Raw genomic sequence first — 111,725 nt, forward strand, 5'->3', positions numbered from 1 at the left:
AGCGACCAGTGCCGTGCCTGGTGCTGTGGCAGCAGTTGCTGGCTCAATCACTCAGATCAACACGCCTACACGTGGCTGGACAGCAGTTAGTAACTCAACTGCGGCCGCAGTGGGTTCAGATGCAGAAAAGGACTCGGCGTTACGCATCAGGCAGGGCCAGAGCGTTGCTATTCCTTCCCTCACGCCATTTGAGGCAGTCGATGGCGCGCTAGCTAACGTTTCAGGAGTAACCCGCCACAAGCTCTATGAGAATGACACCAGCGTAACGGACGCCAACGGGATTACCCGAAATTCTATCGCTGCCATTGTGGACGGCGGGGATGCCACGCTTATAGCACAAACCATCCGCGGCAAAAAAGGTCAGGGCGTAGGAACATTTGGTAGTACAACAATTCAAGTTCCCGATAAGTACGGCAACCCGCATGACATCAGATTTTCTCGGCCAACAAATGTGCCGATTTATGCGGCAATTGTGCTTAAAGTTTTCACCGGCTACACCACGCAAATTGGTGAACAGATTAAGCAGGCGATAGCTGATTACATTAACTCGTTGACGATCGGGGATGACGTGTTGCTCAGTCGCCTGTATTCGCCTGCAAACCTCGGCGTAGTCAGTGGCGGCAACGCCCGCTATTACGACATCAACAGCCTGCAGATAGGTAAGTCAGCCGGTGCGGTTTCAGCCTCAAACATCGTCATCGCCTACAACGAATCGGCCACCTGCAGCACTGCAAACATCTCTATCACGGCATCGTCATGAGTAAATACACCGACCGTATAACCAATTATCACAGGGGTAAGCCCCTGTTCGTTGATCACGTCGACCTCTCAACACGACCACTTACAGATACATCTGTTGCCATTAAGGGACTTGTTTCAGCCTTTGATATTGATGAGGCGGTGGGCGTTCAGCTGGATGCGCTGGGTGAATGGATAGGCAGGAGCCGGATTGTCAGCCAGCCGATATCAGGCGTGTATTTCTCATTCGATACTGCCGGACTGGGATGGGATCAGGGTGTATGGCAGGGACCATATGACCCTGACGCCGGCTATACCAGTCTCAGTGACGACACTTACCGCATCATCCTGAAAGCAAAGATCGCAATCAATAACTGGGATGGCACCAACGATAGCCTGCCTCAGATTCTGGATACGGCGCTGGAAGGTTCCGGCCTGAGCATGCAGATCGTCGACAACCAGGACATGACTATAGGTGTGTGGGTATTCCCGGACACAGATATCAGCAATGTGTCCCTGGAGTTGATTGCTGCCATACGTCAGGGATACCTGACTGTTAAGGCTGCAGGTGTCTACGCCGGAAGCATCTCAACTCCATCAGTTATCACACCCTCGACGGGAAACAAGTTCTTTGGCTTCGATCTCGACAACAAATACATCGCCGGATTTGATGATGGCGCTTGGGAGAAAAAATTATAATGGCTACTAACGACTTCAAACCCTTCGCTGTTGGCTCTGGCGCGAACGTTACAACTCAGGCTGATTGGGTGGCACTGGCTGCTCTGGCTCAAGGATTCCAGTCTGGAAAGGCTTCATCCGCTCAGATCAATAAGGCGCTTCGTCAGAGTTCAACAATTGCCGCCATGATGGGTCAGTTCATCGCAAATTCCGGAACTGATGCGCTGGATAATGGTGACGTGGCAACTATGGTGACCAATCTGATTGCAGCATTGAAGGGGAACCTTAGCCTTAAGTCTGCCGCATATAAAGATGCTGGTAATGGGGTCGGGCAAATACCTGACATGAGTTACTTTGCAAACAGCACGGGGTCACCTGGTTATCAAAAGATTCCTGGTGGATTAGTGATGCAGTGGGGAACTGCAGCGGTTCCCTCAGCAGGCTCGGCAGTAGTTACATACCCTCTAGCCTTTACTCAGGGTATCGTTCAGATAATAACGCCAATCGATAGTAGCTCAACAAACAACTATCGAGTGGGCGTTGATACATCAACGCTTGCAACACTTACCCTGCGTTCAACTAATACACAAAACACAACTGGTGTTATGTGGCTAGCTATTGGCAAAATCTAAGGAATAACATGGAAAACAAATACTTCTATTCACCAAGCACGGGTGGGTTTTACCTTGAGAATGTGCATGATTTTATTCCTGAAGACGCTGTTCAGATTGATGTCGATACCTACAGTTCTCTGCTGTCTGGTCAGGAAAAGGGACTTGTAATCACAGCCGACAAGAATGGAAAACCGCAGCTATCCAGCCCGCCCGCACTCAGCAAGGACGAAGAGTTATCCCTAGCTGAATCAAGGAAAGCATCTTTAATGGCAGAGGCGACGGTAGCCATCAATCCGCTACAGGACGCAGTAGATCTTGGGGAAGCAACTTCAAAAGAAGAAGCGCTGTTGAAAAGTTGGAAGCAATACCGTGTGACATTAAATCGAATGGATCTATCTTCCGCTCCTGATATAAAGTGGCCGGAGAGGCCACAATAAATCATGCAGGTGATATTTGATCAGTTGGCTAACATCCTGTTAGCCAATTTCCGACCGTAATTCCTGAGAGGAACTTCAATTAACCTGAAGTTTAACTCTGCCAATACTGCTGTTAGCGCAATAGCTGAGAGTGTCATTATAACGCATAAGGCTATTGATTTAGATGGCCCCTCGCCAATGGAAACATAATGACGCACTGTAGCCTCCTGTACGAAGTATATTACTGGCATATGGATTATATAAATTGCATATGATCTCGCACCTATCCAAAGAAATATTTTTTTTAAGGATTTTGGGCAGAAAATATACCCTTTGTTAAACGATGAAATATAAACAAAAATGAATGACACGAGTGAAAGGTACCCTACAAGGAACCTGCTGTTGTTCAGGTAGTCACCTCTTATCATCAACATCAGAAGCAGAGCCAGCGTGACAGAGACGGATAGTATTCGGCCACTCATGAATGCAGGTTCATACCTGGATGATTTACCACTCAAAGTCCACGTCGCAATCAAAACGCCCCAAAGCATGGCGTCAATCCTGAAATTGAAAGTCAGGTTTCCTTGCCTATGGATGAAAAAAAGCACGAACAGCATGATGGCAATCACTGCCGTCCTTTTTTCTCTTGGTGTAAACAGGAGAAACAGGGGAAAAACTATGTAAAACTGTTCTTCAAGCGAGAGAGACCAGTAGGGACCGAAAGTGACCTGAAGGTGGGCATCACTCATAATGGCGGAAACAACATTATAATTGTAGGTTATTACTGAAAGCGCCTGGTAGATATTGAGATCCATCTTTCCAAATGCACCAGATATATTATATGTTGCCGTCATCAGCAGCATAATGACAACCCAAAATGTAGATGTTGGCATCAATCGAAACAATCTCTTTATATAGAATGCCTTTATCTCTCCCCTGTTGCTTATGCCCGCCTCTTTATTTGAGTCAATTGACCTCATTATCGACATGCTTACGACATAACCTGATATACAGAAAAATAGGTCAACCCCACCCCAGAAGCTGAACAATCTGTTAATTGAAGCGAAGAAGGTGTGATCGCTCCAGAAGTACAGAGAAGGGAAGTGCTGCACAAGAACCATGATGATTGCGAAAGCGCGCAGAATTTCAATGTCGCTGTTTGGTCTCAGCTTTTCCATTTGGCCTCAGATGTGAATGTTAAGCGGCAAGATAGTATCAACCAATCATTCTGGCTGGTAGTCATAAAAAAGCCCGGCGACCGGGCAATGACTCAACCGCGCCTCTCTGAGAAGGCTACGGGGTGGGTAATTTGAGGTTAGACACACCCCGCCTTAACCGCCAGATTGAAATCTCCTTTCCCATCAGACCCTTTACAAATCTGTGGCTCACTTCACCTTGATCAAATCTACCGATCGATATTACTGTTTATCCATACAGTATTTATCAGAGGAGGATTTATCATGGCGAGAGAGAGTGACATAAACGGTGCCTTTATGGCCGCGATAAAAAAAGACAGTATGGGTCGGCAGATAGTCACTACAGCGGCATTCCAGAAGAACCTGGACGACGTGAACCACGTCTGGACGCTGCAGGAGTGCAACCGGTGGATACGGTACTATCAGAACTTCTTCTTCGAGCTGGTCACGGAGCAGAGCGAGAACAAGACCTGGGCGCTCCGCAACATGGGATATGTGAGGTAACTATGGGATTTCCATCACCTGCAAGTGACTACATTGAAAAGCGCATCGACCTGAACGACATCCTGATGCCTCACCGCAATAACATGATCCTGATTGAGACGCCTGACGGGTTCGTGCTGGCTGACAAATCTGTTAAGCCAAAGCCCGGCGATAAGGTCGCATTCCAGCTCGGTGAATTCCCGCAACTGGGAAGACTGTTCCGGACGGGCATTATTACTCTGGATGGTGAGACGATCGACGGTGAAGGGCTGGAAGGGATTATCGTGCTGGGGAAGGTAACGGCTGAGGTGCTATCTGTTCACGAGGCTAGTCGCCCCATTATTTAAAGGTGTGCCAAAACTGTGCCAGAAAAATGACACAATCCCGCATAAATCTGCAAAGAACGGCGGTCGCTAACTTGCTGGCTGGCTTGTGTAGCGGGTTGCGCGGTTGATATGATGCGCCACTTTTAATTAATCATCGGACTGTTTCTCCGATGGAGGCTTTGTGAAATTTGAACTTGATACCACAGACGGGCGCGCACGCCGTGGCCGTCTGATTTTTGATCGCGGCGTGGTGGAAACCCCGGCGTTTATGCCCGTTGGCACCTACGGCACCGTGAAAGGCATGACGCCGGAAGAAGTGCAGGAAACCGGCGCGCAGATCATTCTGGGCAATACCTTCCACCTCTGGCTGCGTCCGGGCCAGGAGATCATGAAACTGCATGGCGATCTGCATGACTTTATGCAGTGGAAAGGCCCGATCCTGACCGACTCCGGCGGCTTCCAGGTCTTCAGCCTGGGCGACATCCGTAAAATCACCGAAGCGGGCGTGCATTTCCGTAACCCGATCAATGGCGACCCGATCTTCCTCGATCCGGAAAAATCGATGGAGATTCAGTACGACCTGGGTTCCGACATCGTGATGATTTTCGATGAATGTACGCCGTATCCGGCGGACTGGGACTATGCCAAAAGCTCCATGGAGATGTCGCTGCGCTGGGCGCAACGCAGCCGTGATCGTTTCGACAGCCTCGGGAATAAAAATGCCTTATTTGGCATTATTCAGGGCTCGGTTTACGAAGATTTACGAGATGTCTCGGTGAAAGGTCTGGTAGAGATTGGCTTTGATGGGTACGCTGTGGGCGGCCTGGCGGTGGGTGAGCCTAAGCAGGATATGCACCGTATTCTTGAGCACGTCTGTCCGCAGCTTCCGCAGGATAAACCGCGTTATCTGATGGGTGTCGGCAAGCCAGAAGATCTGGTTGAAGGCGTCCGTCGCGGCGTTGATATGTTTGACTGCGTGATGCCAACCCGTAATGCGCGAAATGGTCACCTGTTTGTCACCGAAGGTGTGGTGAAGATTCGCAACGCCCGCTACAAAGATGACACTGCGCCGCTGGATGCGGAGTGTGATTGTTACACCTGTCGCAATTATAGCCGTGCCTACTTGTATCATCTCGACCGTTGTAACGAAATACTGGGCGCGCGTCTGAATACTATCCACAATTTGCGCTACTACCAGCGTCTGATGGCAGGTTTACGCCAGGCCATCGAAGAGGGTAAATTAGAGCGCTTTGTAACTGAGTTTTACCAACGGACGGGCAAAGAAGTTCCGCCATTAACGTCTGATAATTCATCAATGAGGGAAATTTAATGAGCTTATTCATTTCTGACGCCGTGGCCGCAGCAGGCGCTCCGTCTCAGGGAAGTCCGTATTCTCTGGTGATCATGCTGGTGGTGTTTGGTCTGATTTTCTATTTCATGATCCTGCGTCCGCAGCAGAAACGTGCGAAAGAGCACAAGAAGCTGATGGATTCCATCTCTAAGGGTGATGAAGTGCTGACCAGCGGTGGCCTGGTAGGCCGCGTAACGAAAGTCTCTGACACGGGCTACGTAGCTATCGCGCTGAATGACACCAATGAAGTCGTCATTAAACGTGATTTCGTCGCCGCCGTGCTGCCGAAAGGCACTATCAAGGCGCTGTAATTCTTTCTTCCCTAAGGGAACTGCCGTGTTAAATCGTTATCCTTTGTGGAAGTACGTAATGCTGGTCGTCGTGATTCTCGTCGGCCTGCTCTATGCGCTTCCCAACCTGTATGGTGAGGATCCGGCCGTTCAAATCACTGGTGCGCGCGGAAGCGCCGCCAGTGAGCAGACGTTGGATCAAATTCAGTCCGCATTAAAACAAGACAATATCCAGAGCAAATCTGTTGCGCTGGAAAATGGTGCGATTACCGCGCGTTTCGCTAATACGGATGTGCAGTTACGCGCCCGTGAAGCGATCATGAAAGCGCTGGGTGAAAACTACGTTGTCGCGCTGAACCTTGCGCCTGCCACGCCGCGCTGGCTGACGATGCTGTCAGCAGAGCCGATGAAACTCGGTCTCGATCTGCGTGGTGGTGTGCACTTCCTGATGGAAGTGGACATGGACACCGCGCTCAGCAAGCTGCAGGAGCAGAATGCTGACACGCTGCGTAGCGACCTGCGCACCAAAAATATCCCCTACACCAACGTCAATAAAATCGCGAACTACGGCGTGGAAATTCGTTTCCGTGACGCTGCCAGCCGCGACGCGGCGATCTCCTGGCTGAGCTCGCGTCATCAGGATCTGGTGATCAACAGCAGCGGCAGCGATGCACTGCGTGCCACCATGAGCGATGCCCGTCTCAGCGAAGCGCGTGAATATGCGGTTCAGCAGAACATTACGATTCTGCGTAACCGTGTAAACCAGCTGGGCGTAGCTGAACCGCTGGTTCAGCGTCAGGGTTCCGATCGTATCGTGGTTGAGCTGCCGGGTATTCAGGATACGGCGCGCGCCAAAGAGATTCTGGGTGCCACCGCGACGCTGGAATTCCGTCTGGTGAACACCAGCGTGGATCCGACTGCGGCGGCCAGTGGCCGTGTACCGGGTGACTCTGAAGTTAAAGACATGCGTGATGGCCAGCCGGTCGTGCTTTACAAGCGGGTGATCCTGACCGGTGACCATATCACCGACTCAACCTCCAGCATGGATGAGTACAACCAGCCACAGGTGAACATTTCACTGGATGGCGCAGGCGGTAACATCATGTCCAACTTCACCAAGGACAATATCGGCAAGCCGATGGCGACCCTGTTTGTGGAGTACAAGGACAGCGGTAAGAAAGATGCCAATGGCCGTTCCATTCTGGTGAAGCAGGAAGAGGTGATTAACGTCGCCAATATCCAGTCTCGCCTGGGGAACAGCTTCCGCATCACCGGTATCAACAACCCGAACGAAGCGCGTCAGCTGTCGCTGCTGCTGCGTGCCGGTGCGTTGATTGCGCCGATCCAGATTGTGGAAGAGCGTACTATCGGGCCGACCATGGGTCAGCAGAACATTACTCAGGGTCTGGAAGCCTGCCTGTGGGGTCTGCTTGCCTCGATCCTGTTTATGGTGGTGTTCTATAAGAAGTTTGGTCTGATTGCGACGAGTGCACTGCTGGTGAACCTGGTGCTGATTGTCGGCATCATGTCCCTGCTGCCGGGCGCGACCCTGACCATGCCGGGTATTGCCGGTATCGTGTTAACGCTGGCGGTGGCAGTCGATGCCAACGTACTGATTAACGAACGTATTAAAGAAGAGCTGCGAAACGGGCGCTCGGTTCAGCAGGCAATTCATGAAGGCTATAAAGGCGCCTTCTCCAGTATTGTCGATGCGAACGTGACCACCCTGATCAAAGTTATCATTCTTTACGCGGTCGGCACCGGTTCGATCAAAGGCTTTGCGATTACCACTGCAATTGGTATCGCGACCTCAATGTTCACCGCGATTATCGGTACCCGTGCCATTGTTAACCTGGTTTACGGTGGCAAACGCATCAACAAGCTGTCTATCTGAGGAGTGCGTTGTGGCACAGGAATATAACATTGAGCAGTTGAACCACGGGCGTAAAGTCGTCGACTTTATGCGCTGGGATAAGCTGGCCTTCATCATTTCAGGACTGCTGATTGTGGCCGCGATTGCGATCGTGGGCGTGCGTGGTTTTAACTGGGGCCTCGATTTCACCGGTGGTACGGTGATTGAGATCGCGCTGGAGAAACCTGCCGACCTCGACACGCTGCGTAGCGAACTGGTGAAAGCGGGCTTTGACGAGCCGCTGGTGCAGAACTTTGGCAGCAGCCGTGACGTGATGGTGCGTATGGCACCGGTTACCGGCCCGGCAGGTACCGAGTTAGGCAATAAAGTGGTGTCGGTGATCAACCAGACTACGCAGCAAAACGCGACCGTTAAGCGCATTGAGTTCGTGGGGCCGAGTGTGGGCAGCGACCTGGCGCAGGCGGGTGCGATGGCGCTGCTGTCGGCACTGATTGCGATTCTGATCTATATCGGCTTCCGCTTTGAGTGGCGTCTGGCGCTAGGCACTGTGCTGGCGCTGGCGCATGACGTGATCATCACCTGCGGCCTGCTGGCGCTGTTCCGCATTGAAATCGACCTGACGATTGTTGCCTCGCTGATGTCGGTGATTGGCTACTCGCTTAACGATAAAATTGTGGTCTCTGACCGTATTCGTGAAAACTTCCGCAAGATCCGTCGCGGCAGCTCTTACGATATTACCAACGTGTCACTGACCCAGACGTTAAGCCGTACCCTGATTACCTCGCTGACGACGCTGGCGATGATTCTCATCCTGTTCATATTTGGTGGTGCGCTGCTGAAAGGCTTCTCACTGACCATGCTGATTGGTGTGACGATTGGTACGATTTCATCGATTTATGTCTCTTCAGCGCTGGCGCTGAAGCTGGGTATGAAGCGTGAACATATGATGGTGCAGAAAGTCGAGAAAGAGGGCGCCGATCAGCCTTCTATCCTGCCTTAATCGCGCGTCAGAAATAAAAACGGGCAGCCTTTTGGCTGCCCGTTTTTTTTGCACCACGGCTAAGGATTAGCGGGTGCCGCAGGGGAGGTCGGGGGCGGTGCGTCAGCGGTCACGTTATGCACGCGGACATAACCCAGTTGCTCCGGCGTCAGGCCGCTGAGTCGAAGTGGAATGCTCGCCGAATGCTGCGGCAGCAGCGAGGCAGGCACCGCGACCGTCTGCGTCAGACTGTCACTGCTCAGCGGTTTACCGGTCGCCGGGTCGAGTTCACCCCAGATCACCGTTGCGTGCAGGGCGGGCAAAGGCCGATCGTCCATTGATCGTACGGTCAGGGTTGCCCGCGAACCGCTGGCTTCCGCAGTGACAGGGGACAGCGTCAGTCGCAACGTGCCGAGCTGAGTCTGCAGCGCCACTGGCGTATTCGCCTGTGGCACCAGCCAGGCACCCTGCTGCAACTGGCTGTTAAGCTGTCCCTGAATCTCCAGCGTGCTGGCCTGCGTGGTCAGATGCTGCATCTGCTGATTGAGCTGACTCACTTCCTGATGCAGCTCTCTGACCTGCGGGTTACCTGCACTGCTACTGCAACCGCTCAGCGCCACCAGTGAGAACGCCACCGGAACCCAAACCATCCTGCTCATAAGTTATCCTTGTCCGTTATTTTGGAATACGTAAAACCTGGCCAGGATAGATCTTATCAGGATGGGTGAGCATTGGCTTATTCGCTTCGAAAATCTTGTTATATTCGTTAGCGTTACCGTAAACCTGTTTAGAAATAGCGCTCAGCGTGTCGCCTTTCTTCACGGTGTAAAGCTCTGACTCGGCCGCGCTGTCTGTCACGGTGACCTTGTCTTCCACTTTTGTGATGCCTGCCACGTTACCTGCCGCGATCAGAATCTTCTCTTTCAGCTCCTGAGAAAGGCCATCGCCGGTCACGGTGACGGTATCACCATTGACCTTTACGTCTACCTTGTCGCTGTCTGGCAAGCCGAGCTTGTTGATGTGATCCTGCAGCTTTTTATTCTGATCGTCACCGCCGTTTACGGCGTCCCAGAGTTTTTCACCGGCTTCTTTCACAAAGTTAAACAGACCCATACAACCTCCAATGTGTTAGTGGAAAATTTTAATTGCAGCTCTTAAAGCGTAGTCCCTTTTGCCGCAGACGAAATTTAGCATCGTTTATCCTGCGATGAGAAGCCCGCGAAAGACACGGAAGAGATTTTGTTGATTCGCAGTTCGCGCTACACTGTATGGCCCATCACTCTCGCGTCAGGAAACGTCATGCATTGCCCATTCTGCTCCGCTGTGGACACCAAAGTGATTGATTCTCGTCTGGTTAGTGAAGGCTCCTCGGTGCGACGCCGCCGCCAGTGTCTGATGTGTCATGAACGCTTCACCACCTTTGAGGTGGCGGAACTGGTGATGCCCCGCGTGGTGAAAAGCAATGATGTGCGCGAGCCTTTCAATGAAGACAAAATGGCCAGCGGGATGATGAAAGCGCTTGAGAAGCGTCCGGTCAGTGCCGACGCGGTAGAAAGCGCCGTAAACCATATTAAAACGCAGCTGCGCGCCACCGGCGAACGTGAGATCCCCAGTAAGCTGATTGGCAATCTGGTGATGGATGAGCTGAAAAAGCTCGATAAAGTCGCCTATATTCGCTTCGCCTCGGTTTACCGCAGCTTTGAAGATATTCGCGATTTTGGCGAAGAGATCGCCCGGTTACAGGATTAGAGTATGGACGAACGCTATATGGCGCGTGCGCTGGAACTGGCGCGACGCGGCCGTTTTACGACCATGCCGAACCCGAATGTCGGCTGTGTGATTGTGCGCGATGGTGAAGTCGTGGGTGAGGGCTGGCATCAGCGTGCCGGTGAACCCCATGCTGAAGTCCACGCTCTGCGCATGGCTGGCGAGAAAGCGCGTGGCGCAACGGCCTATGTCACGCTGGAGCCGTGCAGCCATCATGGCCGCACGCCGCCCTGCTGTGATGCGCTGATCGCCGCAGGTGTGATCCGTGTCGTCGCCGCCATGCAGGACCCGAATCCGCAGGTCGCGGGGCGCGGACTGCACCGTCTGCATCAGGCGGGCATCGACGTCAGCCATGGTCTGATGATGCCGGAAGCCGAAGCACTCAATCGCGGCTTCCTCAAGCGCATGCGCACCGGCTTTCCCTGGATTCAGCTCAAGCTGGGCGCGTCACTGGATGGCCGCACGGCCATGGCCAGTGGCGAGAGCCAGTGGATCACCTCTGAGGCTGCCCGCCGTGATGTGCAGCGTCTGCGGGCGCAAAGCGCCGCCATTCTCAGCAGTAGCGCTACGGTGCTGGCGGACGATCCCTCTCTGACCGTGCGCTGGTCTGAACTCAATACCGACAGCCAGGCTCTGGTTGATGAGCAGCAACTGCGTCAGCCGGTACGTGTGATTATCGACAGCCAGAATCGCGTGACGCCGCAGCATCGGCTTATCTCACAGCCGGGCGAAACCTGGCTGATGCGCCATCAGCCGGATCAGCAGCTCTGGCCCGCTGACGTCACGCAAATCGCCGTGCCGCTGCGCGAACAGCAGCTGGATCTGGTGGCGATGATGATGCTGCTGGGACAGCGACAGATTAACAGCGTCTGGGTTGAAGCGGGTGCGACGCTCGCCGGTGCCCTGTTACAGGCCGGGCTGATGGATGAACTGATCGTTTATCTGGCACCTAAGCTGTTAGGTCATGAAGGACGCGGCCTGTGTCAGCTGCCGGGGCTCAGCCAGCTGGCTGACGCGCCTGCGTTCCGTTTCAGCGATGTCCGGCAGGTCGGTGACGATTTACGTCTGACCCTGACACCGCAATAGCATGCCCGGAAAAGCGAGAGCACGCCGCCTAAGAGTATGATAGAATCCGCCCCCCTGCGCGGGGCCAACCAAACCCCTGAAAGGATAAGTATGAAAGTTATCGAAGCTGCTGTTGCAACGCCTGAGGCCAATGTTGCCATCGTCATCGCGCGTTTTAACAACTTCATTAATGACAGCCTGCTGGATGGCGCAGTTGATGCCCTGAAACGTATCGGCCAGGTCAAAGATGAAAATATCACCGTTGTCTGGGTGCCGGGTGCTTACGAACTGCCGCTGGCAGCACGTGCGCTGGCGAACTCCGGCAAACATGATGCGATTATCGCACTCGGCACCGTTATTCGTGGTGGCACTGCGCACTTCGAATATGTGGCGGGTGAAGCCAGCTCTGGTATCGCCAGCGTTGCCATGAACAGCGACATTCCTGTCGCGTTCGGCGTGCTGACCACTGAAAGCATCGAGCAGGCCATTGAGCGTGCCGGCACCAAAGCGGGTAACAAAGGTGCTGAAGCGGCGCTGACTGCGCTCGAAATGATCAACGTATTGAAAGCCATTAAAGCCTGATTTTTGTAAGGGGAATTTTGTGAAACCTGCTGCTCGTCGTCGCGCCCGTGAGTGCGCTGTTCAGGCGCTTTACTCCTGGCAGTTGTCGAATAACGACATTGCCGATGTGGAATACCAGTTTCTGGCGGAACAGGACGTCAAAGACGTCGACATTACTTACTTCCGCGAACTGCTGTCCGGTGTGGCGACCAACAGTGCGTATCTGGATGGACTGATGAAGCCCTATCTGTCGCGTCAGCTCGAAGAGCTGGGCCAGGTAGAAAAAGCTATCCTGCGCATCTCGCTGTATGAGTTGAGCAAACGTGATGATGTGCCCTATAAAGTGGCCATCAACGAAGGGATTGAGCTGGCGAAAGTCTTCGGTGCCGAAGACAGTCATAAATTTGTTAACGGCGTGCTGGATAAAGCCGGTCCACAAATTCGACCCAATCGCAAATAAACAAAAAGGCCGGCTTGCCGGCCTTTTTTCATGAAGAGTTAAGCGGAACGTAATTATGTCTTGTGGTGAATTTGAACTCATCGCACGCTACTTCAACCGCAGAACACGCAGCCGCCGTGATGTCGAACTCGGCATCGGTGACGATTGTGCGTTACTTAGCGTGCCGGAAAAACAGACGCTGGCGATCAGCACCGATACCCTGGTCGCGGGTGTGCACTTCTTACGGGATATTCATCCTGCCGATCTGGGTTACAAAGCCCTGGCTGTTAATCTTAGCGACCTCGCTGCCATGGGCGCCGATCCCGCGTGGCTGACGCTGGCCTTAACGCTGCCGCAGGTCGATGAGAGCTGGCTCTCTGCCTTTAGCGAAAGCCTGTTTGAACTGCTGGAATATTACGACATGCAGCTGGTGGGCGGTGACACGACCCGTGGCCCGCTGAGCCTGACGCTGGCGATTCACGGTCTGATGCCGCAGGGCCGCGCCCTGAAACGCTCCGGAGCGAAGCCGGGCGACTGGATCTACGTGACCGGCACGCTGGGTGACAGCGCAGCGGGTCTGGCGCTGTTGCAGCATCACTGCCGCATCAGCGATCCGGCGGTGCATGAGGCACTGATTAAACGGCATCTGCGTCCGATGCCGCGCATTCTGCAGGGCCAGGCACTGCGTTCGCTGGCCTCTTCAGCGGTGGACCTTTCTGATGGCCTGATTTCCGACCTCGGCCACGTGCTGAAAGCCAGCGGCTGTGGTGCACGGCTAAACCTGGATGCGTTGCCGCTGTCGCCGGCGCTGCGCGACCATTTCGACCCTGAGCAGGTATTGCGCTGGGCGCTGAGTGGCGGAGAAGATTACGAACTCTGCTTCACCGTGCCGGAAGTGAATCGCGGCGCGCTTGATGTGGCGCTGGGGCATCTGGGCGTGCCTTATACCTGTATCGGGCAGATAGCACCGGAATCAGAAGGCTTAACGCTGCTGGATAATGGCAAACCTGCCACATTCCATCATAAAGGGTTTGATCACTTTGATACTAAATAACGACGTGGCGAAGAGCCGCCTGCGGATGAGCAATCCCTGGCATCTGCTGGCCACCGGTTTCGGCAGCGGATTAAGCCCGGTCGTGCCTGGTACCATGGGATCGCTGGCGGCCATCCCATTCTGGTGGCTGATGACCTTTCTGCCGCAGGATCTCTATTCGCTGGTTGTGCTGGTGGGTATCTGCGTCGGTGTCTATCTCTGCCATCGCACCGCCAAAGATATGGGCGTACACGATCACGGCAGTATTGTCTGGGATGAATTTATCGGCATGTGGATTACGCTGATGGCGATCCCGGTCAACAGCTGGCAATGGGTGCTGGGCGGCTTTGTGCTGTTCCGTATTCTTGATATGTGGAAACCATGGCCGATTCGCTGGTTTGACCGCAATGTGCATGGCGGCATGGGCATTATGGTGGATGACATCATTGCTGGCGTGATTTCTGCGGCCATGCTCTATGGCTTTGGGGTCTGGCTAGAGGGTTAATCGCCGAGGCTGAACGCCTGAATAAGAGGTGACGCCCGGCCAGGGCGTCACATTCTGATTTATTCGAATCCCACCGCCTGATGCGGCTGATAGACCTCTTCCAGCAGGGTAATCTCGTCGTCACTCAGGGTGACATCCACCGCCTTCACCAGATCCTCAAACTGCTCAGCGCGCGATGCACCAATAATCGGTGCCGTAACGGCAGGCTTGCTCAGCAGCCAGGCCAGCGCCACCTGCGCCCGCGTCACACCTTTACTTTCCGCCACCTGTGCCAGCCGCTCTGCAATCACGGCATCGTTCTCTTCGGTGTTGTCATAGAGCTTTGCCATCACCTGATCGGAGGCGGAACGTGCAGTGTTTTCCCCCCACGGGCGGGTCAGCTTACCGCGCGCCAGGGGACTCCATGGCAGCACGGCGATCTGCTCTTTCAGGCAGAGCGGATGCATTTCCCGCTCCTCTTCACGCTGAATCAGGTTGTACTGATCCTGCATGCTGACAAAGCGATGCCAGCCCTGATCTGACTGCAGCTGCAACGCCTGCGCAAACTGACTGGCGTGCATGGATGAGGCGCCGATATAGCGGGCTTTGCCGGACTGCACTACGTCATGCAGCGCTTCCAGCGTCTCTTCCAGCGGTGTCTCGTAGTCCCAGCGGTGAATCTGCAGCAGGTCGACATACTCCATGCCGAGACGCTGAAGGCTGTCATCAATGGATTGCAGGATATTTTTGCGCGACAGTCCCTGTGAGAGATTGGTCAGTGGAAAATAGACTTTAGTGGCGACCACGATCTCTTCGCGGCGGGCAAAATCCTTCAGCGCCCGGCCCAGGATCTCTTCACTGCTGCCATCGGAATAGCTGTTGGCAGTATCAAAGAAGTTGATGCCCGCGTTCAGCGCCTGCTGGATCAGCGGACGGCTGCTTGCTTCCGGCAGCGTCCAGGCATGATTACCGCGCGTTGGCTCGCCATAGGTCATACAGCCAAGACAGAGACGCGACACCTGCAGATCGGTAGTACCCAGTTGAATCGTTTTCATGGTGGAGGCTCCTGCGAAAGTGCAAAGGTTACAGCATAGCAGGATGTTGCGCTCCCCAGGGGGGAGCGCAGAGAGGAGAGGTTACTGCGCCAGCCAGCGGGCGATCTGTTGCTGAATGCCCTCCGCGTCCAGCAGATAGTCATGACGCACTTCATCCTGCGTGCCCTGCGGGATGAACTCATCGGGCAGGCCGATGTTCAGTACCGGAATGCCCAGGCGTTTCGCCATCACAAACTCATTTACGCCACTGCCCGCACCGCCTTTGATGGCACCTTCTTCCAGCGTTATCAGCGAGTCGTGGGTGTTAGCGAGTTCGGCGATCAGCGCTTCATCCAGCGGCTTCACAAAGCGCATATCGACCAGTGTCGCGTTCAGCGCTTCCGCCGTGGCGGCGGCTTCCGGCAGCAGGGTACCGAAGTTCAGAATCGCCAGCTTTTCACCCTGACGTTTCACGACTGCTTTACCCAGCGGCAGACTCTGTAGTGGAGCCAGCGGGGTACCGACACCGGTGCCGCGCGGATAGCGCACCGCACTCGGGCCAGCCTGATGGTGATAGCCGGTATAGAGCATCTGCCGACACTCATTTTCATCGCTCGGCGTCATGATCACCATATCCGGCACGCAGCGCAGATAGGCGAGATCAAACGCGCCCTGGTGGGTCTGACCATCCGCGCCAACAATACCACCGCGATCGATAGCAAACAGGACCGGCAGTTTCTGGATGGCGACGTCGTGGATCAGCTGATCGTAGGCGCGTTGCAGGAAGGTGGAATAGATTGCAACAATGGGTTTATAGCCACCAATCGCCATACCGGCCGCGAAGGTCACCGCGTGCTGCTCAGCGATCGCCACGTCAAAATATTGCTTCGGGAATTCACGTGAGAAGGCCACCATGCCGGAGCCTTCACGCATCGCCGGGGTAATCGCCATCAGCTTCGGATCGTCGGCGGCCATTTCGCACAGCCAGTTGCCGAAGATTTTAGAGTAGCTCGGCAGACCCTCTGCGCTTTTCGGCAGTTCGCCAATCGCCGGGTCAAATTTAGGAACGGCGTGCCAGGCAATCGGATCTTCCTCTGCCGGGGCGTAGCCTTTACCTTTCTTCGTCATGATATGCAGGAACTGCGGGCCTTTCAGGCTGCGCATGTTGCTCAGCGTATTGACCAGCGTCAGCACATCGTGACCGTCAACCGGGCCAATATAGTTAAAGCCCAGCTCTTCAAACAGCGTGCCCGGCACGACCATGCCTTTGAGATGCTCTTCGGTGCGTTTGACCAGCTCTTTGATTGGCGGCAGATTTGTCAGCACGCGCTTACTGCCTTCGCGCAGTCGTGCGTAGGTTTTCCCCGACAGGATCTGCGCCAGGCGATTATTCAGCGCGCCGACGTTTTCGGAAATCGACATCTCGTTATCATTGAGGATGACCAGCATGTCCGGCTTGATATCACCGGCATGGTTCATCGCTTCAAACGCCATACCTGCGGTAATCGCACCATCGCCAATAATACAGGCGGTGCGACGGCCTTGACCTTCACGTTCTGCCGCCGCTGCCATGCCGAGACCGGCACTGATAGAGGTCGATGAGTGACCGACGCTCAGGACGTCATATTCACTTTCACCGCGCCACGGAAACGGGTGTACGCCGTTTTTCTGACGGATAGTGCCGATGCGATCGCGGCGACCCGTCAGAATTTTATGCGGATAAGCCTGATGACCCACATCCCAGACCAGATGGTCAAACGGGGTGTTATAGACATAATGCAGCGCGACCGTCAGTTCAACCACGCCCAGACCCGATGCAAAATGGCCGCTGGAGCGACTCACACTGTCTAACAGATACTGACGCAGTTCATCACACAGCGCAGGCAACTTCTCTTTTGGCAGGGCGCGCAGCGCCTGAACCGTGTCTGCCAGCGCCAGTGTCGGGTATTTAGCAATATCAAAACTCATCAGAGACTCATTATGGAAGTTATTTGTCGCGTTCAATTATGAAGCTCGCCAGCGCCTGCAGTGCTGTAGTGTTATAAGAGTGCGCAGCGAGCAATTCTAAAGCATCAAGAGCTTCCTGATACAAATCCCGCGCTTTGGCACGGGCACTTTCAAGGCCTAACAGTGAAGGATAGGTGCTTTTCCCCAGATCCTGATCGGCACCCTGACGTTTTCCGATCACTGCTGTGTCGCCGATCACATCCAGAATGTCGTCCTGCACCTGAAACGCGAGACCAATCGCCTCTGCATAGCGGTCGAGCAGCGGCAGCGCTTCGCGACCCGCATCGCCTGCCGTTAATGCGCCTAGCCGTACCGCTGAGCGGATCAGGGCGCCGGTTTTGTGGCGATGGATCTGTTCCAGCTGATCGAGATCGACGGATTTGCCTTCCGCCGCTAAATCCAGTGCCTGCCCGCCACACATCCCGGCTACGCCACTGGCTTTTGCCAGTTCGGAGAGCATCATCAGTCGATATTCGGCGCTGACACCGGGCATTGCTTCATCGGCCAGAATGGAAAAGGCCAGCGTCTGCAGAGCGTCGCCCGCCAGAATCGCGGTATCTTCGCCATATTTAATGTGACAGGTTGGCTGCCCGCGACGCAGTGCATCATTGTCCATCGCAGGGAGATCGTCATGAATCAAAGAGTACGCATGAATGCATTCAACTGCGGCGGCAGGGGCATCCAGGCTCGCCGGATTGGCGTGGAGCATTTCGCCGGTCGCGTAGACCAGAAAAGGACGCAGACGTTTACCGCCTAATAATGCCCCATAATGCATGGCATTCACCAGAGGAGAACTCTGAAAAGGAAGTGGCTCTATAAAACGCGTCAGCGCGGCGTTCACCTGCTGCTGATAAACGTCGAGTAAGCGGGCAAAATCCATTAGTCGTTTTCCGGCGTGAAAGCAGTGAGGTCGGCATCTTTATCATCGTTCAGCAGAATGCGGACCCGCTGTTCAGCCTGCTGCAGCGTCTGCTGCCCATTCCGCGCCAGCTGCACGCCGCGCTCAAATTCGTTCAGGGCTTCTTCCAGCGGCAGTTCACCACTTTCCAGACGGCTGACAATCTGCTCCAGCTGCTGCAATGACGTTTCAAAGCTGGCTGGCTGTTCGGCTTTTTTCGGCATATTTCGTGTCGACTCACGGTTGGGACATTATCTCGTAATCGGTCATGGTAGCTGAGACCCTATGATTAGCAAAATAATCAATGCGGCGGCTGATGAAGAAGCAGTCACCTGACAAAGGTGATATACTCCCGCGCCTCGGATGCGGTTGCGCCTTGCAGCCCGCAATTTTGTGATTTTACCAGCTAAGTGCCGCCTGTTTTAGCACTTATTTGCCCAACGAAGCTGTGTCGCCATGAAGTTTATCATCAAGTTATTTCCTGAAATCACCATCAAGAGTCCGTCGGTGCGTTTGCGCTTTATCAAGATTCTTGCCAGCAATATCCGCAACGTCCTGAAAACCGTCAGCGACGACATCGCCGTTGTGCGCTACTGGGATCACATTGAAGTGCGGTCAAAAAATGCGGCGCTGGCGGACATTATTCCCGATGAGCTTTCCCGCATTCCCGGTATCCATCACGTTTTAGCGGTTGAAGATCGCGAGTACACCGATATTCATCACATCTTTGAACAGACGTTAGCGCAGTATCGCGACAGCCTGGAAGGGAAGAGTTTCTGCGTGCGTGTGAAACGTCGCGGTAAGCACAGCTTCAGTTCGCAGGATGTAGAGCGCTATGTGGGTGGTGGTCTGAATCAGCATATTGAAAGCGCCCGCGTGCAGCTTAAAAATCCTGACGTGACGGTGAACCTTGAAGTTGAAGAGAATCGCCTGACGCTGGTGACGGCGCGCTACGAAGGTCTGGGCGGTTTCCCGATCGGCACGCAGGAAGATGTGCTGTCGCTGATTTCCGGCGGTTTCGACTCCGGTGTCTCCAGCTATATGCTGCTGCGCCGCGGCAGCCGCGTGCATTACTGCTTCTTTAACCTTGGCGGTGCCGCGCATGAGATTGGCGTGCGTCAGGTTGCGCACTATCTGTGGAATCGTTTTGGTCGTTCACACCGGGTGCGCTTCGTGGCGATCAATTTTGAGCCGGTCGTCGGTGAGATCCTCGAAAAAGTGGATGACGGCCAGATGGGCGTGGTGCTGAAGCGCATGATGGTACGTGCTGCCTCGACGGTTGCTGAGCGCTACGGCGTGCAGGCGCTGGTCACGGGTGAAGCGGTAGGGCAGGTGTCGAGCCAGACGCTGACCAACCTGCGCCTGATTGATAACGCGTCGGATACGCTGATTCTGCGTCCGCTGATCTCTCATGACAAAGAGCACATCATCAGAGTTGCCCGGGAGATTGGCACAGAAGATTTCGCCAGCACCATGCCGGAATATTGTGGTGTGATCTCAAAAAGCCCGACGGTGAAGGCGGTGAAGGCGAAGATTGAGGCGGAAGAGCAGAATTTCGACTTCTCGATTCTGGATCGGGTCATCGAAGAAGCGACCAATGTCGATATTCGTACTATTGCTGAGCAAACGGAAGAGGAGGTGGTGGAAGTTGAGACCGTCGCGCTTCTGAGTGACAACGATGTGGTGCTGGATATCCGCTCTATTGATGAGCAGGAAGAGAAGCCCCTGACGCTGAACGCCACGGAAGTGAAGTCGCTGCCATTCTACAAACTCAGTACGCAGTTTGGCGATCTCGATCAGAACCGCACCTGGTTGCTCTACTGCGATCGTGGTGTGATGAGCCGTCTGCAGGCGCTCTATCTGCATGAGCAGGGCTTTAAGAACGTTAAAGTCTACCGCCCGTAGTCATCGCTCTGAGCCAGTCAGTGCCTGTTCAGGTCTGACTGGCTTTCTCGTTTTAAGCCTGAGTCTTTACGCCTGATAGTCATAAATGCCGGGAGCCAGCACCAGCTGTGCAGCGACCTCACGCGCCATCTCTTTTCCCACCAGCAGATCGATCAGCTTCAGCGCAAAATCCATTGCCGTGCCAGGTCCCTGGCTGGTCAGCAGATTAACGCGGGGATCCCAGACGACACGTCGCTCCATCCACTTTTCCTCCGGAATCGTCTCTTTCAGGCCAGGAAAGCCGGTCATGTTACCGACCGGGAAGAGATCGTGAGGGATCAGTACCGTGCCTGCGGCTGCGCATATCGCGGCGACAATCTTCTCATTAAGGTGAAACTGACGCACCGTTTCGACCAGCAGCGGACTGTCACGGAAGGTCTCCGCGCCTTTCAGGCCGCCGGGCAGGACGATGGCGGCGAAATCGTTGTCGGCGACTTCGACCAACGTGACGTCAGCCAGCAGACGAACACCGCGTGAGCAGACAATCTCCCGGCTGCCATCGCTTTCGACGCTGGCGGTAACAACCTTCAGCCCGGCCCGAACCAGCAGGTCGATGGTGGTGACAGCTTCGGTTTCTTCACTGCCATGTGCCAGGCAAACCAGCACTGATGCGTTCGCGGTCATAATGGGACTCCTTGCGTTTTACAATGTCATACAGACGGGTGTTCTCCGTCAGCACCAGGCCGTGCGTCCGGGCGCGGCGCAGCAGAAAGCCGCTGATATAGTCGATTTCGGTGAGCCGCTGGGCGCGAACGTCCTGCAGCATCGATGAGGTATTGGCCGCGGTACTTTCGATCACGTCGAAGATGATGTCCTGCAGGCTGTCACTGGCGACGTTCTGGCCTTCACGATCCATAACCCAGCTGATCTCTTCGCACAATTGCGCAATTTGCTCCGGATACGCGCGCAATGCGCCGTTCTGGCACTCATACTCTACGCTGAGCGGGTTGATGACGCAGTTGACGGCCAGTTTGCGCCAGCAGGCCGCCCGGATGTTGTCATGCCAGGCAACGTCGGGCAGGGCAGGGTGCAGGATGTCGGCGAGGTCACTGTAAGCGGCGCTTTTGCGGTTACCGGGACCAATGTGGGTGATGCCACTGGCGATGTGCTTGATAACGGTGCCATCACGCATCGCCGCATGCGTGGTGACGCCACGCAGGAGTGGCTGAGTAAGCCCTTTGAGTTCCTCCAGCGTACCCATACCGTTGTGCAGCAGCAGCACCGGGCAGTTTTCTGGCAGCACACTTTCCAGATTCTTCACGGCGGGTGAAACCTGTGGCGCTTTGAGTGTGACCAGCAGCAGCTGGCTTTCCGCCAGGAATAGCGGATCGTTGGCGATAAACGTGCGATTCGAGATGTTGCCCTGAGGATCGATTACATTGGCTGAGCAGTAAGGCTGCGGCACGCGCAGCCATCCCTGTACTTCATGTCCCTGGCGGGCAAGCGCTGTCAGCCAGACCTGACCCAATGCACCGCAACCTAACACGGTAATTTTCATGCTGCCTCCCGCTGGCGGGCTATCCATCTGTTATTTACTGTCACACCTACATTATAGCGTTGTGTGCAGCCTGATTTTATTTAGCACCTTAAGACGCGTATTATGCATGTCACTTTAGCGTCAGGAGAAGAAGAGATGCCATCTTTCGATATCGTTTCAGAAGTCGATCTGCAGGAAATTCGCAATGCGGTGGAGAATGCTAACCGTGAAGTGTCTACCCGCTTCGATTTCCGCAACGTGAGCGCCGAGTTCGAGCTCAACGAAAAGAATGAAACCATCAAGATCACCAGCGAGTCTGATTTCCAGGTTAAGCAGCTGGTCGATATTTTGCGTGAGAAGTTGCTGAAGCGCGGGATTGAAGGCGGAGCCTTAGAGGTGCCGGAAGAGATCGAGCACAGCGGCAAAAGCTGGGCGGTCGATGCCAAGCTGAAGAAAGGCATTGAGAGCGACGTGGCGAAGAAGCTGGTGAAGCTGATTAAAGACAGCAAGCTTAAAGTGCAGACCCAGATTCAGGGTGAAGCATTGCGTGTGACCGGCAAGGCGCGTGATGATTTGCAGGGTGCGATGGCGATCGTGCGCGGCAGCAATCTGGGCCAGCCGTTCCAGTTTAAAAACTTCCGCGATTAAGTGGGGGAGGCTGAATTTTCAGCATGAATGCAGTGATAAAAAACCCGGCTCAGGCCGGGTTTTTTGTTATTAATAGGGGATATTACTTTGAAAATGTCTAGCGTATAGAGCAGGTTAGGAGTTGCGGCGTCTGCAAGATCGTGTACCGGGTCAGGGAGCCAGTGCCTTATGCAAAGACACAACAGCGCCATCCATGGCGGGCTCAGCGCGGGCGATTACGCACCTCATCCCTGAGGTGCGCCCGTTGCCGGGCCAACGCGCTGCGTTGTTCAAAAACGCCTGGCGTTTTTAGTACGTACCTCATCCCTGAGGTGCGCCCGTAGCCGGGCCAACGCGTTGCGTTGTTCAAAAAAAACGCTCCCGGCGTTTTTGTCCCTGCCCGCGATGCTTTGCTACAGGCACAGGCTCCCATCGCTTTAAGCTGGTTAGTGGTCTGTAAGAAGGATTGCGCGGGTTGATATTTATTCAGAAACTTAAATGCGGGTGAACCTGGCAGCAGCGCAAAAGCTCAGGGGCGCAGGGAACAGGGTCAGAGGAGGAAAGCGTCCCGCGCCAGGACGGCGCGGGCCGAGCATGCCATGGATGGCGGCTTTTGCGACTTTCCGATCTGACACTGTTCCCTGAGCCAGCTCGATCCTGAAGCGAAACGAGCGGAAGTTGTCGCGAAAATTTTCTTAAACTAGCAACTCCCCAGCAGCGCTTCCAGCTCAGGGCGGCTGGTGACCTTACTATCAATTTTGATATACGCGCTTTTCTCTTCCGGCACGATAAACACGGAGTTAACGCCCTTCTGCGCCTTCAGACGCTGCTCAAGATTCGGCACAGCCAGTGCGGCATCACTCAGAACGATGCGCAGGCTACTGACATAAGGCGGCTCTTGCATCGTCATGCTGACAAACAGCCAGGCTGCTGCTACCATCGCGCCCACCAAAAACACGGTCTGCGCATCGAAATGACCAAACACCCAGCCACCCATGCTGCCGCCAACGGCCACGCCCAGGAACTGGCTGGTGGAATAAATCCCCATCGCCGTACCTTTGTAACCTGCGGGTGACTCTTTACTGATCAGCGAAGGCAGAATGGCTTCCATCAGATTAAAGGCGAAAAAGAAGAGCTGAACACCCACTACCAGCGTCCAGAAGTGGCCTTCTGCACCCCAGAGCACGATCTCCGCAATGACAATCATCCCGACGCAGCCGACAAAGACGCGCTTCATACGGCGCTTCACTTCGGCATAGATGATGAACGGGACCACGCCCGCAAAGGCGATCAGCATGGTAGAGAGATAGACTTTCCAGTGCTCGGGGGCCGGGAATCCAGCCTGTTCAAACTGCCCAGGCAACGCGACAAAGCTCGACATCAGCAGAACGTGCAGGCAGAAAATCCCGATGTTGAGCTTTACCAGACGCGGGTTAGCCATCACTTTGCGGAAGCTGCCTTTCACCATGCCTGATTCACGGTTCAGGACATGATGGGAGGCGGATGGCACTACCAGCAGGGTGATCACGATTCCCAGTGACGCCAGAATCGCAATCATCCAGAACAGCGCATGCAGACCCAATGCATGAGTCACAACCGGGCCGACCACCATCGCAATCGCGAAGGTCACGCCAAAACTGATGCCGATAAAGGCCATCGCTTTGGTGCGGTTCTGCTCACGGGTTAAGTCTGATAACAGCGCCATCACCGCAGCCGCAATCGCGCCCGAGCCCTGTAATGCGCGGCCCAGAATAATGCCCCAGATGGAGTCGGTGCAGGCTGCGATAACGCTGCCCAGAACAAACAGCAGCAGTCCGCCAACGATCAACGGCTTGCGGCCGATGCGATCAGAGAGCAGACCAAAAGGAATCTGAAATATCGCCTGAGCAAGGCCATAGATGCCAATCGCCAGACCAATTAAGGTTTCACTCGCGCCCTGTAATGCCATGCCATAAGTGGTCAGTACCGGCAGGACCATAAACATCCCAAGCATACGCAGGGAAAAGACCGTACCGAGGCCCCATGTGGCGCGCAGCTCCACCGGAGTCATTTTATTATCGTTCATTCCAACCTCTGTTAATGTGCTGCATTTATTCTAGGGGGCGGGGCAGGGCGGGTAAAACAATAGTTTTTAAGCAGTGGTAACAAAAAGAAAGGGCGCGAAAATCGCGCCCTTTTCATGCTGTATCGGTGCCGGTTACCAGACGTAGGTCAGCAGGTCCTTCGAAGCCGGAGCCATCGAATCTACCGACATCATCACGCTCAGCGCGGTGATGGTTACGATAGAGAAGACAAACAGCTTACGCGCCCAGACACGGTCATCTGCGGTTTTGTAACCCGATAACGCCATGCCCAGCCACCAGACGCTGACCGCAGCGGCCACCACCAGATATTTGTAGCCCGCGTAACCGCCCAGCGTCAGCATCAGCGTGGCAATCATAAACGCCAGGATATAGAGCGTAATATGATTCTTCGCGACGGAAATGCCTTTCACCACCGGCAGAACCGGGATGTTCGCTGCCTGGTAATCTTTAAAGCGGAAGATAGCAATCGCGTACGAATGCGGCATCTGCCACAGGCTAAAGATAGCCAGCAGGATCAACGCGCCAGCATCAAACTGGTTAGAGACGGCGCAGTAGCCGATAACCGGCGGCGCAGCACCCGACAGACTGCCAATCAGCGTTCCGTAAACGGAATTACGCTTCATGTACAGGCTGTAGATGCCTACGTACACTACGAAGCCCATCACCGCCAGCCACATGGCCAGCGGATTAGCACCGAAGTAGAGCAACGCAAAGCCAGCAATACCCAGCACAGTGGCATAAACCAGGCTTACTTTCGCGGAGATAAGGCCTTTTACCAGCACCCGATTCCTGGTTCTCTCCATCTTGATGTCGATGTCGCGGTCAATCACGTTGTTGAAAACACAACCCGATGCAACCACCAGTGACACGCCCACCAGGGTGATGAGAAACAGGGCGTAATCCGTGTTGCCTTTGGAGGCCAACAGGAATCCGCCGATCACAGAAATTAAATTCCCGAAAATAATTCCTGGTTTTGTAACTTGCAGGTATTGCTTAAACATTACGCGTGACTCTTTAGTGAGGCATCATGTTGTAGTTGAGGTTCCACATGATCCACAGTGAGCCTACTACGACAATCAGGATGATGATGGCCGAGAAAACAATGGCTACCATGTTCCAGCCACCCTCAGATTTGCTGTCTAAGTGCAGGAAGTACACCAGGTGAACCAGCACCTGAATGACCGCACACACCAGAACAACACCGAGGATAGTACCGTGAGATGCACTGCCATCCATCACCATCCAGAACGGGATTGCCGTCAGGATGATAGAGAGGATGAAGCCGATCATGTAGGACTTCACGCTACCGTGTGAAGCGCCATGTTCGTTAACAGAATGACTCATTACATGGCTCCCATCAGGTAAACAACGGTGAAGACGCAAATCCAGACCACGTCCAGGAAGTGCCAGAACAGGCTCAGACACATGATACGGGTGCGGTTAGTCGCGTTCAGGCCACGTTTAGACACCTGGAACATCAGAACCAGCATCCAGATCAGACCGGAGGTCACGTGCAGACCGTGGGTACCGACCAGCGTAAAGAAGCCAGACAGGAAGCCACTGCGATCCGGACCAAAGCCTTCAGCAATCAGGTGATGGAATTCATAGATTTCCATACCGATGAAGCCCAGACCAAACAGGAAGGTCAGCGCCAGCCAGCCGATAACGGCACCTTTTTGCTCCTTGTTCATGGAGATAACAGCCATGCCGTAAGTGATCGAACTCAACAGCAGCAGGGCGGTTTCTACCAGAACAAACGGCAGCTCAAAGATATCTTTACCTGCCGGGCCACCGGCAGTGTTGTTGACCATGACGGCATAGGTCGCAAACAGGGTTGCGAAGATAATGCAGTCACTCATCAGGTAGATCCAGAAGCCAAAGACTTTATTGGCTCCTGCATCGTGATGCCCATGCTCCGCATGGGCGTCGTGGTGATGTTTAATCAGAGTTTCAGTTGACATTATTTCAGACCTGCTTTGCTGATTTCGTCAAAGTGCTGGTTCTCAATCTTCTGAACTTCGGCAACCGGAACGTAGTAATCCACGTCTTCGTCGAAGCTCTTCACGATCCAGGTAACGATCATGCCGAGGAATGAAAGACCCGCCATCCACCAAATATGCCAGATCAGCGCGAAGCCCATCACAGTAGCGAATGCGCAGATGACGATTGCCGCACCACTGTTTTTCGGCATATGAATTTCTTCATACGATGCCGGCTGTTTGTACGCTTCGCCTTTCTCTTTCATTTCCCAGAACGCATCACGCTCATGGACATGTGGGATCACAGCAAAGTTATAGAACGGAGGTGGTGAAGAGGTTGCCCACTCCAGCGTACGACCGCCCCACGGGTCACCTGTCACATCACGGTTCTGGTCGCGATCACGTACGGAGACGTAGAACATGGTCAGCTGACACAGGATACCCAGTGCAATCAGACCTGCACCGACCGCAGCAACCACCAGAAGAGGGTGGAACTGTGGATCGATATCCTGGCTCAGACGACGGGTCATACCCATGAAGCCCAGTGCGTACAGCGGCATAAAGGCAACGAAGAAGCCAATGATCCAGAACCAGAATGCGCGCTTACCCCAGGTTTCGTTCAGGGTGAAGCCGAATGCTTTCGGGAACCAGTAGGTCACGCCCGCCATACAACCGAAGACCACACCACCGATGATTACGTTGTGGAAGTGTGCAATCAGGAACAGGCTGTTGTGCAGAATAAAGTCAGCGCCCGGAACGGCCAGCAGTACGCCGGTCATACCCCCTACAGAGAAGGTTACCAGGAAGCCAACGGTCCACAGCATGGCAGAGTGCATCTGAATGCGGCCCTGATACATGGTGAACAGCCAGTTAAAGATTTTAACCCCGGTCGGAATCGCGATGATCATCGTCATGATACCGAAGAAGGCGTTAACGTTGGCACCCGCACCCATGGTGAAGAAGTGGTGCAACCAGACGATGAACGACAGCACGGTAATGGCGATAGTCGCCCATACCAGCGAGGTATAACCAAACAGACGTTTTTTGGAGAAGGTCGCGGTAATTTCTGCGAACACACCAAACACCGGCAGTACCAGGATATACACTTCCGGATGGCCCCAGACCCAGATCAGGTTGACGTACATCATCATGTTCCCGCCCATTTCATTGGTGAAGAAATGGAAGCCGAGATAACGATCAAGGGTCAACAGCGCCAGGGTCACGGTCAGAACCGGGAACGCAGCGATGATCAGGACGTTGGTGCACAGCGCGGTCCAGGTAAAGACCGGCATTTTGAACAGGCTCATGCCCGGTGCGCGCATCTTCAGGATGGTCACGAAGAAGTTAATACCGGTTAAGGTCGTACCAATACCTGAGAGCTGAAGGCTCCAGATCCAGTAATCGACCCCGACGCCGGGACTGTACTCCGCGCCGGAGAGCGGCGGATAAGCCAGCCAGCCGGTCTGTGCGAACTCGCCCACACCCAGAGACAGGTTAACCAGGATCACACCGACCGCGGTAAACCAGAAGCTCAGGTTGTTCAGGAACGGGAACGCAACGTCACGTGCACCAATCTGCAACGGAACGGCGATGTTCATCAGGCCAACCACGAAAGGCATCGCCACGAAGAAGATCATAATCACGCCGTGCGCGGTAAAGATCTGGTCGTAGTGGTGCGGTGGCAGAATTCCCGCTTCACCGGCCGAAGCCATCACCTGCTGGGTACGCATCATAATGGCATCTGCGAAGCCACGAATCAGCATGACGAACGCCATGATGATATACATGATACCCAGGCGTTTGTGGTCAACTGACGTCAGCCATTCAGACCACAGATATTTCCACTTACCAAAATAGGTGAGCGCAGCGACCAGCGCAGCACCACCTATCAGGATAGCGGCAACCGTAACCATGATAATCGGCTCATGATACGGCACTGCATCAAGTGTTAATTTTCCTAACATCGTATTATTCCTCGGCTCCCGCGGAAGCGGCGTGACTCATGTCCATACCTTCATGCTGTGGCATGTCCATTTTCCCGTGGCTCATCCTGAACTTGTCCATAACCTGCATGAACAGTTTCGGATCAGCTGAAGAGAAATATTCCACCGGATGATTTTCGCTTGGTACAGCCACTTTCTCGAAATCTTCCATGGTGGTCAGCGTGTTAGGGGCTGCTTTGACTTTAGCCACCCACTGCTGGAATTCCGCATCGTCTTTGGTTGCAATGGCTTTAAACTTCATGCCAGAGAAACCGCGACCACTGAAGTTCGCAGAGATACCGTCGAAAGTGCCTGGTTCATTCGCAATCAGATGCAGTTTGGTCTGCATACCCGCCATCGCATAAATCTGGCTGCCGAGTGTTGGAATGAAGAAAGAGTTCATGACGGAGTTAGAGGTGATTTTAAAGTTCACCGGAGTATTTGCCGGGAAGGCAATCTGGTTCACGGTCGCAATACCCTGTTCCGGATAAATGAACAACCATTTCCAGTCCAGTGCAACCACATCGATCTCAACCGGTTTCACATCAGATTGCAGCGGTTTGCTGGGCTCCAGTGCGTGGGTTGATTTCCAGGTCAGTACGCTGAGGAAGAGAATGATCAGGATCGGAATGGTCCAGACCACGGCTTCAACCTTGTTAGAGTGTGACCAGTTAGGGCTGTACTTCGCATTCGTGTTGGACGCCCGATACTTCCAGGCAAACACCACGGCCATCAGGACTGCGGGAATCACGACGATCAACATCAGGCCAAAGGCAGTCAGTATCAGCGAACGTTGCTCCAGTGCAATCTGTCCTTTGGGATTTAACAATGCACTATCGCAGCCACTCATTAATAAAGTGCCTGCAATTAATGACAAAATCCCCAAACTTTTATTGTATTTACTGAGTCTCATTTAACGACCTCAATGACAAAGGGCTCTATTGTCGTTTAAGTGTGCGCGCATTTTACGGGAAGGTTTATGCAGTGTAAACCAGCTTAAGGATGTGTCAGATACGTGTTGACACCTTTTGCTAAGGGTGTCACAGATGTTGCGCCAGGTGACAAATAATTAACGCAGACAAGCAGTTGGCATCAATATAACAAAAACCGATGGAAGTAACCGTAAAAAAATCAGGGAAAGGAATAACCCTTACTTTTAACTCCCAAATATTTAACAAGTCTGCATCATTTGCGCGATGAAATTTAACTAAAGTAATTGCTAACCGGTTTTTAGTATTTCCGCTACGCCTCCTCAGGATCTATTCTTATTTTTTAAAAATAACACGCGATGATAAATGACGGCGACTTATCCGGACGTCACAAAATAAGCCGCAGCCCGTTAACCTATCGATTTCACTTAAGCATCTGACGCGGGCAACACCGGCGTTCTCTTCAGTGCCCTGTAATCCAGCAACACCCCGACAAGCACCGCCAGCAGAGAGAGGCTCATGCCCAGCTCAAACAGGCGGGTCAATAGCGGTGCCAGCGCAATCAGCCCCAGTGCATTCAGTGCCAGCGCGAGCAGCCAGAGAGCCAGCACGCCGCAACCGGCTGCAAACAGACGATTAGTCCAGCGATAGCCATGAGGATAGTAGCTTCGTGTGAGGAAATTGCCACTCTGCTCGACCTGATTAAGCGTCTGGCGGCAAAAAGCCAGCAGCACCAGGCCCGGCACACCCGCGATCACCGTGAAAGCATAAAAAGTTGGCCAGCCCCAGAGTTCTACCAGCCAGCCCGCTGCGGGGCCGACATAGACCCGGCCCACTGCGGAGAGCGCCGATAACAGGGCAAACTGGGTAGCTGAGAACGATTTATTGCACAGCGTCATTAACAACGCGACAAAGGCCGCGGTGCCCATGCCGCCGCAGAGGTTTTCGACAAAGACTGCGCTGGCCATGCTCCACAACTGTTTGTCGGTCACCGCCAGCAGCCAGTAACCAAAGTTTGAAACCGCCTGCAGCACGCCGAAAATGAGCAGCGCCCGGAACAGACTCAGGCGCTGCATCAGTACGCCGCCATAAAGCGCACCGATGATGGTCGCCAGCAGGCCCAGCGTCTTGTTAACCAGGCCGACATCACCGGCATTGAACCCGACGCCGCGGATCAGAAAAGTGGTGGTCAGCGAGGCGGCAAAGGCATCGCCCAGCTTGTAGAGAATAATCAGCGTAATGAGTAGCCAGGCGTTGTTGCGCTGAAAGAAATCTTTCAACGGGTCGACAACTGCCTCTCGCAGTGAATGCGGGGTGGAAGTGCGCGTGTCCGGCTCGCTCGCCATCAGCGTGGCAATAATGCCTGGCACCATCATCAGTGCCATCAGCCAGTAGGTCGCCTGCCAGCCCAGATAGCGGTCAGCCAGCCACAGCGCCAGCCCGCCTGAAATCAGCATCGCCAGCCGATAGCCCAGCACGGTAATCGCTGCGCCGCTGCCGCGCTCTTCAGGTGGCAGAATATCGGTTTTCCAGGCGTCAAAAACGATGTCCTGTGAGGCGGAGCAGAAGGCGATCAGTACTGCCAGCGCCGCCATCAGGGTCAGATCGCGGCCTGGCTGCAGAAATCCCATCGCGACAATCCCGCCCATCAGCGCCAGCTGACTCAGAAGTAACCAGCCGCGACGCCGGCCGAGAAACGGCGGCGTATAGCGGTCCATCATCGGCGACCAGAGAAATTTAAAGACATAGGCCTGGCCGACCAGTGAAAAGAAGCCGATGGTTTTCAGATCGACATTTTCCACTGTCATCCACGCCTGCAACGTGCCCGAAGTCAGTGCCAGCGGCAGTCCGGAAGCAAAACCAAGGAGCAGCAGTACGGCGGCGTTTTTCTGGCTGAAGAGGCGAAGATAGTGGTTCATGCAGATCCTGCAGATAACAAAAAGCCCTGCACGAGGCAGGGCAGAGGTGAGACGGTATTAACGGGCGTTCTGCTTGATGAAGTCGTTAACGCTGGTGTCCTGTGCCATATCCGCGATTACATCGCTCATGGTGGCGTTGACCGCGTTAGTGATCTTCTGGTTATTAGCGTTGAACGCGCCTTCTACGCTGTAAGTCTGGCGGTAGTTTTTAACCTGCTTGTTGCCGTTTTTGGCGGTCGCGATGATAGAGATGTCCGCTTTGGTGGTGATGCTGTAGCGCACATTGCCCTGCGTCACGTCAGCGTAGAGATTGTTAACCACAATCTGCAGATCGACCGCGCCATCAGGACCAATCATATAACCACGTGCGGTCATCTGCTTCTCCAGCACTTCCTGCAGCAGGAAACGGAGATCGCGCGATGGCGTCAGGGTCACTAACTGACCATCACGGTTAACTTTTGCCAGCGCCTGATCTTTACGCTGGTCGGCACCATTGATGCTCACAGTCACGCCCATCAGGCCCGGATCCTGCTGCGGCAGCTGAATTTTAGGCTGGATAGTGAGGGTATTATTGCTGGTTGCACAGCCGGCTAAAATGAACGCAGCCAACAGTGGGAATAACAGTTTTTTCAACATACTTTTTCTCGTGGATGTCAGGGGGTTGGTTTGCAAAAACTGCGGCCATCATAGCATTGCCCGGCAGTGAAAAAAGCCCTGCTACGGGTGAAATTGTCTCTGAAACCGTTTTAAGCCTCTTCTCTGACAGGCTGGTTTGCTGATGGTTTCGACTGCGTTATGATGCCTGCCGGAAGCGGGCTGACATAAAATGCAATATTTAGCGTCCGCCGACGGGTAAGCGCACTAAAAGCGACTAAGATTGAATGAGATGGGGCACCGCGCTCGCCATTGAGGAGTAATAGCCATGATCCGCGAACAAATAGAAGAAAAGCTGCGTGTGGCGTTTCAGCCAGCTCATCTGGAAGTGCATGACGAAAGTTACCGGCACAACGTGCCTGCCGGATCGGAAAGTCACTTCAAAGTGGTTATTGTCAGCGACTGCTTTGCAGGCCTGCGCTTCCTGGCGCGTCATCGTCTGATTTATAGTGAACTGGCGGCTGAATTAGCGGGCAGTGTCCATGCCTTAGCCCTGCATACTTACACCCTGAAAGAGTGGGAAGGGTTGCAGGATACCGTTCTGGCTTCACCTAACTGTCGTGGTGCCGGAAGTCTCGCCTGATCTCCCTTCTCTGAAACGGCCTGCTGGCCGTTTTTTCTGTGATTTAGCGAAAAACGCGATCCCTGGCTCAAAAAAGCAGCAAACCTGCTGAAAAGTGGTGAGTTAGCGTCCTCGACTCATTCCAGCGATGCCGCTATAATGCTGCGTCTATTTTTCCGGAATGTCTTCGGGACGCTTCTGGTAACAGGGATCAGGTTCTCTTCACGGAAGCCGTCCCGGTTGTTGGATACGGCGCATTTCACTATGTGTGGTGTCTGAAGTTGACCGAGCACGTGATTTTTTGAGGTAACAAGATGCAAGTTTCTGTAGAGACCACTCAGGGCCTGGGCCGTCGCATTACGATTACTGTTGCAGCTGACAGCATCGAAAGCGCAGTAAAAAAAGAACTGGTTGACGTTGCCAGGAAAGTTCGCATCGATGGTTTCCGTAAAGGCAAAGTGCCGATGAACATCGTAGCGCAGCGTTACGGCGCTTCTGTCCGTCAGGACGTGCTGGGCGAGCTGATGACGCGCAACTTTGTTGACGCCATCATCAAAGAAAAAATTAATCCGGCTGGCGCACCAAACTACGTGCCAGGCGAATACAAAGAAGGTCAGGATTTTACCTACGCGGTTGAATTCGAAGTTTATCCGGAAGTTGAGCTGAAAGGCCTGGAAAACATCGAAGTTGAAAAGCCTGTTGTTGAAGTGACTGATGCTGACGTTGATACCATGCTGGATACCCTGCGTAAGCAGCAGGCCAACTGGATCGAAAGCGACGTAGCTGCAGGCCCGGAAGATCGTGCAACTATCGATTTCAACGGTTCTGTTGACGGCGAAGAGTTCGAAGGCGGCAAAGCCACTGATTTCGTTCTGGCCATGGGGCAGGGCCGCATGATCCCAGGCTTTGAAGAAGGCGTTGTGGGCCACAAAGCGGGCGAAACGTTCACTATCGACGTGAAATTCCCGGACGACTATCACGCAGAAACCCTGAAAGGGAAAGATGCGAAGTTCGAGATCGTGCTGAAGAAAGTTGAAACGCGTGAGCTGCCAGAGCTGACTGAAGAGTTCATCAAACGTTTCGGCGTTGAAGATGGTTCAGTTGCCGGTCTGCGTACTGAAGTGCGTAAGAACATGGATCGCGAGCTGAAAGGCGCTATCCGTAACCGCATCAAAACTCAGGCGATCGACGGCCTGGTTGAAGCGAACGAAATCGACGTGCCAGCTGCGCTGGTTGACAGCGAAATCGACGTTCTGCGTCGTCAGGCTGCACAGCGTTTCGGTGGCAACGAACAGCAGGCGCTGGAACTGCCACGCGAACTGTTTGAAGAGCAGGCTAAACGCCGTGTTGTTGTCGGTCTGCTGCTGGGCGAAGTGATTCGTACCCACGAGCTGAAAGCTGACGAAGCGCGCGTTAACACCATGATCGAAGAGATGGCTTCTGCGTATGAAGATCCGAAAGAAGTTATCGAGTTCTACAGCAAGAATAACGAGCTGATGAACAACATGCGCAACGTCGCGCTGGAAGAGCAAGCGGTTGAAGCGGTCCTGGCGAAAGCTAAAGTGACCGAGAAAGAGACCAACTTCCAGGAACTGATGAATCAGACCGCTCAGGCCTGATCACGCAGTTAACCGTCTGTGCTAAGCCCGTGACTGAAAAGTCGCGGGCTTTTTTGTGTTTTGCGTACAGAACGCGACTCTTCGCCGCTATTTGCTTAATTAATCGGCAAATTATTCACGCATCGCTTTTTCCGGGTTAGCGAACAGGGAAAAGATTGTTATGCTTGAAACATGCGTGCAGCATCCCCAGATAGTGGGAGTATGCAGAATGAAGAGTGAGGCTGGCTGATTAACCGTCCTGAAGGTGTCGGAAAAGGTGCGACGTGGAGTTTCCCGCGCGTCTTACGTAGAATCGGTACAGAATGTTGCCAATGAAATTTATCCAGGAGACGGTAATGTCATACAGTGGCGATCGTGAATATACTGCACCGCACAATGCGCTGGTGCCAATGGTGGTTGAACAAACTTCGCGTGGTGAGCGTTCTTACGACATCTACTCCCGTCTGCTTAAAGAGCGCGTTATCTTTCTGACTGGCCAGGTTGAAGACCACATGGCGAATCTGATCGTGGCGCAGATGCTGTTTCTGGAAGCTGAGAACCCGGAAAAAGATATCTATCTTTACATCAACTCGCCAGGCGGTGTGATCACGGCCGGTATGTCGATTTACGACACCATGAAATTTATCAAACCGGATGTCAGCACTATCTGTATGGGACAGGCCTGTTCAATGGGTGCGTTCCTGCTGACAGCGGGCACCAAAGGCAAGCGTTTCTGTCTGCCAAACTCGCGCGTGATGATCCACCAGCCGCTGGGCGGCTATCAGGGCCAGGCGTCAGACATTGAAATCCATGCGCGTGAAATCCTCAAAGTTAAACAGCGTATGAATGAGCTGATGGCTGAGCACACCGGTAAAACGCTGGAAGAGATTGAGCGTGATACCGAGCGTGACCGTTTCCTCTCTGCAAATGAAGCGGTAGAGTATGGATTAGTCGATTCAATTCTGACGCATCGCCAATAAGACCCCGACTTACCGTTGTCCCTGGTCTATAGTTAACAGGACAACGGTACTATTATGGGTTGAATGAATTTCGGCCGTCCCTGTACGGCCTGAGCCGTACGCGGGTATGGCCTGAGAACAAGAAGAGGTTAACTGATGACAGATAAGCGCAAAGACGGTTCAGGAAAGTTGCTGTACTGCTCTTTTTGCGGCAAAAGCCAGCATGAAGTGCGTAAGCTGATTGCCGGGCCGTCAGTGTATATCTGCGATGAGTGTGTTGACCTGTGCAACGACATCATTCGCGAAGAGATTAAAGAAGTTGCCCCGCATCGTGAACGCAGTGCGTTGCCAACCCCACATGAAATTCGCCATCACCTCGATGATTATGTTATCGGTCAGGAAAGAGCGAAGAAAGTGCTGGCGGTTGCGGTTTATAACCACTACAAGCGTCTGCGTAACGGCGATACCAGCAATGGCATCGAACTGGGCAAAAGTAACATTCTGCTGATCGGCCCGACCGGTAGTGGTAAAACGCTGCTGGCAGAAACGCTGGCGCGCCTGCTGGATGTGCCATTCACTATGGCTGACGCCACCACGCTGACTGAAGCCGGTTACGTGGGTGAAGACGTTGAAAACATCATCCAGAAACTGCTGCAGAAATGTGACTACGACGTACAGAAAGCACAGCGCGGCATCGTCTACATCGATGAAATCGACAAAATCTCACGTAAGTCAGATAACCCGTCGATTACACGTGATGTGTCAGGCGAAGGTGTACAGCAGGCTCTGCTTAAACTGATTGAAGGCACTGTGGCTGCTGTTCCGCCGCAGGGTGGACGTAAGCATCCGCAGCAGGAATTTTTGCAGGTTGATACCTCGAAAATTCTGTTTATCTGCGGCGGCGCATTTGCCGGCCTGGATAAAGTGATCTCCCAGCGTGTGGAAACCGGATCCGGTATTGGCTTCGGCGCTACCGTAAAAGGGAAGTCGCAGAAAGCCAGCGAAGGCGAACTGCTGTCACAGTGTGAACCTGAAGATTTGATCAAGTTTGGTCTGATCCCTGAGTTTATCGGTCGTCTGCCTGTGGTCGCAACGTTGAGTGAACTGAGCGAAGAAGCACTGATTCAGATTCTGCGTGAGCCGAAAAACGCCCTGACAAAACAGTACCAGGCGCTGTTTAACCTGGAAGGCGTTGAGCTGGAGTTCCGTGACGAGGCATTAACCGCCATTGCTAAGAAAGCGATGTCACGTAAAACCGGTGCGCGTGGTCTGCGTTCTATTGTTGAAGGTGCGTTGCTGGAAACCATGTATGACCTGCCTTCCATGGATGACGTGGAAAAAGTAGTGATTGATGAATCAGTTATTGAAGGTCAGTCTGAGCCCATGCTGATCTACGGCAAGCATGAAGCGCAGGCATCTGGCGAATAATTAAACAGATCGTCCATGTTGTTCTATTAAAAAAGGGGAAAATGTTTCCCCTTTTGCTTTTCTCGCCTCTGTGACGTTGAATGTCGGACAATCATCCCCATATACTCAGATACCTGTGGGTTTAACTGCATACCTGCCTGATGCGGTTCCCATCACCTGGCGGACATTAAACAAAGAGAGAGCTCTATGAATCCTGAGCGTTCTGAACGCATTGAAATCCCCGTGTTGCCGCTGCGCGACGTGGTGGTTTATCCGCACATGGTAATTCCGTTGTTTGTTGGCCGGGAAAAATCAATTCGGTGCCTTGAAGCCGCAATGGATCATGATAAAAAAATCATGCTGGTCGCACAGAAAGAGGCTTCAACGGATGAACCTGGCATTAACGATCTCTTTTCAGTAGGGACCGTTGCTTCAGTATTGCAAATGCTGAAACTGCCGGATGGCACGGTCAAAGTCCTGGTGGAAGGTTTACAGCGCGCCCATATTACGACGCTGGCCGACAACGGTGACCATTTTGTGGCTCAAGCTGAATATCTGGTTTCGCCAGAGATTGAAGAGCGCGAGCAGGAAGTGCTGGTGCGTACGGCGATCAATCAGTTTGAAGGCTACATCAAACTCAATAAAAAGATCCCACCCGAGGTTTTAACCTCACTGAATAACATTGACGATGCGGCCCGCCTTGCCGACACCGTTGCAGCACATATGCCACTGAAACTGGCAGACAAACAGTCTGTGCTGGAGATGTCCGACGTCAATGAGCGTCTGGAATATCTGATGGCGATGATGGAATCTGAAATCGATCTGCTGCAGGTTGAGAAGCGTATTCGCAACCGTGTTAAGAAGCAGATGGAGAAGAGCCAGCGTGAGTACTATCTGAATGAGCAGATGAAGGCGATTCAGAAAGAGCTGGGCGAGATGGACGATGCGCCTGACGAGTATGAAGCGTTAAAACGCAAAATCGACGCGGCAAAAATGCCGGAAGAAGCGCGTGAAAAAGCAGAAGCTGAGCTGCAGAAGCTGAAAATGATGTCCCCGATGTCCGCTGAAGCGACCGTGGTTCGCGGCTACATCGACTGGATGGTGCAGGTTCCGTGGAACGCGCGCAGCAAAGTGAAGAAAGATCTGCGTAAAGCGCAGGAGACCCTGGATACTGACCATTACGGCCTGGAGCGCGTGAAGGATCGTATTCTTGAGTATCTTGCGGTTCAGAGTCGCGTCAGCAAGATCAAAGGGCCGATTCTGTGCCTGGTCGGACCGCCAGGGGTAGGTAAAACCTCTCTGGGACAGTCGATTGCCAAAGCGACCGGACGTAAATATGTCCGTATGGCGCTGGGTGGCGTGCGTGATGAAGCGGAAATCCGTGGTCATCGTCGTACCTACATCGGCTCCATGCCGGGTAAACTCATCCAGAAAATGGCGAAAGTCGGGGTTAAAAACCCGCTGTTCCTGCTGGATGAGATCGACAAAATGTCTTCGGACATGCGCGGCGATCCTGCTTCAGCGCTGCTGGAAGTGCTTGATCCAGAGCAGAACATTGCGTTCAACGACCACTATCTGGAAGTCGACTACGACCTCTCTGATGTGATGTTCGTGGCAACATCGAACTCAATGAATATCCCGGCACCGCTGCTGGACCGTATGGAAGTGATTCGTCTGTCGGGTTACACCGAAGATGAGAAACTGAATATCGCTAAGCAGCATCTGCTGACCAAGCAGATTGAACGCAACGCCCTGAAAGCCAGTGAAATTACGGTTGAAGATAGCGCGATTGTCGGCATTATCCGTTACTACACCCGTGAAGCCGGCGTGCGTAGCCTTGAGCGTGAGCTGTCGAAATTGTGCCGTAAAGCGGTGAAATCACTGCTGATGGACAAGACGAAAAAGCACATCACCATCAATGGTGAAAACCTCAAGGACTTCCTGGGCGTACAGCGCTTCGACTATGGTCGTGCTGACAGTGAAAACCGGGTGGGTCAGGTCACCGGCCTGGCGTGGACGGAAGTGGGCGGCGATCTGCTGACCATTGAAACTGCATGCGTACCGGGTAAAGGCAAGCTGACTTACACCGGTTCTCTGGGCGAAGTGATGCAGGAGTCGATTCAGGCTGCGCTGACCGTGGTGCGTGCCCGTGCCGAGAAGCTGGGCATTAATGGTGACTTCTACGAAAAACGTGATATTCACGTTCACGTGCCAGAAGGCGCCACACCGAAAGATGGTCCAAGTGCGGGTATCGCAATGTGTACCGCGCTGGTCTCCTGTCTTACCGGTAACCCGGTGCGTGCGGATGTCGCTATGACCGGTGAGATCACCCTGCGTGGTCAGGTTCTGCCGATTGGCGGTCTGAAAGAGAAACTGCTGGCAGCACACCGTGGTGGCATTAAAACCGTGCTGATCCCGGACGACAACAAGCGTGATCTGGAAGAGATTCCACAGAACGTGATTGCCGATCTGGAGATCCATCCGGTGAAACGCATTGAAGAGGTGCTGAATCTGGCACTGGAAAATGCGCCTTACGGCATGCAGGTCGCAACAGCAAAATAGTGATTAACGGCATAAACCGTTAAAAAGCGGAGCTGGCAAGGCAATTGGCGCTTGCCAGCTTTTTTTTGTGCCGTTAATTTAGGTGGCTGTCGGGGCGACGTTCTCAGAGAAATTCCGTTGTTTCGGCTCCACAGGCTTGATATAACTTGCTGCGCGTTCGTACCCGGCCGGAAGCCCGGTACGATGTGAAATAATAAAAGAGGGGATGAAGAGAGTGAATAAGTCACAATTGATCGACAAAATTGCTGCCGATGCTGATATTTCTAAAGCTGCAGCAGGACGTGTTTTAGATGCATTTATGGGCTCAGTTTCAGATGCGCTGAAAGAGGGTGATGAAGTGGCTCTGGTGGGTTTCGGCACATTCTCTGTACGTGACCGCGCTGCACGTACCGGCCGCAATCCGCAAACCGGTAAAGAGATCACCATCCCGGCAGGTAAAGTACCTGGTTTCCGTGCTGGTAAAGCATTGAAAGACGCTGTCAATTAATAACAACGAATAGATTCATTGACGCATTTTCTTCAGTGGATTAGAGGACGATTAACCCGTTCTCATGTAACATACGGGCACATCAATGAGATGTGCCTTTTTTGTTTTAACCGGTGAGAATCGGGCCGTAAGATGGACCTGGACCGGATTGAGACTGCCAGCTAAGCCAGCAGTTGCGTGAGTCGCCAGCCAGTGGCGAATTGCGACCGAGCTTTACATTCACACTACAGCGGAGTGTTGCCATACCATGATGGACAATTTACGCGCGGCGTCGAACCATGTCGTGCTCAAGATTATTCTGGGACTGATTATCGTCTCTTTTGTGCTGACAGGCGTTGGCAACTATCTGATTGGCGGCAATAACGACTATGCGGCCAAAGTTAACGGTCAGGAGATAAGCCGGGGACAGCTGGAGCAGGCGTTTAACAGCGAACGCAGTCGCCAGCAACAGATGCTGGGTGACCAGTTCTCGCAGCTGGCCAGCAACGATGGCTTCATGCAGCAGATGCGTCAGCAGGCGCTGTCGCAGTTGATCGACCAGGCGCTGCTCGACAGCTACATCAAAGAGCTTCATCTCAGCATCAGTGACGATCAGGTTAAGCAGGCTATCTTCAATCAGCAGGCTTTCCAGACCAACGGCAAATTCGACAATGCTAAATATCTGGCGCTGATCGGCAACATGGGTTTCAGCGCCGACCAGTATGCTGAAGCGCTGCGCAAGCAACTCTCCAATCAGCAGTTGATCAATGCCGTTGCGAACACAGATTTCACGCTGAAAGGCGAAGCCAGCAAACTGGTGGACCTGGTTTCACAGCAACGTGATATTCGTCAGGCGACGCTGGACGTTAATGCCCTGATGGCGAAACAAAGCGTCACCGACGACGAAATCAGTCAGTACTATCAGCAGCATAAAACCAGCTTTATGGCGCCGGAACAGTTTCGCGTCAGCTATATCCTGATGGACGCCGCCAGCATGCAGCAGGATGCCAGCGAAGCAGATATTCAGGCCTGGTACGACCAACATAAAGCAGACTATTCGCAACCACAGCGTAATCGCTACAGCGTTATTCAGACCAAAACTGAAGCGGATGCCAATGCGGTACTGGCTCAGCTGAAAGGTGGCGCTAACTTCGCGGATGTGGCGAAAGCCAAATCAATCGACCCCATCTCTGCGCGTAAGGGCGGTGATATGGGCTGGCTGGAACCGTCAACCACCCCGGATGAGCTGAAAAATGCGGGTCTGACTGAGAAAGGCCAGATGTCAGGCGTGATCAAATCGTCAGTGGGCTTCCTGGTGGTTCGTCTCGACGATATTCAGCCAGAGCAGGTTAAACCACTGGATGAGGTTCGCAGCGCTGTTGCAGCGAAAGTGAAGCAGGAGAAGGGCGTTGATGCCTTCTACAAACTGCAGCAGAAAGTCAGTGAAGCGGCCAGCAATGACAATGAGTCACTGGCGGGTGCCGAGCAGGCTTCGGGTCTGAAAGCGAAAGAGACCGGCTGGTTCAGTCAGGACACGCTGCCAGACGCGCTTAACTTCGATGCGGTGAAACAGGCGATCTTTAACGGTGGTCTGGTGGGTCAGAACGGTGCGCCGGGTAACAACTCCGATATTATCACCGTCGATGGCGACCGTGCCTTTGTACTGCGTATCAGCGAGCACAAACCGGAAGCGGTAAAACCGCTGGAGCAGGTGAAGGCGCAGATTACGGATACGCTTAAGCATGACAAAGCGACACAGCAGGCTAAAGCCCAAGCCGATAAACTGCTGACCGACCTCAAAGCGGGCAAGCTGGACGCACTGACTGCAGCAGGCCTGACCCTTAGCGCCAGCAAAACCGTTGATCGCAATGCACAGGATCCGGTGGCACAGGCCGCCTTTAACCTGCCTCAGCCTGCTGATAATAAGCCTTCATGGGGTGTCAGCGAAGATATGCAGGGCAATGTGGTGCTGGTGGCGGTAGATAAAGTTAAAACCGGCAGCATGCCGCAGGCGCAGACTGACGAAATGGTCAAAGGCGTTACGCAGAATAATGCGCAGCTGACGTTTGAAGCCCTACTGCAAAATCTGCGTAAAGAGGCCAAAATCAAGTACGGCGCTGCCGCACAAATGCAGTAAGCCTCGCAAAAATTACGCAACGACTGTAACAATCAAAGGCCGCATTCGCGGCCTTTTCCATTTCTGATATTCCGCTTTTGAGCCTTGTGCGGCGTAGTGCCACTCTGTCGCTGCTGTTTACACACAAGGAGAAACACAGCATGGCTAAATCTAAACTTGTTGCCTTTTATCTCTCACTCGCACTGGGCGGTGTACTCTGTCACGGCAGCGTCTCTGCGGCACCTGAACCTGCCAGTCCGGCGGTCTCGCAGAACACACATCCTGCACCGAAGCCGGAGACAGCCGCGCAGCTGCAGCCAAAGCAGGAGCAGGTCAGCATCAATGAAGCGACAGCGGAACAGCTCTCTGCCGCTATGAATGGTGTGGGGCTGAAGAAAGCGCAGGCGATTGTGAACTATCGCGAACAGTACGGACCCTTTAGCGCGATTCAGCAACTCAGTGAAGTACCGGGTATCGGTAACGCGCTGATAGAGCGAAATGCGGCCCGGCTGAAATTGTGAGGCAGTACACATCTGTGATGCTTAACTCACGCTAACCAGATGACTCTGCTAAAGTGAACAGGTCCAACCAGTTAACTCACAGTAGCAGGAGAGCATGATCATGCAGACCACCATAAAAGTGCGTGGCTATCATCTGGATGTCTATCAGCACGTCAACAATGCGCGCTATCTTGAGTTTCTTGAGGAGGCGCGCTGGGAATGGCTGGAAGTGGCTGAAGCGTTCCACTGGTTGCAGGAACAGAAACTGGCTTTTGTGGTGGTCAATATCAACATCAACTATCGTCGCCCGGCCGTGCTGGGCGACGTACTGGTTATCGACAGTGAGATTACGCAGTTAAATGGCAAAAGCGGCATTATTACCCAGCGGGTGTTGCTGGCAGGTCAGGAGACCGTGGTGGCGGATGCCGTACTCACGTTTGTCTGTATTGATTTGCGGACCCAAAAGGCGGTTGCGCTGGAAGGGGAGTTACGCGAGCGACTGATGCGTCTGATGGCATGAGCCGATAAAAAGCGGCAAACCGAACTGCTTTGCCGCCACGCCAGACAGCCTTAGTTAAGGCCGCTCTTTGCTTTCATTGCTGCCATGACGCCAGCACGATCGTTGAGATAACCCTGGAGGCCATTAGCCCGTAAATGACAGGCAGCACACTCACCACATCCGTCGCCTTTCTCACCGTTATAGCAGGTCAGCGTCTGCTCGCGTACCAGCGCAAGCTGCTGCCAGTAATCTGCAAGCGCCCAGGTTTCCGCTTTATTGAGCCACATCAGCGGCGTCTCAAAACGCACCTCGCGCGCCATGCCAAGCGACACCGCATGGTTCAGCGCTTTGACAAACTCATCGCGGCAGTCGGGATAGCCGGAAAAATCGGTTTCGCAGACGCCGGTGATGACCGCTTCTGCTTCGACCTGATACGCGTAAACCGAGGCCAGCGTCAGAAAGAGAATATTGCGGCCCGGCACGAACGTACTGGGTAAGCCACTGGCCTCAGGATTATAAGCCGGCACCGGAATGTTATCCCGCGTCAGGCTGCTGACGGCGAGTTCGTTCAGCATGGTCACGTCCAGCACTTTGTGTGCGCGCGCACCCAGTGTCATCGCCAGATCGCGGGCGACCTCGATCTCTTCCCGGTGGCGTTGTCCATAGTCGAAAGTGACGCAGTGAACTTCATCATAAAGCTGTACAGCCTGAATCAGGCAGGTAGTGGAGTCTTGTCCACCGCTGAAAACTACAACCGCGCGTTTCATGGTGTTTCCCTGATAATTAATTTTGCGCTTATGGTAATGCCTCAGTCCGCCGCTGAACAGCTGCAAGGCGGATCAATAGGCGGCGGAATCCATGCGCGGCTGAAATCAAACCAGCCCAGCGTGTTCAGCTCTATCCCTTCAACGGCAGGGGGGGCATAAATCTGGTAGCGATAATTGAACAGGGGCAGCAGGATGCCGTCCGTCATCAGTTGATGATAAAGCTGCTGCAGCGCACGGGTACGACTATTGCCGTCTGATATCTGCTGGATAGCCAGCAGTTGCGCCTGGACTTCTTCGCCCTGCGGTGTGGGCCACAGCCGACGCCATAGCGGGTCAATCTGTAACCAGCTCGCCAGTGTGAAGACCGGCGCATCGCCAATCAACCGATCGCCCATCACGATATCCGCCTCATCAGGCGGGGCGATATGATGCCAGCTTTTGACCGGATGAAAAACGACGTTCAGAGTACAGCCGTGCTGTTTTAACAGGGCGACCAGTGCCTGTGACATCTGATGCAGCTCAACCGGCAACTGATAATGCAGCGTCAGGGTGGGGGGCAAGGGGACCGGAACACTATCAATCAGCGGTACTTCCCAGCCGGGTAACAGCTCTTTGCTGGGGGTAATTAACCCCTCATCCAGTGGCAACCGGCTGACGATCCCGCTTTGCTGGATGAGCTGGAAAAGCGTGCGCGCCTGCGCGGGTGTAAATCCGGCTCGCGGGCGGCAGACCAGATAACAGAAGCCGAGACTGATGCTACTGCTGACCGGCTTCAATGTCCTGAGCTCTGCTGCATCGCCAATGGCAATCTGCACCGGATGGCGACAGCTGCTGCCGAGTGCGGCATCAAACAGCTGAGGAGTAATCCAGTACTCTACCGCCTGCAACAGCGGACGCTGCAGATGCCAGCGCGCATGGCTTTCAATCCTGACCAGCTCAGCGCTGAAATGCCTGAGTTTCCATGGCCCGCTGCCTGTGGCGGGATAAGAGGGATGGGGCAGCAGGCACAAAAGATGGGCAAGCCGGTGAGGCAGCCAGAAATCAGGTCGTCGCAGGTTAAACCGCACCGCCAGCGGGTGAGGCGCATCCACGCTGACCACATCGGCAAGCAATATCCTGACACGCGTATCCTGCAGCAGCTGGCGGAACTGCACCACCAGTTGCGCGGCCTGCACCGGCTCTTCGTTATGCCACATCAGCTGAGGCCGCAACCAGAATAACCAGCTACAGGACGCTTCATCGTGCTGCCAGTGATGCGCCAGATCGCCGACCGGCTCATCCTGCTCAAAACGGGTCAGACCGGAATAGATCTGACGAACCAGATGCTGTTCAGCCCGCCCGGTAATCTGGCGCGGCTCGGTACTCTCCATGGGACGATAGTAGGGGATGCGCAGAACCGGCGTGTCGTTCTGCCACTGTCCACCCATTAACGGCCGCAGCATATTAATCAGCCTTTCCGGCGGCAGATCCAGCAGCTGTAAAGCGTCAGCTGCCTCTCCGGCATCAAGCTGTTTTTGCAGCAACTGCTGCCGTAACTGTTCAGGCGTGCGCAGAAACACTAACCGACCCTGTTTGCCACGGCCCGGTTCACCGTGCCAGCTAAGCCAGCCAGCGTGCTGCCACTGTGACAGTAACGTGCGCAGATGACGCTCACTGCAGATGCAGTGGCGCGCCATCTCTGCCACGCAGGTCTGCTGAGGGACGCCCTGGCTCTGCTGCCACAGGCGCTGAAACTGATTAAGGCGGTTAAGCTGACGCATGATAAACCCGGAACAGTTTTTTAAAAGTATTCACTATTACTTCCGTAATTAACAGGCAATAGTAAGCTCATCTTTTCAGCAGGAGGGTAACCATAATGCGTTTAGCCGCATTCGATATGGATGGCACATTATTGCTGCCGGATCATCAACTGGGTCAGCAGACGCTGGACAGTCTGCAGGCGCTGCATCTGCGCGGCGTTAATCTGGCGCTGGCGACGGGCCGCCATCTGCTGGAGATGCAGATTCTGCGGGAGAAATTAACGCTGCCCGCGTGGCTGATTACCGGGAATGGCACCCGCGTACACGATCGGTCTGGCAATCTGATCTTTGCCCGCGATCTGCCCTCTGCGGTAGCTGAAGAGGTCATTCATCGCCATTGGGAAACACCCGCGTCGATCCACGTTTTCAACGATCAGGGATGGTTTACCGATCGACCCCAGCCTGAGCTGCTGGTGGCCCATCAGATGAGCGGATTTGGCTATCAGCTGTGCGATCTGAAAAGGCTGCCCGCGCATCAGGTAACAAAAATCTGCTTTATCGATCAGCATCAGCGTCTGTGTCAGCTGAAAACAGAGCTGGATGCGGCGCTGGATGAGCAGGCAAATATCTGCTTCTCTGCGGTGGACTGTCTGGAAGTGTTGCCCGCCAGCTGCAACAAAGGCAGCGCGCTGGCACTGTTGTGCGACCATCTGTCACTGACGCTGGCGGAGTGCATGGCGTTCGGGGATGCAATGAATGACAGAGAGATGCTGTCGCAGGTTGGACGGGGTTTCATCATGGGCAATGCGATGGCGCAGCTGAAAGCCGCGCTACCGCATCTGCCGGTATTAGGGCATTGCGAGACACAGGCGGTGTCTCACTATTTAAATCACTGGCTGGCTACACCCGACCTCGCGTATTCCCCCGAATGCTGAGGATTGCCGTGAACCGGACAGGATGTCCGGTTTTTTATTCGAGTTCGCGCTGCCACGGCGTGATATCGCCAATATGTTTTGCCACCCATTCCGGCTGATAGTAGCTATCGGGATAACGTTCGCCACTGTCGCACAGCAGTGTCACCACGGATCCCTGCTGATTCGCTGCCCGTAAGCGTTTCGCCACCTGCATCATGCCCCAGAAATTGGTGCCGGTAGAGGCCCCAGGCTTGCGTCCCAGAATCTTTTCCAGCTTCAGCATGGCGGCCAGCGTTGCACCATCCGGTACTTTGATCATTTCATCAATCACGTCAGGCATGAACGACGGCTCCACGCGCGGACGGCCAATTCCCTCGACCATGCTGCCACGTGTGCTGGTCAGCGTTGCATCACGCTGTTGCCAGTAATCGAAAAACACCGAATGCTGCGGATCCACCACCAGCAGTTTCGTATCCAGGCCCTGATAACGGATATAGCGGCCCAGCGTCGCCGAGGTGCCGCCGGTGCCCGCGCTCATAATCACCGTATGGGGAATCGGATAGGGCTCATGCTGCATCTGACGGAATATGCTTTCAGCAATATTATTATTACCGCGCCAGTCGGTAGCGCGTTCAGCATAGGTAAACTGATCCATAAAATGGCCATTCAGCTCACGTGCCAGCCGTTCAGATTCTGCGTAAAGCTGGCAGGGATCCTCGACAAAATGGCACTGTCCGCCATAAAAGGTGATCTGCTCAATTTTACGTTTCGCCGTACTGGCGGGCATCACCGCAATAAAGGGCAGGCCTAGCAGCCTTGCGAAGTACGCCTCAGAAACGGCCGTGCTGCCTGATGAGGCTTCGATAATCGGCGTATTCTCTTTAATCCAGCCGTTGGAGAGACCGTAGAGAAACAGGGATCGTGCCAGCCGATGTTTCAGACTGCCACTGGGATGGATACTCTCATCTTTCAGGTAGAACCAGATGCCGGGAAAATCCGCCAGATCGAAACGGATCAAATGGGTTTCAGCCGATCGTTGAAAATCAGCGTTAATTTCGTTGATAGCGTGGCGAATCCAGCAGGTCTGCATCTCAGGCATCCGGTAAAGAAGTGATGCGGCTATTTTATGGCACGTGCAGGAAAAAGAGATTGCAAAAATACCGCTAAAATCGCGGTAATGGAGAAAATGATTCTCCCGGAGTCCCATATGTTAGATAAAACTGACCTTAAACTGCTTTCACTGCTGCAGCAGGATTGCACGCTGTCACTGCAGGCGCTGGCGGATGCCGTCAACCTCACTACCACACCCTGCTGGAAGCGCCTGAAAAAGCTGGAAGATGATGGCATTATTCGCGCCCGGGTGGCGCTGCTGGATGGGGATAAAATCGGACTGTCACTGACGGCGTTTATGTTTGTGAAGACCCAGCAGCACAGCCGCGACTGGTATCAGGCTTTTGTCTCGGTGGTCAGCAGCATGCCCGAGGTGATGGCCTTTTACCGGATGGCAGGTGAGTATGATTACCTGCTGCGCATTCAGGTGGCGGACATGAAGAGCTATGATGCGTTCTACAAGCGATTAGTGAACGGTGTGCCCGGCCTGATTGATGTGACATCCAGCTTCGCCATGGAAGAGATTAAATACACCACGGCTTTACCTGTCGCCCCCTGAGGGCCTGAGATTGAGAGCAGCGTTGTGCGATTATTCAGTCAATTAAGTTGGTATTTTCTGCGGGAGTGGCGGCGCTATCTGGGCGCGGTCATCCTGCTGATTGTTATTGCTGTTCTGCAATTACTGCCGCCGCATGTGGTCGGTGTCATTGTTGATGGTGTCACACGTGACAACATGAGTACCAGCCGCATCATGATGTGGATTGGTATCATGCTGGCAACCGCAGTGGTGGTCTATCTGCTGCGTTATGTCTGGCGCGTGCTGCTCTTTGGTGCCTCCTACCAGCTGGCGGTTGAGCTGCGCGAAGATTTCTATCGCCAGCTGAGTCGGCAGCAACCGGCATTTTATCTGCGTCACCGTACCGGTGACCTGATTGCGCGTGCCACTAACGACGTGGATCGGGTGGTGTTTGCGGCCGGGGAAGGGGTGCTGACGCTGGTCGATTCGCTGGTGATGGGCTGTGTGGTGCTGCTGGTGATGAGTACGCAGATCAGCTGGCAGCTGACCCTGCTGGCGCTGGTGCCGATGCCCATTATGGCAATCGTCATCCATCGCTACGGTAATCAGCTTCATCATCGGTTCAAACTGGCCCAGGCGGCCTTCTCCAGCCTTAACGATCAGACGCAGGAGAGCCTGACCAGCATCCGGATGATTAAATCCTTCGGTCTTGAACAGCATCAGTCGCAGCAATTCTCCGATATCGCCCGCGATACCGGTGATAAGAACCTGCGCGTGGCGCGGGTCGATGCCCGTTTCGATCCCACAATCTACATCGCTATTGGTTTCTCAAACCTGCTGGCGATTGTCGGCGGCAGCTGGCTGGTGTGGCATGACCAGATGACGCTGGGGCAGCTGACCAGCTTTGTGATGTATCTCGGCCTGATGATCTGGCCGATGCTCGCCCTGGCGTGGATGTTCAATATCGTCGAACGCGGCAGCGCCGCCTGGAGCCGCATCGGTGCATTGCTGGCGGAAGCACCCGCGGTGGAAGATGGCGATAAGTCTCTGCCACCTGAACCGGGCACGCTGCAGGTCGCGATTCGCGCCTTTCACTATCCGGCCAGCGCGGCTCCGGTGTTAAGTGATGTCAGCTTCCAGCTGAAGCCCGGCGAAATGCTGGGACTGTGTGGGCCAACTGGCAGCGGAAAAAGTACCTTACTGAGCCTGATCCAGCGCCATTTTGATATTCAGCAGGGCGACATCCGTTATCACCAGATCCCGCTGACGCAGTTGCGGCTGGACAGCTGGCGCAGTCGTCTCGCCGTGGTCAGCCAGACACCATTCCTGTTTTCGGACAGCGTAGCGAACAATATTGCGCTGGGGAAACCGGGCGCAACCCGGCAGGAGATTGAACAGGCCGCCACGCTGGCCTGCGTGCATGACGATATTCTGCGGCTGCCGCAGGGTTATGAAACCGAAGTCGGGGAGCGAGGTGTGATGCTGTCGGGTGGACAGAAGCAGCGTCTTTCAATTGCCCGGGCACTGCTGCTGAACGCAGAAATCCTGATTCTGGACGATGCGCTCTCTGCGGTGGATGGTCGTACCGAGCACGAAATCCTGCATAACCTGCGCATCTGGGGGCAGGGAAAAACACTGATTATCAGCGCGCATCGCCTGTCGGCGCTGACGGAAGCCAGTGAAATCCTGGTGTTACAACAGGGCAGCGTGACACAGCGTGGCGATCATGACGCGCTGACCACCAGCGCTGGCTGGTATCGTGACATGTACCGTTACCAGCAACTGGAAGCGGCGCTGGATGATGATGAAAATGAGAAAGGAGTGCCGCATGGCTAAGTCTGCCCGCTTGTGGCCCACCCTGAAGCGCCTGCTGAGCTACGGTAAGCCCTGGCGTAAATCCCTGTCGCTGGCGGTAGGCATGCTGTGGATCGCTGCCGCGGCGGAAGTAACCGGTCCGGTGCTGGTCAGCTATTTTATCGATAACCTGGTGGCGAAACATCAGATGCCCTGGGGGCTGGTGGCCGGTCTGGTCATCAGCTTTGTCCTGCTTCAGCTACTGGCCGCCGGGCTGCACTACTGGCAGGCGCTGCTGTTCAATCGCGCCGCCATTGGTGTGGTGCAGCGGTTACGCAGTGACGTGATGAATGCCGCGCTCTGTCAGCCGCTGAGCGCTTTTGATACTCAGCCGGTCGGGCAGATTATTTCGCGCGTGACGAATGACACCGAAGTGATCCGCGATCTTTATGTCACGGTAGTTTCAACCGTACTGCGCAGCGCTGCGCTGGTCGGCGCCATGATGGTGGCGATGTTCAGTCTTGACTGGCGCATGGCGCTGGTAGCAATGATGATCTTCCCGCTGGTACTGATAGTGATGCTCATCTATCAGCGTTACAGCACGCCGATTGCCCGACGGGTTCGCAGCTATCTGGCTGACATCAACAACGGCTTCAACGAAGTGATCAGCGGCATGAGTGTGATTCAGCAGTTTCGTCAGCAGGCGCGATTTGGTGAGCGTATGGGCGAAGCGAGCCGCTCTCACTATCTGGCGCGAATGGAGACGCTGCGTCTCGATGGCTTTCTGCTGCGTCCATTGCTGAGCCTGTTTTCAGCGATGGTGTTGTGCGGGCTGCTGATTCTGTTCAGTTTTTCGGTGCCTGGCGTGTTTGAAGTGGGGGTGCTCTATGCCTTCATTACTTACCTGGGCCGTCTGAATGAGCCACTGATTGAGCTGACCACCCAGCAGTCGATGCTGCAGCAGGCGGTGGTGTCTGGCGAGCGTATCTTCGAGCTGATGGATGCCGCCCAGCAGCAGTATGGTGCCGATCAGCAGCCACTGGCTTCAGGTCGTATTGCCCTGAACAACCTCAGTTTTGCCTACCGTGAAAACCGCGATGTGCTGAGTGATATCAATCTTGACGTCGCACCGCGTGAGTTTGTGGCGCTGGTGGGCCATACCGGCAGTGGCAAAAGTACCCTGGCTAACCTGTTGATGGGTTATTACCCGGTGACGCGCGGCGAAATCCGTATTGATGATCGTCCGATTGGCGACCTGAGCCATGCCGTGCTGCGACGCGGTATCGCGATGGTGCAGCAGGATCCGGTGGTGCTGGCCGATACGCTGCTGGCCAATGTGCGGCTGGGCCGCGACATCAGCGAAGAGGCCGTCTGGACCGTGCTGGAACAGGTGCAGCTGGCACTGCTGGCGCATGCCCTGCCGGAGGGGATTCACACCCGGCTGGGCGAGCAGGGCAATAATCTGTCGGTCGGGCAGAAGCAGCTGCTGGCGCTGGCCCGGGTACTGGTTGATCTGCCGCAGATCCTGATCCTCGACGAGGCGACCGCTAACATCGACTCCGGCACCGAGCAGGCCATTCAGCATACGCTTGCGACGCTACGGCAACACAGCACGCTGGTGGTGATCGCTCACCGCCTCTCAACGATTATCGATGCGGATAAGATTCTGGTGCTGCATCGTGGTCGTGTGGTTGAGCAGGGCACTCATCAGCAACTGCTGGCGCTACAGGGACGTTACTGGCAGATGTATCAGCTGCAACAGGCAGGGGAAGATCTGGCGTCGGGCGTACCTGTAACATCTGAAAGCTGACTTGCACCTTTTTTGCGCAGCTTTATCGGAATAATCTGTATAAATGCACTCCTTTGACGCCTGGAGCACCAAAGGAGTGCAGTCTCAGGCTGCGATCCCTGTCACACACCCATTCTCATTCATATCTTCCTTGAAGCATCCCTTGCTCCGTCTCGCCTGACTCACTGATTAAGGGCACTTTTACACTCTGGCACAGGCTTTGCTTATATCCCTGCGTGTCCATAAACGTTACCTATTTACTCGCTGGAGGGGATCCAATGAAGCTGGTTACCGTCGTAATTAAGCCATTCAAACTGGAGGATGTACGTGAAGCTTTATCCTCTATCGGCATTCAGGGCCTGACCGTCTCCGAAGTGAAAGGTTTTGGTCGTCAGAAAGGCCATGCAGAGCTCTATCGTGGCGCAGAGTACAGCGTTAACTTCCTGCCGAAGGTCAAAATTGATATCGCGATTGCCGACGATCAGTTAGACGAAGTGGTGGATGTCATCAGTAAAGCGGCCTACACCGGCAAAATTGGCGACGGTAAAATTTTCGTGGCTGAACTGCAGCGCGTCATCCGTATTCGTACCGGCGAGACCGACGAAGCCGCTCTGTAATTAAGACTCAGTACTGTGATGGGATGGAATAAAAATGAATAAAATTTTCACGAAGCTGGGCCTCACCAGCCTGGCACTGTTACCCTCACTCGCAATGGCTGCGCCTGCCGTTGCGGACAAGGCTGATAACGCATTTATGATGATTTGCACCGCGCTGGTGCTCTTTATGTCAATTCCAGGTATTGCGCTGTTTTACGGCGGTCTGATTCGTGGCAAAAACGTTCTGTCGATGCTGACGCAGGTTGCTGTGACCTTCTCGCTGGTCTGCGTGCTGTGGGTGGTCTACGGCTATTCACTGGCCTTCAGTGAAGGCAATGCCTTCTTTGGCGGCTTTGGCTGGGCCATGCTGAAAAACATTCAGCTCACCGCCGTTATGGGCAGTTTCTATCAGTATATCCACGTAGCATTCCAGGCCTCGTTTGCCTGTATTACCGTGGGCCTGATTGTTGGTGCCATTGCAGAACGCATCCGTTTCTCTGCCGTACTGATCTTCGTCGGTGTCTGGCTGACGCTTTCATATTTACCTATCGCACACATGGTCTGGGCGGGCGGTTTCCTGGCTCAGGATGGCGCTCTGGACTTCGCTGGCGGTACCGTGGTGCACATCAACGCGGCTGTCGCAGGTCTGGTGGGTGCTTATCTGGTGGGCAAACGTGCGGGCTTTGGTAAAGAGGCGTTCAAGCCACATAACCTGCCGATGGTCTTCACCGGCACCGCTATTCTTTATGTTGGCTGGTTTGGCTTTAATGCCGGTTCAGCTTCAGCAGCAAATGAAATCGCGGCACTGGCTTTCCTGAACACCGTGGTGGCAACAGCGGGTGCCGTACTGGCATGGACCTTTGGTGAGTGGGCGGTACGTGGTAAGCCTTCTCTGCTGGGTGCCTGCTCAGGCTTTATTGCGGGTCTGGTCGCCATTACCCCAGCCTGTGGTTATGTCGGCGTTGGCGGTGCATTAATCATCGGTCTGGTCGGCGGCCTCGCGGGACTGTGGGGCGTCACCACTCTGAAAAAATGGCTGCGCGTCGATGACCCGTGCGATGTATTCGGTGTGCATGGCGTCTGCGGTATTGTCGGCTGTATCCTGACCGGCGTGTTTGCTTCCTCTTCACTGGGCGGCGTCGGCTATGCGCAGGGCGTCACCATGGGCCATCAGGTCTGGGTGCAGCTCTTCAGCGTGGGTCTGACGATTGTCTGGTCCGGCGTTGTCGCTTTCATCGGCTTCAAGCTGGCCGATCTGATTGTCGGACTGCGCGTACCGGAAGAGCATGAACGCGAAGGCCTGGATGTAAACAGCCACGGCGAGAATGCTTACAACCAGTAATGGACAGGCACTGAAATGAATAATCGGGGGCGAGCAATCGCCCCTTTTTTATTGTCTTTATTCGCTGCGCTGGCGCATTACCCCTTCCTGAACGGTTGAGGCTACCAGCACACCCTGCTGATTGTAGAACTCGCCGCGGACAAAACCGCGTGCGCCAGAAGCTGAGGTACTGACCACGCTGTAGAGCAGCCATTCAGTGAAGTCGAACGGGCGATGGAACCACATAGAGTGGTCGATTGTGGCGACCTGCATATCCGGCTCTAAAAAGCCTTTGCCATGCGGCTGCAGCGCGACCGGCAGGAAGTTGAGGTCAGAGGCATAGCCGAGCAGGTACTGATGGATACGCAGGTCATCGGGCAGGGGGCCGGTGGCACGGATCCAGACCTGACGCTCCGGTTTATCCACATGTCCACGAAGCGGGTTATGGATCTGCACCGGGCGAATCTCCAGCGGACGTTCAGCAATAAATTTTTCACGTAACTTTTCTGGCAGCAGATGCGCCATTTTCTGCGCCATCGCCTGTTCGGTTAACAGGTTTTCTGGCCCCGCCACCTGGGGCATCGGATTCTGATGCTCAAATCCGCTTTCCGGTGACTGGAAAGAGGCCGTCATATAAAAAATCGGCTGGCCATTCTGAATGGCGCTGACCCTGCGTGCGCTGAAACTTTTGCCATCACGCAAAGTTTCAACATCATAGATAATCGCTTTCTGGCTATCGCCGGGCCGCAAAAAATAGCTGTGAAATGAGTGAATAATGCGATCTTCCGCGACGGTTTGCTTCGCGGCATACAGTGCCTGACCCACCACCTGACCGCCAAACACCTGGCGCAGTCCCAGATCTTCGCTCTGGCCGCGATATAAACCCTCTTCCAGTTTTTCCAGATTCAATAAATTCAGCAGATTTTGCAGTGCCTGACTCATGGCGCATTCCTCAATATAGTGACCCGCTCAGTGTGAAAGATCGGACCAGTTGACGTCAATCAGACTTTCCGCTTTGCCTGTGCCAGGCAAAATTTCATTTTTGTGCCAATATTAAGCACATACGGCGAGTGAAGCGCTGTAAGCAGGATTCGCTGCCGACAATCATTTTGATCAAATGGAGACGACATCAATGAAACTCAGGCATGTGTTCAGTGGGGTAGTTATTGCGGTTGCTGTTGCGGGATGTGCCGACAAGAGTAAACCAGTGCCAACACCAACGCTGGGTTCTGCAGTTGCAGGACAGACGGCCGCGATTGCGCAGCCAAACGTAAGTGGTTCAGTCTTTATCCGCCAGCGCATTGCGCTGCCGCCGGATGCGGTATTAACCGTGACGCTTTCTGATGCCTCTGTATCCGACGCGCCATCAAAAGTGCTGTCGCAGCGCGTGGTGCGTACTGAAGGCAAACAGGCACCGTTCCAGTTTGTATTACCGTTTAACCCGGCCGACATTCAGCCCAACGCGCGCATTCTGTTAAGCGCAGCCATCTCAATTGATGGCAAGCTGGCCTTTGTCACTGAAGGTGTGAAGCCGGTCATCAACCAGGGCGGCACTAAAGCTGAACTGCTGCTGGTACCGGTACCGTCAGTAGCGATGCCAACTCAGCCAGGCGCAGCGACGACTGTTCCGTCGACGTCACCCACTCAGGTGACGCCATCGGCTGCTGTTCCGGCACCAACCCATATTTAATTTATCGGGGCGACGTTGTCGCCCCTTTTTCCTACCTGAAATCCCAGCGATAAGTTTCAAGATCGAGCTGTCCCTCATTACTGACCTCTATACCTTCCGCTTCTAGCGCATCCCGCTGCCGCAACAGACTGTCGCCCTGCAGTGAGATAGTACCGTGACGATTGACGACACGATGCCAGGGAAGCGTGGTGCCTTCTGGTAACCGGCTCAGCACGCCGCCCACCTGACGTGCCGCGCGCGGGGAACCCGCCAGTCGCGCAACGTCGCCATAGGTCGCGACGTGGCCATAGGGAATGGCGGCAACAATTTGCCAGATGCGTTGCCGGAAAGAGTCAGGCTGATCCATGTGCTTATTTCGTCTGCTTTTTTCATCAGGAATAGGGTTTTAACTTTAGCATGGCGAGGATGAAGAGACAGTGCCAGCACGTTGGTTGTTCAAGAAAACAACGGTTGTCCCGACTACGCTTGCAATTGCCACCTCCTTCCCAGATAATGCCCCCGCTCTCGTAAAGAGGGCTTGTCAATGGGGGCCCTGTTGGTTCTCCCGCAATGCTAGCTTGTGAACTCGGTCAGATCCGGAAGGAAGCAGCCGCAGCAGGTGACGCGTGTGCCGGGATGTAGCTGGCAGGGCCCCCACCATTTTCTCCCTCTGAATATCTCCTCTCCATAAACTGCAGACAGGCAAAACCCGCCTGGGCCGATCCTTTGCCGGCAGGCAGGAATATCTGGTACTAAAGAGGAGATTAAACGTAGCAGCAATCCGTCAGATTAGCGGACAAATTTCCATACTGAACCTGGGACTTTATCATAAAGCTTGTTCATCGTCAGTTCCGCCAGGCGATGGTCAGCTGCAGAGTAAAATACCGCTAATTCATCCTCGGGTAATTCATACTTATTTTTTTCAATGACCCTTTCCAGGGTATCCAGAGAGCGGCAACGCCGCAGTCGCATCAAATAATCGGTTTTAGTCAGGGTTTTGTTCATAAATAAACCGTTCTCATGTCTGTACTATAATGAATGGCTTGGTTGCTGGAGAAAAGCGCACTCTTCAGTGAACAGATTAAATAAGCGTTTTGCTGAACGTTGCCACCGTTGAAGATCCGGACTATTGATACCATAGTTGCTGAATAGCATAAAAGTATCATCAAGATATTCATCGATTTGCGAAATCAGCGCTTCATCTTCAACGTGCTTAATTTTGTAATTCATGGTGAAAGAGGCAATGTGTTCAATCAAATCGTTAAGCTGCAGATTGCTTTCAGAAGTGGGGTCGTTCACCCAGCCGTGATGGCTGTCGGTTAATGTTGCCATGCTGTCGTCAAACAGGCTCTCACACAGATATTTAAGCTGGGCAATATCATGCCGTTTCGGTGAGTATTCGTCCATCTTTTTCCCCTCCATAGCTAGCACAGTTGCCGCAGGGCGGCGATATTGGATAACGCGGCCAGGAAGCGATTATTCGGGCAGTTATTAAACGGGATACCTTAAAGATAGTGTAGAACCATTAGTTCTGCTCACCTCCATTACTAAATATTACAATTCGTCGCCAGGGGAGGGCTGCTGATTGTCGATCACATCAAACTCAAGTGCTCCGGGCTTAATGTGAAAGTTCACCTGCTCAGATTGCGTCACGGTTTCATTTAGATCCAGACAGGGACTAAATAAATTCCAGTCAAAATCGTAAAGTAATTTAAAACTATTCATATCCAGGTATTCAACCGAAACAATTTTTAAACTGCCTGGAACTAACTGTGCATTCTGTGAGTACCAGCGTAAATCTCCCACCAGCAAATCTGTTATTTTGAGAATATTCCGCTGAACAATCTCTGCTATTTTTGCGCAGTCTGATTCGTCCGGGGCAATATCACATTCAATACGTGACAGCATATCTGATCCACTAATAACCGTTAATAAACCTATCATTGGTTTTCTGCAACTGGTTTGCAAGCCAGCAGAGCACAAAACTGTCAGCATCTGCGCGTCAGCAGGCGACTGTGCCTGCCAGCCTCCTGCCGTAAGTCCCATCGCTGTTTATCTTTTGATACACAATCACGCGTTTCCCTGACGGGAATATCCGGTATCTTGATTGTTATGTTATAACATATTGGTGAGACGATGCGTCAGAGTGGATTACTTATGTCATTGGGTGGGCGGCTGAGTGTAGCGGTGCTATTCATCGCGCTGCTTGCCGTGGCCATAAAATGGGGGATCAGCGCATGATCCGGTTCAATACGCTTCGTGCTGGCTATCAGGGACAGAGCGTAACCCCGCCGGTTACCGGGCAGCTTGCAGCTGGCTCAATGACAGCCTTGGTCGGTGCTAATGGCAGTGGCAAATCAACCCTGCTCAAAACCATTGCGGGTTTGTTGCCACCGATAGCCGGACGTTGTGAATTGCAGGTTTCGCGTCGGGATATCGGCTGGATGCCGCAGCGTACAGAACTTGAAACCCGTTTTCCCCTGACAGTATTTGAACTGGTCTCCATAGGCTGCTGGCCGCGCTGCGGCTGGTTCGGCGGTATTAACCGGGTACTACGCCGGGAAATCTGGCAAGCGCTGGAGGCCGTTCAGATGGGTGATTATGCAGATGCGCAGCCCGCGACTTTATCAGGCGGACAACTTCAGCGCGTATTGTTTGCGCGGCTGATGTTGCAGCGCAGCCAGCTCTGGCTGCTGGATGAGCCTTTCAACGGCATTGACAGCCAGACCGTGACATTACTGATGTCGATCCTTGAACAGCAACAGCAGGCCGGCACAACCCTGCTGGTGGTGCTGCACGATCGCCCGCTGGTGGCGCGCTACTTCAGTAACGTGATGTCGATGGATGATAGTGAGGTCAACTGCACCAGCCAGCCTGCTATCCCTTTGCGGAGTTGTGCGCCGTGACCCTGATGCAGCCTTTTATTGAGTTCGGTTTTATGCGGCGCGCGCTGGTGGCCTGCTTTGCACTGGCGGTCAGCGCTACGCCGCTCGGCGTGTTCCTTTCACTGCGCCGGATGAGCCTGATTGGTGATGCCTTATCACATGCAGTGCTGCCCGGTGCCGCTATTGGCTATCTGATTTCCGGCCTGTCACTGGTTGCGATGGGTATCGGCGGCCTGATCGCCGGTTTAGCCGTGGCGCTGCTTTCTGGCGCGGTCAGTCGTTATACGCCCCTGAAAGAGGATGCCAGTTTTGCCGGGTTCTATCTTGGCTCCCTGGCGCTGGGCGTCACGCTGGTCTCATTACGCGGCTCAAGCGTGGATCTGCTGCACGTTCTGTTTGGCTCGCTGCTGGCGGTGGATAACGCCGCGCTGCTGCTGGTCGGCGGCATCGCTGCCTTTACGCTGATTGTGCTGGCGATCATCTATCGTCCGCTGGTCATCGACGCATTTGACGGAGACTTTCTGCGGGCGCAGGGGAAATGGAGCGCACCGCTGGTGCATGGTCTGTTTTTGATGCTGGTGGTGCTGAATCTGGTCGCGGGCTTTCAGGTTCTGGGCACGCTGATGTCGGTGGGACTGATGATGCTGCCCGCCGCCAGCGCCCGTTTCTGGAGCCGTCATCTTGCCGCCATGCTGGTGATTGCCATTTTCATGGCAATGATTTCAGCGCTGGCGGGACTGATGCTCTCCTGGCACTTTTCATTGCCGGCCGGCCCCGCTGTGGTGCTGAGCGCCGCCATGCTGTTTTTTCTCTCCATTCTTGCAGGGTCGTGCGGCGGGATTTTGCGCCGCCATTAATCTTAAGGGGTATCTATCTATGAAGAAATTACCGGTTAGCCTGGCGCTCGCGGCGCTGTTTGCCACGCCTTTTGCGATGGCAAAAACAGTGGATGTGGTGGCCAGCTTTACCGTGCTGGCAGACATCGTTAAGCAGGTCGGCGGCGACCATGTCAACGTGAAAAGCCTGGTGGGGCCGAATGGCGATCCTCATACGTTTGAACCGACGCCACAGGACAGTCAGGCACTGGCAAAGGCCGATCTGGTTTTTGTCAGTGGACTGGGACTGGAAGGGTGGATGGATCGGCTGGTCAGCGCCTCCGGATATCGCGGCCAGCCGGTTGTCGCCTCCACCGGCGTTACGACCCGCAGCATGGAGGAGGACGGCAAAACCGTTACCGATCCGCACGCCTGGAACAGCATGCAGAACGGTGTGATTTACGCGACCAATGTGATGAATGCGCTGGTCAAAGCCGATCCTGAAGATGCCGCAGCCATTCGTCAGCGCGGTCAGAATTACATTCAGCAACTGGAGGCGCTGGATAGCTGGGCAAAAATGGCCTTTGATGCTGTGCCTGTCGACAAGCGGAAAGTGCTGACCAGTCATGATGCGTTTGGGTATTTTGGACAGCGCTATGGCGTGACGTTTCTTGCGCCGGTAGGGTTCTCTACTGAAGCGGAAGCGAGTGCCAGTGACGTGGGTAGTTTAATCACCCAACTCAAGCAGCAGCATATCAACCGCTATTTCATCGAGAACCAGACCGACCCGCGCCTGGTTAAACAGATTGCCAGCGCCACCGGTGCCGAACCGGGTGGTGAGCTCTATCCGGAAGCGTTGTCCACGACCTCTGGCCCGGCAGCCACTTATCAGGCGGCCTTTAAACATAACGTGAATGCGATGCTGAAGAGCATGCGCTAAGCATAAAAAAGGCCGGGCAAGCCCGGCCAGTCATCACGACACACACTAGCGTTTTTTCTTCCTTCCCTGTACGGCTTTAAAGCGTGGATTCGTTTTACAGATCACGTAAATCCGTCCCTTGCGGCGCACTACCCTGCAATCCCGATGGCGATTTTTTGCTGAGCGCAGCGAACTCAATACCTGCATGAATCTCTTCCTTATTTACGGCCAAGAAAGCGCCCGAAACGCTGATTAAAGCGCGCGGTGCTGCCCTCTTTGGCGAAATCTTTCTGTTTGCCGGTATAGAAAACGTGTGAGGCCGACGACACATCCAGCGTGACGTAGGGCAGCGTTTCACCTTCAAACTCTACGGTGCGATCGGTTTTGATGGTCGAACCGATTTTGAAATAAACGTCAGCTGATGTGTCATGGAAGACCACGTGACGATAGTGAGGATGAATATTCGCTTTCATAATGCTCGCCTATGTAATGTTATAATATAACATTATTATGCGCCGCACCGTTCAGGATTGCAACTGCCAGAATGTCAGCTCGCGTGAAGTGTCAGGAAGGGAGAAGGGCAGAATCGCAGGCAAAAAAAGGCCGCTTGCGCGGCCTCAGATGATTTACAGCTTAGTGAGTCTGGTTGTGCTCAACCGGATGACTGTTCGCTGATTCTTCTTTTTTCTTGCCAAAGCGGCGGCGTACCACCACAAAGAACACAGGAACGAAGAAGATCGCCAGTATGGTCGCGGTGACCATGCCCCCGATAACGCCAGTACCTACGGCGTTTTGTGAACCGGAGCCAGCACCCGTACTGATCGCCAGCGGCAGCACCCCGAGAATAAACGCCAGTGACGTCATCAGGATAGGACGCAGACGCATACGACAGGCTTCCAGCGCTGCTTCAATCAGCCCTTTACCCTCTTTATCCATCAAATCCTTGGCAAATTCGACGATAAGGATGGCGTTCTTGGTCGAGAGGCCGATGGTTGTCAGTAACCCCACCACGAAGTAGACGTCGTTACTCAGGCCACGCAGCGTGGTAAAGATCAGCGCACCGATGACCCCGAGTGGAACAACCAGCATGACCGAGAATGGAATCGACCAGCTCTCGTACAGTGCGGCAAGACACAGGAAGACCACAATCAGCGAGATGGCATAGAGCGCAGGTGCCTGGTTGCCTGACAGACGTTCCTGATAGGACATACCGGTCCAGTCATAGCCGATGCCAGCAGGCAGCTTCGCCGCCAGCTCTTCCATCAGGTCCATTGCTGCACCGGAGCTTTTGCCTGGTGCGGCCTGGCCCAGAATTTCCATGGCTGGCAGGCCGTTGTAGCGCTCAAGACGCGGTGAACCATATTGCCACTTCGCTGACGAGAAGGCAGAGAAGGGCACCATGGTTCCACTGCTGTTACGCACGTACCATTTACCAATGTCGTCCGGCAGCATACGGGAATCCGCATTACCCATGACATAAACTTTCTTCACACGACCGCGGTCGATAAAGTCATTTACGTAGGAGCCGCCCCAGGAGGCTGCCAGCGTGGTATTGATATCACTCAGTGATACGCCCAGCGCCTGCGCTTTTTCCTGATCGATAGTCAGTTTGTACTGCGGTGTATCTTCCATCCCGTTAGGGCGAACACCCACCAGCGTATCAGGATGCTGCGCAATCATACCGAACAGCTGATTACGTGCTTCCGTCAGCTTATCGTGGCCGAGGTTGTTCTGATCGATCAGCTCAAAGTCAAAGCCGGTCGCGTTACCCAGCTCGATAATCGCTGGCAGGTTGAAGGGGATGACCATCGCATCTTTGATCGCGCCCAGCGCCTGCATGGCACGGCCAGCAATCGCCGGAACTTTCATGTCGCTACCGGCACGCTCATCCCACGGCTTGAGACTGACAAAGGCGATACCGGTGTTCTGTCCACGACCAGCAAAGCCGAAGCCGTTAACGGTGAACACGGATTTAACCGTATCTTTCTCTTGCGTCAGGAAGTAATCCGTCACCTGATCCAGCACTTTCTGGGTACGTTCCTGAGTTGCACCCGCTGGCAGCTGAGCCTGAGCGAGCAGCAGACCCTGATCCTCTTCCGGTAAGAATGAAGAGGGCAGTCGCATAAACAGAAACGCCATACCGACCACGATCAGCAGGTAGATCACCATATAGCGACCCGTACTGCGGATCATGTGACCGACGCTGTCGACATAGTGGTGGGTGCTTTTGTCGAACATGCGGTTGAACCAGCCGAAGAAACCGGTGGTTTTACCGTGCTCGCCTTTTTTAACCGGCTTCAGCATGGTGGCACAGAGTGCCGGCGTCAGAATAAAGGCGACCAGCACCGACAGCGCCATCGCTGAAACGATAGTGATTGAGAACTGACGATAAATAACGCCGGTCGACCCACCAAAGAACGCCATCGGAATAAATACGGCGGCAAGCACCAGCGCGATACCGACCAGCGCGCCCTGAATCTGCTCCATGGAACGCTTGGTCGCTTCTTTTGGCGGCAATCCTTCTTCCGCCATAACGCGCTCGACGTTCTCGACCACCACGATGGCGTCATCCACCAGCAAGCCGATGGCCAGCACCATCCCGAACATCGTCAGGGTATTTATCGAATAACCAAACGCGCTGATAACGGCAAACGTACCCAGCAATACCACGGGTACGGCGATGGTAGGAATCAGCGTGGCGCGGAAGTTCTGCAGGAACAGGTACATGACCAGGAACACCAGCACAATCGCTTCGATCAGCGTTTTCACTACTTCGAAAATTGAGATCTTAACGAACGGGGTGGTGTCATACGGATAAACCACTTTTAACCCGGCCGGGAACGTTGGCTGCAATTTGGCCAGCTCGGCTTTTACCGCATTGGCAGTATCCAGCGCATTCGCACCGGTGGCCAGCTTGATACCGATACCGGATGCAGGCTTGCCGTTATAACGGGCAACGATCTCGTAGTTTTCTGCGCCGAGCTCAATTCTGGCCACATCACGCAGACGAACCTGAGAACCATCCTCGTTTACTTTGAGCAGAATTTTACCGAACTCATCCGTTGAGGTCAGACGGGTTTGCGCAATGATGGAGGCGTTAAGCTGCTGGCCCGGAACCGGAGGCGTACCGCCCAACTGACCGGCAGCGACCTGGGTGTTTTGAGTGTTCAGCGCGCTGATCACATCGACCGGGGTCAGGTTGTAGTTGTTCAGCTTGTGCGGATCCATCCAGATACGCATCGCGTACTGCGCACCAAATACCTGAGTATCACCCACGCCTTTGGTACGGCTGATAGGATCTTTGATGGACGATGAAATGAAATCAGAAATATCATTCTGCGTCATATTGTCATCGTCGCTGATGAAGCCCGCAACCATCAGGAAGCTGCTGGAGGATTTTTTAACCTGAATCCCCTGTTGCTGCACTTCCTGCGGCAGCAGCGGCGTCGCCAGTTGCAGTTTGTTCTGCACCTGAACCTGCGCAATATCCGCATCTGTTCCTGACTCAAAGGAGATAGTCAGGGTCAGCGTACCGGATGAGTCGCTGCTCGAGGACATATACATCAGTCCATCGATACCGTTCATGTTCTGCTCAATGACCTGCGTCACCGAGTCCTGCAGCGTTTTTGCATCCGCACCAGGGTAGGTCGCCTGAATCTCAATCGCCGGCGGCGCAACATTAGGATATTGCTCGATCGGAAGTTTGAGAATCGATAGCGCACCGACCAGCATGATGATGATGGCGAGCACCCACGCAAAGATGGGGCGATCGATAAAGAACTTAGCCATGAATCAACGGCTCCTGTTATGACGATGACTTGTCAGACTGCGGCTTTGAATCGGGTGCCGCTTTCGCATCGTCTGAGACTTCTTGTGGAGTAACCTGTGCGCCTGGCTTGGCACGCTGCAGACCGGTGCTGATCACACGTTCGCCTGCTTTAACGCCGTCGGTCACTAACCACTTGTCACCGATCGCCTGAGAGGTGGTGACCTGACGTGATTCGACTTTGTTATCTGCACCCACAACCATCACGGTTGCCTGACCCGTTGGCGTGCGGGTGACAGCCTGTTGCGGCACCAGCATTGCATTCGGGTTGATCCCCTCATCCAGACGCGCACGAACAAACATGCCCGGTAACAGCGTGTGGTTAGGGTTCGGGACAATGGCGCGCAGGGTGATGGAGCCGGTGGTTTCATCAACGGTCACGTCAGAGAACTCCAGCGTACCGGTCTGTGCATAGCTGCTGCCATTCTGCATCAGCAGCGTCACGTTGGCTTTGCCATCATTCTGCTTCAGCTGACCCGATTCCAGTTCTGAACGTAAGCGCATGAAATCTTCGCTCGACTGGGTCACGTCGACATACATGGGATCAAGCTGCTGCACGGTAGCCAGCGCGGTGGTTTGTGCGCTTTGTACCAGTGCACCTTCGGTAACAGAGGATTTACCGATGCGGCCACTGATAGGCGAGGTCACTTTGGTATATGCCAGGTTAATACGGGCCGTTTCAACATTGGCTTTTGCCACCTGCACGGCAGCATCGTTCTGCGCGGCAGTGGCAACGGCGGTGTCATAATCTTGCTGACTGATATATTTGGTGCCGAGCAGCGGTTTATAGCGCTTGACGGTCAGCTGAGCGATGCGTGCATTCGCCTGAGCCTGAGTCAAATCGCCTTTAGCGCTGTCGTAAGCGGCCTGATAAGTCGCCGGATCGATCTGATAAAGAGACTGACCTGCTTTGACATCGCTGCCTTCAATGAAATTACGCTTCAGAATGATACCGGAAACCTGCGGACGGACTTCAGCCACACGATATGCTGAGGTGCGGCCAGGTAATTCAGTCGAAATTTTCAGGGGTTCAGTTTTAAGTGTCACAACACCCACTGCTGGCGGTTGCTGGGCGGCTTGTTCGGATTTATTGTTGTCACATCCTGTTAACAAAAAGCTGCCTGATAGCATCAGGACGGCCGCCAGAGGCGATAATCCTCTGATTTTATTCATAAATAAACCTCTAGTGTCCGATATCAATTGGTCAATGGATCACAAACTGAAAAACCCATTGCTGTGTCAAGTCGCAGGTCATGCTATGGTACATACATTCACAAATGTATGTAAACTTACCTGTTTGTAAAAAAAGCCCCCTATGGCACGAAAAACCAAAGCGCAAGCACTTGAAACGCGACATCAAATTCTTGATGCCGCCATTGTTCTGTTTTCGCAGCAGGGCGTCTCAGCCACTTCTCTTGCAGAGATCGCCACAGCCGCCAGTGTCACGCGTGGGGCTATCTACTGGCACTTCAAAAATAAAGCCGATGTATTACATGAAATATGGCTTCGTTGTGATGCTGGTCTGGACGATGTGGAACTTGAGTATCAGACAAAATACCCTGGTGATCCACTCTCTGTGTTGCGCGCAATGCTGGTCTATATCTTTGATGCAACAGCAAAGGATCCGCAGCGCCGCGCTCTAATGGAGATCATTTTCCATAAATGTGAATTTGTAGGCGAAATGTCGGCGCTGAAAAATATTCAGCAAAGCCTGCTGCTGGAGTGCTACGACAAAATAGAAGATGTCCTGCGTCAGTGCATTGAAGCCGGACAACTTCCGGGTAGTCTCAGTACGCGTCAGGCCGCACTAATCCTGCGTGGTTACGTTAATGGCATGATGGAAAGCTGGCTGTTTGCGCCCGAAAGTTTTGATTTAGCCGCTGACGCGCCAACGCTGGTCAATGCCTTTATTGATATGCTGCGTCTTAGCCCGACGCTGACTGCTCAGCGCTAAGCAGGCTGCCCATCGCGCTTGTTCTCGAAATCGCGCTGCACCATGGCCAGCGCTGAAAGCACCGTTTCAACCGGCAGTTGATGCTCTTCCAGAAGCTGAATCAGATCCACTGCCAGTTTGACGTCGTCAGGGGCGTTTTCCAGTGACATCTTTTCTCCTAAATACGTAAGCGGGCCGCGACCAGCAGCATCAGCACTGCGCCGAGAATCGCCATGCCCAGCGCGCCAGCGTGCAACGTTGCCAGCGAGCCCAGTTCAAAATAGGTGGCGATATAGCCGCCAATCAGTGCGCCGATCATCGACAGCGTCAGAGTCGCCATCAGGCCGCCGGGTCGTCCCGGCATCAGCAGACGCTTCAGCAATCCCAGCAGCAGCCCGCATAGCAGCCAGGTCAGTAAACCCATGGTTCTTCTCCACGCAGAATTACACCCAGTATAGAAGCGCTTTTATCACGCTGCGCTTTATTCGCCATCTTCACTGCTGCGCAATGACGAGGCCCACTCAACCGAGCGAATCGCCTGTCGACAGCGTGCCAGTCGTCCCTCCAGCGTTTCCAGATCCTGCTTCAGCTGATGCTGTACCGCCAGGGTTTCAGCCAGTGCCAGCCGCTGCTCACGCTGATCGATCATCGCCAGTAAACGCCGTTCAAATTCACGGTACTCCTGATATTTAGTCGCGCGTGGGTTCTTTACTGGTTGTTCGCGTCGGGTACGCAACTGTTGGGTACTCGCCTCGCGTTGCAGGGCGGCAATCTGATCGACCAGGCGTTCAGCCAGCCAGGCACTGCGGGCAAGGTCATGGCTAACATCGCATAATCGGGCGAAGTTCTGTTCCACCTCCTGCAGATAATCTGCCAGTCGCGTACCTTTGGTCTGGAATAGCTGAGTATCAAAACGTGGCAGACGGCAAACGCCATCGGGATGGCGGGCAATCTCCTGACGCAGGGCGATAAGGAGCTGGTGCAGGCGCTGTTGCACAGCGATCGCACTCATCGTCTGGCCCTGAGTTGTGCTAACGTACGCTGATGAGGAAAGAGCTGGGCGAGATTCATGCAACGCATTCTGTTATTAACCCTCGGCTGGCTGGCGATTGTGCTGGGGACGCTGGGCATTGTATTACCTTTATTACCCACCACGCCATTCATGCTGCTGGCGGCCTGGTGTTTTGCCCGTTCATCGCCGCGATTCCATTACTGGCTGTTGTGGAAATCACCGTTTGGCCGCTATCTGCGTCACTGGCAACAGCATCGCGCCATGCCGCCGGGTGCCAAATTGCGCGCTATCTGCCTGATTGTCGCCACCTTTAGTCTCTCACTTTTCCTGGTGCATCAGCTCTGGGTTCGCATCATGCTGCTGATCATGCTGGCGGCGCTGCTGCTGTTTATGTGGCGTATTCCGGTGGTGGCAGAAACAGCGGACGCACCGCCGCCACCGCGATAAAGTTGCATTTAGCCGGTCATTTGCTTAGATTTGGGCGTCTTCGTGCGTGGCTTCCCTTTGTGAATTGACTTCCGCTGAGCCTTTTACCAGGTATTAGCGCTTTTGAAGCTGCGCGAAACAGAATTTTTTACCAGGCGTATCATTATGACCGACACTGCGCAGCAGCTTGAATTCATCAAAAACAGCATTAAAAGTATCCCCGATTATCCTAAGCCAGGCATCCTGTTCCGCGATGTCACCAGCCTGCTGGAAGATCCGAAAGCCTACGCCGCGTCGATTGCGCTGCTGGTTGAGCGTTACCGTAATAAAGGCATCACCAAAGTGGTGGGTACGGAAGCGCGCGGTTTTCTGTTTGGTGCACCTGTGGCATTAGGTCTCGGTGTCGGTTTTGTTCCGGTTCGTAAGCCTGGCAAACTACCGCGTGAGGTTTACAGCGAGTCCTATGAACTGGAATACGGCACCGATAAGCTGGAATTGCACAAAGATGCCATCCAGCCAGGCGATCTGGTGCTGGTGGTTGACGATCTGCTGGCGACCGGCGGCACCATCGAAGCGACCGTTAAACTGATTCGCCGTGCTGGTGGTGAAGTGAAAGACGCAGCCTTCATTATCAACCTGTTCGATCTGACCGGTGAATCGCGTCTCAATGCCCTGGGCGTTGAGAGCTACAGCCTGGTCAAATTCCCCGGCCACTAAGCCACGCTTTCGGTCTCGCTACCCGGCGAGGCCGTCACGCCTCCGGCGTCAAGATAACGAGTGCCAGCCAAAAGCGTAGCTGATAGACTACTGCAATCTTATACAGGGGTTGCAGAGCGTCTGCGCTCATCTTTCCATCCAACTTCGTCGAACTCCACATGAGCTATCAGGTACTTGCGCGAAAATGGCGTCCCCAGGCTTTTGCTGATGTTGTCGGTCAGGAACATGTTCTGACGGCGCTGGCGAATGGATTGTCTCTGGGACGCATCCATCATGCTTATCTCTTCTCCGGCACTCGCGGCGTCGGGAAAACCACTATTGCGCGTCTGCTGGCCAAAGGCCTTAACTGCGAAACCGGCATCACCGCCACGCCCTGTGGTCAGTGCGATAATTGCCGTGAAATTGAGCAGGGCCGCTTTGTCGATCTGATTGAGATTGACGCCGCCTCACGCACCAAAGTTGAAGACACCCGCGATCTGCTCGACAACGTGCAGTACGCCCCGGCGCGTGGCCGCTTCAAAGTCTATCTGATCGATGAAGTGCACATGCTGTCGCGTCACAGCTTCAATGCGCTGTTAAAGACGCTGGAAGAGCCACCTTCACACGTTAAATTCCTGCTTGCGACCACCGATCCGCAGAAACTGCCGGTGACCATTCTTTCGCGCTGCCTGCAGTTCCACCTCAAAGCGCTGGATGTTGATCAAATCCGTCAGCAGCTTGAGCATGTGCTGAAGCAGGAACAGATTGAGAGCGAAACCCGGGCGCTGCAGCTGCTGGCGCGTGCCGCCGATGGCAGTATGCGTGATGCGCTGAGCCTCACCGACCAGGCGATTGCCATGGGGCAGGGCGCGGTGACCAGCAGCACGGTCAGCGTTATGCTCGGCACGCTGGATGATGAACAGCCGCTGGGTCTGCTGGAAGCGCTGGTTGACGGTGATGGTCAGCAGGTAATGAACCTGCTGAGCCAGGCCGCGTCACGTGGGGTGGAATGGGAGGCGCTGCTGGTCGAGATGCTGCGCCTGCTGCACCAGATTGCGATGGTGCAACTGCTGCCGGCCTCGCTCAACGATGACGAAGAAAGCAATGCGATCCGACTGCGTGAACTGGCCCGCGTGGTGCCGCCAGCCGATCTGCAGCTCTATTATCAGACCCTGTTGATGGGCCGTAAGGATCTGCCGATTGCGCCCGATCGCCGCATGGGCGTTGAGATGACGGTGCTGCGGGCCCTGGCGTTTCATCCTAAAGCGGCGGTGGCAGAACCCATTGCGCGTCCCGCGTTAACGGAACAGATGGCACCTGTTGCTCCGGCGCAGACGTCACCGGCACCATCCGGTCCTGCGCCTGTAGCACGACCCACGACAGCACAGCCAGCCACATCGTCACCTGCTCAGACAAGGTCGCCCGTAGCGCAGCAGCCGATGCCTGCTCCGCAACAGCAGGTGGCCGCTCAGCCACAGATGGCCGCGCCCGATCCGGCTCCGCAGCCTGCGCCGCCACCGGATGCGGCGCCTGACACGGCACTTTCCAGTTCCACCAGCCAGCTCCTGCAGGCGCGCACTCAGTTGCTGCGTCAGGGAGCGAACAAGCCAAAAAAGAGTGAGCCGGCGGCGCCAGGTGCGCGGCCGGCCAACTCCGCGCTGGAGCGGCTGGCCTCGGTTACCGAGCGCAGTCAGCAGCGTATCCGCGATCGTGAGCCCGCCGCCCCGGTAAAAGAGGAAGCATACCGCTGGCAAGCGGTTAATCAGTCGGTTGAAGTGGCGGAGCCGGTGGCGACGCCTAAGGCCTTGCGTTCCGCGCTGGAGCATGAGAAAACCCCTGAGCTGGCGGCGCGTCTGGCCGAAGAGGCGCAGCAGCGCGATCCCTGGGCCGCAGAGATTACAACCCTGCCGCTGCCAAAGCTGGTGCAGCAGCTGGCATTAAATGCCTGGAAAGAGACAACTGAAAATGGTGTCTGCCTGCATCTGCGCAGCAGCCAGCGTCACCTTAATTCACCGTCGGCGCAGCAGGTGCTAAGTGATGCGCTTAGCCAGAGTGCCGGGCAGAAAGTTGAACTCTCTGTCGTTGAAGACGATAATTCATCGGTGTTGACGCCACTGGAGTGGCGTCAGGCCATTTACGAAGAGAAACTGGCGCAGGCGCGTCAGTCGATCACCTGTGATACCCACATTCAGACGCTGCAGCGATTTTTTGATGCCGATCTGGATGAGGAGAGTATCCGACCTGTTTAGACACGCTGCTGCTATCGTAACGATAGCGTTGTAGCCTCAGCTGAGAGAGAAAACTATGTTTGGTGGTAAAGGCGGATTGGGCAACCTGATGAAACAGGCCCAGCAGATGCAGGACAAAATGGCCAAGGTTCAGGAAGAGATCGCCGCGATTGAAGTGACCGGTGAATCGGGTGCTGGCCTGGTAAAAGTCACCATCAACGGCGCGCACAACTGCCGTCGCGTGGAAGTCGATCCCAGCCTGCTGGAAGATGACAAAGATATGCTGGAAGATCTGATTGCCGCGGCGTTCAACGATGCGGCACGTCGCATTGATGAGACCCAGAAAGAGAAGATGGCGTCTGTCTCCTCAGGCATGCAGTTGCCACCAGGCTTTAAGATGCCGTTCTGATGCAAACCAGTCCACTGCTTGAATCATTGATGGAGTCGCTGCGCTGTCTGCCCGGCGTTGGGCCGAAGTCGGCACAGCGCATGGCTTTTCAGCTGCTGCAGCGCGATCGCAGCGGTGGCATGCGGCTGGCACAGGCGCTGACCCGGGCGATGTCGGAGATCGGACACTGTTCTGACTGCCGGACATTCACCGAGCAGGAAATTTGCACCATCTGCGCCAATCCACGGCGTCAGCAGAATGGTCAAATCTGCGTGGTAGAAAGCCCGGCAGATATCCACGCCATTGAGCAAACCGGTCAGTTTGGCGGTCGCTACTTTGTGCTGATGGGGCATCTCTCGCCGCTCGACGGCATCGGTCCGGCTGATATCGGTCTGGATCGTCTGGAGCAGCGGCTGGAGAGTGAAACGCTGCAGGAAGTGATCCTCGCCACCAACCCGACGGTAGAAGGCGAGGCAACCGCAAACTACATCGCGGAGCTCTGTGGCCAGTATGGCGTTGACGCCAGCCGTATCGCGCACGGTGTGCCGGTAGGTGGAGAGCTGGAGATGGTGGATGGCACCACGCTGTCCCACTCGCTGGCAGGCCGCCAGAAGTTTAAATTTTAATCACTTGCCGGTGTTGTGACAGACACCGGCTTGAAATTCCTCCTGTCATCCCCACATCAACCTCAACGTTTGTTCAACCTGTTTTGTTGAGGTAGCAATGACCATGAAAGGACAAGAGACCCGTGGCTTTCAGTCGGAAGTAAAACAACTTCTGCACCTGATGATCCATTCTCTCTATTCAAACAAAGAGATTTTCCTGCGTGAGCTGATTTCCAACGCCTCGGATGCGGCAGACAAACTGCGCTTCCGTGCGCTGTCAGATTCCAGCCTGTATGAAGGTGATGGCGAGCTGCGTGTTCGTCTCTCTGTTGATAAGGACAACCGTACCATCACGCTCAGCGACAACGGTATCGGTATGCGTCGCGATGAGGTCATTGAGAACCTCGGGACTATCGCCAAATCAGGCACCAAATCTTTCCTGGAATCGCTGGGCTCCGATCAGGCGAAAGACAGCCAGCTGATCGGTCAGTTCGGTGTCGGTTTCTACTCTGCCTTTATCGTGGCGGACAAAGTCACGGTGCGTACCCGTGCCGCTGGCGCATCAGCCGATGAAGGCGTGTTCTGGGAATCCGCAGGCGAGGGCGAATATACCCTGGCGGAGGTTGAGAAAGCCGATCGCGGTACTGAGATCACCCTGCATCTGCGCGAAGGCGAAGATGAGTTCCTGGACGCATGGCGCGTGCGCAGCATCATCAGCAAATATTCCGATCACATCGCACTGCCGGTTGAGATCGAGAGCAAAGATGAAGAGGGCGAGGGAACGCACTGGGAGAAAATCAACAAAGCCCAGGCGCTGTGGACCCGCAACAAATCTGAGATCAGCGACGACGAGTACAATGAGTTCTACAAGCATATCGCCCATGACTACAGCGATCCGGTCGCCTGGAGCCACAATCGGGTGGAAGGTAAGCAGGAGTACACCAGCCTGCTCTACATTCCGGCGCGTGCGCCATTCGATATGTGGAACCGCGATCAGAAGCACGGCCTGAAACTTTACGTGCAGCGCGTCTTTATCATGGATGACGCTGAGCAGTTTATGCCGAACTACCTGCGCTTTGTGCGTGGTCTGATTGACTCGAACGATCTGCCGCTGAACGTCTCCCGTGAGATCCTGCAGGATAGCCGCGTGACCCAGAGTCTGCGTGCTGCGCTGACTAAGCGTACCCTGCAGATGCTGGAAAGACTGGCGAAAGAAGATAACGAGAAATACCAGACCTTCTGGAATGAGTTCGGTCTGGTGCTGAAAGAGGGCCCGGCGGAAGATAACGCCAACCAGGAAACCATTGCAAAACTGCTGCGTTTCGCCACCACCCAGAGCGAAGGTTCGACACAGACCATTTCGCTGGAAGATTACGTCAGCCGCATGGTGGAAGGTCAGGAGAAGATTTACTACATCACCGCTGACAGCTATGCCGCCGCGAAGAGCAGCCCGCATCTGGAACTGTTCCGCAAAAAAGGCATTGAGGTGCTGCTGCTTTCCGATCGCATCGACGAATGGATGATGAGTTACCTTACCGAGTTCGACGGTAAAACCTTCCAGTCGGTCAGCAAAGCGGATGAGTCGCTGAGCAAGCTGGCGGATGAAGAGACCGAAGAGCAGAAAGAGGCGGAAAAAGCGCTGGAGCCGTTTGTTGAGCGGGTGAAAAATCTGCTGGGCGAACGCGTGAAAGAGGTGCGTCTGACCCATCGTCTGACCGATACGCCAGCGATTGTGACTACCGACGCCAACGAGATGACCACGCAGATGGCGAAGCTGTTCGCGGCGGCTGGACAGGAAGTGCCGGAAGTGAAGTACCTGTTTGAAATCAACCCGGATCACCCGCTGGTGAAACGTGTTGCCGATACGCAGGATGAAACACGCTTTGGTGAGTGGATTGAACTGCTGCTGGATCAGGCGTTGCTGGCCGAGCGCGGCACGCTGGACGATCCTAACCAGTTTATCCGTCGCATGAACCAGCTGCTGACCGCATAACGGCAACAGGCCGGTGAATTTCACCGGCCTCAGACGGCTGTTAAAGTCAAAGCAGGGGGATTCTGGCCGCAACGAATGAACCCAGTGCGCAGGGAACACGGTCAGAGGAGGAAAGCGTCCCGCGCCATGGATGACGGCTTTTGCGTCTTTCCGATCTGACCGTGTTTTTTGCGCTGGCTCGATCAAACAGCAGTCCAGGCCTGACGCGGTCATCAAAATCAAGCCGGTGATGATCACCGGCTTTTTTTATGGCTGTGCGGCATCCCGCCATTTCTGCTCAGCGCAGGCGGTTAATCTGAAAAAGCAGCAGTCCGACCCGCCGGGTCGGGTTCAGGGCCACAAACAGAGTAAAGCCGCCCTGAGCGATCCTCGCCCTTCCTTGTGATGAGCGGGTCATAATGGTATGTTCTTCCGCTTCTAAGATAGATCAATGCGATTCGCAAGGGGATTTACGCAATGCGTATTATTCTGCTCGGAGCTCCGGGCGCAGGTAAGGGGACTCAGGCCCAATTCATCATGGAGAAGTACGGCATTCCGCAAATCTCCACTGGCGACATGTTGCGTGCAGCAGTAAAAGCAGGCAGCGAGCTGGGTAACCAGGCGAAAGCCATCATGGATGCTGGCAAACTCGTAACCGATGAGCTGGTGATTGCGCTGGTTAAAGAGCGTATCACTCAGGAAGACTGCAAAAACGGTTTCCTGCTCGACGGTTTCCCGCGCACCATTCCTCAGGCAGATGCAATGAAAGAAGCCGGGATCACCGTTGATCACGTGCTGGAGTTCGCTGTACCGGACGAGCTGATTGTTGAACGTATCGTGGGCCGTCGCGTTCACGCGCCATCTGGCCGCGTTTATCACGTCACCTTTAATCCACCGAAAGTGGAAGGTAAAGATGATGTCACAGGCGAAGAGCTGACCACGCGCAAAGACGATCAGGAAGAGACCGTGCGTAAGCGCCTGGTGGAATACCATCAGATGACCGCGCCGCTGATTGCTTACTACAGCAAAGAAGCCGAAGCGGGCAACACCGCCTATCACAAAATCGACGGCACCCGTAAGGTGACCGAAGTGAGTGCCGAGCTGGCAAAGATCCTCGGCTAAGCTCAATGGGGCCGGTATCACTGGCCCCTTTTGCAGTAATTGCTTTTACCTCCCACTAATTCCGCTACAATTTCCCTGTTTTCACGCATCCCCGTTGTCATCAAGGAACTCAAATGAGGCAAGATAAGCCCGGCGTGTTATTGGTTAATTTAGGTACGCCAGACGCCCCAACCACACCTGCAGTTAAACGCTATCTGAAACAGTTTTTAAGCGATCCGCGCGTGGTCGATGCACCGCGCTGGCTCTGGTGGCCGGTTCTCAATGCTGTCATTCTGCCGTTTCGCTCGCCGCGCGTGTCGAAGCTCTACGCATCGGTCTGGATGGAAGGTGGATCACCGCTGCTGGTCTACAGTCAGCGTCAGCGTGATGCCCTGGCGGCTCGCGTCGATATGCCTGTCGAGCTGGGTATGAGCTATGGCAATCCGAGCCTGAAAAGCGCAGTGGATAAGCTTATGGCGCAGGGCGTCACCCGCCTGATTGTACTGCCACTCTATCCGCAATTCTCCTGCTCTACCGTGGCCGCGGTATGGGATGGCCTGACCACCGTCTTCAGAGGGTATCGCTCGCTGCCCGATGTGCAGTTTATCCGTGATTACGCCGAACATCCGGCCTATATCGCTGCACTGAAAGCGACGGTAGAGCGCTCGTTTGAACGGCACGGTCAGCCCGATCTGCTGGTATTGTCGTTCCACGGCATTCCGCAGCGCTTCGCCAACGAAGGTGATGACTATCCGCAGCGCTGTGCCGATACCACGGCGGCCCTGGTCAAAGCGCTGGGTCTGCGTGAGGATCAGTACATGATGACCTTCCAGTCGCGTTTTGGTCGTGAGCCGTGGCTGATGCCTTACACCGACAAAACCATGGAAAGTCTGCCTGCCAAAGGGATCAAACATGTTCAGGTCATGAGTCCGGGCTTCTCGTCTGACTGCCTGGAAACGCTGGAGGAGATCAGTGGTGAAAACTGCGAAATCTTTATGCATGCCGGCGGTGAGAAGTTTGAGTATATCCCGGCGCTGAACGCCGATGAGGCGCATATCGACATGATGGTGCAACTGGTCGACGCACGCCGTTAAAGCGCAGGCGGAGAGTGTGATATCATTCTCCGCCTGTTTTTCCAGACGGCATTCCCGATGAAATTTCCCGGCAAACGCAAATCCAAACACTACTTTCCCGTCAGCGCACGCGATCCCTTGTTACAGCCCGCTCAGCACGATGTAGATGCTGGCAGCTGGGTGGTGGGTATCGACCAGACGCTGGTGGATATCGAAGCCAAAGTCGATGACGACTTTCTCGCCCGTTACGGCCTGAGTGCCGGGCACTCGCTGGTTATCGATAATGCCGTCGCGGAAGCGTTGTACAACGAGCTGATGCGCGATGCGCTGATCACCCATCAGTTTGCCGGTGGCACCATTGGTAACACGCTGCACAACTTCTCGGTGCTGGCCGATGACCGCTCCGTGCTGCTGGGCGTGATGTGCAACAATATCCAGATTGGCGGCTACGCCTATCGCTATCTCTGCAACACCTCAAGCCGGGTCGATCTTAACTATCTGCAGGGCGTTGATGGCGCTATTGGCCGCTGCTTTACGCTGATTGGCGAACATGGAGAGCGAACCTTCGCGATCAGCCCCGGCCAGATGAACCAGCTACATCCGGATAATGTGCCGGAAGAAGTGATTGCTGGAGCGTCTGCGCTGGTGCTGACCTCCTATCTGGTGCGCTGCGCCGAAGGTGAACCCATGCCGCACGCAACGTTACAGGCGATTGAATATGCCAAACGCCACAACGTGCCGGTGGTGCTGACGCTGGGCACCAAACATGTGATTGGCGACAATCCTCAGTTCTGGCGGGATTTCCTGCGTGAGCACGTCAGCATCGTGGCGATGAACGAGGAGGAAGCGCTGGCGCTGACCGGCGAATCCGATCCGCTGCTTGCTTCCAATATGGCGCTGGACTGGGTGGATCTGGTGCTTTGCACCGCTGGCCCGATTGGGCTTTATATGGCGGGCTACACCGAAGACGAGTTCAAACGCAAAACCAACCATCCGCTGCTGCCTGGCGCGATTGCGGAATTCAACCAGTATGAGTTCAGCCGCGTGATGCGTCAGCAGGATTGCCAGCAGCCGCTGCGCATCTTCTCGCACATCGCGCCTTATATGGGCGGGCCGGAAAAGATCATGAACACCAATGGCGCCGGAGATGGCGCGCTGGCGGCGTTGCTGCATGACATTACGGCTAACAACTATCACAGCCTGAATGTGCCGAACTCCAGTAAACATGCGCGTCCGTATCTGACCTATTCGTCGCTGGCACAGGTGTGTAAGTATGCCAACCGCGTCAGCTATCAGGTGCTGAATCAGCATTCACCGCGTTTAACCCGCGGCCTGCCGGAGCGCGAAGACAGTCTGGAAGAGTCTTACTGGGATCGGTAACGCGGGTCGCCTCAGGGCGTAAAAAAGGCCCTTCTGAACAGAAGGGCCTTAGATGACTGGCAACGTCTGGCTCGTTTAGCGGTGAGATCTAGCCTGCTAAGGGAACACGGTCAGATCGAAAAGGCGCTTAAACCATCCCTGGCCGCTCGGCCCGCACCGTCCATGGCGCGGGACGCTTTCCTCCTCTGCCCATGTTCCCTGCGCATTGAGTTTATTCGTTGCGGTAAAATTTACCCTGATTTTGATATATCAGTAGCCTGCGAGGCCTTGCTAAAAAGGCATTAGCGCACGACGTCGCAGGGCTGTAAATCTTCGCCCTGCGTCATCTCATCCTGCAGGATTTGCAGCATACTGCTGGCAATCTCACGTTCACCCATCACCACGCGCGAAGCGCCACGCTCCATGATGTACTCCACCTCATCGTCATAGTGAGCGCGGGCGATAATCTCGATATTCTGATGTTTTTCACGCGCCGCCGTCACCACTTCACCCGCTTCGTAGCCATTCGGGATGGTCAGTAACAGCCAGCGGGCGCAGTCGAGCCGTGCCAGTTCCATAGTGTCCGCGCGAGCGGCATTCCCCAGCACCGCCTTGATGCCCTGTTCGCGCAGCGCTTCGACCCGCGTACGGGAGTTTTCAACCACCACTAGCGGAACATTAGCCTCAAGCAGCTTCTGACCAATCAGGCTGCCAACCCGGCCATAGCCCACAATCACTGCGTGATTGCAGAAATCCACTGGGATCTGCTTCTCTTCTTCAATAGCTTCTTCCAGCGTCTGTTCTTCCATGGATTCCGTTTTGGCCAGGAAACGCTCCAGCAGGGTAAACAGAATCGGGTTAAGCATAATCGACAGAATAGCGGCGGCCAGCACAAGATTACGGCCCTCATCACTCAGCAGGCCCAGCGAGATGCCCAGACCGGCGAGAATAAAGGCGAACTCACCAATCTGCGCCAGGCTGACCGAAATGGTCAGTGCTGTGCGGCGCGAATGGCCGAGCAGCGATACCAGCAGCCACGCGGCAACCGACTTGCCCACCACGATAATCACCAGCGCGCCCAGTACCGCCAGCGGCTGCGTCACCAGAATCGACGGGTCGAACAGCATGCCGACCGAAACAAAGAACAGTACGGCAAACGCATCACGCAGCGGCAGGGTATCGCGTGCGGCGCGGTGGCTCAGTTCCGACTCGTTTAATACCATACCGGCGAAGAAAGCACCCAGCGCAAACGAAACATCAAAGAATTCAACGGCCCCAAAGGCGATGCCCAATGCCAGCGCTAACACCGCCAGCGTAAACAGTTCGCGTGAGCCGGTGGCGGCGCTGCGGGCGAGGATCCAGGGCACGGCACGGCGTCCCACCACCATCATCAGCACCATAAACGCAGCGACTTTGCCGATGGTCCACAGCAGGTCCCAGGCCAGCAGTCCGGCGCTGGCGTTGCCCTGTTCCATCATGCCCGCAATGGCTGGCAGCAGCACTAGCGTCAGCACCATCACCAGATCTTCGACAATCAGCCAGCCAATGGCTATCTGTCCACGCTGGCTGTCAATCAGCTGTCGTTCCTCTAACGCGCGCAGTAACACCACGGTACTGGCGGTAGAGAGGCAGAGACCAAACACCAGGCCGGTCATCCACGACCATCCCAGCGTCCATGACAATCCCATTCCCAGTAGCGTCGCGACTGCGATCTGCGCGATGGCACCGGGAATGGCGATCGACTTTACCGACATGAGGTCTTTCATTGAGAAGTGCAGGCCGACACCAAACATCAGCAGGATAACGCCGAGTTCTGCCAGTTCAGGGGCCAGATTGGTATCTGCGACAAAGCCGGGCGTAAAGGGGCCAGCCAGCACGCCGGCCATCAGATAGCCAACGAGGGGCGAAATACGCAGGCGGTTTGCCAGCATCCCAAGGAGAAATGCCAGAACCAGCGCTCCGACAATGGTAGTGATCAACGGTGTGGTGTGATGCATGCCTGTCTCCTTGTATACAAATGTATCCGCTTGTAACAAATGAGTTTAAAACAAAATCACCTCTTTCGCTGAGCAATTTGCGGGAATACCTTAAAAAAGCATGAAAAAAAGTCGAAAACACAATCGAAAGGGTGTTTTTGTCCATTATCCATAATATTGGCTGATTTGACGCTTTAAACAGGGCCGGATAAATAAAAATTAGCTTCGGTAAATTACGCCGCTCTGGGAGGAATAAGGGATAAATGTGCGCGCAGAGAGTGTAAAGCCAGCCAGCGGCACTTTTGCAGCAGTAAACAATTGGTTAACAACATGGTTTACTGCCTGTTCCTGCTCAGCCGTGAGAAACCGGACCCAGGCTGGCACGATAGCCCGCTGTTGCACGGGGGTCACTCTGCGGCTCTGCAAAGGGGAGGCAGAGACGAAAAGCGTGAGCACCTGCAAGCATGCAGATGTGCATTGGCCTTGAGTTCGCCGGGGGAATATGCGACACAGTGGGGCAAAGCGGCAAATAATCGGGCCAGAAAGTAAATTAAGGAGAATCACCGTGTTGTTATCAAAATGGACAGGGGCAGGTGTGGCGCTACTGGTGGCCCTGATGCCGCTGTTTTCACAGGCCGCCGAGGCCGATCGCACCTATCGCTTCAGCCTGCTGCACACCAACGATGAGCATGGCCACTTCTGGTTTAATGCGCAGGGCGAATATGGTCTGGCGGCGCAGAAAACGTTGATGGATACCCTGCGCTACGATGTCCAGGCCAGAGGCGGCGGCGCACTGATTCTCTCTGCCGGTGATGTAAATACCGGCGTGCCGGAGTCCGACGAGCTGGATGCTGAACCCGATTTTCGCGCGATGAACCTGATTGGCTATGACGCGATGGCGCTGGGCAATCATGAGTTCGACAAGCCGATTGCGGTTCTGCGCAAGCAGGAGAAGTGGGCGCGATTCCCGCTGCTGGCCGCCAACGTTTATCAGAAAGGCACCGATCAGCGCCTGTTTAAACCCTGGGCGGTATTCAACCGTCTCGGGCTGAAAATCGCTGTCGTCGGGTTAATTACCCCGGACACCGCAAAACTGGCTAACCCGGCTGGGCTGAAAGATACCGAGTTCCGCGATCCTGTCGCGGAGACGGTGAAGGCGGTTGCTGAACTGCGTGCCGCCGAGAAGCCGGACGTGATTGTCGCGCTGACTCACCTTGGCCACTATGACGACGGTAAGCATGGCAGCAACGGCATCGATGACGTTACTCTGGCCCGCAGCCTGCCTGCCGGCACAATCGATCTGATTGTGGGTGGACATTCTCATGATGCGGTCTGCATGGAAAAAGAGAACGTCAGCGTTAAAAATTATCAGCCCAGCCAGCCCTGCAAACCCGATCAGCAGAACGGCATCTGGATTATGCAGGCCGACAAGTGGGGCAAATATGTCGGCCGTGGCGACTTCACCTTCCGTAATGGAGAGGTGTCGCTGGAGGCTTATCAGCTGGTGCCGGTCAACCTCAAACATCAGGTAAAGAATGCAGATGGCAGTGAAACCTGGCTCACCTGGCAGGAAGAGATCCCGAAAAATACCGCGATGATGAAGCTGCTGATGCCGTTTCAGAAGCGGGCAGAGGCGAAGCTGACCCTGAGTGTCGGCAGCGTTGACGGCGACTTCAGCGGTGAAAAAGAGCAGGTTCGGTTTGAGCAGACCAATCTCGGCCAGCTGATTCTGCGCGCCCAGATGACGCATACTAAAGCCGATTTTGCGGTGATGAGCGGCGGCGGTATTCGCACCTCGCTGAAATCGGGCAAGCTGAGCTGGCGTGATTTGCTGCAGGTCCAGCCGTTCAGCAACCAGGTCGTCTCGGTCAGCCTGACCGGCGCAGAGATCAAAAAATATCTGGATGTGGTCGCCAATATTCAGCCTGACTCAGGTGGCTATGCCCAGTTTGCCGGTATCAGCCTGACCGCCGACGGAAAGCATGTCAGTAACGTCCGTATTAACGGCAAACCGATTGAAGATATGCAGCATTATCACATGGCGACCAACAGCTTTAATGCGGCGGGCGGCGACGGCTATCCGCGTCTGGATAATCATGCCGGGTACGTCAACAGCGGAGCAGTCGATGCGCAGGTGCTGCGCGACTTTATTAAGGCGCATTCACCGGTTAAAGCCAGTGACTATCAGCCGAAAGGCGAGATCGTACATCTGACCGATGAGCAGATTCGGGCGCGGGATGAGGCAGCAGAGAAAGCACGGAAGCGTAATTATCCCAAAATGATTCTGGCGTGGATCTGGCCGTGGCGGAACGAAACAGCCGCCACGCATTGAACTGACCGGGAGGCGCTTGCGCCTCCCGTTTTTCTTATGCCCGGCAGGTGTGACGTCTGATCCAGCGCTCGCGCAGTTTGTCCCATCCCCAGTTGTAAGCCATGGTGAAAGGCAGGAAGAATAGGAAGAAGGCTACTTCGACCAGGAAAGCTTCCCACAGGGTGATATCCAGCATCAGGGCGGCGATCGGCAGACCAATCAGGATAAATCCCCCTTCAAATCCCAGCGCATGTAACACGCGCACGCCCGGACCGCGTTTCTGGCCTGGCGCATAGATCCGATCAAACCCGCTGTTGTAAATCATATTCCATAGCATCGCGACCGTAGAGAGCATGATCGCCAGCGAGCCCATCTGAAACAGCGGTTTATTCATGATCCATGCTGCCAGCGGCGAAACGGTCAGAATCGCCAGCGTTTCAAAGCAGACAGCATGAAGAATACGTTCTTTAAGTGAGCGGGTACGCATTGTTTGTTCTCCTTCAATAATGCGGCGCATTTTCACATGTCAGAATGCTAAGATAAAATGAACACCTATCGAAAAAAGCGATGGAACAGATGCGATACTCCCCGGAATCCCTTGAGGCGTTTATGCAGACCTTGGCGAGTGGCTCCTTTTCGGCGGCCGCGCGTGCGCTGGGTAAAAGTCAGTCCACCATCAGCGCAGCGGTGGCAAATTTAGAAGATGACCTCGGCTTTGAGCTGTTCGACCGCACGGGCCGTCAGCCGATCCTCACCGAGCAGGGACGCCGGGTTGTTCCTCAGGTTCAGCAGATTCTGTCGGCCAGCGAGCGGCTGGATGCGCTGGCGATACGTCTGTCGCAGGGCGTTGAACCCCGGCTCAGTTTTGCCATGTCCGATTTCTGGCAAACCGATCATCATGAACATCTGCTGAGGCAATTTGATGCCCGTTATCCGGAGATCGAACTGGAAGTCATGATTGCTGAAGATGGGGATGTCCTGGATCTGCTGCAGGCCGGGCGGGTACATCTGGGCGTCGTGCGGGCGCAGCCCAATCTGCCGGTTGATATCGCAGTAGCGCGGCTGCAGGTTGAAGCGCAGATGGCGGTCTTTTTACATCGCGATCATCCGCTGGCACAGCCTGATACCCTGAGCGAAAGCGAACTGGAAAGCGTGCGGCATCTGCGACTTAACACCTGGGTTGAGGCACATGAACCCGCGCCTATGGGTCGCATCTGGTCAGCACCCACCTATTTACTGTTGCTGGAGATGGCGGAGCAGGGATTTGGCTGGACGATTCTGCCACGCTGGCTGGTGAAACAGTTTGGGCATGGCGTGCTGAAAGAGTTGTCGATGTCGGGCTGGCCACAGCACATCGCCGTTGAAGTCGTCTGGTCACGACGAACGCCGCCCGGTCCGGCGGGGCGCTGGATGATCGATCAGCTGTGCGCCCAGCCGCGGGTTTAGTCGTGGCGGGCGATATCCGCAAACGGCGCGTCCAGCAGGCGTGAAAGATCCTGAGGCGCCAGTTCAATATCCAGGCCCCGTTTGCCGCCAGAGATAAACATGGCGTCAAACGCGCTGGCAGAGTCATCGATTACCGTGGGCAGACGCTTTTTCTGCCCCAGCGGACTGATACCGCCCACCAGATAGCCGGTAACCCGCTGTGCCAGCTGCGGATCGGCCATATCCGCTTTCTTCGCGCCCAGCGCTTTTGCCACCTTTTTCAGATCGAGTTGGGTCGATACCGGCGTAATCGCTACCGCCAGCTGTTTCGCCTCACCATTCAGTGCCACCAGCAGCGTTTTATAGACCTGGCGCGCATCAAGATTAAGCTTGCGGACCGCTTCGTCACCAAAATGCGTTTCGTTACTGTCATGCTCATAAGGATGCAGAATAAAGCTGACCTTTTGTTTTTCCAGCAATTTTACGGCGGGCGTCATACAGGTTCCTTACTAAGAAAAATCTTATTGCGCAGAATCATGGAAAAAGGTGGCGAAATTTTGTTCTTTGCGTAAAATTGGCCGCGCGCCAGCAATCTGATTGCTGAGCGATAACCAAAATCATAAACAAATTCCTCTTTGACGGGCCGATAAACTTATCGGCTCTCTTTTTTTCAGGGCTTCTTCAGCATCTCAGGCAGATTGTCTTCGCCGTAAAGATGCAAAGCACCCACCGCAACCACATAGTTTCCCGCCGCCAACCCCTGCAGCCGGTCACACCACTGCGCATTACGCTGACCGATCAACGTATCATTCAGCGCCTGACTGAACGTCGCGGGCAGGGTGATTTCCGGCTGGCGTGGCGGCGTATCAAGCCACCAGCTCACCATCATCTGCAGCAGTCGTGCATTAGTGTGCCAGTGCAGCAGCGTATCCTGTAACAGCGCCATGCCATCATCCGGTAACGCGGTCAGCAGGGCGATCTGCGCATCGGCGCCTTCCAGTTCAATCACGGGTTTGTTCAGGCTTTTCGCTGCCTGCAACAGCTGATAATCAATGCCGTAGTCAGGCCGTAATCCCAGCCTCTGTGCCTGTTGAGCCTGTAACATTAGCGCCACCTGCCAGGCAGGCAGATTATCCAGCAGGCTAAGCGTAAGACTCATCTCCTGACACAGTGCGGTGAGCGTTTGCATCGCGCTGCTCTCAAGTCGTTCAGAGAGCGCAGGACGATCGCCGTAATGGTCAAAGGGTGAGCCACCCTGGGTAATATCGGCTTCCACAATCAGCGCATCCGCCTGCTGCAACTGCCGCAGCAGGCGAGCGGGCAACGGCTGCATGTCACGCGTTCCCATGTGGATGCTGCCCACCAGATGCAGCTGACGATTGCCAATCCGGACATCCAGCGCAGGCCAGCGGTAACTGGCGGGAAAAAGTTGGCTGATAAGGCCGCGCAGTGAGCGCCAGATGTTGCCTGTCATTCCCGGTCCTTTGCGATTCAAAACCCCATGCTAGCGACTTCAGAGCGTGAAAAACAGCGCTGAAACGGCGATTACTGGCGCGGTGGCCGGTAACGCAGCAGGCGGTTAGCATTGCTGACCACGGTAATGGAGGAGAGCGCCATCGCCGCACCTGCCACAATCGGGCTGAGCAGGGTGCCGGTCAGCGGATAGAGCACGCCCGCGGCTACCGGAATACCGATACTGTTATAGATAAATGCGCCAAACAGGTTCTGCCGGATATTGCGCAGCGTCGCGGAAGAGAGCGCTAACGCATCTGCCACGCTGTTAAGATCGGCGCGCATCAGCGTAATACCCGCGGTTTCTACCGCCACATCGCTGCCGCCACCCATCGCAATGCCCACATCCGCCTGCGCCAGTGCAGGTGCGTCATTGATGCCATCACCGACCATCGCGACGCGACGGCCCTGCTGCTGTAGCTGTTCGATTGCAGCCGCTTTGCCTTCAGGCAATACGCCTGCAATCACTTCATCAATGCCGGTTTCGGCAGCGATGGCGCGTGCGGTACTTTCATGGTCGCCGGTCAGCATAATCAGGCGATAACCCTGCTGATGCAGTCGCTTAAGGGCTGCACTGCTTTCAGGACGCAGCCGATCGCGCAGCGCGATAAGCCCGGTGAGTTGCCCCTGTTCCGCCAGTAATACCGGCGTGGCACCCTGTTGCGTCAGGCGCGTGATCGCTGCTTCTGCCGCCCGGTAGTCGACGCCGTTATCCTGCAACAGCGCTGCGTTACCCAGCAGCAGCGCTCTGCCATCCAGACTACCGCTGACCCCTTTGCCGCGTATTGTACGAAATTGCGTTAACGACGCTGGCTGAGTCAGCTTCGCTTCGGCGACAATCGCTTTCGCCAGCGGATGACCTGAGGCGAACTCCAGCGCAGCCGCAGTCGTTAACACCGATTCACGGCTGGCATTACCCCAGACCAGCACTTCACTGACCTGCGGCTTTCCGGCCGTCAGGGTGCCGGTTTTATCAAACACCAGCGTGTCGATCTGGCTGGCGCGCTGCAGGGCATCGGCGTCGCGCACCAGTACGCCCAGCTCGGCGGCACGGCCAACACCGGCAATAATCGACATCGGCGTCGCCAGTCCCAGCGCACAGGGGCAGGCGATAATCAGGACGGTCGTCGCGATCACCAGCATGTAGGCGATTTGTGGCTGCGGCCCGAACAGGTACCACACTGCGCCGCTGAGCAGCGCAATTAATACCACCACCGGCACAAACACAGCGGAGATGCGATCGGCCAGGCGGCCCACATCCGGTTTGCTGCTCTGCGCCTGACGCACCAGCCGGATAATGCGCGACAGGGTGGTGTGATTCCCGGTCGCCCGGGCGATAAACTCTAACGCGCCATCCTGCACCAGGGTGCCGGCGAAGATCGCCGCACCCGGACTTTTGCTTTGCGGCACCGCTTCGCCGGTGAGCATCGCTTCATCAAACCAGGCTTCCCCTGTGGTGATGTCGCCATCGACCGGCACCCGATCGCCGGTGACCAGCCGCAGCGTCATGCCGGGCTGGACGTTACTGACCGCGATCAGCCTGTCGCCCCGGGGATCGACCAGCCGCGCCTGAGCCGGTGTCAGATCCAGCAGTCGTTCCAGCGCTTTGGACGATCGCTGACGCGCGCGCTGCTCCAGCGCATGCCCCAGATTGATCAGGCCCAGAATCATTACACTGGCTTCGAAATAGAGATGGCGCGCCTGCGGCGGGAAAAAGTCGGGCCACAGCACCACGCTAAAGGAGTAAATCCAGGCCGCGCCGGTGCCGAGTGCCACCAGCGTATCCATGGTGGCGCTGCCATTACGTAAACTGCGCCAGGCGCTGCGATAAAAGTGACTGCCGGTCACGACCATGATCAGCAGCGTCACGATGCCCAACGTCAGCCAGATGCCGTGGTTATGGTCGGTGAGCATCATGTTGTCGCCCACCATGCCCCAGACCATCAGCGGCACGCCAAAGGCTAATGCGATAGCCGCCTGCCAGCTGAAACGCCGCATCGCGCTGCGGGCGCTGTGCTGCTGCTTCTCACGTCGCTCCTGCTCGTCATCCACCACCTGCGCGCCATAACCCGCGGCATCAACGGCAGCGACCAGCTGCTGCGGGTCAGCATTGCCCAGCACCAGCGCACTGCGCTCACCGAGATTGACCCGCGCCTGGCTGACGCCTGTGACCTGCTGTAGCGCTTTTTCCACCCGACTTACGCAGCTGGCGCAGGTCATACCTTCAATCAGCAGCACGTGGGCAGGTAATGTTTTTTCTGCCGGATGAGAAGGGATCTCCGTTGTCAGCGCCTCCGGCGGCGGCTCCGATGCTGTCAACGGTTCAGACTTTGGGGACACGTCCGCCGTTTTCAGCGTCGCGTGATAGCCCGCCTGCTCAACCGTGGCGATCAGTGCAGTCGCATCCGCGTGACCGGAGACCTGCGCTTCCTGTTGGGTCACCTCAGCCTGATCAACATCGTCGCGTTGCTCGAGTGCCTCTTTGACGCGTTTGACACAGTGGCCGCAGGACAAGCCGTCCAGTGCCAGAGAAATAGTGTGTGACATAATCAACTCCTCTTGTGATCCCATTTGACCGATTGGTCAGTTTCGATTCATGCTTAAGCATAAACCTTCCATCAAGGGGAAGGTCAAGGGGACGAAAATGAACATCAGCGATGTGGCGAAAAAGACCGGGCTGACCAGCAAGGCGATTCGTTTCTACGAAGAGAAAGGCGTGGTGACGCCGCCGTTGCGCAGTGAAAATGGTTACCGCCATTACGACGGTCACCATCTGGATGAACTGAACCTATTACGTCAGGCGCGGCAGGTGGGTTTTACGCTGGATGAGTGCCGCGAGCTGGTGGCGCTGTTTAATAATCCCTCGCGACACAGTGCCGATGTAAAAGCCCGTACGCTGCAGAAAGCCGATGAAATTGCGGCGCACATTGAAGAGCTTCACGCCATGCGCGCTCGTCTGCTGGCGCTGGCGGACGCCTGTCCGGGCGATGAGAGCGCAGAGTGCCCGATTATCAATAATCTGGCCGGATGCTGCGGTCAGCGTGGCTGAATTCGCAGAGTAATCCCCTCAATGCCGACCACGACGACCGGCGTGCCGGCAGGCAGATCCTGCTCCGCCTCAACCCGCCAACTGCTGTCACCGATGCGTATATGCCCGGTGCGGTTATGTAGCGCGGTATCCAGCGTCAGCTGCAACCCGATCATCTGGCTGCCGCGCTGGTTCAGGGCATTAGGCGTCTGACGCGTTTCACGGTGGCGCATCCAGCGATACCACAGAAAGACGCAGACCAGCGTCAGCACGGCAAAGAGTGACCCCTGTGTCGTCCAGCTCACCGGCACCAGCCACTCAAAGATGCCGACAATAACTGCCGCCAGGCCGCTCCACAGCAGATAACCGCTGGTGCCCAGCATCTCAGCCGCCAGCAGTAATCCACCCAGCGTCAGCCAGAACCAGTGCGGATGCGCGATGATTTCCATCAGCATCAGCGTTTCGACTCGGTACGCGATTCCTTCAGCAGTTCACCGATGCCCGCAATCGACCCCAGCAGACTGCTCGCTTCCAGCGGCATCATCACGACTTTGCTGTTAGTGCCTTCACCGATTTTTTGCAGCGCATCGGTGTACTTTTGCGCCACGAAGTAGTTGATAGCCTGAATGTCTCCCGCGGCGATCGCTTCCGAGACCATTTTAGTGGCGTTAGCTTCCGCTTCAGCCTGACGTTCACGGGCTTCTGCCTGCAGGAACGCCGAGGTACGTTCACCTTCCGCTTTGAGGATCTGCGACTGCTTCTCCCCTTCCGCGCGCAGGATCGCCGCCTGTCGCACCCCTTCGGCCGTCAGAATATCGGCGCGCTTGGTTCGCTCCGCTTTCATCTGTGCATTCATTGCGCCGATCAGCTCCTGCGGTGGACGCACGTCGCGAATCTCGATGCGGGTAATCTTAACGCCCCACGGATTGGTGGCTTCATCCACGATATGCAGCAGACGGGTATTAATGCTGTCGCGCTGTGACAGCATTTCGTCCAGCTCCATGCTGCCCAGCACGGTACGCATATTGGTCATCGTGAGGTTCAGAATCGCCTGCTCAAGATTGCTGACTTCATAGGCGGCACGCGCCGGGTCAACGACCTGAATAAAACAGACCGCATCGATGGTGACGTTGGCGTTATCTTTGGAGATGATCTCCTGAGAGGGGATATCCAGTACCTGTTCCATCATGTTGATCTTGCGACCGACGCGATCCATGAACGGTACCACCAGACTTAATCCTGGCTGTAGCGTGCGGGTATAACGGCCAAAGCGCTCAACCGTCCATTGAAAACCTTGTGGCACGATCTTGACGGTCGCCCAGACCGCAACCAGTGCCAGAATAATCAGGGCAGGAATCACTGTTATCATACAACCTCCGCATTGTCAGATTAACGGGCCGAGTCGCTTCGGCCCGTGTTGGTGCTGTTTAGTACAGCAGGGAATAGAGCTGGCGACGATAACGCGCAGCCAGTGCATCGCCGGTTCCCAGCGCTGCCAGAATCTCCTGCAGCATTTTACGCGCCTGGCCATCAGCGGCATTGAGATCGGATTTCAGGAAGCTGAACAGCAGTTCCAGTGCTTCTTCATTACGACCGACCTGATGCAGCTGTAACGAGAGTTTAGCAGCCAGCCCGGCGTTAGACGGGTCCGCTTCCAGCTCGGATTGCAGCTGTTGAATCTCCGGCGTATCCGCAGCCTGTTTCAGCAGATCGATCTGCGCCATCAGGCTCTGATAGCGGGTATCCTGATCCTGAAGGGGGACAACTTTCAGCACCGCCTCCGCTTCATCGCTGCGGTTCAGGGTAATCAGCACGTCTGCCAGCAGGAAACCAATCTCACTGGACTGGTTGCTCAGCTGCCACGCATCTTTTAACAGCGGCAATGCCTCCAGCGGTTTACCTTCCTGCATCAGTGCCATCGCCTGCTGCGCTTTCAGTTCTTCTTCACGCGGCAGCACTTTTTCCAGCAGGGCACGGATCGCCTCTTCCGGCTGCGGTCCCTGGAAGCCGTCAACCGGCTGACCATCCTGGAACAGGTAGACGGTCGGGATTGAACGCAGACCAAACTGCGACGCCACCCTTTGCTCTTTGTCGCAATCGAGTTTTGCGAGAATAAACTGACCCGCGTACTCCTGCGCCAGACGCTCCAGCACAGGTGTCAGCTCCTGACAGTGCTGGCTGCGCTCAGACCAGAAGTAGAACAGCACCGGCAGCTGCATCGACTGCTCAAGGGTCTGCTGCAGGTTAGATTCGTTGATGTCGATGATAGAAGCGTGTGGTGACATGGATAAGTCTCTTTGCAAAAAGTGTTCTAAGAATATGGGGCCAACTGGCCCGGCTTCAAGCGCTATTGCGCATGGCTGATTAATGGCTGCGCAAAATGCGATCCAGCATCCAGCCTGGCAGTAACCGTTTCAGCAGGCTCATTACGTGTGCGACCAGCGTCACCGGATAGCGCAAACGTGGATGTTTACTCTCGAGTGCGTGACGAAGTTTAGGCAGAATGGCTTCCGCTGGCAGGGTAAAGCGTGCCGCGATACCCGGGTTACGCACCGGGTTATGCTGTTCCCCCTGCGTCACATTGTCGGTAAAGCGGGTCTCAATCGGGCCAGGCTCAATCAGGCTGACCCGGATGCCACGGCTGCGCACTTCGAGCCGCAGCGCATCGCTCCAGGCTTCCAGCGCATATTTACTGGCGGCATAGGCACCCCGGCCAGGCGTGGAGATCAGGCCCAGCACCGAGCTGGTATTAACAATGCGGCCATCACCGCTGGCCTGCAGCGCGGGCAACAGCCGCAGCGTCAGCTGATGGACGCCGAAAAAGTTGCTGGAAAACTGCTGCTCCAGCTGCTGACGCGAGAGCGTATGCAGCGGGCCATAGAGACCAAATCCGGCATTGTTAAACAGTGCGGCCAGACGGTGATCACAGAGCGCGAGTACCGCATCCGCTGCCCGATCGACACTCTGCGGATCGTCGAGATCGAGCTGGATGCCCGTATAACCCAGCGTGTTCATGCGGGCGACATCGTCGGCTTTTCGGCAGGCGGCGATCACCTTATAACCCCGCGCCAGCAGATCGTGCGCGGCGACCAGGCCAATACCGCTGGAACAACCTGTAATCAGAATGGTTTTTTGCATTTCTTTACCCTTTTTGCGCATCCAGGCGCGCTACGGCTGCTTAACTAAGGGAGCCAGTTCTTTTGCCATTAACCCGGCGATAAACGGCTGGGCATCAGGATTAGGATGAATGCCATCCTGCTGCATCCACCCGGGCTTCAGATAGACCTGCTCCATGAAAAAGGGCACCAGAGGAATATCATGCTGCTGCGCCAGGCCAGGGTAGATGCCGCTGAACGCTTCGGTGTAGCGGCGGCCATAGTTGGCGGGCAGGCGGATCTGCATCAGCAGCGGCTTTGCATTGGCGGCTTTGACATCGTCGATGACTTTACTCAGATTCTGCGCGATAGCATCAGGCGGAAAACCGCGCAGACCATCGTTACCGCCCAGTTCGATTAACACCCATTGCGGCTGATGCTGTTTTAATAGCGCAGGCAGACGCGCCAGTCCCTGTGCGGCAGTATCGCCGCTAATGCTGGCGTTGACCACTTTCGGTTTTTGCTGCCACTGCTTATCGAGCAGGCTGGGCCAGGCCGCCGTGGCAGACATACGATAGCCTGCACTCAGGCTGTCGCCCAGCACCATCAGGGTATCTGCAGCAGCAAGACGCGACGCCATCAGAAGAATCAATAACAGGAAGGGATAATGCCAGCGGAAAACATTGTTGAAGTTCATCATCTTACTAAGTCCGTCGGTCAGGGAGAGCATCAGTTAACCATCCTCACCGGAGTTGAGTTGGTTGTCAAACCAGCCGAGACCATTGCGCTGATTGGCGAGTCCGGCTCCGGCAAGTCAACCCTGCTGGGCATTCTGGCCGGGCTGGACGATGGCAGCAGCGGCGAAGTTCATCTGCTGGGGCAGCCGCTGCACCAGATGAACGAAGAGCAGCGTGCGGCCCTGCGTGCCCGGCAGGTCGGCTTTGTGTTTCAGTCATTCATGCTGGTGCCGACCCTGAATGCGCAGGAGAACGTTCAGCTGCCATCACTCCTGCGCGGCGACAGCGACCGCCAGAGCCGCGAACAGGCACGGGAACTTTTGACGCTGCTCGGGCTGGGTGAACGTCTGCATCATCTGCCCGCTCAGCTGTCAGGCGGTGAACAGCAGCGTGTCGCGCTGGCCCGCGCCTTCAGTGGTCGTCCGGGTCTGCTGTTTGCCGATGAGCCGACCGGCAACCTCGATCGTAAAACCGGTGATCGCATCGCCGATTTGCTCTTTTCCCTTAATCGCGACTTCGCCACCACGCTGATTCTGGTGACGCATGACGAGCAACTGGCGGCGCGCTGCGATCGTCGTATGCGGCTGCGCGACGGTAAATTGTGGGAGGAGCAATGATCTGGCGCTGGTTCTGGCGCGAGTGGCGTTCGCCCTCGCTGCTGATTGTCTGGCTGGCCCTGACGCTGGCGGTAGCCTGCGTACTGGCGCTGGGGTCGATCAGCGATCGCATGGAAAAAGGGCTGAATCAGCAGAGCCGTGATTTTATGGCCGGTGATCGCACGCTGCGCAGCACCGATGCTGCGCCCGAAGCCTGGCTGGAAAAGGCGCGGGAAACCGGCCTGACGGTCAGTTCCCAGCTCACCTTTATGACCATGACCTTTGCGGATCAGTCACCGCAGCTCGCCTCCGTCAAAGCGGTAGATGACCGCTACCCGATGTTTGGCACGCTGCAGACGCAGCCGCCAGGACTGCGGCCGCAGGCAGGCACCGCGCTGGCAGCACCGCGCCTGATGGCGCTGCTGAATCTGAAAGTGGGCGACATGCTGGAAGTGGGGGATACCCAGATGCGCATCAGCGGTGAGGTGATTCAGGAGCCGGATGGCGGCTTTAACCCGTTTGAGATGGCACCGCGCCTGCTGATCAATCTGGCGGATGCCGCCAGAACCGGTGCGATTCAGCCTGGCAGCCGCATCACCTGGCGCTATAAATTTTCCGGCAATCCTGAGCAGCTGGCCCGCTATGACCGCTGGATTCAACCACAGCTGAAGGCGGATCAGCGCTGGATCAGCGTAGATAACTCAGAAGATGCGCTGGGCCGTTCGATGCAGCGCGCGCAGCAATTCCTGCTGCTCTCGGCCTTACTAACGCTGATGCTGGCGATTGCGGCTGTGGCGGTTGCCATGAGCCACTATTGCCGCAGCCGCTACGATCTGGTGGCGGTGCTGAAAACCCTGGGCGCAACGCAGGGCGCGTTGCAGCGGTTGATCATCGGCCAGTGGCTGGCGGTGCTGCTGTTCGCGGCGATTGCCGGAGGCGTTGTGGGACAGGGGGTGGAAGCGATCCTGATGACGATGCTGAAACCCGTGTTGCCTGCCAGCTTACCGGCGGCCAGCGTCTGGCCGTGGATCTGGGCTGTGGGTTCGCTGTTTGTGATTTCGCTGCTGGTGGGTCTGCGTCCCTATCGTCTGCTGCTGGCAACCCAGCCGCTGCGGGTGCTGCGGCGCGATGCGGTGGCAAATCTCTGGCCGCTGAAATTTTATATTCCGGTAATGATCGTGGTGGTGGTGGCGCTGTTAGCGCTGCTGGTCGGCGGCAGTAAAATGCTCTGGGCGCTGCTGGCGGGTGTGGTGGTGCTGGCGGGATTACTGGCGTTACTCGGCTGGGGAACCCTGCTGCTGCTGCGTCGGCTGGTGGTACGCAATCTGGCACTGCGACTGGCGATCAACCGGCTGCTGCGCCAGCCCGGGATGACGCTGAGCCAGCTCGCGGCCTTTTCGCTGTCGTTTATGCTGCTGGCGCTGCTGCTGGTGATGCGCGGCGATCTGCTGGATCGCTGGCAGCAGCAGTTACCGGCGGATAGCCCGAACTTCTTCCTGCTCAACATGACGGCGGATCAGGTGCCGCAGGTGCGTGATTTCCTGCAAGCGCATCAGATTAAGCCTGAAACCTTCTATCCGATTGCGCGGGTGCGGCTTAGCGAACTCAACGGTAAACCGGCCGATCCGAAACTGGATAATGCCCTTAACCGCGAGCTTAACCTGACGGCGCTGGCCGATCGCCCGGATCACAATCCACTGGTGGCAGGCAACTGGCCGCCGAAAGCGGGTGAAGTGTCGATGGAAGTGGAGCTGGCGGATCGGCTGGGGCTGAAGCTCGGCGATACCCTGACGTTCGACGGTGATACGCAGACGTTCAGCGCCCGTATTACCAGCCTGCGTAAAGTGGACTGGGAAAGTCTGAAGCCGAACTTCTTCTTTATCTTCCCGCCGGGTGCGCTCGACAGCCAGCCGCAGACCTGGCTCACCAGCTTCCGCATGGAGGCGAATCCTGTTCTGCTGGCGCAGCTGAACCGCGCCTTTCCGACGCTGAGTCTGCTGGATATCGGCAGCATTATGCAGCAGATCGGTCAGGTACTGACGCAGGTCAGCCGGGCGCTGGAGATCATGGTGGTACTGGTCACTGCCTGCGGTGTGTTGCTGTTGCTGGCGCAGATTCAGGTCGGGATGCGGCAGCGTCGGCAGGAACTGGTGGTCTATCGCACGCTCGGTGCGGGCAAACGCCTGCTGCGCACCACGCTGTGGTGTGAGTTTGCGCTGCTCGGCGTGGTCTCCGGCGTGGCGGCCGCAATGGGAGCAGAAGCGGCGCTGTGGGGATTACAGACTAAGATTTTCGACTTCCCATGGCAGCCTGACTGGACATTATGGCTGGCGTTACCGTTGTGTGGCGCGCTGCTGTTATCGCTCTGTGGCGGCTGGCTGGGAGTCCGGTTACTGAAAGGGAAAGCGCTGTTCAGGAAGTTTGATGCGGCATAAGGCAGGGCTGAAATAAGGCGGCGCCAGGCCGCCTTTGACCTTTATCCAGACGCACCCGTTACCCGCAATCGGGTAACGGGTTCAGGGAAACTACAGCTTTTCAACGGCCCAGGCGATGCCGCTGGCGTACTCTTCCGGAAGCTGAGGCACCAGCGCATTCAGCGCCGCTTTCAGCCGCTCTGCATTGCTGTCGGTCAGATTGAGGTGGCCCACTTTACGACCCGGACGCACTTCTTTGTCATACCAGTGCAGATGCACCAGCGGCTGCTGCAGCCAGCTGAGATTCACGTCGGTACCAATCAGATTCACCATTACCGACGGCGCAAACACCACCGGCTGCGGTAAGGCCAGGCCCAGAATGGCGCGCAGATGCAGCTCAAACTGGCTGATCGACGCACCGTTCTGTGTCCAGTGACCACTGTTGTGTACACGCGGTGCGAGCTCATTGATCAGCAGTCCGGCTGGCGTCACAAAACACTCCATCGCCATCACGCCCACGTAATTCAGCGCCTGCATGATCGCGCTCAGCATCGCTTCGGCCTGCTGCTGCTGTGTCTGATCCGCCTGCGGCTGTGCCACGCTGGTGCGCAGAATGCCGTCCTGATGCAGGTTATGCGTCAGCGGATAGAACACCACCGAGCCATCGTGACCGCGCGCGCCGACCAGTGACACTTCACCGGAAAAGTTAATGCCCTGCTCAACGATGCATTCGCCGTAGCATGCCTCTGGCAGCTGGTCAGTTTCATCAGCACGCAGACGCCACTGACCCCGTCCGTCGTAACCGCCGGTGCGGCTTTTCACAATCGCCAGCTCGCCCAGTGAATCAAACACCGCTGGCCATTCGCTTTTATCCGCCAGCAACTGCCATGGCGCGGTCGCCAGTCCCAGCTGATCCAGCAGCTGTTTCTGCGTCAGGCGATCGGCTAGACGTGGGAAAATATCACGGTTAACAAAAGCCGGATGACTCGCTAGCTCACGCGTCAGCGCCGTTTCCGGCCAGCGTTCAATTTCGGCGGTGATTACGCTGTCAGCGATCGGCAAGGAGGCAGGGTCGGCATCCAGACCTACCGGATAGACCGCGATGCCCAGCGGTTCACCCGCCTGGCGCAGCATACGGCCTAACTGGCCGTTGCCCAGTACGCAGACCGGCTTCATGCATCCACCCGCGGATCGGGATGGTTCAGCACCTCATCGGTCTGGCTCTCACGCCAGGTATTCAGGCGGGATGCCAGCGCACTGTCATGCAGCGCCAGAATCTGCGCGGCCAGCAGGGCGGCATTAGCCGCACCCGCTTTGCCAATCGCCAGCGTACCGACCGGAATACCGCGCGGCATCTGCACAATCGAATAGAGGCTATCGACGCCGCTCAGGGCCGCACTCTGCACCGGCACACCCAGCACCGGCACCAGAGTTTTTGCTGCCAGCATTCCCGGCAGATGCGCCGCGCCACCTGCGCCAGCAATAATCACCTGCAAACCGTTGTCCGCTGCCGTTTCGGCGAAGCTGAACAGTTTATCCGGGGTGCGGTGCGCAGAGACTACTTCAACATGAAAAGGGACGTCCAGGCTGGTGAGGATTTCAGCGGCGAACTGCATGGTGGCCCAGTCACTTCTGGAACCCATAACAATGGCGATGCGGGCCGGGGCGTTGGATGACATGCGGTCAACTCCTGTGAATAAACAAACAGACCTGGCCGGGCGGACAGGTTTTGAAGGGCACTGAGAATAGCATGACAACGACGCAAGGAAAACGGTTGCGTCGGCCAGATGTCGTGGATTTAACCGGCGATCAGAAGTCGAAATGGATAAGCTGAATGCCGCTGGCGTCGAGCTGAATCATCGAGCCACGGCTGTGCCAGGCACCCAGCACCGCGCGCTGCGCCGTTTCACCTTTTAAGCTCAGCGTATGGATTGCCGGGCGATGGGTGTGGCCGTGGATCAGCAGCGGCACCTGCTGGCGCAGCATCGCGGCGGCCACGGCATCCTGATTCACATCCATAATGGTCTGGGATTTGTGCTGGTTGGCCTGTTTGCTGTCGGCGCGCATCCGGGCGGCGATACGTTTGCGGATCCATAACGGCAGCACCAGGAACAGGCGCTGAATCCAGGGATTGTGCACTTTGGTACGAAAGCGCAGATAACCCGCATCGTCCGTACAGAGCGTATCGCCGTGCATGATCAGCAGCCGATGGCCGTAGAGCGTCAGTACCTGTTCTTCCGGCAGCAGCGTCATGCCGCTGGCGCGCGCAAAGCGTCGGCCAATCAGGAAGTCGCGGTTGCCATGAATAAAACAGACGGGAACTGGCAAGGCGCGCAGGGCGCGGGCAATCTGCTGATGCAGCGGATTGGGATCGTCGTCGCCAATCCAGGCTTCAAACAGATCGCCGAGAATATAGAGCGCGTCGCAGTGGGGCGCTTCGCGCTGTAAAAAATGCAGAAAACCGGCGGTAATCGCCGGTTCTTCCTGACACAGATGGAGATCTGCGATAAACAGCGTGCGGGACATTACTCGCTGACGGTCACTTTCTGGATCACGACGTCATCTTTTGGCACATCCTGGTGCATGCCGCTGCGGCCGGTAGAAACGGCTTTGATCTTCTCGACCACGTCCATGCCTTCAACCACTTCTGCGAATACGCAGTAGCCCCAGCCCTGAACGCTTTCGTCACGGAAGTTCAGGAAGTCATTGTCAGCCACGTTGATGAAGAACTGTGCGGTCGCAGAGTGCGGTGCAGAGGTACGTGCCATTGCCAGCGTACCTTTGGTGTTTTTCAGACCGTTGTTCGCTTCGTTCTGGATTTCATCTTTGGTAGCTTTCTGCTTCATGCCCGGCTCGAAGCCGCCGCCCTGAATCATAAAGCCGTTGATAACACGGTGGAAAATGGTGTTGTCGTAAAAACCTTCACGGCAGTAATCCAGGAAGTTCTGTACGGTTGCCGGCGCTTTATCATCGAAAGTTTTGATTACGATATCGCCATGGTTCGTCTGGAAAGTTACCATTTTTGTTGTCCTGTAAAGGTTGTGATCAGTTGCCGGGATCGCGCTCTTAACTGGCGTACCCCTTTTAGTCGACCGTTCTTATATCATAATTTCCAATGACGCGTCAGCAGCACGGCGCAGTTGGCTTGCTTTGCGTCGCGCGAGCGATAAAAATACGGCACAATGTCTGGATACTTAAAAAAGCCAACCACACGCGAAAACGGAACCGTTCAATGCTTAAGATTTATAACACCCTGAGTCGACAGAAAGAGGAATTCAAACCCATTCATGCCGGTAAAATCGGGATGTATGTTTGCGGCATCACGGTGTATGACCTCTGTCACATTGGTCATGGGCGGACGTTCGTGGCGTTTGACGTGGTGGCGCGCTACCTGCGTTACCTCGGTTATCAGCTTAACTATGTACGTAACATCACCGACATTGATGACAAAATCATCAAACGCGCCAATGAAAACGGTGAGAGCATCGAAACGCTGACCAACCGTATGATTGGCGAGATGCACAACGACTTCGCCGCGCTGGGGATCCTGCCACCTGATGAGGAACCGCGTGCCACCCGTCACATTGCGGAAATCATTGAACTGGTAGAAACACTAATCGCTCGCGGTCACGCCTATGTGGCGGACAATGGCGACGTGATGTTCGATGTGCTGAGCGACACCGATTATGGCGCACTGTCGCGTCAGGATCTGGAGCAGCTGCAGGCGGGCGCGCGGGTTGAAGTCGCGGACGTGAAGCGTAATCCGATGGACTTCGTGCTGTGGAAAATGTCTAAAGCGGATGAGCCAGCCTGGTCATCGCCGTGGGGCAACGGTCGTCCTGGCTGGCATATCGAGTGCTCGGCGATGAACTGCAAACAGCTGGGCACCCATTTCGACATCCACGGCGGCGGTTCGGACCTGATGTTCCCGCACCATGAAAACGAAATCGCCCAGTCGAGCTGCGCCCATGACGGTCCGTACGTCAACTACTGGATGCACTCCGGCATGGTGATGGTTGACCGCGAGAAGATGTCTAAATCGCTCGGCAACTTCTTCACCGTGCGTGACGTGCTGCAACATTACGATGCGGAGACGGTGCGTTACTTCCTGATGTCTGGTCACTATCGCAGCCAGCTTAACTATGGCGAAGATAACCTGAACCAGGCGCGTGCGGCGCTGGAGCGTCTTTATACCGCACTGCGTCACACCGACAGCAGCGTTAAAGCGCACGGCGGCGAAGCGTTTGAAGCGCGTTTCCGCAGCGCAATGGACGATGATTTCAACACCCCGGAAGCCTACTCGGTGCTGTTCGATATGGCGCGTGAAGTTAACCGCCTGAAAAGCGAAGATGGCGCTTCAGCACATGGGCTGGCGTCGAAGCTGCGTGAGATGGCTAACGTGCTGGGCATCCTGCAGCAGGATCCTGAGCTGTTCCTGCAAAGCGGCGCTCAGGTGAATGACGAAGAGGTTGCCGAGATCGAACATTGGGTGAAAGCCCGTGCCGATGCGCGTGCCGCCAAAGCCTGGGCGGAAGCGGACATTGCACGCGACAAGCTTAACGCGCTGGGGGTCATCGTCGAGGATGGGCCACAAGGCTCCAGCTGGCGTCGAAAATAAACCGGAGAGGGCGAGCAATCGCCCTTTTTTATTATGGCGATTGAACAGATTCAGATCCGCGGCTTCCGCTCAATACGTAACCTGACGTTGTCACTGCAGCAGCTGAATGTGGTGAGCGGTCCCAACGGCTGCGGTAAATCCAACCTCTACAAAGCGGTGCGACTGCTGCACGAAGCGGCCTCCGGTCGTCTGGCGCTGGCACTGGCTGACGAAGGCGGCATTCAGAAAACGATGTGGGCGGGTGGCTTGCGCCGGGGCGATCGCCGACACGATCCAAAGCGGCTGGAGCTGGCCGTGGTGATGGATGATATGGATTACCAGCTGGAGATTGGCTTTCCCGAGCCGCTGTCGACCAGCCTGTTCAACCTCGATCCGCTGGTGAAGCAGGAGCGCCTCTGGCTCAGCGGTCAGCGTCGTCGCCCTTCTGCCTGCATCATGCAGCGAGAAAATCAGACCGCCTTTCTGCACAACGTTGAAGGGGATCGCGTCGCTTATCCGGCGGTGCTGCATCCTGAAGAGTCGCTGTTTGGTCAGCTTGGCGAACCGCATCTCTACCCGGAACTTTCCCAGCTGCGTGAACGACTGCAGCAGTGGCGCTTTTACCATGAGTTCGCCGTCTGGCCTGGCTCACCGATTCGTGCGCCGCAGATTGGGGTGCGTGCGCCGGTGCTTAGCCACGATGGCAGCAATCTGGCGGCAGCCTGGGCAACCATCGTGGAGCGTGGTCATTCAGAACTGTTGTCTGAGGTGATGACGCAGGCGTTTCCCGACAGCCAGTTTGACGTCGACGTGCAGAACGGTCGCTTTCAGATGCTGATGTCCCGCCACGGCATTCTGCGTCCGCTGGAGAGCGCGGAGTTTTCAGACGGCACGCTGCGGTTTCTCTGTCTGGTTGTGGCGCTGCTCAGCCCGCGCCCACCCGCCTTTATGGCACTGAATGAGCCGGAAAACAGTTTGCATGAAGATCTGTTGCCTGCGCTGGCGCGTTTAATCGCCGAAGCCAGTCAGTATAGCCAGCTCTGGATCACCAGCCATTCACCCCGCCTCGCGACACTGATTGCACAGCACACGGCGGTGAATCATATTGCACTGGAACAGCGGGAAGGGGAGACGTGTGTCGCGGGGGATGAACTGCTGTGACAGCGTCCCCGCAGGGACGCCCGGGAATTACTCAACGACAGTGATGCGGAAACCGGCAAATTCCACGGTCTGACCGGCAACGATCTTGCAGCGCTTGCGGGTCTCCACCGCGCCATTGACCTTTACTTCACCTTCGGCAATCACGACTTTCGCCTGTGCGCCACTCTGAACCCAGCCTTCCAGCTTCAGCAGGTCACACAGATCGACGTGCTGGAATTTACCCAGTGAAAAACTTGCCATTTAAACGTCCTCTTTATCGTGAAACTCTTCGCACGCCTGCAGCGTGTTTTGAATCAGTGTTGCGACTGTCATCGGTCCGACACCGCCCGGTACCGGGGTAATGTAAGAAGCGCGCTCTGATGCGCTGTCAAAATCAACGTCGCCCACTACTTTGCCGCTGTCCAGACGGTTAATGCCCACGTCGATAACGATGGCACCGGGTTTAATCCAGTCGCCCGGAATAAAGCCAGGCTTGCCCACCGCAACGACCAGCAGATCGGCGTGCTCAACGTGATGGCGCAGATCTTTGGTAAAGCGATGGGTGACGGTGGTGGTGCAGCCCGCAAGCAGCAGCTCCATGCTCATCGGACGACCGACGATGTTGGACGCCCCGACCACCACAGCGTTCAGGCCGTAGGTGTCGATGTTGTAACGCTCCAGCAGCGTCACGATACCGCGCGGCGTGCAGGGACGCAGCGTTGGCGCACGCTGACACAGGCGACCAACGTTATAAGGATGGAAGCCATCGACATCTTTATCCGGCGTGATGCGCTCCAGCACCTTCACATTATCGATGCCCGCTGGCAGCGGCAGCTGCACCAGGATGCCATCGATTTCGTTGTCCTGATTGAGCTTATCGATCAGCTCCAGCAGCTCAGCTTCGCGGGTGGTGGCAGGCAGATCGTAAGAGCGGGAGTGGAAACCGACCTCTTCACAGGCGCGGCGTTTGCTGGCCACATAGATCTGCGATGCCGGGTTTTCACCCACCAGTACCACGGCCAGACCTGGCGCACGTTTTCCGGCGGCCAGACGCTGCTTCACTTTGTCCGCAACCTCAACGCGCACCTGCTGCGCAATCGTTTTACCGTCAATAATTTTTGCTGCCATCAGAGAGGAAATCCACTGTGTTGTGTTGAATCGGGGAAGGGGGCTATTTTGTCAGAAGCGCGGCGCGCTGTCAGTCACAGTTTCAGCCGCGTATGCGCTTTCCGGCTTTTTCGTCGCGACGAGTGCCTGCCTGCATGCGTATGATATCTGCAGGACAATCCGGGGACGATGTAATGATTTGGATAATGCTTGCTACTCTGGCGGTGGTGTTTGTCGCTGGATTTCAGCTGCTCACCGCTGGCTCACGCCACGCCGCTCAGCGGCTCAGCAAACGGCTGCAGCTGCCACCGGTACAGGTGGAATCAATGCTCTCTATGATGGGGAAAGTGGCGGCGAAAGAGTTTACCGACTATCTCAGCAGCGATAATGAAACGCATCTGCATAACGGTGCGGCGGTACTGCTGATCTGGCAGGTGTTAATTGTTGACGGCAGCGAGGAGAACAGCCAGCGCTGGCATGCCATTCTCAGTCGTGCCGGTTTTCCACCGCTTATCAGCCGCCAGCAGTTGCTGCTCGCGCTGGGCTTTCTGCGCCAGCTGGAGCCGGACAGCCAGGAGCTGCACGCACTTCGTGAGCAATACAATGCGCGTTTCACATCACAAGGGATTGAGCTGGAAGGAGAATTTACCGGCACCAGCAAACTCGTGTCGCTCAGCGAATGGCGCAGGCGTCACTGACGCCAATTGGTTATTACCGCAGCACTTCGCTGCGGTGAAACGGCAAAAACGTTGACGTACCCGCTTCCCGACGTATAATCCGTGCCATCTCCATGCGCCCTTAGCTCAGTTGGATAGAGCACCGGCCTTCTAAGCCGTAGGTCACAGGTTCGAATCCTGTAGGGCGTACCAATATCTTTCAGTGACTTACGCCAGCTTCAATCCTACCTGATTATCTCCTTGTGTCGTATTTGTGTCGTTCTCACCCAAAAACCTCTCGCGGGCGGCTTTTCTGTGCAAACAGGCTCACTTTTCTAAAAGATAGAAATGCAATGACATATCCAACTGTAGTGAATGATATGGACCTCCGTTAGCTGGTATTCCTGACCGGTGCGGGGTCATACACTAACACTTTCAAAGTGGCGCTGACGTTTGGCAAGCACCACAACGACGTGCTCCTAAAACACGAAGCGTTATCAGTCAGTGCTCAACAGAGTTCATAGAGCGCAATTCTATGCTTTGCCATGAAGACAGTAAGTTAAAGGTTCGCCAGTTACAGCGCCATTGAAGCGGAAAGGCGACAGGCAAAGCAGAGTAGCGCACTCAGGTGGACTTTTTGCTAGCCAAACCTGTCTTTGAATTTACGATCGCTGTTTCTACGGTTCATCTTGCTATTGCAATACGGGCAAAGATGCTGCTTTTTGCCATCTATCTTCCAGGTGAAGTATTTCTTTTTAAATCCAGTACCGCAAATATCACATCGCCTTGGTTTAAATATTCCTGCGATGATCACAAGGACAACGATGCCAATAATCCATTCCATAACATTCTCCTTTTTAAATTACCAAACCAAACGGGTGACATTTTGCTCTAGGTTCTCATGCATTGGGTACGTTGGGCCACTTCTTATAAGCGAAGACATAGAGGGTAAAGAAGTGCAAGCCGGGGAATGATAGTAGCAGAGCCATTTTCCATCCAAATCCCGCTTTCTGAGCCATACGAAAGCATGGAATAAACATGAAAAACCAGATTATGAACGTTATCGCTGCGAGTGGGTTTGGTTGTTCCATTGTGATTTCTCCTTGATTTGCCTTCTCTGGTATATCGGCAGCCGCGCTATGAATTTTAGCAAACTTGACCATTTTCCACTTTGTTGCGACCACTCCGTACCATGATTCATCTCATCTTTTTTGGGGATAGCGATATGAAGGGGCTGATTTTTAGTGCGGTAATTGAAACATTGTTTTCCGGCTGGGTCTATACAGGCATTAACTTCGATGAATCAAAGCTAGCGAATGTGAATAAAAGGGATGCCACTAAGCAGGAGATCATTTCCTGCTTTGGCAATCTATCGATAACTACGTTAGATTCAGATCAGAGACGGTATTGACCCGGTATATAGATATAGCCTCTGCTGTCCAGTAGATAAAATCGATCATTACTTACTGCGAGGTTCACAGTCCAAAGTATGTCTTTGTGAATTTTCCCGTTTATAAAAATACAGCGTGTTGTCTCTGATACAGGTTGACCCGTGCAGTGTGATACCTTAAGCCAACACAGATCTATTCACACATGGATTCCTATGGATAACATTGATAATGCCAGACGAGTTTTAGAAGAAAATACTAAAGTGCTCTACGGTATCTTTGGCATCATTGATTTTTCAGGCTACTTTCCTCCGTTGCCTTTCCTGAATGAATTCTTCATCGCTGGCAGTGATCCCTGTGACCAGGATGGCAGGATGAGTTGCTGGCGTCCCTTTACACTTACGATCTCCGAATATGAAGAGGTGAAGGCATGGTGGGTTTCATCTCGCCCAGGCACGGTTGAATCTCCACTTAACAGCGAGTGCTGGAGTGACTGGATTCAGGAGATCCTGGAATAATCAATCTGCTATCAATGCGAACCTGAGTGAGCATTCGTTCAGTTGACAGAAATCTGCACTCGCAGAACTGTTGCCCTGTAGTGAGAAAAAATTAAAGGGATATCTATGTGTAATTGCAGACAGTTGCCACCCTGGGTGGCTGAAATTGAATCCATTGAGCGGGGTTTTGCATTTTCAGGGGCTTTAATTCATAAGCACTATTTCGAAACACCGGAAAGTGACTATCTTGAACCACAGCTTGATTATTCTCATTCCCGGTATCGCTGTCTGGAATGCGGTCAGGAATGGTATATTGAGTGTTCTCCGGAACAGACACCTTTTCCAGAGTTTGCCTTTAAGGTAAACGAATTAATGCGGCTACCTTCAGAGAACGAGGTACAGGCGGCCAAACAGTATCTATGCATACTTGCGCATGGTGGATTTAGTTCAGAAAAGTGCAGGATGGCTGGGTGCAAAAATCATAAGGTTCTGGGGCGCGAATTATGTCATTTACATATTCCATTTCCATAGGAATGCTTAATGGGTTCAAATGTGGTTCATCGACAGAGCGATAAAATCGCGGTGCAAAATGTCTGGTATACTGTTGGGAAATCGACGAGGTAGGGTTATTTTTCTTAACTGATTTAAAAAATCCTGGCCAGGGTATACAGAGATGCTGAGCTTAATCCATAACACCTGACTAAAGAAAAAGGATTTGAATAACGGATTATTAGCATGCAGGCCTCATCATTATTTGTGACACTAGCGTCCTCAATCTGCCGCTCCCCAACCCGAAGCGGCATCCTTTCACCTCAACGCCATTAACCCGCAACTACACCCGACAATGCCAGCACCTGCTTCTGTTTCTTTGCAGGCAGCTTGTTCAGCTGCGCTAACGCGTTAACCAGTTGTTCATCGACAGGCTCGGGTGGCTTCACGGTCAGCACGATACGGCCCTCTGTGACACTCACCTCAACTTCGGTGCCGGTGGTGAATCCGGTGGCTGCCAGCCACTGGCCTTTCATAATGATCGAGGGAATACGGATATAGTCTGGATACCGGCTGGCGTAACTCACCGTTAATTTACGCCGGGTAATGGAAGGGTCTTCTGGATTTAAACCAACTGCATTACACTCTGACTCAGTCATGATCTCTATTCTCGCTAAATAGTGGTTGTGATTAGCGATCCAGGGGTGCTCCAACACCTCTGGTTCGCGCTAAATACCTGTATATATAATCAACAAATATGAATAAAGTCCAGCTGAAAATCAATGTAAATCAGCGAGTTTCCTCACAGTTAAAACGTTATTATTTGCGGCACAGATCGCAAAATAAAGTAATTAACTGCTGCACTTTCATGTGAAGTAAAAGTGATAAAGGATTCGGATTCCCTGGAGTTAAAATATTGCCTTTCATCTGAATGTAATTATTTATAAAACGCTACAGATCCTGAATTCAGGTAACTGATTATTCCGCCTGTACTTATCTCTCAAGCCTTTAAACCTGCCAGCCACAATTCTGAGTAAACAAACTGCCACACCACGCCCGGACCCAAAAATTTACGACACCTTTTTTTCCTTCCGCCGCAATGCCATTATAGCCGCCTCTTAACCATCTACTCCGGCCAGCCCGCCACAGAGCACATAAACAGGGAGCACTCCGTCATGGAAAGTAAAAATCTTGTTGATATTGCTGAGGCCTTTCCTCAGTCAGCCATCGATCTGAAATACGCCACCGCCGACAACCTGACCGGTCAGCCGATCTACCGCGACGCACGCTGTCTGCTGCATGTTGATGCGGCAAGAGCGCTGGCGAAAAGTATCGATATTGCAAACGTGGCGGGCTATTCGCTGCTGATCCTCGACGCGTACAGGCCACCTGCCGCGCAGGCAATTCTGTGGCAGGCCTGCCCTAATCAGGATTATGTAGCACCGCTGACGCGCGGATCAAACCACAGTCGTGGTACGGCGGTAGACGTGACGCTGATCGACGAGCAGGGCGAAATCGTGGATATGGGGACCGGCTTCGATGAGATGAGTGAACATTCCCATCCTTATCATCCTGCGGTGCCACTTCAGGCACAGCGCAACCGGCTGATGCTTAATGCCATCATGCTGGGTGGTGGCTTTACCGGTATTGCAACCGAATGGTGGCATTTTGAATTACCCGGTTCAGAAAGTTATCCGCTGATCGACGGCGTATTTGGCTGTTATTCCTCATCGCAGGCAGAAAATATCAGCCTGTGAGAAGACATAACAGTTTTGGTATATCTGTTGAGAGGAATGCAGAAAGCGGTATTCCTACAGATGAGCAGAAGGGCAGAGCGATAAAATAAGCGGGTTCGGGCAGGGTGATAACCAAAAATAGCGTAACGTGCAGAAAAGAAATAAGCCGTGGCAGGTGCCACGGCTAACGCTTTATGCAGATTGCCACTCGCTTTCGACATCCGCTTTAGATTTAGACAGGATGACTTTATTATCATCAACGTCTTTCACCCAGCTGAATGGAATAATGTGGTGTTTGCCGCCTGCTTCAGGATCGCTTTTCGCCAGCTTGATTTTGTCGTCGCCTTCGAAATGATCAACAATCCCGACGTGTTCGCCATTCACATCAACAACCTGTGCGTGATCCAGAATCTCTGATTTATCTACCATGTTGACTTAATCCTTATGTTTGATGAGTTCAGTTGCCCTCAGACAGAACAAGCCTGGTTGTTAATCGCGGTTTGCGCCAGGCAATTAACAAAATGAAATAGTTAAGCCGACTGGACCTGAACGCGATGATTTGTTTACGCGACACGAAAAAACGAAACCGCTAACCGATCCCGATGTTTACAGTTTCGGGTCTGCTCAGCTAAGCACTTTCCAATCCGGTATGTTCAGATTTGCCGCGATCCTCTCCGGCTGTTTCACCAATCAACGCTATGATAATCAGGCCTGTCGCCGCGCCCGGGTCTGCCTGAACGCAGCGATTTAACTCACATAAAGGAGTGCCTATGTCTGCAGTCAGCTCAATGACCACCGAAGGCGGCGTCTGGATTAATCAGCCGCCGGTACACAGTCTTGATGGCGATACGCTACAGTTCGAAACCGCGTTAAACAGCGATTTCTGGCAGCGCACCTGGTACGGCTTCGAACGGCATAGCGGCCACGCTTTTGGCTTCTGGGTGGAAAATGATTTTACCGTTCAGGTGCAGGTGAGTGCGGACTTCAGCCAGCTCTACGATCAGGCCGGTCTGTTTATTCAGGACAGTGAAACGCACTGGGTTAAAGCGGGCATTGAGTTTAACGATGACCAGCCTGCCATCGGCAGCGTGGTCACGCGTGAATGTTCTGACTGGTCTACCGGTGTATTCCCTGGTGATGCGCGTCAGTTCTGGCTGCGCGCCACGCTGGAAAAGGCAGTATTACGAATACAGTACTCCACCGACGGGCTGACCTGGCCGCTGTTGCGACTCTGCCCATGGCCGGGTCAGGCGCGGCGTTTTGTCGGCGTGATGGGCTGTTCGCCTGAACGCGAGGGGCTGGCGATCCGTTTCAGCGACTTCACGCTGGGTCCGCCATCCGGCAAAGCCCTGCACGACCTTTCCTGACTTCATTGCATATCATCGCGGAATCAGCTTAATTGTCAGGTCCGAATTTGCGATGACGCGTCGTCCATACCGAACGACGCCTTTACAGGGAAAGCTATGCGTTGCGCCATCTTACTGACCCGGCTGCTGGTCATCTTCTGCTGTACCGGATGGGCAGAGCAGGCCGCAGCCGATACCGTCTGGCTGAATAATGGCGATCGGCTGACCGGCACGATCCGTTACCTCAGCGACGGCAAGCTGGCGATTGAGACACACTACGCGGGCACCGTCACCCTGGCGTGGAATGCGGTCAGTACGCTCGCCAGCGACAATCCGGTTAATGTCGAAAACAAAAAGACCGGCGAACACTATCAGGTGCGGCTCTCTTCGTCCGATCCCGGTTATGTCTGGATGGAACGCAATGAGCAGGAGCAGCAGGTCTCCGTCAGTCGCATCGATGAGTTTATGAAAGCCAAAGTCCGCACCGATCAGCTCGCCTGGACCGGCAACATCGATGCGGGCGTGAAGGTCAAAAAAGCCTCCACCAAGACCGACGACTACAGCTTTGCGCTCAACACTAAACTGAACCAGGGCAAATGGCGGCACGATATCGGTGCGACCTACAATCGCGAGCAGGAAAACGCGAGCATCAACACCAATAACTACAGCCTGCGCTACGCCTTCGACTATCTGGTCAGTGAGCAGTTCTTCTGGCAGACCCGCGCCACCTACAAGCGCGACTGGGTAGAGAACCTCTCACGGCAGGCGCTGCTCGGCACCGGCCCCGGTTATCAGCTATGGGACACCGAACTCAGTTCCTTCTCACTCTCGCTACTTGGCGGTGCCTTTGAGTATGGCTACAGCGACGATCGCGAAGAGCGGCATTTTGGCGGCTCGCTGCGCTGGAACTATCAGCGCTATCTGCTGGGCAAGTCGGTCACGCTTTACAGCAACGGCGATGTCGGTCACTCACTGGATGATGACGGGGTATTTATGCTGGATGCCGAAGTCGGGATGCGTTACAGCCTGACCTCCTGGTCAACCTTGCACCTTGGCTATCATCGCAATCTGGTCAGCGGCATTCCCGATACCCTTAACGAAGGCATCTTCTCCACCGGATTAGGCCTGAAGTGGTAACCCGCTGATAGTGGAGTCGCAGCAAATCCTTACTGTTTTTATCCGGTTACCGGCCCGGCTTTGGCTAAGCTGCATATACTGTCACAACGGGAATGCAGAAGATGATCGTAAGCAGCAGGGTGTATCGTCCTGGAAGTGCGGGCGAAGAGGTCGACGTTGAAGATATCAGTGAAGTGATCAAAGAGCCGGAAGCGTTTATCTGGCTCGGGCTGTGGCAGCCAGACGCTGAATTTATGGCGAAGATTAAAGAGGAGTTCGGCCTGCACGAACTGGCAGTTGAAGATGCGCTTAATGCCCATCAGCGACCTAAAATCGAACATTACGGTGACTCACTGTTTATCGTGGTCAAGACAGTATGTGCAAAGGATGACAGCTGCGAACTGGGCGAAACCCATTTCTTTGTCGGAAAAAAATTCCTGATCAGCATCCGTCATGGCGCATCTGAAAGCTATACCCCGGTGCGGCAGCGGGCGTCTGAAAATCCGGCGCTGCTGAAGCTTGGCCCTGCCTGGCCGCTCTACTGCCTGCTTGATTTCATTGTCGATCGTTATGCCGCGCTCTCCACCTCGCTGAATGAGCGGGTGGGGCAGATGGAGAACGATCTCTTCACCAGCGAATTTGACCGTAAGTCGGTCCAGTCGGTCTACACCATGCGGCGTCATCTGCTGTCATTGCGCAATGCAGCGCTGCCGGTGGAAGAGATCTGTAACCAGCTTATCCACCTGCATGAAGATCTGATCCCGCGTCCGCTGCGCGCCTATATCCGCGACGTGCAGGATCACGCCCGCCATGTGGTGACTGACGCGGAAGATATGCGTGAGATGCTGACCAGCGCCATGCAGGTCAATCTGGCACTGGTGACGGTGCAGCAGAATGAGGTGGTCAAAAAGCTGGCGGGCTGGGGCGCGATCCTGGTGATCCCGACCGTGGTGTTCAGCATGTACGGCATGAACTTCGAACATATGCCAGAGCTGAAATCGCTGTATGGCTATCCGCTGGCGGTCGGGCTGACGCTGCTGGCCTGCGGTGGGTTGTGGGCTAAACTGCGCCGATCGGGCTGGCTGTAAGGCAGCTGTCTCATAACGGCGGGGCTGGATTAATTATCCGCCTCGCTTAATTTTATTTTCCTTTATTTAAGCGAGGCGGGAATGGCTCGCGATAATAACTTTATTTCACCGCTCTTTACGTTGTCACAATAAAATCATCTTCAGCGTGTTCGTTATTACAGGCTCGCCGGAACTGGCTGGTTTTTTATTTCTTCACTACGATAAACAGATAACCTTATAAATACGCTTTCTGCTGGTGAATTAATCCCGATGCTGATGTCATGCAGCCCCGGCAGGCGCGATCATTTTCCGGCCAGGAGAGAGTCAGATGAAAGTACGTCTGCCTGCGTGTCTGTTCACGCCAGGCACTCACCCCAGTGTGTCTGCGCCGGAATACTCCCCTTATGAATGACAGCGACTGGGTATTAATTATTGCCCGGACGCAGTTTGCGCTGACCATGGGCATGCATATTACGCTGGCGGCGCTGACGCTGGGGCTGGCCCCGTTTCTGGTCTGGTTTGAGGCGCGCTGGCTGTGGGGAAAGCAGCAGGCCGCCCGGGATGCGCTTCACTTCTGGCTGAACATTTTTTCCTTGACGGTGGCGATTGGTGCCGCCTCTGGCGTAGTTATGGAGTTCCAGTTTGGTACGCACTGGGCGCGCTTTTCTCATCAGGTTGGTGGCGTGATTGGGCCATTAATGTTTTATGAGGTGCTGGTCGCTTTTTTTCTGGAATCAGCGCTGACCGGCGTGATGCTGTTTGGCTTCAATAAAATCCGGCCTGGTGTGCATTTTGCGGTGACCTGTCTGGTGGCTATCGGGGCATTGCTGAGCGCATTCTGGATTCTGGCCGCCAATTCCTGGATGCAGACGCCGATCGGATTTACGCGCAATGAGAACGGTGTTTTTCTGGCTGAAAGCTGGCGGTCGATTCTGCTGTCACCCTCTTTTCCCTGGCGTTTCAGTCATATGGTGGTGGGGTCGCTGATTGCCGTCGCGGTGTTGATGATGGGCGTTGCGGCCTGGCGACTGCGGCATTTTAAGGGGGAGTCAGCTTCACGGCTGATACTCAACAGCGCGCTAACCTTTCTGCTGTTTGCCGTTCCGCTGCAGATTGTCCTTGGCGATCTGCACGGTGAAAATACCCGCGACTATCAGCCCGCTAAACTCGCGGCGATGGAGGGGAGCTGGCGTCCACCTGCGCAGGGTAAGGGGGAACCGCTGCGACTGTTCGCATTACCGGACCAGCAGGCGCAGCGTAACCATCCGGAGGTGAACCTGCCCGCTCTTGGCTCGCTCTATCTGCGGCACAACCTCACTGGCCACATCAAAAGCCTCAGTGAATTCCCTGCAGAGGCCATTCCACCGGTGCTGCCGGTCTTTTTCGCCTTTCGCCTGATGGTGGGGCTGGGACTGATTGTCTTACTCACCACGCTGACTGCTAATGTTCAGCGCTGGCGTGGGCGGCTGGCCGTATCAGGGCGATTAATGCGCTGGATGGTATGGCTCTCGCCGGCGGGCTTTATCGCACTGCTCTCTGGCTGGGTCGTGACGGAAGTGGGGCGTCAGCCGTGGACGGTCTACGGCATGTTACGCACCGCAGAGAGCGTTTCACCCCTGTCTTTCGGTGCCACGCTGGCCATTTTCGTGGCCGTGCTGCTGATCTACGCGCTGGCTTTTGCCCTTGGCTTACACTATCTGCTGCGCCGGGTTAAGGGTGAACTGCCGTCGGGACAGCCGGTCGTCATTGAGCTAAAAACGCCACATTAGGAGTCTGTGATGGCCGATCTCTCCGCGCTGATTATCTGCCTCTCCCTGCTGCTCTATCTGCTGCTGGATGGCACTGACCTGGGCGTGGGGATGCTGTTTTGCTGGTTTCATGCGGAGGAACAGCGTGAACTGATGACGCACAGCATTCTGCCGGTCTGGGATGCGAACGAAACCTGGCTGGTGCTGGCGGCGGGCGCGCTGCTGGCGCTGTTTCCGCCGGTCTATGCTCTGCTGTTCAGCCAGCTGAGCGTGCCGCTGTTTGCCATGTTACTGGCGCTGCTGATGCGGGCGATGGCACTGGAATACCGCGCCCGGAGTTCTTCACAGCTGCGTCACTGGCTGGACCGCATCATGGCGGGCAGTTCGGCACTGGCGACCTTTATTCAGGGCTGGTGCGCCGGGATGATCATTAGCACGCAGCCGCAAACCGGCCTGCCGGATGGCCTGAGTCTGGTTCCGCTGATCAGCGGCGTGGGGCTCATAGCGATCAATTCGCTGCTGGCCTCCTGCTGGATCGGCTGGCGCATCGGTAACAGGGTGCAGCCGCTGGCAGCGGCACAGAGCTGGCTGTGGTGGCTGCTGGCGCTGATGATCTTCCTGGTCGAATGCTACCTCAATGCGGATATCTGGCAGCAATGCTGGCAGCGGCTGCCGGGTAAGGTCGCTGCTGTGGCGATTATGCTGCTCTGGCTCGCCCTGCCGCTGGCCTTGTGGCGAGCCCGGCCGCTGGTCCAGTTCATCCTGACGCTGATGCTGATCGGCGCAGTTTTTACCGGCCTGCTGTGCGGTCTCTATCCCTGGCTGGTGCCACATCAGTTCAGCATCAGTGAAAGCGCCTCATCACCGGTCACGCAGGGCTTTGTGCTGGTGGGGGCCGCGATTGCTATGCCGCTGACGCTGCTCTACCACAGCTGGTCGTTCTGGGTTGAGCGACGAAAGAAATAATGTCTGTCCGCTATGCTTCAGGCAGGGCGTCATCGGGGCGGGTGTGCTGAGAGGAGAGAATGAGATCGTGAAAAAAGATCATACAACAGCCGGGGATAGCCCGATAAAAGAGGATCTCCGCTGGGTTCGCCGTGAATGGCTGATTCAGCGGGCAGGGGAGTATCTGTTAATCCTGCTGGTCATCCTCGGTGCATGCGGACTCTTTTCCAAAGGTGTGCTGAGTGATACCCGCGCCCGCTCGCCCGACGGCACCATTCAGGTGGACTATGAGCGGTTTGGCCGCGTCGAGAGCAATATGGATATGCGCATACGTTACAACGCCCCGGTAGCCGACCGCTTTAACGTAACGATTGGCGGTGGCGCACTGGATAACCTGCAAATCCAGACGCTGCAGCCTCAGCCGCTGGAGGCGGTGACGATCGGCAGCGATCTGCGGCTGACCTTTTCTGCCCGTGACACCGGGCCGGATCACGCCATCTGGCTCGGCCTGCAGCCACGTAATCCGGGCCGCATTCACGTTGCCATTAATGGTGGCGATCATCCTCCGGTCCGTTTTACCCAATGGATCTATCCCTGACAGAGGCGCGTTATGGAAACGGTATTACGTGCTGCAGCCATTTACCTGGTGCTGATGGTGGTGTTCAAAATTGCCGGCAGACGCACCCTGTTGCAGATGACCTCTTTCGATCTGATTCTGCTGCTGATTATCAGCGAAGCAACCCAGCAGGCGCTGCTGGGTGACGATTTTTCGGTGACCGGCGCGGCGCTGACCATCATCACGCTGGTCACCATTGATATCGTGCTGGGCAAGCTGAAAAGCCGTTTTCC

General features: G+C 55.0%; 115 protein-coding genes, 1 tRNA gene, 1 other RNA gene and 1 other annotated feature (2 of these 118 cut by a window edge). Of the genes, 66 read left to right on the plus strand and 51 right to left on the minus strand.

Annotation, left to right across the window (positions count from 1 at the left end; translation table 11 throughout):
- The 4 genes in view from FA92_RS03150 to FA92_RS03165 are tightly spaced (at most 8 nt apart) and all read left to right on the plus strand, a layout consistent with a single transcriptional unit that may run on beyond the window.
- Positions 1-760, plus strand: partial view of a baseplate J/gp47 family protein gene (locus FA92_RS03150; RefSeq protein WP_033782134.1) — the 3' portion only. It extends 440 nt beyond the left edge of the window; 760 of the gene's 1,200 nt are visible here — the last part of the coding sequence; its start codon lies off the left edge, out of view; its stop codon occupies positions 758-760.
- Entirely contained in the window at positions 757-1,437 is a 681-nt protein-coding gene (locus FA92_RS03155) for a DUF2612 domain-containing protein (RefSeq protein WP_033782137.1), read from the plus strand. The genes FA92_RS03150 and FA92_RS03155 overlap by 4 nt, the downstream gene beginning before the upstream one ends.
- Positions 1,437-2,048 carry a hypothetical protein gene (locus tag FA92_RS22950; RefSeq protein WP_051926448.1) on the plus strand — a complete coding sequence of 204 codons (612 nt, stop codon included), beginning with the start codon at positions 1,437-1,439 and terminating at the stop codon, positions 2,046-2,048. Before FA92_RS03155 ends, FA92_RS22950 begins: the two co-directional genes overlap by 1 nt.
- Before the next feature lie 8 nt (positions 2,049-2,056).
- Entirely contained in the window at positions 2,057-2,467 is a 411-nt protein-coding gene (locus FA92_RS03165; RefSeq protein WP_033782138.1) for a tail fiber assembly protein, read from the plus strand.
- Between the two features lie 20 nt (positions 2,468-2,487).
- Here FA92_RS03165 and FA92_RS03170 read toward each other — a convergent pair whose 3' ends face one another.
- Positions 2,488-3,624: an acyltransferase gene (locus FA92_RS03170; protein WP_033782140.1), complete on the minus strand. Its 1,137-nt coding sequence runs from the start codon at positions 3,622-3,624 to the stop codon at positions 2,488-2,490.
- A gap of 282 nt (positions 3,625-3,906) precedes the next feature.
- On the opposite strand from FA92_RS03170, the gene FA92_RS03175 reads away from it, so the two are divergent.
- The 6 genes from FA92_RS03175 to secF all read left to right on the plus strand — a co-directional run bounded on the left by FA92_RS03175 (position 3,907) and on the right by secF (position 8,965).
- Positions 3,907-4,146 (plus strand): hypothetical protein, encoded by a 240-nt coding sequence (locus FA92_RS03175; RefSeq protein ID WP_033782143.1) that lies wholly within the window; start codon positions 3,907-3,909, stop codon positions 4,144-4,146.
- Positions 4,147-4,148: 2 nt separating this feature from the next.
- Positions 4,149-4,472 (plus strand): phage repressor protein, encoded by a 324-nt coding sequence (locus FA92_RS03180; RefSeq protein ID WP_033782144.1) that lies wholly within the window; start codon positions 4,149-4,151, stop codon positions 4,470-4,472.
- 160 nt (positions 4,473-4,632) lie between these two features.
- The gene (gene tgt / locus FA92_RS03185) at positions 4,633-5,781 is read left to right on the plus strand and encodes a tRNA guanosine(34) transglycosylase Tgt (protein WP_033782146.1); all 1,149 of its coding nucleotides are present in this window, start codon (positions 4,633-4,635) and stop codon (positions 5,779-5,781) included.
- Positions 5,781-6,113: a preprotein translocase subunit YajC gene (gene yajC / locus FA92_RS03190; protein WP_009091760.1), complete on the plus strand. Its 333-nt coding sequence runs from the start codon at positions 5,781-5,783 to the stop codon at positions 6,111-6,113. The genes tgt and yajC overlap by 1 nt, the downstream gene beginning before the upstream one ends.
- A gap of 25 nt (positions 6,114-6,138) precedes the next feature.
- Positions 6,139-7,986 carry a protein translocase subunit SecD gene (gene secD / locus FA92_RS03195; protein WP_013356970.1) on the plus strand — a complete coding sequence of 616 codons (1,848 nt, stop codon included), beginning with the start codon at positions 6,139-6,141 and terminating at the stop codon, positions 7,984-7,986.
- A gap of 10 nt (positions 7,987-7,996) precedes the next feature.
- Complete coding sequence (secF, locus tag FA92_RS03200; RefSeq protein ID WP_013356971.1) at positions 7,997-8,965, plus strand: protein translocase subunit SecF; 969 nt, start codon at positions 7,997-7,999, stop codon at positions 8,963-8,965.
- 59 nt (positions 8,966-9,024) lie between these two features.
- Here the strand turns inward: secF and FA92_RS03205 are convergent, their stop codons facing one another.
- Positions 9,025-9,603: a DUF3251 domain-containing protein gene (locus FA92_RS03205; protein WP_033782152.1), complete on the minus strand. Its 579-nt coding sequence runs from the start codon at positions 9,601-9,603 to the stop codon at positions 9,025-9,027.
- Between the two features lie 16 nt (positions 9,604-9,619).
- Positions 9,620-10,057, minus strand: coding sequence for a peptidoglycan-binding protein LysM (gene lysM / locus FA92_RS03210; protein ID WP_033782154.1), 438 nt, complete (start codon positions 10,055-10,057; stop codon positions 9,620-9,622).
- 186 nt (positions 10,058-10,243) lie between these two features.
- On the opposite strand from lysM, the gene nrdR reads away from it, so the two are divergent.
- The 6 genes from nrdR (at position 10,244) to pgpA (ending at position 14,314) form a co-directional block, all read left to right on the plus strand.
- Positions 10,244-10,693 carry a transcriptional regulator NrdR gene (nrdR, locus tag FA92_RS03215; RefSeq protein WP_009091750.1) on the plus strand — a complete coding sequence of 150 codons (450 nt, stop codon included), beginning with the start codon at positions 10,244-10,246 and terminating at the stop codon, positions 10,691-10,693.
- A 3-nt stretch (positions 10,694-10,696) separates the two neighbouring features.
- Positions 10,697-11,797: a bifunctional diaminohydroxyphosphoribosylaminopyrimidine deaminase/5-amino-6-(5-phosphoribosylamino)uracil reductase RibD gene (gene ribD, locus FA92_RS03220; protein ID WP_033782155.1), complete on the plus strand. Its 1,101-nt coding sequence runs from the start codon at positions 10,697-10,699 to the stop codon at positions 11,795-11,797.
- 90 nt (positions 11,798-11,887) lie between these two features.
- On the plus strand, positions 11,888-12,358 hold the full coding sequence (gene ribE, locus FA92_RS03225) for a 6,7-dimethyl-8-ribityllumazine synthase (RefSeq protein WP_013356975.1): 471 nt from the start codon (positions 11,888-11,890) through the stop codon (positions 12,356-12,358).
- A gap of 19 nt (positions 12,359-12,377) precedes the next feature.
- Positions 12,378-12,797, plus strand: a complete 420-nt coding sequence (gene nusB / locus FA92_RS03230) for a transcription antitermination factor NusB (protein ID WP_013356976.1) — start codon at positions 12,378-12,380, stop codon at positions 12,795-12,797.
- A gap of 55 nt (positions 12,798-12,852) precedes the next feature.
- Positions 12,853-13,830, plus strand: coding sequence for a thiamine-phosphate kinase (thiL, locus tag FA92_RS03235; RefSeq protein WP_033782156.1), 978 nt, complete (start codon positions 12,853-12,855; stop codon positions 13,828-13,830).
- Entirely contained in the window at positions 13,775-14,314 is a 540-nt protein-coding gene (gene pgpA / locus FA92_RS03240; protein WP_071888653.1) for a phosphatidylglycerophosphatase A, read from the plus strand. Before thiL ends, pgpA begins: the two co-directional genes overlap by 56 nt.
- A gap of 59 nt (positions 14,315-14,373) precedes the next feature.
- Here the strand turns inward: pgpA and FA92_RS03245 are convergent, their stop codons facing one another.
- From FA92_RS03245 to xseB, 4 genes are all read right to left on the minus strand, one after another.
- Positions 14,374-15,348, minus strand: a complete 975-nt coding sequence (locus tag FA92_RS03245; RefSeq protein ID WP_033782158.1) for an aldo/keto reductase — start codon at positions 15,346-15,348, stop codon at positions 14,374-14,376.
- Between the two features lie 81 nt (positions 15,349-15,429).
- Positions 15,430-17,295 carry a 1-deoxy-D-xylulose-5-phosphate synthase gene (gene dxs / locus FA92_RS03250; protein ID WP_013356980.1) on the minus strand — a complete coding sequence of 622 codons (1,866 nt, stop codon included), beginning with the start codon at positions 17,293-17,295 and terminating at the stop codon, positions 15,430-15,432.
- Positions 17,296-17,314: 19 nt separating this feature from the next.
- On the minus strand, positions 17,315-18,214 hold the full coding sequence (ispA, locus tag FA92_RS03255; RefSeq protein ID WP_033782159.1) for a (2E,6E)-farnesyl diphosphate synthase: 900 nt from the start codon (positions 18,212-18,214) through the stop codon (positions 17,315-17,317).
- Positions 18,214-18,456 (minus strand): exodeoxyribonuclease VII small subunit, encoded by a 243-nt coding sequence (gene xseB, locus FA92_RS03260; RefSeq protein ID WP_013356982.1) that lies wholly within the window; start codon positions 18,454-18,456, stop codon positions 18,214-18,216. The genes ispA and xseB overlap by 1 nt, the downstream gene beginning before the upstream one ends.
- A gap of 232 nt (positions 18,457-18,688) precedes the next feature.
- Between xseB and thiI the strand changes: the two genes are divergently transcribed.
- Complete coding sequence (gene thiI / locus FA92_RS03265) at positions 18,689-20,137, plus strand: tRNA uracil 4-sulfurtransferase ThiI (RefSeq protein ID WP_013356983.1); 1,449 nt, start codon at positions 18,689-18,691, stop codon at positions 20,135-20,137.
- Positions 20,138-20,203: 66 nt separating this feature from the next.
- On the opposite strand, the gene yajL is transcribed toward thiI, so the two are convergent.
- On the minus strand, positions 20,204-20,800 hold the full coding sequence (gene yajL, locus FA92_RS03270; RefSeq protein ID WP_013356984.1) for a protein deglycase YajL: 597 nt from the start codon (positions 20,798-20,800) through the stop codon (positions 20,204-20,206).
- Positions 20,754-21,674 carry a 2-dehydropantoate 2-reductase gene (gene panE / locus FA92_RS03275; RefSeq protein ID WP_033782161.1) on the minus strand — a complete coding sequence of 307 codons (921 nt, stop codon included), beginning with the start codon at positions 21,672-21,674 and terminating at the stop codon, positions 20,754-20,756. Before panE ends, yajL begins: the two co-directional genes overlap by 47 nt.
- A gap of 135 nt (positions 21,675-21,809) precedes the next feature.
- Here panE and FA92_RS03280 point away from each other — a divergent pair, with 135 nt between their 5' ends.
- A complete protein-coding gene (locus FA92_RS03280) occupies positions 21,810-22,301 on the plus strand; it encodes a YajQ family cyclic di-GMP-binding protein (protein WP_003852530.1) in 492 nt (163 codons plus the stop codon).
- Between the two features lie 679 nt (positions 22,302-22,980).
- Here the strand turns inward: FA92_RS03280 and FA92_RS03285 are convergent.
- The 8 genes from FA92_RS03285 to FA92_RS03320 all read right to left on the minus strand — a co-directional run bounded on the left by FA92_RS03285 (position 22,981) and on the right by FA92_RS03320 (position 31,809).
- Complete coding sequence (locus FA92_RS03285) at positions 22,981-24,345, minus strand: MFS transporter (protein ID WP_033782162.1); 1,365 nt, start codon at positions 24,343-24,345, stop codon at positions 22,981-22,983.
- Positions 24,346-24,477: 132 nt separating this feature from the next.
- Positions 24,478-25,365, minus strand: coding sequence for a heme o synthase (gene cyoE, locus FA92_RS03290; RefSeq protein WP_010255394.1), 888 nt, complete (start codon positions 25,363-25,365; stop codon positions 24,478-24,480).
- 13 nt (positions 25,366-25,378) lie between these two features.
- On the minus strand, positions 25,379-25,708 hold the full coding sequence (locus FA92_RS03295; protein ID WP_008924889.1) for a cytochrome o ubiquinol oxidase subunit IV: 330 nt from the start codon (positions 25,706-25,708) through the stop codon (positions 25,379-25,381).
- Complete coding sequence (locus tag FA92_RS03300) at positions 25,708-26,325, minus strand: cytochrome o ubiquinol oxidase subunit III (protein ID WP_013356987.1); 618 nt, start codon at positions 26,323-26,325, stop codon at positions 25,708-25,710. The genes FA92_RS03295 and FA92_RS03300 overlap by 1 nt, the downstream gene beginning before the upstream one ends.
- The gene (gene cyoB, locus FA92_RS03305) at positions 26,325-28,307 is read right to left on the minus strand and encodes a cytochrome o ubiquinol oxidase subunit I (protein ID WP_013356988.1); all 1,983 of its coding nucleotides are present in this window, start codon (positions 28,305-28,307) and stop codon (positions 26,325-26,327) included. The genes FA92_RS03300 and cyoB overlap by 1 nt, the downstream gene beginning before the upstream one ends.
- A 4-nt stretch (positions 28,308-28,311) precedes the next feature.
- Entirely contained in the window at positions 28,312-29,238 is a 927-nt protein-coding gene (gene cyoA / locus FA92_RS03310; RefSeq protein WP_033731758.1) for a cytochrome o ubiquinol oxidase subunit II, read from the minus strand.
- Positions 29,239-29,682: 444 nt separating this feature from the next.
- On the minus strand, positions 29,683-31,173 hold the full coding sequence (gene ampG / locus FA92_RS03315; RefSeq protein ID WP_033782164.1) for a muropeptide MFS transporter AmpG: 1,491 nt from the start codon (positions 31,171-31,173) through the stop codon (positions 29,683-29,685).
- A gap of 57 nt (positions 31,174-31,230) precedes the next feature.
- Positions 31,231-31,809 carry a lipoprotein gene (locus FA92_RS03320; RefSeq protein ID WP_013356991.1) on the minus strand — a complete coding sequence of 193 codons (579 nt, stop codon included), beginning with the start codon at positions 31,807-31,809 and terminating at the stop codon, positions 31,231-31,233.
- Between the two features lie 286 nt (positions 31,810-32,095).
- On the opposite strand from FA92_RS03320, the gene bolA reads away from it, so the two are divergent.
- The 9 genes from bolA to FA92_RS03365 all read left to right on the plus strand — a co-directional run bounded on the left by bolA (position 32,096) and on the right by FA92_RS03365 (position 42,517).
- Positions 32,096-32,410 carry a transcriptional regulator BolA gene (gene bolA, locus FA92_RS03325; protein WP_033782165.1) on the plus strand — a complete coding sequence of 105 codons (315 nt, stop codon included), beginning with the start codon at positions 32,096-32,098 and terminating at the stop codon, positions 32,408-32,410.
- Positions 32,411-32,703: 293 nt separating this feature from the next.
- The gene (gene tig, locus FA92_RS03330; protein ID WP_013356994.1) at positions 32,704-34,008 is read left to right on the plus strand and encodes a trigger factor; all 1,305 of its coding nucleotides are present in this window, start codon (positions 32,704-32,706) and stop codon (positions 34,006-34,008) included.
- A gap of 335 nt (positions 34,009-34,343) precedes the next feature.
- Positions 34,344-34,967: an ATP-dependent Clp endopeptidase proteolytic subunit ClpP gene (clpP, locus tag FA92_RS03335; RefSeq protein ID WP_010255410.1), complete on the plus strand. Its 624-nt coding sequence runs from the start codon at positions 34,344-34,346 to the stop codon at positions 34,965-34,967.
- A 135-nt stretch (positions 34,968-35,102) separates the two neighbouring features.
- A complete protein-coding gene (gene clpX / locus FA92_RS03340; protein WP_003850494.1) occupies positions 35,103-36,374 on the plus strand; it encodes an ATP-dependent protease ATP-binding subunit ClpX in 1,272 nt (423 codons plus the stop codon).
- Between the two features lie 186 nt (positions 36,375-36,560).
- Complete coding sequence (gene lon / locus FA92_RS03345; protein WP_003850493.1) at positions 36,561-38,915, plus strand: endopeptidase La; 2,355 nt, start codon at positions 36,561-36,563, stop codon at positions 38,913-38,915.
- A 214-nt stretch (positions 38,916-39,129) separates the two neighbouring features.
- Positions 39,130-39,402 (plus strand): nucleoid-associated protein HU-beta, encoded by a 273-nt coding sequence (hupB, locus tag FA92_RS03350; RefSeq protein WP_033731763.1) that lies wholly within the window; start codon positions 39,130-39,132, stop codon positions 39,400-39,402.
- Positions 39,403-39,649: 247 nt separating this feature from the next.
- On the plus strand, positions 39,650-41,518 hold the full coding sequence (ppiD, locus tag FA92_RS03355; RefSeq protein ID WP_033782168.1) for a peptidylprolyl isomerase: 1,869 nt from the start codon (positions 39,650-39,652) through the stop codon (positions 41,516-41,518).
- A 140-nt stretch (positions 41,519-41,658) separates the two neighbouring features.
- Positions 41,659-42,018: a helix-hairpin-helix domain-containing protein gene (locus FA92_RS03360; protein WP_033782171.1), complete on the plus strand. Its 360-nt coding sequence runs from the start codon at positions 41,659-41,661 to the stop codon at positions 42,016-42,018.
- Positions 42,019-42,118: 100 nt separating this feature from the next.
- Positions 42,119-42,517: a YbgC/FadM family acyl-CoA thioesterase gene (locus FA92_RS03365; protein WP_033784517.1), complete on the plus strand. Its 399-nt coding sequence runs from the start codon at positions 42,119-42,121 to the stop codon at positions 42,515-42,517.
- Between the two features lie 50 nt (positions 42,518-42,567).
- On the opposite strand, the gene queC is transcribed toward FA92_RS03365, so the two are convergent.
- Both queC and FA92_RS03375 read right to left on the minus strand, forming a co-directional pair.
- On the minus strand, positions 42,568-43,263 hold the full coding sequence (gene queC / locus FA92_RS03370) for a 7-cyano-7-deazaguanine synthase QueC (protein ID WP_033784518.1): 696 nt from the start codon (positions 43,261-43,263) through the stop codon (positions 42,568-42,570).
- 41 nt (positions 43,264-43,304) lie between these two features.
- Positions 43,305-45,023, minus strand: coding sequence for an SgrR family transcriptional regulator (locus tag FA92_RS03375; protein ID WP_033782174.1), 1,719 nt, complete (start codon positions 45,021-45,023; stop codon positions 43,305-43,307).
- A 92-nt stretch (positions 45,024-45,115) separates the two neighbouring features.
- Between FA92_RS03375 and cof the strand changes: the two genes are divergently transcribed.
- Positions 45,116-45,937 (plus strand): HMP-PP phosphatase, encoded by an 822-nt coding sequence (gene cof / locus FA92_RS03380; RefSeq protein ID WP_033782176.1) that lies wholly within the window; start codon positions 45,116-45,118, stop codon positions 45,935-45,937.
- Between the two features lie 34 nt (positions 45,938-45,971).
- On the opposite strand, the gene FA92_RS03385 is transcribed toward cof, so the two are convergent.
- Positions 45,972-47,006 (minus strand): PLP-dependent cysteine synthase family protein, encoded by a 1,035-nt coding sequence (locus tag FA92_RS03385; RefSeq protein WP_033782179.1) that lies wholly within the window; start codon positions 47,004-47,006, stop codon positions 45,972-45,974.
- Positions 47,007-47,123: 117 nt separating this feature from the next.
- Between FA92_RS03385 and FA92_RS03390 the strand changes: the two genes are divergently transcribed.
- From FA92_RS03390 to amtB, 5 genes are all read left to right on the plus strand, one after another.
- The gene (locus tag FA92_RS03390; protein ID WP_033782182.1) at positions 47,124-47,585 is read left to right on the plus strand and encodes an Lrp/AsnC family transcriptional regulator; all 462 of its coding nucleotides are present in this window, start codon (positions 47,124-47,126) and stop codon (positions 47,583-47,585) included.
- Between the two features lie 24 nt (positions 47,586-47,609).
- A complete protein-coding gene (locus tag FA92_RS03395) occupies positions 47,610-49,379 on the plus strand; it encodes a SmdA family multidrug ABC transporter permease/ATP-binding protein (RefSeq protein ID WP_033782185.1) in 1,770 nt (589 codons plus the stop codon).
- Complete coding sequence (locus FA92_RS03400) at positions 49,372-51,147, plus strand: SmdB family multidrug efflux ABC transporter permease/ATP-binding protein (RefSeq protein WP_013357005.1); 1,776 nt, start codon at positions 49,372-49,374, stop codon at positions 51,145-51,147. Before FA92_RS03395 ends, FA92_RS03400 begins: the two co-directional genes overlap by 8 nt.
- A gap of 257 nt (positions 51,148-51,404) precedes the next feature.
- The gene (gene glnK / locus FA92_RS03405; RefSeq protein ID WP_003850469.1) at positions 51,405-51,743 is read left to right on the plus strand and encodes a P-II family nitrogen regulator; all 339 of its coding nucleotides are present in this window, start codon (positions 51,405-51,407) and stop codon (positions 51,741-51,743) included.
- Positions 51,744-51,777: 34 nt separating this feature from the next.
- On the plus strand, positions 51,778-53,064 hold the full coding sequence (gene amtB / locus FA92_RS03410) for an ammonium transporter AmtB (RefSeq protein ID WP_013357006.1): 1,287 nt from the start codon (positions 51,778-51,780) through the stop codon (positions 53,062-53,064).
- Between the two features lie 57 nt (positions 53,065-53,121).
- Here amtB and tesB read toward each other — a convergent pair whose 3' ends face one another.
- Positions 53,122-53,985 carry an acyl-CoA thioesterase II gene (gene tesB / locus FA92_RS03415; protein ID WP_013357007.1) on the minus strand — a complete coding sequence of 288 codons (864 nt, stop codon included), beginning with the start codon at positions 53,983-53,985 and terminating at the stop codon, positions 53,122-53,124.
- Between the two features lie 190 nt (positions 53,986-54,175).
- Here tesB and FA92_RS03420 point away from each other — a divergent pair, with 190 nt between their 5' ends.
- The gene (locus tag FA92_RS03420) at positions 54,176-54,733 is read left to right on the plus strand and encodes a YbaY family lipoprotein (protein ID WP_013357008.1); all 558 of its coding nucleotides are present in this window, start codon (positions 54,176-54,178) and stop codon (positions 54,731-54,733) included.
- A 31-nt stretch (positions 54,734-54,764) separates the two neighbouring features.
- Here the strand turns inward: FA92_RS03420 and FA92_RS03425 are convergent, their stop codons facing one another.
- A complete protein-coding gene (locus FA92_RS03425) occupies positions 54,765-55,079 on the minus strand; it encodes an MGMT family protein (RefSeq protein ID WP_033782187.1) in 315 nt (104 codons plus the stop codon).
- A gap of 187 nt (positions 55,080-55,266) precedes the next feature.
- Between FA92_RS03425 and ffs the strand changes: the two genes are divergently transcribed.
- Positions 55,267-55,363, plus strand: an RNA gene (ffs, locus tag FA92_RS22430) — signal recognition particle sRNA small type.
- Positions 55,364-55,501: 138 nt separating this feature from the next.
- Here the strand turns inward: ffs and FA92_RS03430 are convergent.
- From FA92_RS03430 to FA92_RS03440, 3 genes are all read right to left on the minus strand, one after another.
- Entirely contained in the window at positions 55,502-55,717 is a 216-nt protein-coding gene (locus tag FA92_RS03430; protein ID WP_003850458.1) for an HHA domain-containing protein, read from the minus strand.
- Between the two features lie 24 nt (positions 55,718-55,741).
- The gene (gene tomB, locus FA92_RS03435; protein ID WP_013357010.1) at positions 55,742-56,119 is read right to left on the minus strand and encodes an Hha toxicity modulator TomB; all 378 of its coding nucleotides are present in this window, start codon (positions 56,117-56,119) and stop codon (positions 55,742-55,744) included.
- Positions 56,120-56,266: 147 nt separating this feature from the next.
- Positions 56,267-56,620 (minus strand): hypothetical protein, encoded by a 354-nt coding sequence (locus tag FA92_RS03440; protein ID WP_033784520.1) that lies wholly within the window; start codon positions 56,618-56,620, stop codon positions 56,267-56,269.
- Positions 56,621-56,949: 329 nt separating this feature from the next.
- Between FA92_RS03440 and FA92_RS03445 the strand changes: the two genes are divergently transcribed.
- Genes FA92_RS03445 through FA92_RS03455 form a run of 3 tightly spaced genes read left to right on the plus strand, consistent with a single transcriptional unit; the run spans position 56,950 to position 59,352 of the window.
- Complete coding sequence (locus tag FA92_RS03445; RefSeq protein ID WP_033782191.1) at positions 56,950-57,618, plus strand: ABC transporter ATP-binding protein; 669 nt, start codon at positions 56,950-56,952, stop codon at positions 57,616-57,618.
- Positions 57,615-58,454 (plus strand): metal ABC transporter permease, encoded by an 840-nt coding sequence (locus FA92_RS03450; protein WP_033782193.1) that lies wholly within the window; start codon positions 57,615-57,617, stop codon positions 58,452-58,454. The genes FA92_RS03445 and FA92_RS03450 overlap by 4 nt, the downstream gene beginning before the upstream one ends.
- A 19-nt stretch (positions 58,455-58,473) precedes the next feature.
- Positions 58,474-59,352, plus strand: a complete 879-nt coding sequence (locus FA92_RS03455; RefSeq protein WP_033782194.1) for a metal ABC transporter substrate-binding protein — start codon at positions 58,474-58,476, stop codon at positions 59,350-59,352.
- 45 nt (positions 59,353-59,397) lie between these two features.
- On the opposite strand, the gene ykgO is transcribed toward FA92_RS03455, so the two are convergent.
- The 4 genes from ykgO to FA92_RS03470 all read right to left on the minus strand — a co-directional run bounded on the left by ykgO (position 59,398) and on the right by FA92_RS03470 (position 64,330).
- Positions 59,398-59,538, minus strand: a complete 141-nt coding sequence (ykgO, locus tag FA92_RS22435) for a type B 50S ribosomal protein L36 (RefSeq protein ID WP_009091664.1) — start codon at positions 59,536-59,538, stop codon at positions 59,398-59,400.
- Between the two features lie 11 nt (positions 59,539-59,549).
- Positions 59,550-59,804 (minus strand): type B 50S ribosomal protein L31, encoded by a 255-nt coding sequence (locus FA92_RS03460; RefSeq protein ID WP_033782196.1) that lies wholly within the window; start codon positions 59,802-59,804, stop codon positions 59,550-59,552.
- A 160-nt stretch (positions 59,805-59,964) separates the two neighbouring features.
- Positions 59,965-63,120, minus strand: coding sequence for a multidrug efflux RND transporter permease subunit AcrB (locus FA92_RS03465; RefSeq protein WP_033782198.1), 3,156 nt, complete (start codon positions 63,118-63,120; stop codon positions 59,965-59,967).
- Between the two features lie 16 nt (positions 63,121-63,136).
- Positions 63,137-64,330 (minus strand): efflux RND transporter periplasmic adaptor subunit, encoded by a 1,194-nt coding sequence (locus tag FA92_RS03470; protein WP_013357016.1) that lies wholly within the window; start codon positions 64,328-64,330, stop codon positions 63,137-63,139.
- Between the two features lie 142 nt (positions 64,331-64,472).
- On the opposite strand from FA92_RS03470, the gene acrR reads away from it, so the two are divergent.
- The gene (acrR, locus tag FA92_RS03475; protein ID WP_033731781.1) at positions 64,473-65,111 is read left to right on the plus strand and encodes a multidrug efflux transporter transcriptional repressor AcrR; all 639 of its coding nucleotides are present in this window, start codon (positions 64,473-64,475) and stop codon (positions 65,109-65,111) included.
- Here acrR and rsmS read toward each other — a convergent pair.
- From rsmS to FA92_RS03485, 3 genes are read right to left on the minus strand one after another with little or no spacing between them, the layout of a single operon-like run.
- Positions 65,108-65,260 (minus strand): pleiotropic regulatory protein RsmS, encoded by a 153-nt coding sequence (gene rsmS, locus FA92_RS22440; RefSeq protein WP_013357018.1) that lies wholly within the window; start codon positions 65,258-65,260, stop codon positions 65,108-65,110. The two genes, acrR and rsmS, sit on opposite strands and share 4 nt — an antisense overlap.
- Positions 65,261-65,268: 8 nt before the next feature.
- Positions 65,269-65,514: a membrane protein gene (locus FA92_RS03480; RefSeq protein WP_013357019.1), complete on the minus strand. Its 246-nt coding sequence runs from the start codon at positions 65,512-65,514 to the stop codon at positions 65,269-65,271.
- A 57-nt stretch (positions 65,515-65,571) separates the two neighbouring features.
- Positions 65,572-66,102 (minus strand): primosomal replication protein, encoded by a 531-nt coding sequence (locus FA92_RS03485; RefSeq protein ID WP_033782201.1) that lies wholly within the window; start codon positions 66,100-66,102, stop codon positions 65,572-65,574.
- A 57-nt stretch (positions 66,103-66,159) separates the two neighbouring features.
- Between FA92_RS03485 and FA92_RS03490 the strand changes: the two genes are divergently transcribed.
- The 9 genes from FA92_RS03490 (at position 66,160) to FA92_RS03535 (ending at position 75,971) form a co-directional block, all read left to right on the plus strand.
- The gene (locus FA92_RS03490; protein WP_033782204.1) at positions 66,160-66,549 is read left to right on the plus strand and encodes a DUF454 family protein; all 390 of its coding nucleotides are present in this window, start codon (positions 66,160-66,162) and stop codon (positions 66,547-66,549) included.
- A 144-nt stretch (positions 66,550-66,693) separates the two neighbouring features.
- Positions 66,694-67,245 carry an adenine phosphoribosyltransferase gene (apt, locus tag FA92_RS03495; protein WP_013357022.1) on the plus strand — a complete coding sequence of 184 codons (552 nt, stop codon included), beginning with the start codon at positions 66,694-66,696 and terminating at the stop codon, positions 67,243-67,245.
- A gap of 158 nt (positions 67,246-67,403) precedes the next feature.
- Positions 67,404-69,473 carry a DNA polymerase III subunit gamma/tau gene (dnaX, locus tag FA92_RS03500; RefSeq protein WP_033782207.1) on the plus strand — a complete coding sequence of 690 codons (2,070 nt, stop codon included), beginning with the start codon at positions 67,404-67,406 and terminating at the stop codon, positions 69,471-69,473.
- Positions 68,815-68,876, plus strand: a sequence feature (DnaX frameshifting element). It overlaps the preceding gene by 62 nt.
- 55 nt (positions 69,474-69,528) lie before the next feature.
- Complete coding sequence (locus FA92_RS03505) at positions 69,529-69,861, plus strand: YbaB/EbfC family nucleoid-associated protein (RefSeq protein ID WP_003850423.1); 333 nt, start codon at positions 69,529-69,531, stop codon at positions 69,859-69,861.
- A complete protein-coding gene (recR, locus tag FA92_RS03510; protein ID WP_013357024.1) occupies positions 69,861-70,466 on the plus strand; it encodes a recombination mediator RecR in 606 nt (201 codons plus the stop codon). Before FA92_RS03505 ends, recR begins: the two co-directional genes overlap by 1 nt.
- A 97-nt stretch (positions 70,467-70,563) precedes the next feature.
- Positions 70,564-72,438 carry a molecular chaperone HtpG gene (gene htpG / locus FA92_RS03515; RefSeq protein WP_033782210.1) on the plus strand — a complete coding sequence of 625 codons (1,875 nt, stop codon included), beginning with the start codon at positions 70,564-70,566 and terminating at the stop codon, positions 72,436-72,438.
- A gap of 456 nt (positions 72,439-72,894) precedes the next feature.
- Positions 72,895-73,539 (plus strand): adenylate kinase, encoded by a 645-nt coding sequence (gene adk / locus FA92_RS03525; RefSeq protein WP_013357027.1) that lies wholly within the window; start codon positions 72,895-72,897, stop codon positions 73,537-73,539.
- Positions 73,540-73,652: 113 nt separating this feature from the next.
- Positions 73,653-74,612, plus strand: coding sequence for a ferrochelatase (gene hemH, locus FA92_RS03530; RefSeq protein ID WP_013357028.1), 960 nt, complete (start codon positions 73,653-73,655; stop codon positions 74,610-74,612).
- A 57-nt stretch (positions 74,613-74,669) separates the two neighbouring features.
- Complete coding sequence (locus FA92_RS03535) at positions 74,670-75,971, plus strand: inosine/guanosine kinase (protein ID WP_033782211.1); 1,302 nt, start codon at positions 74,670-74,672, stop codon at positions 75,969-75,971.
- A 281-nt stretch (positions 75,972-76,252) separates the two neighbouring features.
- Here FA92_RS03535 and ybaL read toward each other — a convergent pair whose 3' ends face one another.
- Positions 76,253-77,947, minus strand: a complete 1,695-nt coding sequence (ybaL, locus tag FA92_RS03540) for a YbaL family putative K(+) efflux transporter (protein WP_013357030.1) — start codon at positions 77,945-77,947, stop codon at positions 76,253-76,255.
- Between the two features lie 544 nt (positions 77,948-78,491).
- On the opposite strand from ybaL, the gene ushA reads away from it, so the two are divergent.
- Positions 78,492-80,258 carry a bifunctional UDP-sugar hydrolase/5'-nucleotidase UshA gene (gene ushA, locus FA92_RS03545; RefSeq protein WP_033782212.1) on the plus strand — a complete coding sequence of 589 codons (1,767 nt, stop codon included), beginning with the start codon at positions 78,492-78,494 and terminating at the stop codon, positions 80,256-80,258.
- Between the two features lie 34 nt (positions 80,259-80,292).
- Here the strand turns inward: ushA and FA92_RS03550 are convergent, their stop codons facing one another.
- Complete coding sequence (locus FA92_RS03550) at positions 80,293-80,724, minus strand: multidrug/biocide efflux PACE transporter (protein ID WP_033782215.1); 432 nt, start codon at positions 80,722-80,724, stop codon at positions 80,293-80,295.
- Positions 80,725-80,813: 89 nt separating this feature from the next.
- On the opposite strand from FA92_RS03550, the gene FA92_RS03555 reads away from it, so the two are divergent.
- Positions 80,814-81,683 (plus strand): LysR family transcriptional regulator, encoded by an 870-nt coding sequence (locus tag FA92_RS03555; RefSeq protein WP_033784521.1) that lies wholly within the window; start codon positions 80,814-80,816, stop codon positions 81,681-81,683.
- On the opposite strand, the gene ybaK is transcribed toward FA92_RS03555, so the two are convergent.
- The 3 genes from ybaK to copA all read right to left on the minus strand — a co-directional run bounded on the left by ybaK (position 81,680) and on the right by copA (position 85,721).
- Entirely contained in the window at positions 81,680-82,159 is a 480-nt protein-coding gene (ybaK, locus tag FA92_RS03560) for a Cys-tRNA(Pro)/Cys-tRNA(Cys) deacylase YbaK (RefSeq protein ID WP_033782216.1), read from the minus strand. The genes FA92_RS03555 and ybaK overlap by 4 nt on opposite strands.
- 173 nt (positions 82,160-82,332) lie before the next feature.
- Positions 82,333-83,136, minus strand: coding sequence for a TraB/GumN family protein (locus FA92_RS03565; protein WP_033782219.1), 804 nt, complete (start codon positions 83,134-83,136; stop codon positions 82,333-82,335).
- 71 nt (positions 83,137-83,207) lie between these two features.
- The gene (gene copA, locus FA92_RS03570; RefSeq protein WP_033782221.1) at positions 83,208-85,721 is read right to left on the minus strand and encodes a copper-exporting P-type ATPase CopA; all 2,514 of its coding nucleotides are present in this window, start codon (positions 85,719-85,721) and stop codon (positions 83,208-83,210) included.
- A 97-nt stretch (positions 85,722-85,818) separates the two neighbouring features.
- Between copA and cueR the strand changes: the two genes are divergently transcribed.
- A complete protein-coding gene (cueR, locus tag FA92_RS03575) occupies positions 85,819-86,223 on the plus strand; it encodes a Cu(I)-responsive transcriptional regulator (protein WP_033731796.1) in 405 nt (134 codons plus the stop codon).
- Here the strand turns inward: cueR and FA92_RS03580 are convergent.
- The 5 genes from FA92_RS03580 to tesA all read right to left on the minus strand — a co-directional run bounded on the left by FA92_RS03580 (position 86,211) and on the right by tesA (position 89,997).
- On the minus strand, positions 86,211-86,657 hold the full coding sequence (locus tag FA92_RS03580) for an NfeD family protein (protein WP_013357038.1): 447 nt from the start codon (positions 86,655-86,657) through the stop codon (positions 86,211-86,213). The two genes, cueR and FA92_RS03580, sit on opposite strands and share 13 nt — an antisense overlap.
- Positions 86,657-87,571 carry an SPFH domain-containing protein gene (locus FA92_RS03585; RefSeq protein ID WP_013357039.1) on the minus strand — a complete coding sequence of 305 codons (915 nt, stop codon included), beginning with the start codon at positions 87,569-87,571 and terminating at the stop codon, positions 86,657-86,659. The genes FA92_RS03580 and FA92_RS03585 overlap by 1 nt, the downstream gene beginning before the upstream one ends.
- 58 nt (positions 87,572-87,629) lie before the next feature.
- Entirely contained in the window at positions 87,630-88,487 is an 858-nt protein-coding gene (locus tag FA92_RS03590) for a co-chaperone YbbN (protein ID WP_013357040.1), read from the minus strand.
- Between the two features lie 79 nt (positions 88,488-88,566).
- The gene (locus FA92_RS03595) at positions 88,567-89,340 is read right to left on the minus strand and encodes an SDR family oxidoreductase (RefSeq protein WP_033784522.1); all 774 of its coding nucleotides are present in this window, start codon (positions 89,338-89,340) and stop codon (positions 88,567-88,569) included.
- 30 nt (positions 89,341-89,370) lie between these two features.
- Positions 89,371-89,997 (minus strand): multifunctional acyl-CoA thioesterase I/protease I/lysophospholipase L1, encoded by a 627-nt coding sequence (gene tesA / locus FA92_RS03600; RefSeq protein WP_187266175.1) that lies wholly within the window; start codon positions 89,995-89,997, stop codon positions 89,371-89,373.
- Here tesA and ybbA point away from each other — a divergent pair.
- Together ybbA and ybbP are read left to right on the plus strand one after the other, a co-directional pair.
- A complete protein-coding gene (ybbA, locus tag FA92_RS03605) occupies positions 89,965-90,651 on the plus strand; it encodes a putative ABC transporter ATP-binding protein YbbA (RefSeq protein WP_033782227.1) in 687 nt (228 codons plus the stop codon). The genes tesA and ybbA overlap by 33 nt on opposite strands.
- The gene (gene ybbP, locus FA92_RS03610; protein ID WP_033782230.1) at positions 90,648-93,065 is read left to right on the plus strand and encodes a putative ABC transporter permease subunit YbbP; all 2,418 of its coding nucleotides are present in this window, start codon (positions 90,648-90,650) and stop codon (positions 93,063-93,065) included. The genes ybbA and ybbP overlap by 4 nt, the downstream gene beginning before the upstream one ends.
- 90 nt (positions 93,066-93,155) lie before the next feature.
- Here the strand turns inward: ybbP and purK are convergent, their stop codons facing one another.
- The 4 genes from purK to ppiB form a co-directional block, all read right to left on the minus strand.
- The gene (gene purK / locus FA92_RS03615; protein WP_033782233.1) at positions 93,156-94,220 is read right to left on the minus strand and encodes a 5-(carboxyamino)imidazole ribonucleotide synthase; all 1,065 of its coding nucleotides are present in this window, start codon (positions 94,218-94,220) and stop codon (positions 93,156-93,158) included.
- Positions 94,217-94,723 carry a 5-(carboxyamino)imidazole ribonucleotide mutase gene (gene purE / locus FA92_RS03620; RefSeq protein ID WP_033782237.1) on the minus strand — a complete coding sequence of 169 codons (507 nt, stop codon included), beginning with the start codon at positions 94,721-94,723 and terminating at the stop codon, positions 94,217-94,219. Before purE ends, purK begins: the two co-directional genes overlap by 4 nt.
- A 130-nt stretch (positions 94,724-94,853) precedes the next feature.
- Positions 94,854-95,570, minus strand: coding sequence for a UDP-2,3-diacylglucosamine diphosphatase (lpxH, locus tag FA92_RS03625; protein WP_033782239.1), 717 nt, complete (start codon positions 95,568-95,570; stop codon positions 94,854-94,856).
- Positions 95,570-96,064, minus strand: a complete 495-nt coding sequence (gene ppiB / locus FA92_RS03630) for a peptidylprolyl isomerase B (RefSeq protein ID WP_013357047.1) — start codon at positions 96,062-96,064, stop codon at positions 95,570-95,572. The genes lpxH and ppiB overlap by 1 nt, the downstream gene beginning before the upstream one ends.
- A gap of 212 nt (positions 96,065-96,276) precedes the next feature.
- Between ppiB and cysS the strand changes: the two genes are divergently transcribed.
- Both cysS and FA92_RS03640 read left to right on the plus strand, forming a co-directional pair.
- Positions 96,277-97,662 carry a cysteine--tRNA ligase gene (gene cysS / locus FA92_RS03635; protein WP_033782242.1) on the plus strand — a complete coding sequence of 462 codons (1,386 nt, stop codon included), beginning with the start codon at positions 96,277-96,279 and terminating at the stop codon, positions 97,660-97,662.
- Between the two features lie 33 nt (positions 97,663-97,695).
- Positions 97,696-98,802: an AAA family ATPase gene (locus tag FA92_RS03640; protein ID WP_033782244.1), complete on the plus strand. Its 1,107-nt coding sequence runs from the start codon at positions 97,696-97,698 to the stop codon at positions 98,800-98,802.
- A gap of 27 nt (positions 98,803-98,829) precedes the next feature.
- On the opposite strand, the gene ybcJ is transcribed toward FA92_RS03640, so the two are convergent.
- A complete protein-coding gene (gene ybcJ / locus FA92_RS03645) occupies positions 98,830-99,042 on the minus strand; it encodes a ribosome-associated protein YbcJ (protein WP_033782246.1) in 213 nt (70 codons plus the stop codon).
- Entirely contained in the window at positions 99,043-99,909 is an 867-nt protein-coding gene (gene folD, locus FA92_RS03650) for a bifunctional methylenetetrahydrofolate dehydrogenase/methenyltetrahydrofolate cyclohydrolase FolD (protein ID WP_033782248.1), read from the minus strand.
- Positions 99,910-100,082: 173 nt separating this feature from the next.
- On the opposite strand from folD, the gene FA92_RS03655 reads away from it, so the two are divergent.
- Together FA92_RS03655 and FA92_RS03660 are read left to right on the plus strand one after the other, a co-directional pair.
- Positions 100,083-100,586, plus strand: a complete 504-nt coding sequence (locus FA92_RS03655; protein WP_033782250.1) for a DUF1198 family protein — start codon at positions 100,083-100,085, stop codon at positions 100,584-100,586.
- A 94-nt stretch (positions 100,587-100,680) separates the two neighbouring features.
- A tRNA-Arg gene (locus FA92_RS03660) sits at positions 100,681-100,757 on the plus strand.
- A gap of 427 nt (positions 100,758-101,184) precedes the next feature.
- Here the strand turns inward: FA92_RS03660 and FA92_RS03665 are convergent.
- Positions 101,185-101,388 (minus strand): hypothetical protein, encoded by a 204-nt coding sequence (locus FA92_RS03665; protein ID WP_033731807.1) that lies wholly within the window; start codon positions 101,386-101,388, stop codon positions 101,185-101,187.
- Between the two features lie 759 nt (positions 101,389-102,147).
- Between FA92_RS03665 and FA92_RS03675 the strand changes: the two genes are divergently transcribed.
- Positions 102,148-102,450, plus strand: a complete 303-nt coding sequence (locus FA92_RS03675; protein ID WP_033782251.1) for a hypothetical protein — start codon at positions 102,148-102,150, stop codon at positions 102,448-102,450.
- 800 nt (positions 102,451-103,250) lie between these two features.
- On the opposite strand, the gene FA92_RS03680 is transcribed toward FA92_RS03675, so the two are convergent.
- Entirely contained in the window at positions 103,251-103,577 is a 327-nt protein-coding gene (locus FA92_RS03680) for a SymE family type I addiction module toxin (protein ID WP_033782253.1), read from the minus strand.
- A gap of 516 nt (positions 103,578-104,093) precedes the next feature.
- Here FA92_RS03680 and ddpX point away from each other — a divergent pair.
- The gene (gene ddpX / locus FA92_RS03685) at positions 104,094-104,675 is read left to right on the plus strand and encodes a D-alanyl-D-alanine dipeptidase (protein WP_033782254.1); all 582 of its coding nucleotides are present in this window, start codon (positions 104,094-104,096) and stop codon (positions 104,673-104,675) included.
- Positions 104,676-104,846: 171 nt separating this feature from the next.
- On the opposite strand, the gene FA92_RS03690 is transcribed toward ddpX, so the two are convergent.
- The gene (locus tag FA92_RS03690; protein ID WP_013357057.1) at positions 104,847-105,083 is read right to left on the minus strand and encodes a DUF2171 domain-containing protein; all 237 of its coding nucleotides are present in this window, start codon (positions 105,081-105,083) and stop codon (positions 104,847-104,849) included.
- A 341-nt stretch (positions 105,084-105,424) separates the two neighbouring features.
- On the opposite strand from FA92_RS03690, the gene FA92_RS03695 reads away from it, so the two are divergent.
- The 7 genes from FA92_RS03695 to FA92_RS03725 all read left to right on the plus strand — a co-directional run.
- Positions 105,425-106,021: a DUF1349 domain-containing protein gene (locus tag FA92_RS03695; RefSeq protein ID WP_051926452.1), complete on the plus strand. Its 597-nt coding sequence runs from the start codon at positions 105,425-105,427 to the stop codon at positions 106,019-106,021.
- A gap of 96 nt (positions 106,022-106,117) precedes the next feature.
- The gene (locus FA92_RS03700) at positions 106,118-107,137 is read left to right on the plus strand and encodes a DUF481 domain-containing protein (protein WP_033782256.1); all 1,020 of its coding nucleotides are present in this window, start codon (positions 106,118-106,120) and stop codon (positions 107,135-107,137) included.
- A 101-nt stretch (positions 107,138-107,238) separates the two neighbouring features.
- Positions 107,239-108,204: a magnesium and cobalt transport protein CorA gene (locus tag FA92_RS03705; protein WP_013357061.1), complete on the plus strand. Its 966-nt coding sequence runs from the start codon at positions 107,239-107,241 to the stop codon at positions 108,202-108,204.
- A gap of 383 nt (positions 108,205-108,587) precedes the next feature.
- Positions 108,588-109,952: a cytochrome ubiquinol oxidase subunit I gene (locus FA92_RS03710; protein ID WP_033782259.1), complete on the plus strand. Its 1,365-nt coding sequence runs from the start codon at positions 108,588-108,590 to the stop codon at positions 109,950-109,952.
- 9 nt (positions 109,953-109,961) lie between these two features.
- On the plus strand, positions 109,962-110,897 hold the full coding sequence (locus tag FA92_RS03715; RefSeq protein ID WP_033782261.1) for a cytochrome d ubiquinol oxidase subunit II: 936 nt from the start codon (positions 109,962-109,964) through the stop codon (positions 110,895-110,897).
- A 67-nt stretch (positions 110,898-110,964) separates the two neighbouring features.
- Positions 110,965-111,474, plus strand: a complete 510-nt coding sequence (locus tag FA92_RS03720; RefSeq protein WP_197061483.1) for a hypothetical protein — start codon at positions 110,965-110,967, stop codon at positions 111,472-111,474.
- 12 nt (positions 111,475-111,486) lie between these two features.
- A protein-coding gene (locus FA92_RS03725; RefSeq protein ID WP_033782263.1) for a YetF domain-containing protein crosses the window boundary here: on the plus strand, positions 111,487-111,725 show its 5' portion. It continues 208 nt past the right edge of the window; 239 of the gene's 447 nt are visible here — the first part of the coding sequence; the start codon lies at positions 111,487-111,489; its stop codon lies beyond the right edge, outside the window.

Source organism: Pantoea sp. 9140, from assembly GCF_000745295.1.
Taxonomy (GTDB): domain Bacteria; phylum Pseudomonadota; class Gammaproteobacteria; order Enterobacterales; family Enterobacteriaceae; genus Pantoea; species Pantoea vagans.

Excerpts from the sequence above, each read along its gene's own strand:
- FA92_RS03155 (WP_033782137.1), top strand. The coding sequence starts at position 757 with ATGAGTAAATACACCGACCGTATAACCAATTATCACAGGGGTAAGCCC.
- FA92_RS22950 (WP_051926448.1), top strand. The coding sequence starts at position 1,437 with ATGGCTACTAACGACTTCAAACCCTTCGCTGTTGGCTCTGGCGCGAAC.
- FA92_RS03165 (WP_033782138.1), top strand. The coding sequence starts at position 2,057 with ATGGAAAACAAATACTTCTATTCACCAAGCACGGGTGGGTTTTACCTT.
- FA92_RS03170 (WP_033782140.1), bottom strand. The coding sequence starts at position 3,624 with ATGGAAAAGCTGAGACCAAACAGCGACATTGAAATTCTGCGCGCTTTC.
- FA92_RS03175 (WP_033782143.1), top strand. The coding sequence starts at position 3,907 with ATGGCGAGAGAGAGTGACATAAACGGTGCCTTTATGGCCGCGATAAAA.
- FA92_RS03180 (WP_033782144.1), top strand. The coding sequence starts at position 4,149 with ATGGGATTTCCATCACCTGCAAGTGACTACATTGAAAAGCGCATCGAC.
- yajC (WP_009091760.1), top strand. The coding sequence starts at position 5,781 with ATGAGCTTATTCATTTCTGACGCCGTGGCCGCAGCAGGCGCTCCGTCT.
- FA92_RS03205 (WP_033782152.1), bottom strand. The coding sequence starts at position 9,603 with ATGAGCAGGATGGTTTGGGTTCCGGTGGCGTTCTCACTGGTGGCGCTG.
- lysM (WP_033782154.1), bottom strand. The coding sequence starts at position 10,057 with ATGGGTCTGTTTAACTTTGTGAAAGAAGCCGGTGAAAAACTCTGGGAC.
- nrdR (WP_009091750.1), top strand. The coding sequence starts at position 10,244 with ATGCATTGCCCATTCTGCTCCGCTGTGGACACCAAAGTGATTGATTCT.
- ribD (WP_033782155.1), top strand. The coding sequence starts at position 10,697 with ATGGACGAACGCTATATGGCGCGTGCGCTGGAACTGGCGCGACGCGGC.
- ribE (WP_013356975.1), top strand. The coding sequence starts at position 11,888 with ATGAAAGTTATCGAAGCTGCTGTTGCAACGCCTGAGGCCAATGTTGCC.
- thiL (WP_033782156.1), top strand. The coding sequence starts at position 12,853 with ATGTCTTGTGGTGAATTTGAACTCATCGCACGCTACTTCAACCGCAGA.
- pgpA (WP_071888653.1), top strand. The coding sequence starts at position 13,775 with ATGGCAAACCTGCCACATTCCATCATAAAGGGTTTGATCACTTTGATA.
- FA92_RS03245 (WP_033782158.1), bottom strand. The coding sequence starts at position 15,348 with ATGAAAACGATTCAACTGGGTACTACCGATCTGCAGGTGTCGCGTCTC.
- dxs (WP_013356980.1), bottom strand. The coding sequence starts at position 17,295 with ATGAGTTTTGATATTGCTAAATACCCGACACTGGCGCTGGCAGACACG.
- ispA (WP_033782159.1), bottom strand. The coding sequence starts at position 18,214 with ATGGATTTTGCCCGCTTACTCGACGTTTATCAGCAGCAGGTGAACGCC.
- xseB (WP_013356982.1), bottom strand. The coding sequence starts at position 18,456 with ATGCCGAAAAAAGCCGAACAGCCAGCCAGCTTTGAAACGTCATTGCAG.
- thiI (WP_013356983.1), top strand. The coding sequence starts at position 18,689 with ATGAAGTTTATCATCAAGTTATTTCCTGAAATCACCATCAAGAGTCCG.
- yajL (WP_013356984.1), bottom strand. The coding sequence starts at position 20,800 with ATGACCGCGAACGCATCAGTGCTGGTTTGCCTGGCACATGGCAGTGAA.
- panE (WP_033782161.1), bottom strand. The coding sequence starts at position 21,674 with ATGAAAATTACCGTGTTAGGTTGCGGTGCATTGGGTCAGGTCTGGCTG.
- FA92_RS03280 (WP_003852530.1), top strand. The coding sequence starts at position 21,810 with ATGCCATCTTTCGATATCGTTTCAGAAGTCGATCTGCAGGAAATTCGC.
- FA92_RS03285 (WP_033782162.1), bottom strand. The coding sequence starts at position 24,345 with ATGAACGATAATAAAATGACTCCGGTGGAGCTGCGCGCCACATGGGGC.
- cyoE (WP_010255394.1), bottom strand. The coding sequence starts at position 25,365 with ATGTTTAAGCAATACCTGCAAGTTACAAAACCAGGAATTATTTTCGGG.
- FA92_RS03295 (WP_008924889.1), bottom strand. The coding sequence starts at position 25,708 with ATGAGTCATTCTGTTAACGAACATGGCGCTTCACACGGTAGCGTGAAG.
- FA92_RS03300 (WP_013356987.1), bottom strand. The coding sequence starts at position 26,325 with ATGTCAACTGAAACTCTGATTAAACATCACCACGACGCCCATGCGGAG.
- cyoB (WP_013356988.1), bottom strand. The coding sequence starts at position 28,307 with ATGTTAGGAAAATTAACACTTGATGCAGTGCCGTATCATGAGCCGATT.
- cyoA (WP_033731758.1), bottom strand. The coding sequence starts at position 29,238 with ATGAGACTCAGTAAATACAATAAAAGTTTGGGGATTTTGTCATTAATT.
- ampG (WP_033782164.1), bottom strand. The coding sequence starts at position 31,173 with ATGAACCACTATCTTCGCCTCTTCAGCCAGAAAAACGCCGCCGTACTG.
- FA92_RS03320 (WP_013356991.1), bottom strand. The coding sequence starts at position 31,809 with ATGTTGAAAAAACTGTTATTCCCACTGTTGGCTGCGTTCATTTTAGCC.
- bolA (WP_033782165.1), top strand. The coding sequence starts at position 32,096 with ATGATCCGCGAACAAATAGAAGAAAAGCTGCGTGTGGCGTTTCAGCCA.
- tig (WP_013356994.1), top strand. The coding sequence starts at position 32,704 with ATGCAAGTTTCTGTAGAGACCACTCAGGGCCTGGGCCGTCGCATTACG.
- clpP (WP_010255410.1), top strand. The coding sequence starts at position 34,344 with ATGTCATACAGTGGCGATCGTGAATATACTGCACCGCACAATGCGCTG.
- clpX (WP_003850494.1), top strand. The coding sequence starts at position 35,103 with ATGACAGATAAGCGCAAAGACGGTTCAGGAAAGTTGCTGTACTGCTCT.
- lon (WP_003850493.1), top strand. The coding sequence starts at position 36,561 with ATGAATCCTGAGCGTTCTGAACGCATTGAAATCCCCGTGTTGCCGCTG.
- ppiD (WP_033782168.1), top strand. The coding sequence starts at position 39,650 with ATGATGGACAATTTACGCGCGGCGTCGAACCATGTCGTGCTCAAGATT.
- FA92_RS03360 (WP_033782171.1), top strand. The coding sequence starts at position 41,659 with ATGGCTAAATCTAAACTTGTTGCCTTTTATCTCTCACTCGCACTGGGC.
- FA92_RS03365 (WP_033784517.1), top strand. The coding sequence starts at position 42,119 with ATGCAGACCACCATAAAAGTGCGTGGCTATCATCTGGATGTCTATCAG.
- queC (WP_033784518.1), bottom strand. The coding sequence starts at position 43,263 with ATGAAACGCGCGGTTGTAGTTTTCAGCGGTGGACAAGACTCCACTACC.
- FA92_RS03375 (WP_033782174.1), bottom strand. The coding sequence starts at position 45,023 with ATGCGTCAGCTTAACCGCCTTAATCAGTTTCAGCGCCTGTGGCAGCAG.
- FA92_RS03385 (WP_033782179.1), bottom strand. The coding sequence starts at position 47,006 with ATGCAGACCTGCTGGATTCGCCACGCTATCAACGAAATTAACGCTGAT.
- FA92_RS03390 (WP_033782182.1), top strand. The coding sequence starts at position 47,124 with ATGTTAGATAAAACTGACCTTAAACTGCTTTCACTGCTGCAGCAGGAT.
- FA92_RS03400 (WP_013357005.1), top strand. The coding sequence starts at position 49,372 with ATGGCTAAGTCTGCCCGCTTGTGGCCCACCCTGAAGCGCCTGCTGAGC.
- glnK (WP_003850469.1), top strand. The coding sequence starts at position 51,405 with ATGAAGCTGGTTACCGTCGTAATTAAGCCATTCAAACTGGAGGATGTA.
- amtB (WP_013357006.1), top strand. The coding sequence starts at position 51,778 with ATGAATAAAATTTTCACGAAGCTGGGCCTCACCAGCCTGGCACTGTTA.
- tesB (WP_013357007.1), bottom strand. The coding sequence starts at position 53,985 with ATGAGTCAGGCACTGCAAAATCTGCTGAATTTATTGAATCTGGAAAAA.
- FA92_RS03420 (WP_013357008.1), top strand. The coding sequence starts at position 54,176 with ATGAAACTCAGGCATGTGTTCAGTGGGGTAGTTATTGCGGTTGCTGTT.
- FA92_RS03425 (WP_033782187.1), bottom strand. The coding sequence starts at position 55,079 with ATGGATCAGCCTGACTCTTTCCGGCAACGCATCTGGCAAATTGTTGCC.
- FA92_RS03430 (WP_003850458.1), bottom strand. The coding sequence starts at position 55,717 with ATGAACAAAACCCTGACTAAAACCGATTATTTGATGCGACTGCGGCGT.
- tomB (WP_013357010.1), bottom strand. The coding sequence starts at position 56,119 with ATGGACGAATACTCACCGAAACGGCATGATATTGCCCAGCTTAAATAT.
- FA92_RS03440 (WP_033784520.1), bottom strand. The coding sequence starts at position 56,620 with ATGCTGTCACGTATTGAATGTGATATTGCCCCGGACGAATCAGACTGC.
- FA92_RS03445 (WP_033782191.1), top strand. The coding sequence starts at position 56,950 with ATGATCCGGTTCAATACGCTTCGTGCTGGCTATCAGGGACAGAGCGTA.
- FA92_RS03455 (WP_033782194.1), top strand. The coding sequence starts at position 58,474 with ATGAAGAAATTACCGGTTAGCCTGGCGCTCGCGGCGCTGTTTGCCACG.
- ykgO (WP_009091664.1), bottom strand. The coding sequence starts at position 59,538 with ATGCAGGTATTGAGTTCGCTGCGCTCAGCAAAAAATCGCCATCGGGAT.
- FA92_RS03460 (WP_033782196.1), bottom strand. The coding sequence starts at position 59,804 with ATGAAAGCGAATATTCATCCTCACTATCGTCACGTGGTCTTCCATGAC.
- FA92_RS03465 (WP_033782198.1), bottom strand. The coding sequence starts at position 63,120 with ATGGCTAAGTTCTTTATCGATCGCCCCATCTTTGCGTGGGTGCTCGCC.
- FA92_RS03470 (WP_013357016.1), bottom strand. The coding sequence starts at position 64,330 with ATGAATAAAATCAGAGGATTATCGCCTCTGGCGGCCGTCCTGATGCTA.
- acrR (WP_033731781.1), top strand. The coding sequence starts at position 64,473 with ATGGCACGAAAAACCAAAGCGCAAGCACTTGAAACGCGACATCAAATT.
- rsmS (WP_013357018.1), bottom strand. The coding sequence starts at position 65,260 with ATGTCACTGGAAAACGCCCCTGACGACGTCAAACTGGCAGTGGATCTG.
- FA92_RS03480 (WP_013357019.1), bottom strand. The coding sequence starts at position 65,514 with ATGGGTTTACTGACCTGGCTGCTATGCGGGCTGCTGCTGGGATTGCTG.
- FA92_RS03485 (WP_033782201.1), bottom strand. The coding sequence starts at position 66,102 with ATGAGTGCGATCGCTGTGCAACAGCGCCTGCACCAGCTCCTTATCGCC.
- FA92_RS03490 (WP_033782204.1), top strand. The coding sequence starts at position 66,160 with ATGCAACGCATTCTGTTATTAACCCTCGGCTGGCTGGCGATTGTGCTG.
- apt (WP_013357022.1), top strand. The coding sequence starts at position 66,694 with ATGACCGACACTGCGCAGCAGCTTGAATTCATCAAAAACAGCATTAAA.
- dnaX (WP_033782207.1), top strand. The coding sequence starts at position 67,404 with ATGAGCTATCAGGTACTTGCGCGAAAATGGCGTCCCCAGGCTTTTGCT.
- FA92_RS03505 (WP_003850423.1), top strand. The coding sequence starts at position 69,529 with ATGTTTGGTGGTAAAGGCGGATTGGGCAACCTGATGAAACAGGCCCAG.
- recR (WP_013357024.1), top strand. The coding sequence starts at position 69,861 with ATGCAAACCAGTCCACTGCTTGAATCATTGATGGAGTCGCTGCGCTGT.
- htpG (WP_033782210.1), top strand. The coding sequence starts at position 70,564 with ATGACCATGAAAGGACAAGAGACCCGTGGCTTTCAGTCGGAAGTAAAA.
- adk (WP_013357027.1), top strand. The coding sequence starts at position 72,895 with ATGCGTATTATTCTGCTCGGAGCTCCGGGCGCAGGTAAGGGGACTCAG.
- hemH (WP_013357028.1), top strand. The coding sequence starts at position 73,653 with ATGAGGCAAGATAAGCCCGGCGTGTTATTGGTTAATTTAGGTACGCCA.
- FA92_RS03535 (WP_033782211.1), top strand. The coding sequence starts at position 74,670 with ATGAAATTTCCCGGCAAACGCAAATCCAAACACTACTTTCCCGTCAGC.
- ybaL (WP_013357030.1), bottom strand. The coding sequence starts at position 77,947 with ATGCATCACACCACACCGTTGATCACTACCATTGTCGGAGCGCTGGTT.
- FA92_RS03550 (WP_033782215.1), bottom strand. The coding sequence starts at position 80,724 with ATGCGTACCCGCTCACTTAAAGAACGTATTCTTCATGCTGTCTGCTTT.
- FA92_RS03555 (WP_033784521.1), top strand. The coding sequence starts at position 80,814 with ATGCGATACTCCCCGGAATCCCTTGAGGCGTTTATGCAGACCTTGGCG.
- ybaK (WP_033782216.1), bottom strand. The coding sequence starts at position 82,159 with ATGACGCCCGCCGTAAAATTGCTGGAAAAACAAAAGGTCAGCTTTATT.
- FA92_RS03565 (WP_033782219.1), bottom strand. The coding sequence starts at position 83,136 with ATGACAGGCAACATCTGGCGCTCACTGCGCGGCCTTATCAGCCAACTT.
- copA (WP_033782221.1), bottom strand. The coding sequence starts at position 85,721 with ATGTCACACACTATTTCTCTGGCACTGGACGGCTTGTCCTGCGGCCAC.
- cueR (WP_033731796.1), top strand. The coding sequence starts at position 85,819 with ATGAACATCAGCGATGTGGCGAAAAAGACCGGGCTGACCAGCAAGGCG.
- FA92_RS03580 (WP_013357038.1), bottom strand. The coding sequence starts at position 86,657 with ATGCTGATGGAAATCATCGCGCATCCGCACTGGTTCTGGCTGACGCTG.
- FA92_RS03585 (WP_013357039.1), bottom strand. The coding sequence starts at position 87,571 with ATGATAACAGTGATTCCTGCCCTGATTATTCTGGCACTGGTTGCGGTC.
- FA92_RS03590 (WP_013357040.1), bottom strand. The coding sequence starts at position 88,487 with ATGTCACCACACGCTTCTATCATCGACATCAACGAATCTAACCTGCAG.
- FA92_RS03595 (WP_033784522.1), bottom strand. The coding sequence starts at position 89,340 with ATGCAAAAAACCATTCTGATTACAGGTTGTTCCAGCGGTATTGGCCTG.
- ybbA (WP_033782227.1), top strand. The coding sequence starts at position 89,965 with ATGCCAGCGGAAAACATTGTTGAAGTTCATCATCTTACTAAGTCCGTC.
- tesA (WP_187266175.1), bottom strand. The coding sequence starts at position 89,997 with ATGATGAACTTCAACAATGTTTTCCGCTGGCATTATCCCTTCCTGTTA.
- ybbP (WP_033782230.1), top strand. The coding sequence starts at position 90,648 with ATGATCTGGCGCTGGTTCTGGCGCGAGTGGCGTTCGCCCTCGCTGCTG.
- purK (WP_033782233.1), bottom strand. The coding sequence starts at position 94,220 with ATGAAGCCGGTCTGCGTACTGGGCAACGGCCAGTTAGGCCGTATGCTG.
- purE (WP_033782237.1), bottom strand. The coding sequence starts at position 94,723 with ATGTCATCCAACGCCCCGGCCCGCATCGCCATTGTTATGGGTTCCAGA.
- lpxH (WP_033782239.1), bottom strand. The coding sequence starts at position 95,570 with ATGTCCCGCACGCTGTTTATCGCAGATCTCCATCTGTGTCAGGAAGAA.
- ppiB (WP_013357047.1), bottom strand. The coding sequence starts at position 96,064 with ATGGTAACTTTCCAGACGAACCATGGCGATATCGTAATCAAAACTTTC.
- cysS (WP_033782242.1), top strand. The coding sequence starts at position 96,277 with ATGCTTAAGATTTATAACACCCTGAGTCGACAGAAAGAGGAATTCAAA.
- FA92_RS03640 (WP_033782244.1), top strand. The coding sequence starts at position 97,696 with ATGGCGATTGAACAGATTCAGATCCGCGGCTTCCGCTCAATACGTAAC.
- ybcJ (WP_033782246.1), bottom strand. The coding sequence starts at position 99,042 with ATGGCAAGTTTTTCACTGGGTAAATTCCAGCACGTCGATCTGTGTGAC.
- folD (WP_033782248.1), bottom strand. The coding sequence starts at position 99,909 with ATGGCAGCAAAAATTATTGACGGTAAAACGATTGCGCAGCAGGTGCGC.
- FA92_RS03655 (WP_033782250.1), top strand. The coding sequence starts at position 100,083 with ATGATTTGGATAATGCTTGCTACTCTGGCGGTGGTGTTTGTCGCTGGA.
- FA92_RS03665 (WP_033731807.1), bottom strand. The coding sequence starts at position 101,388 with ATGGAATGGATTATTGGCATCGTTGTCCTTGTGATCATCGCAGGAATA.
- FA92_RS03675 (WP_033782251.1), top strand. The coding sequence starts at position 102,148 with ATGGATAACATTGATAATGCCAGACGAGTTTTAGAAGAAAATACTAAA.
- FA92_RS03680 (WP_033782253.1), bottom strand. The coding sequence starts at position 103,577 with ATGACTGAGTCAGAGTGTAATGCAGTTGGTTTAAATCCAGAAGACCCT.
- ddpX (WP_033782254.1), top strand. The coding sequence starts at position 104,094 with ATGGAAAGTAAAAATCTTGTTGATATTGCTGAGGCCTTTCCTCAGTCA.
- FA92_RS03690 (WP_013357057.1), bottom strand. The coding sequence starts at position 105,083 with ATGGTAGATAAATCAGAGATTCTGGATCACGCACAGGTTGTTGATGTG.
- FA92_RS03695 (WP_051926452.1), top strand. The coding sequence starts at position 105,425 with ATGTCTGCAGTCAGCTCAATGACCACCGAAGGCGGCGTCTGGATTAAT.
- FA92_RS03700 (WP_033782256.1), top strand. The coding sequence starts at position 106,118 with ATGCGTTGCGCCATCTTACTGACCCGGCTGCTGGTCATCTTCTGCTGT.
- FA92_RS03705 (WP_013357061.1), top strand. The coding sequence starts at position 107,239 with ATGATCGTAAGCAGCAGGGTGTATCGTCCTGGAAGTGCGGGCGAAGAG.
- FA92_RS03710 (WP_033782259.1), top strand. The coding sequence starts at position 108,588 with ATGAATGACAGCGACTGGGTATTAATTATTGCCCGGACGCAGTTTGCG.
- FA92_RS03715 (WP_033782261.1), top strand. The coding sequence starts at position 109,962 with ATGGCCGATCTCTCCGCGCTGATTATCTGCCTCTCCCTGCTGCTCTAT.